Annotated in this window: 92 protein-coding genes and 6 pseudogenes; 17 read left to right on the forward strand and 81 right to left on the reverse strand. The window is 45.2% G+C overall.

Features of this window, described 5'->3' with window-relative positions; genetic code table 11:
* The 10 genes and pseudogenes from L6H65_RS18535 to L6H65_RS18580 all read right to left on the reverse strand — a co-directional run.
* Nucleotides 1–189: pseudogene (locus tag L6H65_RS18535) on the reverse strand (hypothetical protein); the annotation flags it as partial.
* Between the two features lie 858 nt (nt 190–1,047).
* Nucleotides 1,048–1,317 (reverse strand): NifU N-terminal domain-containing protein, encoded by a 270-nt coding sequence (locus L6H65_RS18540; protein ID WP_236344149.1) that lies wholly within the window; start codon nt 1,315–1,317, stop codon nt 1,048–1,050.
* A 43-nt stretch (nt 1,318–1,360) separates the two neighbouring features.
* Nucleotides 1,361–1,801 (reverse strand): HEAT repeat domain-containing protein, encoded by a 441-nt coding sequence (locus L6H65_RS18545; protein WP_236344233.1) that lies wholly within the window; start codon nt 1,799–1,801, stop codon nt 1,361–1,363.
* Nucleotides 1,802–1,842: 41 nt separating this feature from the next.
* Nucleotides 1,843–2,022: a DUF3934 family protein gene (locus L6H65_RS18550; protein WP_236344150.1), complete on the reverse strand. Its 180-nt coding sequence runs from the start codon at nt 2,020–2,022 to the stop codon at nt 1,843–1,845.
* A gap of 103 nt (nt 2,023–2,125) precedes the next feature.
* Nucleotides 2,126–2,638, reverse strand: a complete 513-nt coding sequence (locus tag L6H65_RS18555; RefSeq protein WP_236344151.1) for a DUF6933 domain-containing protein — start codon at nt 2,636–2,638, stop codon at nt 2,126–2,128.
* Nucleotides 2,639–2,815: 177 nt separating this feature from the next.
* On the reverse strand, nt 2,816–6,433 hold the full coding sequence (locus L6H65_RS18560; protein ID WP_236344152.1) for an S-layer homology domain-containing protein: 3,618 nt from the start codon (nt 6,431–6,433) through the stop codon (nt 2,816–2,818).
* A gap of 300 nt (nt 6,434–6,733) precedes the next feature.
* Nucleotides 6,734–7,294 carry a GNAT family N-acetyltransferase gene (locus L6H65_RS18565; protein ID WP_236344153.1) on the reverse strand — a complete coding sequence of 187 codons (561 nt, stop codon included), beginning with the start codon at nt 7,292–7,294 and terminating at the stop codon, nt 6,734–6,736.
* A gap of 27 nt (nt 7,295–7,321) precedes the next feature.
* Entirely contained in the window at nt 7,322–7,798 is a 477-nt protein-coding gene (locus L6H65_RS18570; protein ID WP_236344154.1) for a GNAT family protein, read from the reverse strand.
* A 215-nt stretch (nt 7,799–8,013) separates the two neighbouring features.
* Nucleotides 8,014–9,459, reverse strand: coding sequence for a serine hydrolase domain-containing protein (locus tag L6H65_RS18575; protein ID WP_236344155.1), 1,446 nt, complete (start codon nt 9,457–9,459; stop codon nt 8,014–8,016).
* Nucleotides 9,460–9,526: 67 nt separating this feature from the next.
* Nucleotides 9,527–10,105 (reverse strand): TetR/AcrR family transcriptional regulator, encoded by a 579-nt coding sequence (locus tag L6H65_RS18580; RefSeq protein ID WP_236344156.1) that lies wholly within the window; start codon nt 10,103–10,105, stop codon nt 9,527–9,529.
* Nucleotides 10,106–10,276: 171 nt separating this feature from the next.
* On the opposite strand from L6H65_RS18580, the gene L6H65_RS18585 reads away from it, so the two are divergent.
* The gene (locus tag L6H65_RS18585) at nt 10,277–11,257 is read left to right on the forward strand and encodes a zinc-binding dehydrogenase (protein WP_236344157.1); all 981 of its coding nucleotides are present in this window, start codon (nt 10,277–10,279) and stop codon (nt 11,255–11,257) included.
* 180 nt (nt 11,258–11,437) lie between these two features.
* Here L6H65_RS18585 and L6H65_RS18590 read toward each other — a convergent pair whose 3' ends face one another.
* The 11 genes and pseudogenes from L6H65_RS18590 to L6H65_RS18635 all read right to left on the reverse strand — a co-directional run bounded on the left by L6H65_RS18590 (nt 11,438) and on the right by L6H65_RS18635 (nt 22,198).
* On the reverse strand, nt 11,438–12,550 hold the full coding sequence (locus L6H65_RS18590) for a DUF4303 domain-containing protein (protein WP_236344158.1): 1,113 nt from the start codon (nt 12,548–12,550) through the stop codon (nt 11,438–11,440).
* 191 nt (nt 12,551–12,741) lie between these two features.
* A complete protein-coding gene (locus tag L6H65_RS26945) occupies nt 12,742–13,638 on the reverse strand; it encodes a DUF8832 domain-containing protein (protein WP_503827061.1) in 897 nt (298 codons plus the stop codon).
* A gap of 30 nt (nt 13,639–13,668) precedes the next feature.
* Nucleotides 13,669–16,074: pseudogene (locus L6H65_RS18595) on the reverse strand (heavy metal translocating P-type ATPase); the annotation flags it as partial.
* 45 nt (nt 16,075–16,119) lie between these two features.
* Nucleotides 16,120–16,320, reverse strand: a complete 201-nt coding sequence (locus tag L6H65_RS18600) for a copper ion binding protein (protein ID WP_236344234.1) — start codon at nt 16,318–16,320, stop codon at nt 16,120–16,122.
* A 140-nt stretch (nt 16,321–16,460) separates the two neighbouring features.
* Nucleotides 16,461–17,171 carry an ATP-binding cassette domain-containing protein gene (locus L6H65_RS18605; RefSeq protein ID WP_236344159.1) on the reverse strand — a complete coding sequence of 237 codons (711 nt, stop codon included), beginning with the start codon at nt 17,169–17,171 and terminating at the stop codon, nt 16,461–16,463.
* On the reverse strand, nt 17,168–17,968 hold the full coding sequence (locus L6H65_RS18610) for a hypothetical protein (RefSeq protein WP_236344160.1): 801 nt from the start codon (nt 17,966–17,968) through the stop codon (nt 17,168–17,170). The genes L6H65_RS18605 and L6H65_RS18610 overlap by 4 nt, the downstream gene beginning before the upstream one ends.
* Complete coding sequence (locus L6H65_RS18615) at nt 17,961–18,428, reverse strand: RNA polymerase sigma factor (RefSeq protein WP_307728372.1); 468 nt, start codon at nt 18,426–18,428, stop codon at nt 17,961–17,963. The genes L6H65_RS18610 and L6H65_RS18615 overlap by 8 nt, the downstream gene beginning before the upstream one ends.
* The gene (locus tag L6H65_RS18620) at nt 18,356–18,511 is read right to left on the reverse strand and encodes a hypothetical protein (RefSeq protein ID WP_236344161.1); all 156 of its coding nucleotides are present in this window, start codon (nt 18,509–18,511) and stop codon (nt 18,356–18,358) included. The genes L6H65_RS18615 and L6H65_RS18620 overlap by 73 nt, the downstream gene beginning before the upstream one ends.
* A gap of 11 nt (nt 18,512–18,522) precedes the next feature.
* Nucleotides 18,523–19,209: a hypothetical protein gene (locus L6H65_RS18625; RefSeq protein WP_236344162.1), complete on the reverse strand. Its 687-nt coding sequence runs from the start codon at nt 19,207–19,209 to the stop codon at nt 18,523–18,525.
* Nucleotides 19,206–21,326 (reverse strand): ABC transporter permease, encoded by a 2,121-nt coding sequence (locus L6H65_RS18630; protein ID WP_236344163.1) that lies wholly within the window; start codon nt 21,324–21,326, stop codon nt 19,206–19,208. Before L6H65_RS18630 ends, L6H65_RS18625 begins: the two co-directional genes overlap by 4 nt.
* Entirely contained in the window at nt 21,323–22,198 is an 876-nt protein-coding gene (locus tag L6H65_RS18635) for an ABC transporter ATP-binding protein (protein ID WP_236344164.1), read from the reverse strand. The genes L6H65_RS18630 and L6H65_RS18635 overlap by 4 nt, the downstream gene beginning before the upstream one ends.
* Before the next feature lie 175 nt (nt 22,199–22,373).
* On the opposite strand from L6H65_RS18635, the gene L6H65_RS18640 reads away from it, so the two are divergent.
* A complete protein-coding gene (locus L6H65_RS18640) occupies nt 22,374–23,486 on the forward strand; it encodes a polysaccharide deacetylase family protein (protein ID WP_236344165.1) in 1,113 nt (370 codons plus the stop codon).
* 139 nt (nt 23,487–23,625) lie between these two features.
* Here L6H65_RS18640 and L6H65_RS18645 read toward each other — a convergent pair whose 3' ends face one another.
* Both L6H65_RS18645 and L6H65_RS26815 read right to left on the reverse strand, forming a co-directional pair.
* Nucleotides 23,626–24,189, reverse strand: coding sequence for a 5' nucleotidase, NT5C type (locus tag L6H65_RS18645; protein WP_236344166.1), 564 nt, complete (start codon nt 24,187–24,189; stop codon nt 23,626–23,628).
* Between the two features lie 191 nt (nt 24,190–24,380).
* Nucleotides 24,381–24,776 carry an HIT family protein gene (locus L6H65_RS26815; RefSeq protein ID WP_371877726.1) on the reverse strand — a complete coding sequence of 132 codons (396 nt, stop codon included), beginning with the start codon at nt 24,774–24,776 and terminating at the stop codon, nt 24,381–24,383.
* Between the two features lie 230 nt (nt 24,777–25,006).
* Here L6H65_RS26815 and L6H65_RS18650 point away from each other — a divergent pair, with 230 nt between their 5' ends.
* A complete protein-coding gene (locus tag L6H65_RS18650; protein ID WP_236344167.1) occupies nt 25,007–25,300 on the forward strand; it encodes a hypothetical protein in 294 nt (97 codons plus the stop codon).
* 130 nt (nt 25,301–25,430) lie between these two features.
* On the opposite strand, the gene L6H65_RS18655 is transcribed toward L6H65_RS18650, so the two are convergent.
* The 15 genes and pseudogenes from L6H65_RS18655 to L6H65_RS18720 all read right to left on the reverse strand — a co-directional run bounded on the left by L6H65_RS18655 (nt 25,431) and on the right by L6H65_RS18720 (nt 42,751).
* Nucleotides 25,431–27,923, reverse strand: a complete 2,493-nt coding sequence (locus L6H65_RS18655) for a winged helix-turn-helix domain-containing protein (RefSeq protein WP_236344168.1) — start codon at nt 27,921–27,923, stop codon at nt 25,431–25,433.
* A 350-nt stretch (nt 27,924–28,273) separates the two neighbouring features.
* Complete coding sequence (locus tag L6H65_RS18660; protein ID WP_236344169.1) at nt 28,274–28,657, reverse strand: iron chaperone; 384 nt, start codon at nt 28,655–28,657, stop codon at nt 28,274–28,276.
* Nucleotides 28,658–28,745: 88 nt separating this feature from the next.
* Complete coding sequence (locus tag L6H65_RS18665; RefSeq protein WP_236344170.1) at nt 28,746–30,416, reverse strand: leucine-rich repeat domain-containing protein; 1,671 nt, start codon at nt 30,414–30,416, stop codon at nt 28,746–28,748.
* A gap of 93 nt (nt 30,417–30,509) precedes the next feature.
* Nucleotides 30,510–30,875 carry a LytR/AlgR family response regulator transcription factor gene (locus L6H65_RS18670; RefSeq protein ID WP_236344171.1) on the reverse strand — a complete coding sequence of 122 codons (366 nt, stop codon included), beginning with the start codon at nt 30,873–30,875 and terminating at the stop codon, nt 30,510–30,512.
* A 719-nt stretch (nt 30,876–31,594) separates the two neighbouring features.
* The gene (locus L6H65_RS18675; RefSeq protein WP_236344172.1) at nt 31,595–32,728 is read right to left on the reverse strand and encodes a response regulator; all 1,134 of its coding nucleotides are present in this window, start codon (nt 32,726–32,728) and stop codon (nt 31,595–31,597) included.
* Nucleotides 32,725–34,533 (reverse strand): sensor histidine kinase, encoded by a 1,809-nt coding sequence (locus L6H65_RS18680; RefSeq protein WP_236344173.1) that lies wholly within the window; start codon nt 34,531–34,533, stop codon nt 32,725–32,727. The genes L6H65_RS18675 and L6H65_RS18680 overlap by 4 nt, the downstream gene beginning before the upstream one ends.
* 181 nt (nt 34,534–34,714) lie before the next feature.
* Nucleotides 34,715–35,452 (reverse strand): NADPH-dependent oxidoreductase, encoded by a 738-nt coding sequence (locus tag L6H65_RS18685; protein ID WP_236344174.1) that lies wholly within the window; start codon nt 35,450–35,452, stop codon nt 34,715–34,717.
* A 120-nt stretch (nt 35,453–35,572) separates the two neighbouring features.
* Nucleotides 35,573–37,840 carry a glycoside hydrolase family 3 N-terminal domain-containing protein gene (locus L6H65_RS18690; protein WP_236344175.1) on the reverse strand — a complete coding sequence of 756 codons (2,268 nt, stop codon included), beginning with the start codon at nt 37,838–37,840 and terminating at the stop codon, nt 35,573–35,575.
* Nucleotides 37,841–38,066: 226 nt separating this feature from the next.
* The gene (locus tag L6H65_RS18695) at nt 38,067–38,618 is read right to left on the reverse strand and encodes a methylated-DNA--[protein]-cysteine S-methyltransferase (RefSeq protein ID WP_236344176.1); all 552 of its coding nucleotides are present in this window, start codon (nt 38,616–38,618) and stop codon (nt 38,067–38,069) included.
* A complete protein-coding gene (locus L6H65_RS18700; protein WP_236344177.1) occupies nt 38,608–39,183 on the reverse strand; it encodes a bifunctional transcriptional activator/DNA repair enzyme AdaA in 576 nt (191 codons plus the stop codon). The genes L6H65_RS18695 and L6H65_RS18700 overlap by 11 nt, the downstream gene beginning before the upstream one ends.
* Before the next feature lie 261 nt (nt 39,184–39,444).
* Nucleotides 39,445–39,969 (reverse strand): hypothetical protein, encoded by a 525-nt coding sequence (locus L6H65_RS18705; protein WP_236344178.1) that lies wholly within the window; start codon nt 39,967–39,969, stop codon nt 39,445–39,447.
* Between the two features lie 375 nt (nt 39,970–40,344).
* Entirely contained in the window at nt 40,345–40,857 is a 513-nt protein-coding gene (locus tag L6H65_RS18710) for a Rossmann-fold NAD(P)-binding domain-containing protein (protein ID WP_290370456.1), read from the reverse strand.
* Nucleotides 40,855–41,151 (reverse strand): annotated as a pseudogene (locus L6H65_RS26630) (ornithine carbamoyltransferase); the annotation flags it as partial. The pseudogene L6H65_RS26630 and the gene L6H65_RS18710, both read right to left, overlap by 3 nt.
* Nucleotides 41,152–41,336: 185 nt before the next feature.
* The gene (locus L6H65_RS18715; RefSeq protein ID WP_236344180.1) at nt 41,337–42,395 is read right to left on the reverse strand and encodes a DUF3993 domain-containing protein; all 1,059 of its coding nucleotides are present in this window, start codon (nt 42,393–42,395) and stop codon (nt 41,337–41,339) included.
* A 14-nt stretch (nt 42,396–42,409) separates the two neighbouring features.
* Nucleotides 42,410–42,751, reverse strand: a complete 342-nt coding sequence (locus tag L6H65_RS18720) for a hypothetical protein (protein WP_236344181.1) — start codon at nt 42,749–42,751, stop codon at nt 42,410–42,412.
* Between the two features lie 454 nt (nt 42,752–43,205).
* Between L6H65_RS18720 and L6H65_RS18725 the strand changes: the two genes are divergently transcribed.
* Nucleotides 43,206–43,421 (forward strand): DNA glycosylase family protein, encoded by a 216-nt coding sequence (locus L6H65_RS18725; protein ID WP_236344182.1) that lies wholly within the window; start codon nt 43,206–43,208, stop codon nt 43,419–43,421.
* A 46-nt stretch (nt 43,422–43,467) separates the two neighbouring features.
* Here L6H65_RS18725 and L6H65_RS18730 read toward each other — a convergent pair whose 3' ends face one another.
* From L6H65_RS18730 to L6H65_RS18765, 8 genes and pseudogenes are all read right to left on the reverse strand, one after another.
* The gene (locus tag L6H65_RS18730) at nt 43,468–43,995 is read right to left on the reverse strand and encodes a ClbS/DfsB family four-helix bundle protein (RefSeq protein ID WP_236344183.1); all 528 of its coding nucleotides are present in this window, start codon (nt 43,993–43,995) and stop codon (nt 43,468–43,470) included.
* Nucleotides 43,996–44,025: 30 nt separating this feature from the next.
* Nucleotides 44,026–45,519, reverse strand: a complete 1,494-nt coding sequence (locus L6H65_RS18735) for an SMI1/KNR4 family protein (RefSeq protein ID WP_236344184.1) — start codon at nt 45,517–45,519, stop codon at nt 44,026–44,028.
* Between the two features lie 121 nt (nt 45,520–45,640).
* Nucleotides 45,641–46,186 (reverse strand): annotated as a pseudogene (locus L6H65_RS18740) (NAD(P)H-dependent oxidoreductase); the annotation flags it as partial.
* Between the two features lie 107 nt (nt 46,187–46,293).
* Nucleotides 46,294–46,494 carry a hypothetical protein gene (locus tag L6H65_RS26720; protein ID WP_307728370.1) on the reverse strand — a complete coding sequence of 67 codons (201 nt, stop codon included), beginning with the start codon at nt 46,492–46,494 and terminating at the stop codon, nt 46,294–46,296.
* Between the two features lie 378 nt (nt 46,495–46,872).
* Nucleotides 46,873–47,349, reverse strand: coding sequence for a GNAT family N-acetyltransferase (locus L6H65_RS18750; RefSeq protein WP_236344185.1), 477 nt, complete (start codon nt 47,347–47,349; stop codon nt 46,873–46,875).
* Nucleotides 47,350–47,625: 276 nt separating this feature from the next.
* Nucleotides 47,626–48,582, reverse strand: a complete 957-nt coding sequence (locus L6H65_RS18755; RefSeq protein ID WP_236344186.1) for a quinone oxidoreductase family protein — start codon at nt 48,580–48,582, stop codon at nt 47,626–47,628.
* Nucleotides 48,583–48,690: 108 nt separating this feature from the next.
* Nucleotides 48,691–49,305, reverse strand: coding sequence for a hypothetical protein (locus tag L6H65_RS18760; protein ID WP_236344187.1), 615 nt, complete (start codon nt 49,303–49,305; stop codon nt 48,691–48,693).
* The gene (locus tag L6H65_RS18765; RefSeq protein WP_236344188.1) at nt 49,302–50,546 is read right to left on the reverse strand and encodes an acyl-CoA dehydrogenase family protein; all 1,245 of its coding nucleotides are present in this window, start codon (nt 50,544–50,546) and stop codon (nt 49,302–49,304) included. The genes L6H65_RS18760 and L6H65_RS18765 overlap by 4 nt, the downstream gene beginning before the upstream one ends.
* Nucleotides 50,547–50,681: 135 nt before the next feature.
* On the opposite strand from L6H65_RS18765, the gene L6H65_RS18770 reads away from it, so the two are divergent.
* Nucleotides 50,682–51,239, forward strand: a complete 558-nt coding sequence (locus L6H65_RS18770; protein WP_236344189.1) for a TetR/AcrR family transcriptional regulator — start codon at nt 50,682–50,684, stop codon at nt 51,237–51,239.
* A gap of 168 nt (nt 51,240–51,407) precedes the next feature.
* Here L6H65_RS18770 and L6H65_RS18775 read toward each other — a convergent pair whose 3' ends face one another.
* From L6H65_RS18775 to L6H65_RS18830, 13 genes and pseudogenes are all read right to left on the reverse strand, one after another.
* Nucleotides 51,408–54,839 (reverse strand): immunoglobulin-like domain-containing protein, encoded by a 3,432-nt coding sequence (locus L6H65_RS18775; RefSeq protein ID WP_236344190.1) that lies wholly within the window; start codon nt 54,837–54,839, stop codon nt 51,408–51,410.
* A 449-nt stretch (nt 54,840–55,288) separates the two neighbouring features.
* A pseudogene (locus L6H65_RS26820) lies at nt 55,289–55,534 on the reverse strand (aegerolysin family protein); the annotation flags it as partial.
* A 100-nt stretch (nt 55,535–55,634) separates the two neighbouring features.
* Nucleotides 55,635–56,243 (reverse strand): response regulator transcription factor, encoded by a 609-nt coding sequence (locus L6H65_RS18780; RefSeq protein ID WP_236344191.1) that lies wholly within the window; start codon nt 56,241–56,243, stop codon nt 55,635–55,637.
* A gap of 3 nt (nt 56,244–56,246) precedes the next feature.
* Nucleotides 56,247–57,335, reverse strand: coding sequence for a sensor histidine kinase (locus L6H65_RS18785; protein WP_236344192.1), 1,089 nt, complete (start codon nt 57,333–57,335; stop codon nt 56,247–56,249).
* A 20-nt stretch (nt 57,336–57,355) separates the two neighbouring features.
* Complete coding sequence (locus L6H65_RS18790) at nt 57,356–58,042, reverse strand: ABC transporter permease (protein WP_236344193.1); 687 nt, start codon at nt 58,040–58,042, stop codon at nt 57,356–57,358.
* Nucleotides 58,039–58,770, reverse strand: coding sequence for an ABC transporter permease (locus L6H65_RS18795; protein WP_236344194.1), 732 nt, complete (start codon nt 58,768–58,770; stop codon nt 58,039–58,041). Before L6H65_RS18795 ends, L6H65_RS18790 begins: the two co-directional genes overlap by 4 nt.
* Nucleotides 58,771–58,775: 5 nt before the next feature.
* The gene (locus tag L6H65_RS18800; protein ID WP_236344195.1) at nt 58,776–59,714 is read right to left on the reverse strand and encodes an ABC transporter ATP-binding protein; all 939 of its coding nucleotides are present in this window, start codon (nt 59,712–59,714) and stop codon (nt 58,776–58,778) included.
* An 824-nt stretch (nt 59,715–60,538) separates the two neighbouring features.
* The gene (locus tag L6H65_RS18805; protein ID WP_236344196.1) at nt 60,539–60,991 is read right to left on the reverse strand and encodes an aegerolysin family protein; all 453 of its coding nucleotides are present in this window, start codon (nt 60,989–60,991) and stop codon (nt 60,539–60,541) included.
* Nucleotides 60,992–61,246: 255 nt separating this feature from the next.
* Entirely contained in the window at nt 61,247–61,642 is a 396-nt protein-coding gene (locus L6H65_RS18810; RefSeq protein WP_236344197.1) for a hypothetical protein, read from the reverse strand.
* Between the two features lie 87 nt (nt 61,643–61,729).
* Nucleotides 61,730–62,155, reverse strand: a complete 426-nt coding sequence (locus L6H65_RS18815; protein ID WP_236344198.1) for a hypothetical protein — start codon at nt 62,153–62,155, stop codon at nt 61,730–61,732.
* Nucleotides 62,156–62,281: 126 nt separating this feature from the next.
* Nucleotides 62,282–62,947 carry a hypothetical protein gene (locus L6H65_RS18820; protein WP_236344199.1) on the reverse strand — a complete coding sequence of 222 codons (666 nt, stop codon included), beginning with the start codon at nt 62,945–62,947 and terminating at the stop codon, nt 62,282–62,284.
* Between the two features lie 167 nt (nt 62,948–63,114).
* Nucleotides 63,115–63,981, reverse strand: a complete 867-nt coding sequence (locus L6H65_RS18825) for an aminoglycoside phosphotransferase family protein (protein ID WP_236344200.1) — start codon at nt 63,979–63,981, stop codon at nt 63,115–63,117.
* A 23-nt stretch (nt 63,982–64,004) separates the two neighbouring features.
* The gene (locus L6H65_RS18830) at nt 64,005–64,841 is read right to left on the reverse strand and encodes a GNAT family N-acetyltransferase (RefSeq protein WP_236344201.1); all 837 of its coding nucleotides are present in this window, start codon (nt 64,839–64,841) and stop codon (nt 64,005–64,007) included.
* Between the two features lie 427 nt (nt 64,842–65,268).
* Between L6H65_RS18830 and L6H65_RS18835 the strand changes: the two genes are divergently transcribed.
* Both L6H65_RS18835 and L6H65_RS18840 read left to right on the forward strand, forming a co-directional pair.
* On the forward strand, nt 65,269–66,471 hold the full coding sequence (locus L6H65_RS18835; RefSeq protein ID WP_236344202.1) for an AAA family ATPase: 1,203 nt from the start codon (nt 65,269–65,271) through the stop codon (nt 66,469–66,471).
* A 186-nt stretch (nt 66,472–66,657) separates the two neighbouring features.
* On the forward strand, nt 66,658–67,251 hold the full coding sequence (locus L6H65_RS18840; protein ID WP_236344203.1) for a PD-(D/E)XK nuclease domain-containing protein: 594 nt from the start codon (nt 66,658–66,660) through the stop codon (nt 67,249–67,251).
* Nucleotides 67,252–67,632: 381 nt separating this feature from the next.
* On the opposite strand, the gene L6H65_RS18845 is transcribed toward L6H65_RS18840, so the two are convergent.
* The gene (locus L6H65_RS18845; protein WP_236344204.1) at nt 67,633–67,983 is read right to left on the reverse strand and encodes a LytTR family DNA-binding domain-containing protein; all 351 of its coding nucleotides are present in this window, start codon (nt 67,981–67,983) and stop codon (nt 67,633–67,635) included.
* A 225-nt stretch (nt 67,984–68,208) separates the two neighbouring features.
* Here L6H65_RS18845 and L6H65_RS18850 point away from each other — a divergent pair, with 225 nt between their 5' ends.
* Nucleotides 68,209–68,553, forward strand: a complete 345-nt coding sequence (locus tag L6H65_RS18850) for a helix-turn-helix domain-containing protein (RefSeq protein WP_236344205.1) — start codon at nt 68,209–68,211, stop codon at nt 68,551–68,553.
* A 43-nt stretch (nt 68,554–68,596) separates the two neighbouring features.
* A complete protein-coding gene (locus tag L6H65_RS18855; protein ID WP_236344206.1) occupies nt 68,597–68,839 on the forward strand; it encodes a helix-turn-helix domain-containing protein in 243 nt (80 codons plus the stop codon).
* A gap of 102 nt (nt 68,840–68,941) precedes the next feature.
* On the opposite strand, the gene L6H65_RS18860 is transcribed toward L6H65_RS18855, so the two are convergent.
* From L6H65_RS18860 to L6H65_RS18875, 4 genes are all read right to left on the reverse strand, one after another.
* Entirely contained in the window at nt 68,942–69,922 is a 981-nt protein-coding gene (locus L6H65_RS18860; RefSeq protein ID WP_236344207.1) for a BtrH N-terminal domain-containing protein, read from the reverse strand.
* 176 nt (nt 69,923–70,098) lie between these two features.
* Entirely contained in the window at nt 70,099–70,668 is a 570-nt protein-coding gene (locus L6H65_RS18865; RefSeq protein WP_236344208.1) for an SF0329 family protein, read from the reverse strand.
* A 127-nt stretch (nt 70,669–70,795) separates the two neighbouring features.
* Nucleotides 70,796–71,119, reverse strand: coding sequence for an immunity protein TriTu family protein (locus L6H65_RS18870; RefSeq protein WP_236344209.1), 324 nt, complete (start codon nt 71,117–71,119; stop codon nt 70,796–70,798).
* 88 nt (nt 71,120–71,207) lie between these two features.
* Entirely contained in the window at nt 71,208–71,720 is a 513-nt protein-coding gene (locus tag L6H65_RS18875) for a CPCC family cysteine-rich protein (RefSeq protein ID WP_236344210.1), read from the reverse strand.
* Nucleotides 71,721–72,252: 532 nt separating this feature from the next.
* Here L6H65_RS18875 and L6H65_RS18880 point away from each other — a divergent pair.
* Nucleotides 72,253–72,840, forward strand: coding sequence for a histidine phosphatase family protein (locus L6H65_RS18880; protein WP_236344211.1), 588 nt, complete (start codon nt 72,253–72,255; stop codon nt 72,838–72,840).
* Between the two features lie 81 nt (nt 72,841–72,921).
* Here the strand turns inward: L6H65_RS18880 and L6H65_RS18885 are convergent, their stop codons facing one another.
* From L6H65_RS18885 to L6H65_RS18895, 3 genes are all read right to left on the reverse strand, one after another.
* Complete coding sequence (locus tag L6H65_RS18885) at nt 72,922–73,737, reverse strand: hypothetical protein (protein WP_236344212.1); 816 nt, start codon at nt 73,735–73,737, stop codon at nt 72,922–72,924.
* Between the two features lie 203 nt (nt 73,738–73,940).
* Nucleotides 73,941–79,511, reverse strand: coding sequence for an S-layer homology domain-containing protein (locus L6H65_RS18890; RefSeq protein WP_236344213.1), 5,571 nt, complete (start codon nt 79,509–79,511; stop codon nt 73,941–73,943).
* Between the two features lie 263 nt (nt 79,512–79,774).
* Complete coding sequence (locus L6H65_RS18895) at nt 79,775–80,197, reverse strand: DUF1801 domain-containing protein (protein WP_236344214.1); 423 nt, start codon at nt 80,195–80,197, stop codon at nt 79,775–79,777.
* Nucleotides 80,198–80,468: 271 nt separating this feature from the next.
* On the opposite strand from L6H65_RS18895, the gene L6H65_RS18900 reads away from it, so the two are divergent.
* The gene (locus tag L6H65_RS18900) at nt 80,469–83,567 is read left to right on the forward strand and encodes an ATP-binding protein (protein ID WP_236344215.1); all 3,099 of its coding nucleotides are present in this window, start codon (nt 80,469–80,471) and stop codon (nt 83,565–83,567) included.
* 81 nt (nt 83,568–83,648) lie between these two features.
* Here the strand turns inward: L6H65_RS18900 and L6H65_RS18905 are convergent, their stop codons facing one another.
* Both L6H65_RS18905 and L6H65_RS18910 read right to left on the reverse strand, forming a co-directional pair.
* Nucleotides 83,649–84,959 carry a DEAD/DEAH box helicase gene (locus L6H65_RS18905; protein ID WP_236344216.1) on the reverse strand — a complete coding sequence of 437 codons (1,311 nt, stop codon included), beginning with the start codon at nt 84,957–84,959 and terminating at the stop codon, nt 83,649–83,651.
* A 203-nt stretch (nt 84,960–85,162) separates the two neighbouring features.
* Nucleotides 85,163–85,327, reverse strand: a complete 165-nt coding sequence (locus tag L6H65_RS18910; RefSeq protein WP_236344217.1) for a hypothetical protein — start codon at nt 85,325–85,327, stop codon at nt 85,163–85,165.
* A 46-nt stretch (nt 85,328–85,373) separates the two neighbouring features.
* Between L6H65_RS18910 and L6H65_RS18915 the strand changes: the two genes are divergently transcribed.
* Entirely contained in the window at nt 85,374–86,534 is a 1,161-nt protein-coding gene (locus L6H65_RS18915) for a hypothetical protein (protein ID WP_236344218.1), read from the forward strand.
* Between the two features lie 64 nt (nt 86,535–86,598).
* Here L6H65_RS18915 and L6H65_RS18920 read toward each other — a convergent pair whose 3' ends face one another.
* Complete coding sequence (locus L6H65_RS18920; RefSeq protein WP_236344219.1) at nt 86,599–87,252, reverse strand: M48 family metallopeptidase; 654 nt, start codon at nt 87,250–87,252, stop codon at nt 86,599–86,601.
* A 47-nt stretch (nt 87,253–87,299) separates the two neighbouring features.
* On the reverse strand, nt 87,300–89,261 hold the full coding sequence (locus L6H65_RS18925; protein WP_236344220.1) for an MASE3 domain-containing protein: 1,962 nt from the start codon (nt 89,259–89,261) through the stop codon (nt 87,300–87,302).
* 189 nt (nt 89,262–89,450) lie between these two features.
* On the opposite strand from L6H65_RS18925, the gene L6H65_RS18930 reads away from it, so the two are divergent.
* Both L6H65_RS18930 and L6H65_RS18935 read left to right on the forward strand, forming a co-directional pair.
* Entirely contained in the window at nt 89,451–90,113 is a 663-nt protein-coding gene (locus L6H65_RS18930; RefSeq protein WP_290370455.1) for a response regulator transcription factor, read from the forward strand.
* 23 nt (nt 90,114–90,136) lie between these two features.
* Nucleotides 90,137–90,880, forward strand: a complete 744-nt coding sequence (locus L6H65_RS18935; RefSeq protein ID WP_236344221.1) for a sensor histidine kinase — start codon at nt 90,137–90,139, stop codon at nt 90,878–90,880.
* Here L6H65_RS18935 and L6H65_RS18940 read toward each other — a convergent pair.
* From L6H65_RS18940 to L6H65_RS18970, 7 genes are all read right to left on the reverse strand, one after another.
* Nucleotides 90,867–91,904: a protein-glutamate methylesterase/protein-glutamine glutaminase gene (locus tag L6H65_RS18940; protein WP_236344222.1), complete on the reverse strand. Its 1,038-nt coding sequence runs from the start codon at nt 91,902–91,904 to the stop codon at nt 90,867–90,869. The genes L6H65_RS18935 and L6H65_RS18940 overlap by 14 nt on opposite strands.
* Nucleotides 91,905–91,910: 6 nt before the next feature.
* Nucleotides 91,911–92,726, reverse strand: coding sequence for a CheR family methyltransferase (locus L6H65_RS18945; protein ID WP_236344223.1), 816 nt, complete (start codon nt 92,724–92,726; stop codon nt 91,911–91,913).
* Complete coding sequence (locus L6H65_RS18950; protein WP_236344224.1) at nt 92,727–94,403, reverse strand: methyl-accepting chemotaxis protein; 1,677 nt, start codon at nt 94,401–94,403, stop codon at nt 92,727–92,729.
* Nucleotides 94,404–94,432: 29 nt separating this feature from the next.
* The gene (locus tag L6H65_RS18955) at nt 94,433–94,924 is read right to left on the reverse strand and encodes a chemotaxis protein CheW (RefSeq protein WP_236344225.1); all 492 of its coding nucleotides are present in this window, start codon (nt 94,922–94,924) and stop codon (nt 94,433–94,435) included.
* A 30-nt stretch (nt 94,925–94,954) separates the two neighbouring features.
* Nucleotides 94,955–96,931 (reverse strand): chemotaxis protein CheA, encoded by a 1,977-nt coding sequence (locus L6H65_RS18960; RefSeq protein ID WP_236344226.1) that lies wholly within the window; start codon nt 96,929–96,931, stop codon nt 94,955–94,957.
* Between the two features lie 332 nt (nt 96,932–97,263).
* On the reverse strand, nt 97,264–98,286 hold the full coding sequence (locus tag L6H65_RS18965; protein WP_236344227.1) for an ABC transporter substrate-binding protein: 1,023 nt from the start codon (nt 98,284–98,286) through the stop codon (nt 97,264–97,266).
* A 132-nt stretch (nt 98,287–98,418) separates the two neighbouring features.
* Entirely contained in the window at nt 98,419–100,029 is a 1,611-nt protein-coding gene (locus L6H65_RS18970) for a helix-turn-helix domain-containing protein (protein WP_236344228.1), read from the reverse strand.
* Nucleotides 100,030–100,558: 529 nt separating this feature from the next.
* On the opposite strand from L6H65_RS18970, the gene L6H65_RS18975 reads away from it, so the two are divergent.
* Both L6H65_RS18975 and L6H65_RS18980 read left to right on the forward strand, forming a co-directional pair.
* Nucleotides 100,559–100,801 carry a hypothetical protein gene (locus L6H65_RS18975; protein WP_236344229.1) on the forward strand — a complete coding sequence of 81 codons (243 nt, stop codon included), beginning with the start codon at nt 100,559–100,561 and terminating at the stop codon, nt 100,799–100,801.
* A gap of 1 nt (nt 100,802) precedes the next feature.
* Nucleotides 100,803–101,201 (forward strand): retropepsin-like aspartic protease, encoded by a 399-nt coding sequence (locus L6H65_RS18980; RefSeq protein WP_236344230.1) that lies wholly within the window; start codon nt 100,803–100,805, stop codon nt 101,199–101,201.
* A 248-nt stretch (nt 101,202–101,449) separates the two neighbouring features.
* Here the strand turns inward: L6H65_RS18980 and L6H65_RS18985 are convergent.
* Nucleotides 101,450–101,635 (reverse strand): annotated as a pseudogene (locus L6H65_RS18985) (DEAD/DEAH box helicase family protein); the annotation flags it as partial.
* Nucleotides 101,626–101,952 (reverse strand): nucleoside triphosphate pyrophosphohydrolase, encoded by a 327-nt coding sequence (locus L6H65_RS18990; protein ID WP_236344231.1) that lies wholly within the window; start codon nt 101,950–101,952, stop codon nt 101,626–101,628. The gene L6H65_RS18990 and the pseudogene L6H65_RS18985, both read right to left, overlap by 10 nt.
* Nucleotides 101,953–102,670: 718 nt before the next feature.
* Here L6H65_RS18990 and L6H65_RS18995 point away from each other — a divergent pair.
* On the forward strand, nt 102,671–102,901 hold the full coding sequence (locus tag L6H65_RS18995; RefSeq protein ID WP_236344232.1) for an Rpn/YhgA-type helix-turn-helix domain-containing protein: 231 nt from the start codon (nt 102,671–102,673) through the stop codon (nt 102,899–102,901).
* Nucleotides 102,902–102,986: 85 nt separating this feature from the next.
* Here the strand turns inward: L6H65_RS18995 and L6H65_RS26950 are convergent.
* The coding region (locus L6H65_RS26950) for an Rpn/YhgA-type helix-turn-helix domain-containing protein (protein WP_503827062.1) at nt 102,987–103,104 on the reverse strand (118 nt) is incomplete at its 5' end.

A 103,104-nucleotide genomic window follows, 5' to 3' on the forward strand; every position in this document is an offset into this window, starting at 1 on the left:
GATCGGAACCTGTATCCGGTTCTGTGCATCTACGAATGGCTGGCCATCCGGAAAGTACAGCCGATCCCCATTCACGACCACACGCAAGGGCATACTCAGAGCGGAGGTTTTGACAGGCATGGAGCCTATCAAGGTCATGCTGAATAAGAGTGTTACAACCACCATTTTTAACATGTTGAGCTTCTTCATGATTCAATCTCCTTTGCAGTCCTTGCATATGATAACGGATTGCTGGACCCATGCTATTATTTTTACAAGACTAATTTATTTTATAATAATTTAACTACATATGGTAATTTATTTCACAAGTATGAATTTGTAAAGTGGGTTTACAAATTTATATTGTGAAAATTACCTAACAATTTGATACGATATTGTGCCCCCTTCTCCTACCACCATTCTGACATCATAGAAGTGACAACATCATAGAAGTGACAAATATGTTTTGCAGAACTCATAAAAAATCTCCGTCTATGTCCGTAAAGCCAGTGATAATGCGGTCTATAGTTTTTATCATGCAAAAAAGACCTATTCTTTCTCATAGTTCAAGTTGGAATAAGCCTTTAAAAGTTCTCACTAGCGTTGCATAAACCTTAAATCCAAAATCGACTGAAAATTAAAAAACAGTTTTTCTGTATGAAAACCAAAAGATCAAGATCCTCTTAAAGGTAAATCTGTCCATTTAGTAATTATTATGTATTTATAGCCGTTAGCGACAGTTACGCTTTATTTACTGATTCCCAGAAGCGATTCTGAAAATTGAACAAGTAACGAGTTGTTATCGAGACATGGCGATTCGGATAAAGGTATTCCTACATCGAAAAGGTTCTTTTCACATTATGTGAAAGGTTTTTCGGATTATTATGATAAAACAACAACTGTCCCATAAGGCATCTATCGATGTCTTATGGGACAGTTGTTTGTAAATAAGCTTCTCTAAGAACCCGCTTCTTTAGAAATCGGATGTCCCTTGGAGTAACAACCCCGGGCTGCTGAATTGTAATGCTCTATTCATCCATCTGAAAATGCGCATCAAGCTTGCGTCGTTTAGGCGTATACTGCTTTGAAAGCCGCTTCTACTTGCGGCAGTATCGAATCCCACTGCGCTTCCGCTGTTTTGCTGATCGTGACAAAATCTCTGATTCCAAAAATGTTGTCTACACCCTCGATGCTAAGCAGAGCACGGGCCAAGGGGTGATCGGTTTCTTCTCCGCTTTTCAGAGAGGTGCTTCTAGGACCTTCGAATAGCGTTTGATTCGCATTAATCTTCATCGCATTAGGGTTTGGTGTTTCCTGAGGGTTTATTTCGATAGCCATTTGAAAGCTCCTCCTTATTGCATCATTGTTTGTTTGAAATTGCTTACTTGGTCCGCAGCGATGCCCACGTTTCCTCAAGCCACGTATCAAATTCAGCACCCTTCTCGCCTTCGTACGTATCATACACATCTGATCTCATCTTTTGCAGCTTTTCCTTGAACGCTTGGAACGGATGACCTTGCGGCAGGCTCTTCTTAATTCTTATGAGAATTTTCGCCGTTCCTTTTATCAGCTCGCCCCTTTTCCTTGGAGGCAATTGAACATTTTCACCATGTCCCTTAAGGGTGTTGTAAGCAGCCTCTTGAACGGTATACACAGCATCATTATTCATGATCCGTGTGAGCACTTCGATTACTTGTCTGTTATTCCATTCGCTGAGCGCTTTCACAGCTTCCAGGCGCTCTCTCCAGTTAGCCGACCGATTGGCAGATTTAATTACTCCCTCATAGTTCGACTGCTGCAGCTCGTCTTCTTGCTCTTCTATGTGATTCAAGCGATCCAATCTCCTTCTGTTTGCAGGTTGTCCTACACCGATTTGTTATCTTTATTGCTGCTGGCGGTCTTCGCGTCATCCGCTCTTTTTGTACCCTTGCTGGTATAAGGCTTAGGGGCATTCTTAGCTCTCTTGGCGCTTGCCTGCCATCGATTCCATCCCTTGCGGTCTGTTCCTCTGCCTGTCCCGCCCTTGCCCTTCGCTTTACTCAAATGATCACTCCATTAATAGGGTCTGCCTTATCTTCGAAATTAACTTCGAAACAATAATAACTACTCTACAGGTATTGAGCTGACAATTCAAATAAAAAGAATTTCAGGACAGACTTAGCAATTCATCGCGCATGGTTTCAGCAGAATATAGCTTCGGTAATTTCATAAAGATATATTTGTTCATGAAGCGATTCACTTTGTTAATTCCCAGATCGCCAGTCTTAGCCATATTCATCTCCATTATTTGCTGCGCTACACTCACCATTTCATTGATTTGGCTAACTATACTTCTATCGCTTGTAGGGGCATAACTACTCTCTCCGACATTGTCCAGATATCTGTTAACCAGCGCTTGATCGATTTCATCTGCAAGCATATTTTCGGAGATATGCTTTACAAGCAGCTCGCCGAAATGCGTGAAATCGCTCTTCACCAAACCATACATCATAAAATTGTATCTTGTTGAGTTGTTCATAACCAGAACACACTTTCGACGATTGTATGTGAAGATATGAGCATGCCAGCAGTACAATGGGTTCGCTTGCTGCGGTTTTTCACTTAAAAATGGAGCGTTGAGTTCGCCCGCCAGCTTTTTGGTGCATTGTACAATGATCATTACGGATTCCTCCTTTCTCGAACTTAAATAATGAGAACATCTGCTTCTGAAATAACGGATGCCCCATATGCACCTTCGTGAATTCAGATCGATTTCCCCCACTCTTATAAAACAAGGTTATCCTGCAGCAGTCCCATATCACTGCCATAGGATAACCCCTCTATAACTTCCGACAGACTAAATCAAATCCGATTGTTGAAGCAATCTCTGTACGATAACGGCAACCTCTGCTCTGGTGATGTACGCCTTCGGTGCAAGCTGGGTGCTGCTGCGGCCGGAGATGATTCCAGCCTGCAAGCTGTCGGCAATACTGTTCTTAGCCCATGCCGAGGCATCCACAGCATCTATAAACGAACCTTGCCATGCATCTGCCCCTTGGGATGGAAGCTTTGCCTTCAGCTCGGTTATCGTCATGGCCTTGGCAATGATGACCATCGCTTGCTCACGCGTAATTTTATCGAGCGGACGGAAGGTTCCGTCTTCAAATCCGTTGATCAGTCCATAGGAATAGGCAGTTCCAATAGCATCATTGTACCATGACGATGCCGTCACATCCGAGAATAAGGCAGCTCCGTCTTCTAACTTCAGTCCAAGTCCACGAACGATAATCGCTGCAAACTCAGCACGGGTAATGTTATCGCCAGGATTAAACTGATTATTGCCGATGCCGTTGATGACTAATCGTGAACCCATATCGTTGACAGCATCTTTCGCCCAATGGTTGGCAACGTCCGTGAATGCAAGCGGATTCCAGACGATGGCGTACGTACTGTTCGTCAGGCTGTTCACTTTGGCGTAATACTTGCCATCAATGAGAACAATCTTCGTTGGCACATGGCGTACCGTTCCATCTGGATCTACTACGATTCCTGTCGTGATTTTATTCGGATCAATGCCATCTGGTATTCCAATGGTACGTTCCACGTACGTGTTGAACTTGGTTATGTCAATCGTTGTCGTACCATATGTTGCTTTTACAACAAAATTGATAGGCGGCACCACAATCGTAAGTCCTCCACCGCCAGCAGAGCTTTCTACGATCTTGGCCATTTCCTCTGATGGAGCAGCGAGCTCAATGTGTATCCCGATGTCCTGAAGATTCACATTGCCGCCAAACTTCTCTGCTGCTGCACGGATATCGATTTGCTGCGCAGGCAGAGTATAGGTGGCTCTCTCTGTCTCGATCTGCAGAATTGCCTGTTTTTGCTCCAGCTTCTCCAGCATTTGACCACTAAGCGTTACGGCTGCAATATCAGATTGCGAATTCACCTGAATCTTAATTGCCGCATGATCAGCTTCGGATGCGAGACGCTGCTCCAGATTTTTCTCGTCGATGGCAATGCTCGTCATGCTTTGACCGTTGATTACACTTGTCGTTGCCGTTCCCGTATTTTCCACCTTGCCGTTAACGAGTATCTGAACTCCCTTATTGGTCGTCTCTGGCTCACTAGGTGTTGGAATATAGTAGTTATCAGTGGATGGCGAGCTCGGAATAACAGCATTGGACATAGCTGAGGATTCACTGCTTCCTGCACCATTAATCGCCTTCACGGTAAAGGTATAGCTCGTGCCATTGGTCAAACCAGTGATCGTAATCGGACTTGCCGTCCCTGTCTTCGTTATATTTCCTGGTGCAGCTGTTACTTCATATTCCGTAATCGGACTTCCGCCATTTTCAGACGGAATTGTGAAGCTAATCGTTGCGCTTCCGTTGCCAGCTGCTGCTGTTGCATGAGTTGGCGCCGAGGGAACGGCTATCGGTGTTGCACTCGCTTCATTGGAGGCTGCGCTTACGCCTCCCGAATTGCCCGCTTTCACTATAAAATAGTAGCTTGTGCCGTTCGTCAGCTCTTGCACACGATAGGTGGTATCCGTTACTACTCCGATCGGCAAGCTTTCGTATTGCTCAGAAGCAGTTGCCATATAAATATTGTAATAGTCGGCCCCTGCTGCCGTACTCCAGCTCAGGTCAGCATGGTGATTCCCGCCCACTGCAGCCAGATTCTGCGGATTCGCAGGCGCAGAAGCGTTAACCACTTGCGTAATCGTAAACGTCACATTCGCCATATGGGTCGCGGATACCGTAACCGTTGCGGTATATGTCCCCGCTGCCAAGCCATCCTTCGCTTTAACTGTAAACGTCGTCGAAGGCGCAGCATCATTAAGAAGCGTATCTATAGGCTGCGTAATGACAAAATTGTCGGCATGCGTACCGCCGAGCGCAGCACTTAGGTTATCCAAAGCACCGTTGCCTGTGCGAGTGATCGTTAAGATCTTCGATTCCTGTGTGCCTGGGAGATAATCATACGCGAGTGTAGCCGCCGTTTGGTTATCGATGGCTTCTATTGTGTACGTTGGAGCGGCATTCACCGTAAAGCTCACATCGAAGCTCTCATTGATGCCATTGTCCGCTGTAATCGTTACGGTCTCCGTGTATGTTCCTGCTGCAAGCCCTGTCTTCGGACGCAGCTTGAACACGGTGGAGAGCACTCCTGCACCTAGTGTATCCGGCAGTATCGTGCCTAGCAAAAATTTAGTGCTCGCTCCGCCGCTCATGCTGACGCTCAGGTTGGTGATCGGGGCGATTCCTACTTTGGTAAGCGTCACATCCGCCGGATTCGTGTAGTTTGAATAGCCTTCCGTTCTCGGATCAAATGTCAGCGTCCCTGTCTCCGATACCGTCATCGTGGATGGCGGGGCGGCATTCACCGTGAAGCTCACATCGAAGCTCTCATTGATGCCATTGTCCGCCGTAATCGTTACGGTCTCCGTGTGTGTTCCTGCCGCTAGTCCTGTCTTCGGGCGAAGCATGAGCGAAGTGGAGTTAACCCCTGCTCCGAGTGAATTCGGCAGTATAGTGCCTAGCAAAAATTTAGTGCTCGCTCCGCCGCTCAAGCTGACGCTGAGGTTGGTGATCGGGGCGATTCCTACTTTGGTAAGCGTCACGCTGGCCGGATTCGTGTAGTTTGAATAGCCTTCCGTTCTCGGATCAAACGTCAGCGTCCCTGTCTCCGATACCGTCATCGTGGATGGCGGGGCGGCATTCACCGTGAAGCTCACATTGAAGCTCTCATTGATGCCATTGTCCGCCGTAATCGTCACGGTCTCCGTGTGTGTTCCTGCCGCTAGTCCTGTCTTCGGGCGAAGCATGAGCGAAGTGGAGTTAACCCCTGCTCCCAGCGAATCCGGCAGTACAGTGCCCAGCAAAAATTTAGTGCCCGCTCCGCCGCTCAAGCTGACGCCCAGGTTGGTGATCGGTGCGCTTCCTACTTTGGTGAGCGTTACGCTCGCCGGATTCGTGTAGTTCGAATAGCCTTCCGTTCTCGGATCAAATGTCAGCGTCCCTGTCTCCGATACCGTCATGGTGGACGGCGGGGCGGCATTCACCGTGAAGCTCACATTGAAGCTCTCATTGATGCCATTATCCGCCGTAATCGTCACGGTCTCCGTGTGTGTTCCTGCCGCTAGCCCTGTCTTCGGGCGAAGCATGAGCGAAGTGGAGTTAACCCCTGCTCCCAGCGAATCCGGCAGTACAGTGCCCAGCAAAAATTTAGTGCCCGCTCCGCCGCTCAAGCTGACGCTCAGGTTGGTTATCGGTGCGCTTCCTACTTTGGTGAGCGTTACGCTCGCCGGATTCGTGTAGTTTGAATAGCCTTCCGTTCTCGGATCAAACGTCAGCGTCCCTGTCTCCGATACCGTTATGGTGGACGGCGGGGCGGCATTAACATTGGCAGGAATCATTCCTGCCATTAGTAGAATCGTCAATATGAGAGCAATCGTCTGTCTCGCTAGCATTGTGCAGCACTCCCTATTCATTTTTAATAATGTAAGGCCTTATGAAATATACAAAACAAATATGACTGACAGAAGATGTGGCAGTTTCTAAAAAGTTTCATGGATATTATAACATGTTATTCGACAAATAGTGCCAAAATTATTTACACTAAAACATTGAACCTCATTTATTAATTATGTAATTATTGTATATTATGGAATTTTAAATTAAGGAGGGGGAAGCGGGGATGTGCTGCACGCATACATCTGTAGGGTAAAACATGCATCCGTGCAGATGCAAGCTCAACCCCGAGCGTAGAATTACTTGATTTTGGCGAAAATACAGGTGTCTCTCCATTCCGTTCCATCGGCCGAGAGATCTTCGTTTCTTATGATACCTTCAAGCTCAAACCCTAGTCGTGCCGGAAGCAGCTTGCTCTTGTTGTTTCTGCTATCGCAGCGTATCTCCAATCGTCTGGCATCCAATTGATTGAACGCAAAATCGCAAATGGCTTCAACTGCCTCTGTCATATAGCCTTTACCGCTGTAACGGGTGTCAATCCAATACCCCAGCTCGAACTTCCGCACATCCCAATCGATGTTATGCAAGCTTGATGAAGCGATGAACTGCCCTGTATCCTTTAGAAAAACAAGCAGTCTTAGATGGTCCCGCCGCAAAAAACTAACATGCGCTTCCCGCATGCCCAGTTCAGATTCATATGCTGTGAGCTCCACCTGCGCCCATTTCATCCACGGCCTCAGCTCTTCTAGAGAAGCATTTACAGCTTCACATACCGACTTCCCATCTCCGGGCTGCGGCATTCTGATTGTAAGCCGTTCGGTACAGAAAAGCGTTGGGAAATCAAGCATGATCGGGTCCATCGTTCATCACAGCCTCTGACTATTATTTTAACGATATGACATCCATACCGTGCTCCCCACAACCTCGAAGCCCTGCTTATACCAGAAATTTTTCGACTTTTCCAACGAGTACACATACATCTTTTTATTCGGATACTTCGCTTTGAGCCAATTCATGAAGAAAGCCGCGTAACCATTGCCTTCGAATTCCTTCAGAACATCCAATGCTTCAATAAAAACAATATCGGTTTGGCCTTTTACTTCAATATAGAAGTCCTTCTCAAAGTGTCTTTCATCATCGGCAAAATATTCCGTTTCCGCTTTATGAATCAACTCTTTCCCGCTATTGTATTCCCAAACCACCCCATACCCGGCCATTTGCTCGTCAGCTTCAATGATATAGATATCGTTGGGCAGCTCTGAGATATCCCTTCTGCTCAATTCCCCCGCATGGTAGCCCGAATTCAATTCGCTTAATATCGTTTGCATATCCTGATCAAATGGTTTGGCAGTTATAGTAGGCATGTGTATCTCCTTTTGTAATGGGTGTTATTTCGTTAATCGGCAGTCAAGTCGGCCATTCCCGAGATTTACTATCCGTAATATAGTGATACTTTATTTCATTTAATTGATCGTTGTCAATTTTGCTGGGCTGTCTGTAAAAAACGAACGGCGGATAGGAACAGAAGCCGCTTCTGAGGGGCAGAAGGCTCTTCCGATTACCGTTGTTCCCGGATTTCCTAATGAGGAAATAAGCTTCCCCTCGCCTTATAGTCAGATAGAGTCAAAGAAACATTTATGTTGAACTGAAGATCTATCGCTTTCTCTTTGAAAATAATTGTGTACGTAACTCTATATGGCGTTTCGATGTACATCAGAGTGAGCTGCAACGTATTATCGTGCTGCCATGAAGCATAGGTGACAACCTCTTGCAGCTGCATGGACAGGTCTTTCGCGAATACAGACTTTGTATGGACTGCCTTTGTAAAGTCAAATGCCAGCCTGTCCTCTCTGTCATCCCCGTACAATAAATGAAGCTGCAGCCGCTCTTCCTGTAAGAAGAAGCGGACCTTCGCAAGCCGTTGCGGGTTCTCGTCCATCATATAGCAATGATTATTAACCTGGCGCATGAAATCAGGGACAGGCTTAAATACTGGGATCGTGCAGCTCATAGAAGACAATCGCTGCTCCAACTTAGCCTGATCAGCAGTTGAACAGGGATCTGTATTGCCTACTTGCTGGATAATATGGGCATAGATTAAATCCAGAAGAGCTTGCAGCTCCCCCATATTGTTGAAGCTGGCAGTTGCCGCGATGACTATTTGCTGCTCTGGTGCAACAAAGCATAATTGACCGAAAGAACCATCGCCCCTGTAACAGCCATGCCGGCATAAATGAAATTGATATCCGTAGCCCTGAACAGAATCGGCTCGCCCCGCTCCCATTAGACGGTTATCGCTTTGCTTTGCAGTTGCTACAGCAATGTATGATTCGGAAACAATTCTTCGCCCTTCATACATGCCTTGATTTAAGAGCATTTGACCAAATTTAGCGATGCTTTCGGTTGAGAGACTTAGCCCCATGCCGCCTGCTGCAATACCCATCGGGCAGGTTTCCCAAGAAGGTCTTGGTATTCCTAACGGCTCAAAAAGTTTGGGCATCAGAAAATCAACCAAGCTCTGGCCTGTTGCTTGCTCGATTATGGCGGACAACATATAAGTCGAATGCGTGCTGTAGCGATAATAAGTGCCCGGTTCATGCTCGACAGCTAACGCTAGAAAGGTTTGTACCCAATCTTGTTCAGCAGCCACAACACTGTATATATTGTCATGATGGCCTGCGTTCATGGATAACAAATGATGGATGGTCATTTTCGCTAAATTCGGAGAAATGCTGTTCGGCAGCTTACTAGGAAAGAACGCGATCACCTTATCCTGCAAGTCCAAATACCCGTAGTCGCAAGCTATGCCGACAGCGATGGAAGTAAAACTCTTGCTAAGCGAAAATAACAATTGCGGACCATTCATCGTATACGGCTTTCGCCAGAACTGGGCGGTAGCTCGGCCATCCTGCAGCAGCATAAAGCTGTTCACTTCCAGGCGCAACTGTTCGATTTCCGTGAAGAAGTCCAGTAATGCCTTCGACGATAATCCGTGATTCTCAGGAGTATCCTTTACTATTCCCAAGCTATATCCCTCCTGTCCAAAATAAATCATGAAAGCTGATATACTTCCGAATTGGACCCGGCGATAATTATTTTCTATTAAATAACTTTAAGTATTCAACCATTTGATCTGCCATGTATTCAGCATTAAATGCATATTCTTGTTTAACCCAGAAGTTTAACCTTCCGACTAAAGCAGAAGATTGAGTGTAACAATACAGACTTTTATCTAGTGTGTCTTTAAATTGTTTTAAAAAATGTATATCACTTTCAATTAACTCTTTAATCGAAAAACAAAGTTTTTCCTGAAAGCTTGGGAACTTATTAACATCAAATAGCAAGCTGAAAATAAGCTTATTATCCTCTACATATTTAAAAACTACAAGTGATGTATCTGAAGAAAACTTTACATGAATTGGCACTTCACCATTATGAAATGTTGGTTCAATTTTGCTTATAAAACCTTGTATAGCTTCGTCAATAATATCTTCAATCAGCTCACTTTTATCTGAATAGTGAGCATAAAAAGTAGTGCGATTGTAATTCGCATAATCTGTAATTTCTTTAACGGTAATTTGTTCTGCATCATTTTCGGTAATTAAATTCATAAATGCAAAGCGAATATCTCGCTTCGTTCTCTCTATTCTACGGTCTGTTTTTTTGTTCATTCTGTATAGGACTCCAATCTTATATAAAAACGACATCTATCACTTATATGTTGGCTAATCTACATCTGCATCCCGTTTGTTCTTACTTATATATTGCATCATTATATACTTAAAACAACACCAATATAAGTAGACAACATCTGTTGTTTCAATGAAGGAGAGAAGCAAAAAATGAAAGCACTAATAATACAAGAGCCAAAATCAATAGAGGGTTTAAGAATAATAGATAAAGAAAAACCGATACCTAAAAAAGGTGAAGTTCGCATAAAAGTACTTTCTGCTGGTTTAAACCCATCTGATTTTCAATATGTACAATATAACGAGGTTGCAAATGAAGAGCGTGTATTAGGGATTGATATATGCGGTATTGTCGACAGTGTGGGTAGCGAGGTAAACCATTTAAAAGAAGGCGACCGTGTATATTATTTAAGAAGTATAGACAATACACATGGGGGGTTTGCGGAGTACGCAATCACTCCAGCACATGTAGTCAGTATTTTACCTGAAAATGTACCAACCCATGTAGCTGGGGTAGTTCCAGGAGCAGGATATACAGCTTATCAAGCAATAGTCCAAAAATTACGTCCAGTTTCAGGAAGAACAATATTAATTCATGGTGGAGCAGGAGGTGTTGGTAGTTTTGCTATACAGCTGGCTAAACTTGCGGGCTTAAAAGTTGTTACGTCTTGTCAAGGAAAAGATATGGATTATGTTACAATGTTAGGTGCTGACAAAGCAATCGATTTTAAGTCTGAGAATGTACATGCTGTTACGATGGAATGGACCAATCAGCGCGGCGTGGATTATATTTTAAGCACCGTTGGTCCAGAAGTCGCTACAAAAGACATTGACATACTTGCTTTTGGCGGAGAAATTGTTGTAACAGCAGGTTTTCCTGATTTCAATCGCTTCCGCTTTTATGATAAAGGACTGTCTTTGCATGAAATGGCAACGGGAGCAGTACTGGCATCTGGTGACAGACAATTAGAAGAAAATATAGCGTTAATCGGGAATGAGCTCGCAAAGTTATTAGCTGAACAAATAATATCTCCACCCAGGATTACTTGTATCCGTTTGGAAGAAGTCCCGAATTATCTCAAGATGATGGAACAAGGACAAATTACAGGAAAAGTTGTAGCTATACTAGATTAAGTTGGTATTAAAATTTCAAATAAGGTGGCTTATACGAGTTCATCAGGGGAAACTCGTTTCACTTCGCCTTTCACCGTACTCCCTGCGCACAGCCCATTGATGTATTCATAAAGGCACTGCATGAGCCGATACATCCACAAGACGATGCATCGGCTCTGAATATATAACCACCTATTGTATCTACATGTTCGCAAAAACCAGCAACTGATGTGCTTCCGTCCTGAATTCCTCATGTTTTTCTTCTAGCATAGTTGCGATCCATCGGCATTCGTTCTGCTGGTGGATCGTCAAGCTGCCAGAGAAATGCAAGCATTCCAAATAGTACAACAGCTTCTCCATATCCGTGCGCGATAGCTCGTCCTGCTTTACGAGACACCCTATCCTCGGCAGACATACCGCTGCAAGCGCATTGCCGAAAGGTGCAAGCTGCGCAAATACCTCATATTCAGACTTTACATATCGATAAAGCGAGGTGACCCGATTACCGTCGTGAACGGCATCCATCCAGTATTCGACTGCTTCGGAGACCGTGAGCTTCCTATAGGACTCCAACTCCAGATTGTAATGTCGGTCATGTTCAGCTATTTCGGGGAATAGCATATCGAACAAGGCAGGCTCAATCGTTTTGCGCATAAGGATGCTATAATCGATATAATCATCCCCCGTAGATGCATACGCAATAAAATTTTCCGTTGTGCGAAGTGGAGCGAATGCATTCTCGGAGATTAAACATTGTACCGCTTGCAGCGCAAGCACCTGATAACCTATATAGATGATGCCTGCCTCGAAAGCAACGATCGGTTCGCCATTAGCCTCGCTATAAGCATCTTCTTCCTTCGGAAGATCAAGGGCTCCATAAGCCGTTTTTTCAAAAAGTCGGATCGTCTCCCCATGCTCGCTCATGTGTTCATCCCAGAATTGAAAATCAAAATCACCCGGATTAAATTTAAGAGAACTAATTTTTTGAGGATCTTCATATCCGTAATCGGCTAACGTCTCTGTGAAACGATCCTCGGTATTCATGTAGACATAGAAGCTGTGGTGATCGTCGGCATACAGGGTGAAAACGTAAACGTCCTTATTCTCGGGACGCTTAGCAAATTCTCTAATAATGTTTTTGCAACCCTCTACCAACGTTTGAACGAAACGCTCGGCAGTAATCGTTGGCACGCCCTGGGGTGCAGTCAAGCTCCGGCTGACCTCATCAGTATCATGCAGTACATAGTAACCCTCTAATGCAATCGGCGTTTGCCCTGTTAGCTTGCGGCCCAGCTCTGAGAAGTAGGTATTCATTATTGATCCTCCAAAAGTGACACCTATCGAAGTCATGCCGCCATGGGCTAAGGTACTCGAGTTTATGTCCCATAAATAGCATGCTATTCTGTTATCGGTTACCCCCCTTCCAAAGTTAACAACATTATCCACCGTACATTTCCATACATCTAAATTTGACAAGCAATCGGCTGTCTACAGGTCGCCTCATGTTAAGGAACTTGCACAACAAAGGGCACTGTAAGCACTTGTCCATCTCGTTGAAATTGGCCCCAAATCTTATAAGTGCCCTTGCTCGGGAAGCTCGTCATGAACTTCGCTTCGGGTCCTGTCGACTCTTCGTTGACGGGGTGAACATGGAGATAATCTTCCGTATCTTCACTTATGATGACCACATGACCGACAGCTCCCAAATACGGTTCCAAATCCGTTACTGGTTCCTTCGTACTTGCATCAGCAAGCGTAAAACTCAATTCAAAATCCTTCCCGGCCTCGGGATGATCATTCTCTAACGTAATTTCAACGCCATCCACAGTTTTGGAATGCCCGTCTTCGACAGCTAGAGGAACGGATTCCGCTGGGACTCCCGCGACCTCGATCCATTCAGTCTGCGTTGTCTTTCTTCCACCCGTCGGAACGAAATCAGCGATCAATTTGTATGTTCCACCTGACGGAAAATTGTTCGTAATGACAAACTCGCCCTGCCCCTTGTATTCGGGATGGATATGGTTGAAATACGACAAATCCTTGCTCACCACAATCAGATGGAGAAGCTTCTCGTGCTCGATGTCCAGCTTATCAAGCGGATTACCCGCTTCGTCCTGAATATGGATTGTAATCGATGCTTCTTGTCCTGATTGGGCATTCTCCACTGACCATACGGCTTTGGCTGCCACCTTATTGGCACTGTCACCTTCGCTGTCGCTTCCGTGAGAATCAGAACCGCCATGCCCATGCCCCGCCGCCTCTTCTTGCTTGGCCGCCCCTTGGTCCAATGCAGAGGACTCGTGGCTCGCCTCCGGCGCATTCGACTGCTTGCCGAAACCATAACCCGCAAAGAACGCCATAACAACGAGCAGGATCATCAATATAAACTGCCTTCGACTCATTCCGACGTTTCTCTCCTCGCTTTTCCTGTCTACATTTTGCAATCTGAGCGCATTAAGCACAACTGAGACCGAGCTCAGCGCCATCGCCGCTCCAGCGAGCCACGGCTCCAGGTAGCCCATCGCCGCAATCGGAATGCCGATCACATTGTACCCCAGCGCCCAGAACAGATTCTGTTTAATGTTCAGCATCGTTTTCTTGCTTAGCGAGATGGCATCGGGAATACTGTTCAAGTCGCCGCGCATCAGCGTGACATCTGCTGCTTCCATAGCTACATCGGTACCTGTGCCAATCGCCATGCCGATATCCGCCGTAGCCAGCGCAGGGGCATCATTAATGCCATCCCCCACCATCGCAACCTTCTTCCCCGACTCTTGAAGCTTCTTCACTTCATTCGCTTTGCCATCAGGGAGCACCTCAGCCAATACATGATCGATCCCCACCTGGCTCGCTATTGCTTTGGCCGTACGCTCATTGTCCCCCGTGATCATCACGACTTCGAGGCCCATCTCCTTCATGCGAGCAATCGCCTGCTTGGAGGTTTCCTTGATCGTATCCGCAACAGCGACCATACCCGCATATCGTCCATCAACGGCAACAAGCATGGCCGTCTTGCCCTCGGATTCCAGCTTGCTCATTTCCTCGAACGCCTTCTCCGCCTTCACGCTGTATTGAGCCATTAATTTCTTCGTTCCGACCATGATGCCTCGGCCATCGACCTCGGCCATAATTCCGTATCCGGGGATCGCCTGGAATGAATCTGCCTTCGGCAATGCGATTCCTTTATCCCGAATACCGGCCACAATTGCTTCTGCCAGAGGATGCTCAGAGTTCTTCTCAGCCGCACCGACCCACGATAACACTTGAGACTCTTCACAATAATCGGTATCAATTCGCACATCGGTCAATTCCGGTTTGCCCTTAGTGACCGTGCCTGTTTTGTCCAGCACGACCGTAGTAACCCGATGTGTGTTCTCCAGATGTTCCCCGCCCTTGAACAGAATGCCAAGCTCAGCGGCGCGTCCCGATCCCGCCATTATTGACGTTGGTGTCGCAAGTCCAAGCGCACATGGGCAAGCAATGACGAGTACGGCTATTGCCTTCTCAAGTGCGGCAGCCAGATCGCCCGGCTCTGCTGCAAAGTACCAGATCAGGAAGGTGACGACCGCAATACCCACTACAATAGGGACAAAAACGCCCGATATGACGTCCGCGACCCGCTGGATCGGAGCCTTGGACCCCTGCGCTTCCTCCACCACTTTAATGATTTGCGACAATGCCGTTTCTTTGCCAATCTTGGTGGCTTCAACCTTAAGCACACCATTCTTGTTAAGAGTAGCCCCGATAACCGATTCACCAGAATGCTTCTCAACGGGAATGCTTTCCCCCGTCAGCATAGATTCATCAACCGCCGAGATGCCTTCCACAACGATACCGTCAACCGGCACTTTCTCCCCTGGCTTAACGATGACGATGTCGCCAACGACCACGTCTTCTACCGGAACACTCATTTCCACTCCGCTTCGTATGACGATTGCTGACTTGGCTTGGAGACCCATCAACGACTTGATGGCCTCCGAGGAGCGGCCTTTGGCAAGTGCTTCAAACAGCTTGCCGAGCAGGATCAGCGTAATCAGCACCGCGCTGGTCTCATAATACAGAGCCGAAGACACGTCCCGGATTGTTACATATAAGCTGTAAAAATACGCCGCTGATGTTCCCAGAGCCACGAGCACATCCATGTTCGCGCTGCCGTTCCGCAACGCCTTGAATGCCCCGATGTAGAATCTCGCCCCAATAATAAACTGAACCGGAGTGGCTAGGGCGAATTGAAACCAGGCTTCCATGAAAATATCCGGCGACGGAATCCACGATGTAAATGAGAAGTGTCCAACCATAGCCCACAACAGCGGAAAGGTTAGAATGGCTGATACGATCAGCGTCCATCTCTGGCGGCGAATTTCCTTCTGCCGGTGATCACCGTCGCTCTTGGCGTCCGTTTTGGGCTTCGCCTTATAGCCCAGCTTCTCCACTTTCTTAATCATGTCTGCGGTGCTGACCATGGATGGTATATATTCAATATGGGCGGTTTCCAGCGTGAGATTGACTGTCGCTTCGACGCCATCCATCTTATTGAGCCCTTTCTCAATCCGAGTGGCACAAGCAGCACAGGTCATCCCCATAATGTCGAGATCAATGGCTTCTTTAACCGTTCCATAGCCCAAAGACGTAATCTTCTGCTCCAAACGCAACCGGTCAACCTTGGCCGGATCGAATTGAATCGATGCCTGCTCAAGTGCAAAATTCACATTCGCCTGCGAAACGCCTTCAAGCTTATTAAGACCTTTCTCAATGCGGGTTGCGCATGCTGCACAGGTCATTCCCGTAATTTGAAGCGTGGCTTGCTTATCATTGCTTCCAGCGTGTGACTGGCTCATTGTAATCACCTTTTCGAGAGGACCCGGCAGGTCCAGTAATGTAAGCTAGACGACTTCGTAGCCCTGATCCTCAATGGTTTCCTTGATGGCTTCAAGAGCAAGCTTGCTCTCATCATAGGTCACCACGACCTGCCTGGATTGCAAGTCCACTTTGGCGGCTGCCCCCAGCTTCCTAACTGCTTCCTCAATGGAATTTACACAATGGCCGCAGCTCATTCCTTGTACCTTCAATAATATATTTTGCATCATTATTCCTCCGCAGATTCAATTTATTGTTCCTTGCATTCAATATACTATACCCCCATAGGGTATGTCAATGAGCATTTATTACAGTGAACACGCCCTAATTAAAAAAGACACTGCGACCTGTTGATCGAAGTGTCTCTCTAGATTATCGGGAGGCTGTCAACCTCAGCCATCTCATCATACATGCGCAGCTTCCCTTCATCCAGATAGAACAGGCTCTTCTGATCGCCTTGTTCCATATCTTCAGGAAAATTCGTGCTTATAATAATAATGCTATGGTGGGAAAGCTTGTAGATTACGCGTTTGAAAAATGTTTTCTCCTGGTTGTCCAATCCTTCGAATGGTTCATCCAGTATGCAAATTCGCGGCTGATTAATGAGCGCCTGGATCAGCCCTACTTTTTGCAATTGGCCTCCAGAGAGGGCTCTCAGCTTTCTCTTTCTTAGCTCAAGCAGCTTGCTATCCATCAGCCACTTCTCTAATGCCGCTTTCACAAGACGGTGCGGAATTCCTTTATGGAAGGCCATGCAGGTCAAATAGCGCTCGATGGTCATATCCGAGTAACCTGTAAAGTGCTGCGGCAGGAAGCCCATCAGCGCTCTGGCTTCTTCGACGCTCAGCTGCTTGCGGTGCATTCCTGCCCCCTCTTCACTCGTTAACATCGTGAAAATCATGCTGCCTTTCTCCGGCTCAACCGCAGTCGCGAGGAGCTTCAATGCCGTGCTTTTCCCCGCCCCATTCCTTCCGACAACATAATTAATGCCTGCAGCAAACGTACATGGCGTATCAACTGCCAGCTTGAATGTGCCCCTCGAATATTCCACATTGCTTAAGGTGATCCTTATACTCATTGGAAATCCCTCTTCAGCCGATGCTTCAGCAGAACACTGCCTAGCAGTAAGATAGACAGCCCCCATATGCCCGCATTCATCAATAAGAACTGATCATGCCACGGCAGTTGAAACAGGGAGGACGATTGAAGCCCCTGATCGAGCACCATTTGACTAAACCAGACAAACAATGTGACCACAACAGCAGTCTTATATCCAAGCCACATAGCACTTGCAAATCCGACTACGCCAAAGAAAATAAGCGGTGTAAAGGAACCCAGCACATTCAGCAATGATACCTCTTCCCCCAGTATAAGAAAGCTCAAAGCCAGCGTCATCGTTAATTGCAGCGCCATCACAATAATAAACCGGGCAAACATTTGATGCGCCAATGGATAATAGCTTAACAGCTCAATAATGTCGTTTCCCTTGTTCTTCGAGCGGAAAGCATAACCGATCACGGCAATCATTACGAGTGAGGTCCACTTGATCCATGCCAATAAACCTGCTGCTTCATTAACCGAGCCCGCATGGATCATAATCGTCAGCAGAAGCATGATGACTCCCGTTAACAGCCAGCTTCTCATTCCGTAGAAATTCCACTGGGATCTGAACAAATTCGCCAGCTTAGACCATGCGGATTGAGCAGCTTGGGCGGCCTCCAGCTCCGCCCTTGGATCTGCCGGCTTCTGTTCACTCGCTTTAATCCTTGCAATAAGCTGGAAGGACTGCTCACTCGTAGGCTCAGGGGACGTATAGCGATCCAATCGGCCTCTCCAGTCCCTCTCCAAGCGTGACAGCTCATGATCTTCACTCATTGGTCCCCGCTCCTTTGCGATTATCCTCATTCAATATTTTCTCCAAATATTTCAATCCGCGCGTAAGTCGAACTTTGACGGTAGAGATGGGAATGTCCAAGGTTAGAGCAATCTCCGCATATTTCAAATCCTGATAGAAGCGCAAATAAAGAACAGAGCGGTATTCAAAGGATAGCTGATTCAATGCTTCTATCATCCACTTCCGCTCAAGCTGGCGGTCGATAATATGGTGGACCTGACCCTTTTCCTCCAAGCTCTTGTCCGTATAATGCTCCCGCTTCGTGGATGCTTTCCTCCAGTGGTCCTTGCAGCTATTCGTAGCAATTCTGTACATCCAAGGCTTGAACTGCTCAGGGACATAGCCCCGTTTCGCTTGCTGGTAGATTTTCAGAAAGGTTTCCTGAACAATATCCTCCGCCAGCCCTTCATCCTCAGCAATCGATACGCATACCCGTACAATAGTTTGTGATACCGGAAAACAAGCGTATCCAGAGCCGAGTCATTGCCGTATGACAGCTGGCTCATATCATCCTCATCTTGCATTCCCGTACCCCCTATTTCCAATCTGATTTTCGGTTGAAATGCAGTATTGCCGCCACTACTAGCAGCATCCCCAGTCCGAAATAAAACAACCGGTTATAATAGATCCAATCCTCCTGGTTCGATATTAGACCGCTAGTGCCGCTCAATTCGTTGTACACGACAGGCAGATTCAGTAAAGCCGGGCTGAGATACATCAATACGGAATCCTGCAATGAAACCATCCAGAAAACCAATCCTGCGAATAACCCGCCCAGCGAATGCTTTCCGATTACTGTTGCAACAACTACGATCCCGGTTATCCCTATGTAAACAGGAATCGTAAACAGAAGTCCCTTCCACAGGGAGCTGCCGGCAATAGACGCCAACAGTATCGTAATTAAGCTTAGTATTCCGATAAGAAGAAGCGATGCCAGCAGCACTCTCTCTATAATGAGCTTCCATCTGGCAAATGGATACGTAATCAGTTGTCTATAGAATTTCGAGTCAAAATCAATCGAGAAGCACCATTGCAAGATGAACACATACAGGAGCAGTGCGGCTCTCTCATAGAATATACTGGATAAGAGATCGATCCTGTCAGGCAAAATTAAAGTGATGACATATGCCGCAGCCAGAAACAGCAGCAGCAGAATAATAGCAGTCAGTGAAGTGAACCACAGCTTCAGCCATAGTCTCAGCCTAATGATAAACCCGCTCATTGACTGGCTGCTCCCTCATAGGCTGTTAACGCAGCTTCCAGCTTAAATTCAGCCTTGTCTTCGAGCCCTTCATAATGCAGGAACAGATATTTAACAGCTTGTCTGAATTGTTCCTTGCCGACCTCTTCGTAATGACTCAGCTTGTCTGCTCCTTTAGGCTTTTGCTCATGCGTTGCGTATCGCCCCTCAGCAGCGTACCAATCGCCAAATTGACCATATCCCGTTTCAATCCCCGAATGATCCAGCAATACCCATATCATCGCCCTTTGCAGCACACTCACATCATCACCATAGGATCCAATTTCATTGATGAGATTAGCGACCAACCTATAGGGCATGAACGAAGCATCCACATACCCGATGTCATAGACGCTCCAAGCATAAAATTCCCGGCTAGGCATAACTCGTGTCCGATCTTGATAATCATCATCCAGAATATAGATCACTTTCGGCGCTATTGGAACCCCCAGCCAGCCTTCCATATAGCTCCAGCTTTCCTGATAAAGCTCCGTCGTTTTCCTAGCGCCGTCCAACACTTCGGGATGCCCGACGATTCTGGTCTGACCAACCGATGCTTCCTCCAGATTGCCGCCTATCAGAGATAATCCGTATTGCGTGGCGCCCTTATAGGAACCGTCCTTCGCGCGCGGTATCGTCAATGCCATTGGTATACCGATTTCTTGGCCCATAATTGTAACGTCGAATTCCGTGGGATAATCCTCTGCCAACTCCCCGTTTCTTACTTCAAACTGTACATACCTGTCGTCGCGGGCTCTTACGCTCTCAACCAAGTGACGTTCGCCAATTAGCGGATACCAGCCTGCTTCTTTAGGAAGATAGATCCGGTCAGATTCGACAAAGGCATGCTGCAGCAGACCATCGAAACGAAATTGCCCGATATTCCCCTCATAATCTAAGTTCAAATCGATTCTGGCATCGGGTTCAATGGCGTCGTGAAAGTGTATACGTATCCCATCATTATCCCGTGAACAGCTCAGCTGCACATGGCTTGAGCAGTCCGTTACCGCTAACTGATGATGTAAGGTAAGTGAAACATCGTTGATCGGTACATCGCCGTTATACGCAATGGTCAGCTGACTATCGACCTTCATCCAATTCTCAGATGGAAAATAAACATTTAATTGCGTTCGCTCCATTGCGAACGGATATTTCGGACGATCCTCTGGCATCGTGTAAAAGAGACTCTCTCCATTCGCGCCTTTCGACATATATCGTTGTCCCGTATCCATGAACTGCTCAAGCGCGCGATCATAGTGCTCATACCGGATTCCGCCAACAAGGATGGCAGGGAGCATCAGAATGATGATCAACGTCATCAGCATTCGTTTCTCAATTCTCAAGCTGCGGTGAGGACGAAACAGCAGAATCGCAGCGAACAGGATGATCACACCTAACAGGAAGACGGCCAATTGGTGGAGGAGCGCTTCATCAAACACACCATGAATCCCCCATATGCTGTCATATGGTGAAGCGATATACATGGAATCGTAAGGTGTCAACAAATTAAACCGTGGATTCACAAGGGCGAAGCCATAGCTGTTAGCCTGAGCCAGGAAAGCAATTCCGAGCAGCGCCGGAATACAGATATAGGCGATCATATTTCTAATCAGAGCAGCGAACAGAAATCCGCAAGAGATGATGAAGAAGATAGCACCCTCCATTTGAACACAAACATAAGCGAGGTTTCTGATCCACTCCTCCATTCCCATACTGCCGTTTAGAAACCAAACCCCTTGAATAAGCAGCGTCATGCTGGTGAGACAAAGACCGTACGTTTGGGCGACCAGCCATTTTCCCGCCACCCATTCCGTATTCTTCACCTTATAGGTGACCACCACATGTTCAAATTCGCTTTCATGGTCTTTGCCAGCCATATAGACAGCCAATAATCCCGCCAGCAATAAACCTATGAGCATGATCCATTGAAAGTTGTTGTAGAACTCCGCAGCAAGCTCCTCATAATGTACCGATTGATTCTCGTAAGAGAAAATAACATAGCCCCAGCAAAGCAATAGAACGACAAATGGGAGTATCAGAAATGGATTGCGATTTAACAGACGCAGTTCATTGCGATAAATGAGCCCCTGCTTGCTCATGAAGTCACCCCGTTAATGACGGCCATATACCCGTCCTCCATTGTCGGCTGCATGGCAGCGGCATGAGGTGACGGAGGTCTCCTCGCTACGACCCGAAAGATAGAATCGTTCATTTCCCTTCTGCTGGAAATAATGACATGCTCCTTCTCAATCCTGTCATAATCAGCATAGGGCACTTGGAATTCCCAGATACAATGCAGGGCTTGCTGCGCCAGATCGCCAGTCGTTCCCTGATACAGCACTTGGCCGTTATTCAAGACCGCCACCCTCTCGCAGCTGGATTCAATATCGCTAATAATGTGAGTGGACAGGATGATCGTATAATCCTTGCTCAGCCTCTCGATGACATTGCGGAATCGAATCCGTTCGGATGGATCAAGTCCCGCCGTTGGTTCATCCAGCATGATGAATTTCGGATTGCCGAGCAGCGCTTGCGCGATTCCAAGCCGTCTTGCCATGCCGCCTGAGAAGCTTTTAATTTTTTTATCGGCATGCGGCACAAGATTAACCTCTTCCAACAAACGTTCGACTTGATCGGATCTTTCCTGGCGATTCGCAATTCCCTTCAACGACCCTGCATAGTGCAGAAACTCCCTGCCCGTGAATTGCTGCGGTGCGTGGAAATGCTGAGGCAAATAACCAAGCAGACCTCGGACTTTGTCTCCTTCCTTATTCAGATCAGCGCCATATATCGTAACTTCCCCATCGTCATACGGCAGGATGGTGCTTAGAATTTTCATTAAAGTCGTCTTGCCCGCGCCATTAGGTCCAAGCAAACCGAACAAGCCAGTCCCAATTTCCAGATGAATATCCGTTAATGCTTGCGTGCTTCGATATGTTTTATGTAATCCAGCGATCGTTACCGTATTCATAGGCTTTACTCCCCTGCGATCCAATTTCTAACCTTAACACGTACAGAAGAGTGAAATTGTTACATGCAGCATCAATTTTTCATTCAGAGATAAGGAACATTTTCTATCCATATGCCGTCTATCTATATGCTGTAATTACACATAAATAGATACAAGACAGGGGAAATTTAGGCGTATGACATTAAAAACAAAGTTCATTCTATTATCCATTCTCGTAGCAATCAGCACCTCCGTATTCAGCTTCTTTGTCATCCAGCGGTATCATGCGAAGATACCCCTTATCAACCGAATGTTTGCCGATCAAACCAAGGCATCACAGCCGAAAGCGCCAGTTAATCAATACGAGGGATTGGAGCCTGAATCCATAGATCCTGATGGCGTCTATTATCAGAATCGTGTTCTCATCCTAATGTATCATGACATTAGTCCGAATCCGATCGACAGAGGGACGCTGTCTGTCGCTAATTTCGAACAGCAGCTGGAATTAATGAAGAGCAATAACTTCCATTGGATAACGATGAGTCAATACAGGGATTTTATTCTGCATGACTCCCCGATTCCGGACAATGCAGTTCTTCTTACTTTTGACGATGGCTATGAATCTCTCTATACGTATGCCTTCCCCCTGCTGAAGAAATATCAAGCGCCTGCTTCGAGCTTTCTCATTGTCAATGCAATCGACAATCCGCTGCATACAGGTGTTCCCAAGGTAACCTGGGAGCAGGTTGGGCTGATGCATAAGAACGGCATTGATTTCTTCAGTCATACGTACGACTCACACAGGTTTGCTCTCGCCGATCCTGCGAGCGATACACGAATCGCGATGCTCTCCGGGCCGATCTACTTGAAGGATGAGAATCGGCTGGAGACCGAAACAGAGTACGAGCAGCGCGTGACTGATGACCTGAAGAAGGCCAACGACATCCTGCATCAGAAGCTTGGCAGACCCAATTATGTGCTTGCCTTTCCTTATGGGGAATTCTCCAAATCACTCCCGAAAATTGGGGAGAAGCTGGGAATCGATCTCATGCTGACCGTAAGAGACGGACTTAACAAAACCGGACAAACGACCGGCTTCCGGGTGAACGCAGGCGGCATGTCGAATGACCCCGTGCTGCAGATATCGCTTATGAAGCATGCCGAGACACTGCTTGGTAGCAAACAATTCGATGACGGTTCCGAAGCCCGCCTATATACACTATCGGCCATGCTTTTCCTTATGCTCCTCGGCGTCTTCTGGTTATGGATGGGCCGGAGGCTGCTTGTGCTAAGAGCGAGAGCGGCGTAACCCACGCCATGAAAAAAACCTCCACCCCCGTTTTCTGGGGAGTGGAGGTTCATATCCGAGATTGACGTATCAGGGAACAATCCGCTGCGGATTCGGAGGGTTCTTCCGACCCTCCGCTGTGTTTGCGTGTTATATAGTGTTATATACGTTTAGATTCCAAGTTATCAATATGCTGCTTTACCTCCATCCAGTTTGAAGCACGATATACGAAATCATTCGCAACAACAGACCTGTTATAGGGCTGTTCATACAAAATAACAGGTTTGTTGACAAGAGCAAACTCCTCCGCATAGTGAGGACCATCATCAATCAACACATCAACCTTTGAATCTATACATTGTTGGAGCTTGTTTTCAATAAGCACAATATTGTGATAATTAATCTTATGACATTTAAGCCATTCAATCGTAACCTCACGAAAAAGCAATGGTCGAGCAGTAATAATTGAGATTTGATGCTGACTAAACAGCTGCTGCAATATTTCGACTGCCATCGGCAAAGGTGAAGAGTTCCAATGAATATCATGCCCGTATGTATGATAAATGGATTCTCGTTCTGCCTGATCCCACCCATATAAGCGGTATATAAAAAAGTCATTCACGTCATCGGGTGTAAACGATAAACCGGATGCCATATTGTAATAGTGCAAATGAGCCGAGGTGGCATCGAGAACTGTGTTATCCAAATCTACTGCAATATGCAATGGTCAACAACTCCCCAACAATAAGTATCATCCCTTCCTACGAACCAATTATACCATATGTTGGATTGTGATTTTCCGATCGCTGGCGCTTCTACAGGTTCATTCTTCCTGCTCCGCTCCCTTGTCCATTTCATAAGTTCGTTTCATATAGCTACCTCTTTAATGGGAGGGGCCAGCTTGAATAGAGCTGCTCAATAATTGGTTTGCATCATTTCATTTATTGCATTTGAGAGGCTTGACATTAACTCACCATGCTTTTCCTCAGACCATTGGAAGCTTGATTCTGTCCAATTGGATTCAGGATACGTCCATACTGGATTCTTTCGGTTATACTCCGGCTCCCACTCGTATCGCGGAAATAAATGAGCATGCAAAAAAGCCGCCTCATTTCCGTATATGGAATAGTTAACTCGCAGTGGATGACATACTTTCTCAATTGCCTCACCTAGCAAACTCATATCGAGCAAAAATTCAGTTCTTGCTTTTATATCAAGATCATTCAGATTCGCGACTTTCGGAGTTCTGATAAGCAAACAATAACCAGGCAAGAATTGTGTGTAGCCGAATAACGCGAAACCTGTTCTCATCCGTGCCAGCAGCGTTGGATTTTCCCCGCGTTCTGCTGATGCAATAGGATCCCTTCACAAAATTCAACTCCTTACCCTCTTATATGGACAGATCAGAGATTCCCTTCGTTACAATTCTCGCATACTCGCATAACTGAAGCGTCTATAGTAGAATGATTTCTATGCAATAATAAACATAGGAGCTCGGTCGGTTATTCCGAGAAGCTTATAAACAAGTTAGAGGTGTCCGAATGGCTATCAGCTTCACTGGTTCTATCATAGCACGGTTAAAAAAAGAAATCGCTAATACCGAAAGGGAAATGCTAGAGCGGGGAAAGAAGAAGGAAAAGGCTCTGTTTAAAATCAATCAATTGGAAAAGGATATTAAACTAAGTTTTTCACCCAGCGACCTCAGCAGCAAAATGACACGAATCAGCAAATTAAAAGCTGAAATAAGTAAAATCAACGGTTTGCAAACTACGTTATCCAAGCAGCTGGTTATGAAAAAGGCTTCACTAAAAAAATTGCTCTCCCAAGATCAGTGACCCCTGAATAGCAGCTCTAACAGCTGGAATTTCCATGACTTTTCAACGGTCGCATTTGATCCCGGAAGCCACCAGAATGACCCCGCTCCTGCATCTCAGCAGGACGGCTGACAGCCTCCGCTCTCGTTGCTCATGCACGTATCTTTAATTCATTGGCACGCTGCAGCGCTTGCACTCTATTGTTTACGGCAAGCTTTCTGTACACATTTTTAATATGAAACTTTACGGTTTCACCTGTGATGCTCAGATGATGGGCAATTTCCTTGTTCGATAGTCCGCCCGAGATCAACAGCAGAATCTTCTTTTCCTGCTCGGTTAATATGTCTTTCATTGAAGGATTATCCTCCGCCCTGATATTCAAAGCTTGAAGCAATTGCTTGACATAGGCCAGTGAAACGGGGGGATTATTACTTATTGAACTGGCCTTCTGTGCCTTCAAATAATCCGTCAGCAGTTTCGCCATCACAGTGCCTTCGTCAATAAAGCTGCGAATGTATCCCTGTGGCTCCCCCAGCTGCAAGGCGATCTCCAGCTTAAGCTGGGCCGCTTCCGTTTGACCTAAGCGCTGAAGCGTCACACTTTGCACAATTAATACTTTGATACGATCCCGAAGATGATCCTCCGCTTCCAATAAACGATACAACCGCTCCAACAGATACAGCCCTTCATCCGTCCGTTCGCAGGCTACAAGCACTTTGGCCAAAGCTAGATGCTCAGCCATACGATTCAGTGAAACCTCATCCGTATGCGTCAGACCGCATCTGTGCAGCCAATCAAGCGCAGCTTGAAGCGAGCCTTGCTGCAGAGATAGACAAGCTTGCTCCGCCTCTATTTTCATCATAAACAATTTATAGTCGGGGGAGTCAATCTGCTGCTTTAACTGTGCCAGCAGCTCTGCTGCACGCTCTGGATTCCCTTGGGCCTGCTGAATTCGCGAAGCGCTAATGCCGATATGAATTAAAATCCGCGCGAAGGGCTGTACGTCCTTGCGTCCAAGAACCTCATTTGCATAATGCTCTGCCTCGTCCAATCGATTCCACTCGTACAGCAATTTGCTGTACGATGCATACAAGTAACCGATAAAGGGATACTCTTTCTTGTTCTTCCAGGCTGTAATCCATTTCAATAGGAATGCGTCCGCTGCATGAAGATCATGGATAATCGCCAAATGATCATCAAACGAAGCATAGCCTTGATATCTGTTGCGCCCCATCGTTTGAAACAGACTTCCCTCCGGCACATGCCGTTCTACCAGCTCGAAGTATGCCGACGTTCGCTCCAAGTCTTTCTGAAGATAGGAGACTACCGAACAGAAAAAGTAAATATTGCCCATGACCTGATTCCATTCCACATCACTCAATTTCCCCTGCAGCGCTTGAAAGCGGATCTCGGCTTGTCCGACTCTACTGAAAGCCGCCTCCCATTCTCCGACACCCAGCAATACAGATATATAGAACAGCTCTATCATCGGCTTCTCCGCAAAGGAGTTTTCCGGCAAAACAGATATCCATTTCATCAACACAATACTTTTCGTTTGCACTAGCGCATGAAGATTCTTCTCTATCAACCGAACGGCATCTGCGAACTGCTTGCCCTCCAAATAATGCTCCACCGCTTTTTCATCAAACCCGTAATTCTCCATCCAATTCGCCGCCCGAATATGCACCTGCATCCATTTATCCGGATCCGTTCTGAACAATAGCGGCTGCAAGAAGTCGGAGAGCAATTGATGATACCGATACCAATTTCGATGCTCGTCCAGAGGGATGACAAACAAGTTCAGCTGATCAAGCTTTTCCAATTGCTCCTGACCGTTCATTTGACCCGTTACAGCTTCGCATAAGGAATGATTCATCTGGCTTAGAATAGAAGTTTCCAATAAAAAGGAGCGTACTTGCTCCGATTGATGATGAAATACTTCTTCCAGCAAATAGTCGGATATATGATGCTGTTGACCGCTGAATTGCTGAATGGTCTCCGCTATATTATCGCTTCGCTTCAGAGAGATCGCCGCCAGCTGCAAGCCGCTAATCCATCCCTCTGTCTGATGGAACAGCTCCGTCACTTGCTCTTTAGTCAGCAACAAATCGGTCATATCCCGAAAAAAGACAAGCCCCTCATCCAGTTGAAAACGCAAATCCTGCATAATGATTCGATGCAACTCACCTTTTGCCAGAAGTCTCGCGGTAGGTATCGCCAAATCGGTGCGGCTTGCGATATACAAATGAACATGGGAAGGAAGATGCTCCAGCAGATAGAGCATGGATTGATGGATAGCGGGAAGCTCGATGACATGATAATCATCGATAATGATCACCAGCTTGCCGGTTATCTGATTGAGCTCATTCAGGAGCGCCGGGATCACAGTCTCCAAACTCGCCGAAGGCCCCTTCGGAAGAAGCAGCTCTACTGTTTGGCCAAAACCGGGAATCCTCTCCTGTATGGAGGCTATGACATAACTCCATAACTTCGTCCAATCGTTATCCTGCTTATCTAGCGAGATCCACGCCACAAGCGCATCGCATTGCTTCGCCCATTCACTTAGCGCTGTTGTTTTCCCGTAACCGGCCTGCGCCGAAACAAGTGTTAGCTTGACGTCCATCCCTTCATTAAGCTTGCGCATTAGCCGTGGCCTGGAAACCAAAGTGCTTCGCACATGAGGGATATGAAGTTTCGCGCTGACAATCAATAGAAATCCCTCCGTATAATAAAAGTATGTGAAACAAGGCAGCAATAAAATATGGAAGGATGCTTGCTTGCCGTGAATTGCTCCTATCTGCAAAATGTACTGCAAAAACTACATCAAATTCCCTCCTAACCAGAGTAAACAAAACTTTTCGGGTTCGTTACTGTAGTTTTGCAGGCTCTTGAAAAAACAAACCCTCGTAGAATCCACTTCGGCTATCACAATAGGCTGTTCCGATATTGGGCAGCGCTCCATTTTTGTCTATGCTATATTCCACTAGAATGGAATCATTTCTTCTTATTCAATTTGGCTGCCGCTTGTTCGATATTCTCAGCAGCTCTAAATTTGACGATTCTGCTTATTAATTCATAAGGCAGCGGCTTCTCCAGCGGGAATTGTACGGACCCTTTTGCCCCTTTATAGACCGATAATTCTTGTTTGAATGCAGCAATCCCACTTGGAGCCGGATAAAATCCGATATGTTTTTTGTAGGCGGCAAAATGCACTAAATTTCCATGCAGCACAAAGGTAGGCATCTGATAGTTTATCCTCTCCTGTGCATCTGGCGCCGCCTCTTTGATTACTTTTCTTAACGTTTCAAGCCTCTCCTGAACCTCAGGAGGAAATAATGAGATATAGTCATCAATTGATTCAAAATTGTTTCCATCCATGAATGATTTCTCCCTTCAAGAAAAACCCCTCTATGCTGTCAGCTATAAAGGGGCAATTACATAAGGCGACACGATTTCACTACAAATTCTAGCGCTGCTTCGTTAAAGCTACGTTTCCGTAATAGGGGTAGTAATCTACGCTTAATCCCAACTCCTGGGACAAAAACCGCAGCGGCACATACACCGTCCCATCCCTGTTCACTGGCGCTGCATCCAGTTGGACCGGCTTCCCGTTCACTGCCGCAGCCTTGGCATCTACCGTCAGCTTGATCTGCTTGTTCAAGCTCTTCACAGTAATCCCCTTCCCCTTCGAATCCCAGCTTACTTCTGCATCTAATTGCTCGGAGATGAAACGAATCGGCACCATCGTCCGCCCCGCTTCAACAAAGGCAGGAATAGCCAGCTCTTCATATTGACCATTAGCATACACTCTGCTCCCGTACAGAAATAATACGATATTCGGAAACGGCTTGTAGGCCTCGTATTCGAACGTTCCGCCAGCCTGCAATATCCGGTCACGAAGCGCTGCTGCTTCCGGTTCGCCATCTACTGGAATGACGTTTCTGAGTATTGTCAGATAGGTTAATTCATCCAATGCGGCCAAGCTGCGCAGGGAGCCTATATTATTATTTTGCAGCTCCAGACGCTTCAGCTTCTTCATATTCGCAATGGGTGCGATATCACTCACCTTGTTATTATTAAGCGTAAGAAGCTCTAACTCGTGAAGCGATGACAATGGAGCAAGGTCGCGGATGTCATTATTGTCAAGATTGAGCTTCTTCAAGCTCGTTAGCGGAGCCAACGGCTTCAAGCTGCTGATTCGACTGTCATAGAGCGACAGAGTCTCTAGCTTCGTCAAGCCGGAGAGGGGCTGCAGATCATCAATTTGACCACGCTCTACACTTAGCTCACGAAGATTGACAAGCGACTTTACGAAATCCAGCTTCTTGATATTGTTTTCTTGAATATATAACATTTCAAGATCCGTCAATTGTCCAATCAGACTGTAGTCTTGAATATAATTACCGCGCAGTACAAGGCGCTTCAGCTTCGTCAGACCGCGTAGAAAATCAATATTGTCTGCCCCTTTTCTGACAAGATCCAGCTCTTCGAGGTTGGTCAAATTCCCAATCGTCGCAAGATCAAGCTTGCGCTCCTCTGCTGAATATAGATTAAGCGAGCGCAGCTTCGGCAGTGATGGCAGCATCTCAATCCCTTTCACTGGTGTGTCAACTAGCGTAAGCTTCTCCAACTGGACATGTCCACGAAGCGGCTCCAAATTATCGACCTTCGTTTCCGACAGATCAAGCTCTTTAAGCGCGCTCAGCTTCGCGAGCGGCTTAATATCCCGAACAGGATTTCCCCATAGAATGATCGTATGAAGCTTGGCCAGACCAGCCAATGGCTCTACATTGTCAACCTTATGATAATAGCGCAGATCAAGCACCTGCAAATTGGTCAGCTGCTGTATCCCCGTCAGATCCGTAATCATCGAATCCTCTGTCCTAGTCTCTCCGCCAAAGGTTTCGTAGGTCATAACTAATTCCGTAATGCCCTGCACATCCTGCTGGCGCAGCACTCCCTTATCGATCCCCGTCAGCAAACGAACAGCTCGTTCCAATGCTTTGTCCGGGAATTTCACCACAGCATTATCAACGGATTCCGCTGCCGCTCCCACTGTCCCCATACTGCAAAATAATAAAACCATCGCCACCATCAGCTTCACAGTCCTGCTCCTTGCTGCTGCCTGTCCCATCATCTCTTACTCCTCCTCTATCTTTCCTCGCATGCCTATAATCTCTATAGACGATACAATTGTGCAAAGGTTACGGAGGTTCAGAGGTTCAGAGGTTCAACCATTCTCGGAAAGCGCTCTTTGTACAGTTTTGTGAAGTCTATCCTGCTGAACGGGCTTCACGATGTAATCGTAAGCATAAACCTCGAATGCAGCCGATGAATATTCTTTATAGGAAGTAACAAATACAAGCTTTATTCGTCTACCGTCCCCTCTTAAACGACTGGCAAACGCAAGACCATTTTCTCCCGGCATTCTAATATCTAGAAATATCAAATCCACATCATTATGATTCGTCAAATAAGAAAAGGCAGATGCAGTTTCTTGGAAGCTTCCCACGATTTCGATCTGATCCACCTTAGCGAGCATTCGTCTCATAATTAAATGCATGGCCTTCTCGTCATCGATAATAACGACCTTCAACTACATACCTCCTCAATTGCTGCAACAACTTGCCTTATGTATTCACTATTGAGCGAAGATCTCCTCCACTAGCCAGAATGCACAAAGGCAGGTTATAGATCGACCGCTGTTATCCCAAAGACAAGTATATATCATCCTAATGACGGCAAAATGACAAACTTCGACAGCAAAAAGAGCCCCTATCTGCCGGGCTCTCCGCATTTACCTTTACCTATTTTACGAATCCAGCCTCTAAGCAGCATCTCCGTTACTATTCCTTGCCGCAACACGGTTTTTTCCGTCTTACGGCGACAACCGAAGTCGATTCTACGGTGCGTTGTCATCTGTAAGACGGTTTTCCAGGCTTACGGTGAATCTCGCTCCACTTTTCCGTGTTGTAACACGGTTTTTCAGCCTTACAGCGGCAATAGAAGTGGATTTCACAGCACATTGTCATCTGTAAGCTGATTCTTCATGCTTACAGCGCACCTCGCTCCACTTTTCCGTGCTGTAACACGGTTTTTCAGCCTTACAGCGATAGTAGAAGCGGGTTTGTATTCTCTATCAAGAAAGTAGACACGATTGTATGCGGACTGAGGTTGCTCGTAGTACCTTTTGCTCACATTGATGCGGGGGTAGGCAGATAATCAACGAATGGATACTAATGCGAATGCGACTATACTCCAACTCCATGTACTCGTAAATAAATCGCATCATCATACCCCTGTTTGCGGGTTATGTTATGATTCCAGCATCGACATCAGATCATGATACAGAGCGGTTACTTCATGGGATGGACTTATTCCGAGCTCTTTATCCAGCAATTCCGTGAATTGGATATATTGTCGGTTCAATGACTCTTTGTTCTTCATTAATGCCAAGGCCCTCATATGCAGCTTAATCGTTCCTTCATCCAGCTCATTATGAACGGTTAGCTTCATCAATAGCCGAACTGCAGTTTGCGCGTCGCCTCTGACTAGTAAAGCATCGCATAACCGCTGGGTAAAAGATGTGTACATGAGCGACAGTCGCTGCACCTCGCTCCGTGCCCAAGAGAATTCACGATCCCCGAATAAATCGCCTGTGTACAGCTGTTCAAGCTCAAGCGCCCCTTCAATATGGGCATCATCGATTACAGCCATCTGTTTGCAGCCTTCTTCAAAGCTAATGCTATCCACACGTACTTGGTTAAGATCCAGCGCATAATGATTGCTGTCGGAATACAGACTCCCCTTAAGTCCGTAGTTGTTCAATAATTTACGCAGCTGATAGACTGTGGTGTTCAAATAAATTTCGCCGTTCCTGAGCGGTATCTCGCCAAACATATCATCAATGATTTTTGCTCTCGATACAAGCCTTCCCCTATGCATGACCAAATAACCGAAGAGCTCCGCACTCTTGCTCGTCTTCCACTTGACTAACTCATTCTGAACACTCCGCATCTCCATACTGCCAAGACAATTAAACATAACGCGAATAGAAGGGGAGGCATCCTCCGCCGGTATGGCTTCTGATTTCATTCCAGAAAGCGCCCTTTGAACGGTCTGATAGAGCCTCTCTTCATTAATGGGCTTCACAATGTAATCAAAAGCGTAAACATCAAAGGCAAGCAATGAATATTCGGTATGGGAGGTAACGAACACAATCTTCATTTGTTTGCCGCTCTCTCTTAATCGCCCGGCAAACTCAAGGCCGCTTTCTCGCGGCATATTAATATCCATAAAAATCAAATCCACATCATAGCTCATCAAATACGAGTAGGCCGTCCTCGTCTCCTTGAAGCTTCCCACAATCTCGACCTCAGCAATCTTGCCCAGCATTCGCTTCATAATTAAATGCATGGCCTTCTCATCATCAATAATAGCAACCTTCATACAATCTCCTTCCTTCCAAGCTCATGCCGAGATGGAGCGGAAGCCTTGGGGGGAGCGGGAAGCGAGAAGTAGAAGGTGCTTCCTTGCTCAAGCGTACTGTCGAACCAAATTTCTCCGCCATTCAACCGCACAAATTCCCTGCAGAGAGTAAGCCCCAGTCCGACGCCTCGCTCTCCAGCTGTGCCCAATGATGAGGCCGGATAGGATTCCTGCAATAAGGAATCAGCTTGATCGGCCGGTATGCCTGATCCTGTATCGCTTACAGAGACGATGATTTTGCCATCCGCATGCTCCGCTTTTAACGTAATGCTCCCCCCATACTCCGTAAATTTAATCGCATTGGAGAGCAGATTGCGAATGATTAAATCCAGCATTTCTTTATCTGCAAATACATAGAGGCCGTCCGAAATCTCGGATAGGATCGTAATATTCTTACCCACACTCCGCACCTGCATCAATCGTATATTCGTCTGAACCGTGTGGGCTAAATCCCGTATAACCGGATGAAACACCATGCCGCCCCTCTGACTTTGAAACCATTCCAGCAAGCTTTCGACGAGTGTGAATGTATTCTGAATTTGCTGCCCCATTTCATCGACGATTTCAGCATGGCTCCCGCCACAAGTCTGCATCTCCTCTTCCATCAGCTCCATCAGGTTGATGAGCACAGCAAGAGGATCGCGAATATCATGGGCGACCACGTTAAACATTTTATCCTTGAAGGCATTCAGCTCTGCCAGCTGTCTTGCACTATGGAGCAATCTTTCCTCGTAATGCACCGTTTCCGTTATATCGCTTAACAGCAGCATCCTGCCAACCGGCTTGAGCTTCTTGTCACTAATTGTCGTCATATGAGCATGATAGAATCGATCCTCACCATGCCTTGAAATTTGCACTTTATTATTCAACGCGGGATCTTTCGTTATGATCTCCAGTAAAGTGGGATACAGGGAGAATAGCTCGGCCGCAGACTGCCCTATTGCCCCCTTATCATTCAAACCGTCAATAAGCCGGCTTGCCGATTGGTTGTAGCCTGTTATACAGTTGTCGAGATCAACTACTATGACGGCATCCTGCATCGATTCGAACACCTTCTGCAGAGCTAGAGGAGCTAATCTCAGCATATTGAACTGATAGATTCCCCACATGTAGAATACGCCTGAGAAAATAAATCCGAACGGTGAAATGTCGATAGGCACATGCAGGATACCACTCAAATAAATAATCGGAAACCCAAAAGGACCGAGGGAACCAATCATCATGAAGGCGACTTGTTTCTTCATTCGAGGCATCGCTTTTCGATACATCTGGATCATTAAACCCATGCCAATTGCAAAGAAGAAGTAGGAATAACCAAGATGGAGCGCGTATAAGGGACCTTTAACCAAATGAACCAACGGGAATCCCGCTGACGAATCAATGGACATGCTGCTGTAAAATAAATGATGCCACTCGTTCGTATAATGAGCCACAAAGGTAACCATTGGCACAAGCATCAGCAAAGCAATAAACGGTTTTCTGATTAGCGCTTGTCGTCCGGTATATTGCAGCACCATAATAATCCATATCGTCGAGCCGAATGGGATGCCGATATATTCAACTCTAAGCCAGAAACGGATATCTTCCAGCGTGGAGCTTGTAATTTCAAAGGCATAGCCGAAGGTGTAGAAAGCACCGGCCAACATGCCTAATCCATAACTGATTGAAATGGGCAGTTCCCTTCTTTTCCAAGAGAGATAACACAGGATGAGCGAGCAGCAGGTGGCCGCCATTAGTAGAGCCGATAAATACAGATTGTAGGTCATGATGCCAGCTCCGTTCAGAATGAATAATTCAATTCAAAACACCATCTCTATATTACCAGAAAATAGCTAGATAAACTTATTAATTAATTGGGGTTTATTGCAAAAATAAAACGCAGCCCCCAATTGATGAGGGCTGCTTCGTTTCTTCTACTTCAAATATCCATGTCTGATATTGGAGCGCTTATTTGAAATCGAACCGTTGCTGCTCCAGCATTTTTCTTACTTGCGGGTAATAGATTCGGTTGTATGTGGACGAGACGGTTTGCGACCAGTTCCTTGTTTCCTTCCCATTCGTACGCTTCTCCATATAGGCTGAAACCTCATCGTCATATTGATTAATCAAGCCTTCAAGCTCCGTATTATACTTTTCCTTGTGCCAAACAGCCTCTTGAGGAAGACGATGCTTCTTAGCGGACGCATCCGCCGGATGACCGACCACGAGACCGCTAACCGGGAAAACATACTCGGGCAGCCCAAGCAGCTCAATGAGCGCAAGAGGCTCTCTTCTGGCTCCCCCGATCGGTACGATCCCGAGCCCTAACGATTCAGCTGTGGCAATCGCATTTCCCATAGCCAAGCCTACATCTGTGGAGCCCACGATAATGGACTCCAATCCGTCCGTAATGACCAGTTGCTCGCCGTTAAGCTCTGCGGCAATTTTAGCTCGGTAAAAGTCTGCGCAGAATAGCAAAAATACGGGAGCCTGAGCGATCCAGGACTGATTACCGGAAAGCTCAGCAATTTTCGATTTCGTTTCCGCATTTTGAATGCTGATTACGGTGACCTGCTGTCCATTAATGGACGAAGGCGCCGCTTGCACGGATTCAATAATCATAGTCAAATCCTGATCGCTTACTGGTTGATCCGTATAGCTTCGGATAGAGCGGTGGTTAATCAGCGTATGATACACATCATTCATTCTAAGTTAACTCCTTAATTTGAAATTCCATTCTTGTTACGCCATTCGGAACGATTACGGCATCCACTGTATATATCATTGCAATAAATATTCATTGTATTCGTGTCAAATCGACAGGACTCAATTAACAGGGAGAGTCCCCTTCGCCTCATTCACACCTAAAATAACCTTTAATGCGGCTAATACGTTCGGTTGTTGAGCGCCATAAGCTGCAATGCCGGCCTGCACGTCATGCAGATATTTCCCTTCATACGGGTTGCCCAGTGACAGCAGCACATAGGGCTTAGAGCTTGCATTCAGCTCATTAACGAGTGTTTGATATTGCGCCCAATTATGCTCCAGAATAGGGCGGCGGAATTGATAGGAGGCAAGAATCACGAAATTCGCTCGTTGCATGCTTGCACTTATATCCGAAGCACTATTGCCATTCATAAGAAGCGTCTCTACCGTGTAGCGCTTACCGAGATCTGTCACAGACAGCTGACTTTTGATCAATGCAGCATGTTCAGCATTTTGCGCCAGAATCGCGATCCGATCCCCATCCTTCATTCGATACGGTAGTCTGTTGTTATCATTGCTTAACTCGGTAATTGCCTGTTCTGCGATTGATTTCTCCATTTGACGATGCTCGCTTGCTCCAATGATTTGCTTGGCTGCCAGCAGCTTTGTAGGAAGATCGCCCTCCCGCTGAAATAAGTCATACTTCTGCTTCAAGCTGAGAATCCGTTTAACGGAGGCGTCAATTTGTTCCACAGTAATCTCGCCTTTATTCACGGCTTGAACGATAGCTTGGTGAGCGCCAGCTATTTCCTTCGGCATCAGAATGATGTCAACACCTGCCTGAACGGCAAGCTTAACCGCTTCTTCCTCTCCGAAATGCGCTGCAATTCCGTCCATCGTGAACGCATCCGATACAATAACCCCTTGGAAGCCTAATTCCTCTCTAAGCAATCCCGTCATTACCTTGCGAGATAGAGTAGCAGGCAGCGGTACATCAGAACCGTCTTTCTTTGACTTCATCTTGGTGTCATCAAGCGCCGTATAGGCAATGTGTGCGGACATGACCATATCTGCCCCGCTGCGAATTGCTGCACGAAATGGCTTCAATTCGATTTCCTCAAGACGTTGTCTATCATGTGTTACAACGGGCAGACCAAGATGAGAGTCTACTGTCGTGTCCCCATGGCCTGGAAAATGCTTGACCGCAGGAATGACGCCGGATTGCTGCAGCCCTTGCATGAATTTCATTCCAAAATTCGTCACAAGCTCCGGGTCCGACCCAAATGAGCGTATGCCAATAATAGGATTGTCCGGATTCACATTAATGTCCAGCACCGGTGCAAAATTAAGATTAACCCCGAGCGCTCGAAGCTCGGTCCCTGTAATCTTCCCGGCATGCAATGCAAGCTCGGGTTGACCGGTAGCGCCAAGCGCCATATTACCGGGCAAATTCGTTCCGCCCGGAATGCGATTGACTACTCCCCCTTCTTGATCCATGCTCAGAAACAAGGGAATATCGCCAGATTGCTGCTGCAATTGATGATTGAAGGTTGTCAGCTGTTCGACGTCTACGATGTTTTTGTTGAACAGAATCAACCCGCCTGGCTGCTGATCATACAGCATGCTCGAAACTCCTGCATTGATCGAATAGGACGGCTTGCCGGCCCACATCCGAATATCCGGCATGAGCATCTGCCCAACCTTCTCTTTGATCGTCATGTATGGAAGAAGCTTGTCCCAATTATGAGACTGAATGGCATGCGCTCTCTCAAAGCGGATGATTCTCGTTAAGAATACGGCATACTCAGCCCGGCTTACCGAACGATTCGGCCTGAAGGTAGCATCCGCATAACCGCCGACTAGACCGTTAGAGGCCAGCAAGAGGATCGGCTCGCTTGCCCAATGCTCGTTAATGTCTGTTAATTTCGATGAAGGTTCCGATCCCGGCTCAAGCTTATAGAACCGGGATAGAATAGCGGCCGTTTCTGCCCGGCTGATTGGAGCATCGGGACGGAATGTTCCGTCGTCGAAGCCTCCGATCAATCCTAAGCTTGTTGCAACAGCGACTTCTCCATAGAACATATGTGTTCGGGGCAAGTCGCGATATTGGACCTCAGACATCGTATACTTTCTGTCCGGGTACATCTCGCGGATTAAATAAGTTACGGCTTGCGCCCGCGTGATTGAGCTTGATGGCTTGAATTGACCGTTGCCGTAGCCTGCTATCGTTCCTCTTTGGGCCAAATAATGAATGCTGTCCTCCGCCCATCTGGAGTGATTAAGATCAGAAAAACGCTCCTGCGCGGCGGATACCGTCGAAGCTGGAGGCGATAAGTACAGCGCTGCCATGATTCCTATTATAAGTATGATCTTCTGCCATGCTTTCACCTTTCGTCACCCTTTCATGCTGTTAAAAGTTAATGCTATCAAGCGCGTCCAGTCAGCATTCTAGTCCATCCACGTATTGTGCTTCGCCTACCAACATAGATCGTTATTTAGGTTCCTCTCAATATAGTATACGAGACCATAGATCGCAAGGCGCGACACCACGGATTTCCACAGGAAAATAATACTGGCCTGTGCTTGTCATTTAGAAATGACAGCACAGGCCAGCTCAAAACCGGAATCGCTCATGTCCAGCGGCCTCCATATGGGTTACCCCTTCCAAAGCAAGGATGTCCTTCTTCATTTGAAGTCCACCTCTAAATCCTGTTAACGTGCCGTTGGAACCGACGACACGATGACAAGGCAGCACAATCGGCAATGGATTGCGTCCAATCGCTGTTCCTACCGCTCGTATCGCAGACGATTTGCCAATACTGCCCGCAAGCTGCTTATACGTCCAAGTCTCCCCATGAGGGATCTGGCTCAAAGCCATCCATACGCTTTGTTGAAACGGTGTTCCTCCTACATCCAGCGGAACCCCCTTGAAGCTGACAGGCTCCCCTGCAAAATACTGCTCCAACAGGTCAATGATACCGAATGCAACGAACAGGCTGCGATCCTCGATCATCCCTTCAGCGCTAGTGAGATCTTCGTTCAACCCAGCCAATGCTGCAACAGAAGGCGGGTATATCAATTGGCTGATTCCTTGCTCACTGGCTATAAGTGTCCATGGCTGATTCAAGCCGATTATCGTTTGCCGATATTTTTTATTAGCTGTCAAATGAATCTCCTCCTTGTCCATTCCGATATGCTGTTGGAGAGACACCCGTTCTCCGAGAAAACCAAGAAGTGAAATGGGCTGGGCTGCTGTAGCCCACTGCCTCTCCAATCTCCGCGATGGCTTCATTAGATGCCAACAATAGCCGCTGTGCGTGCTTTAATCGGATGCGCTCGGTTTTTTCCGCAGGTGAATAGCCGTTCACTTGCTTGTAAATTCGCTGCAAATGATAGGGGCTTACAGCAAGTGAAGCTGCCAGCATGGCCAGCGTCAATTTGCCATTATATTGTGTCTCAATAATCGCATCCACCTGTGCAGCCAAAGCCGCATCCGGCCGAAGTGCTCCGTTCGCTTCAGGCTTGCATCGTTTGCAAGGACGAAAGCCCGCTTGAAGCGCAGCTTCTAGCGAGGGATAGAATGTCACATTGCTTGCATAGGGTGTTTTGGCACGGCAAGTAGGTCGGCATACAATTTTAGTCGTCCTTACTCCCGTATAATAGATACCCTCATAGGTTGATTCCCGCTTAACAACGGCTTCATATACAAGGTCAAATAATTGTTGATCCATGCCTCTCACCTCACTATTCAAGTATAAGCCAATCTCTATTCCGATAGTAGTCTGCACCAATAGGATAGCAACATATTGAAAGTGGGCAGCCTGCCAGTCTCATGCATTACGATTGGGACTGTTAAGCGAACAATGTATCGTTCAAATTGAACATTTCACCAAGGGATCTGTGTTGTTATAGACGCTAAAAAATTATTCTTTCATATTATCCAGATCTTGTTGATTAGTGATCCCTACTACAGGCCTTCAACTCCCTGCGAATTAACAATCGATAATATTGCAATATATTGTGAGCATGTAAGTATCTTCTGCCTCGTCTTTGTTATTGTCATTGCCCTCATCAAATTCATCACTTTCAATAACGGTTATTCCATCGAAAAGTGCTTTAACTTTATATTGAGAAAGAACTTCCTTCATGTCACTAATCTTGTTCAATATACATTCGAAAGGTAGTTCTCGCCCTTCATAATAAGAAACCACGGAAACTCTAATTGCAGGGATTTGATAATCTCCCCAAAAATAAAAGACAAAGGACTTCCCTATATAGTGCTTTCTCAAATATGAAGACCAAGAAGCTTCAACAAAGCTAAGCACCTGTTCTAATTCATTTATCGAGATGTTGTCCTTCTTTATCAATTTGTTCAACTTATGGATCGTGAAAAGATTATAACTAGCCTCAGCACTATTTTGTTCTCTATCGTTAGAGAATAGCAAATTAGGCTTTTCTGCTATCGCTGATATTTCATCATATGCTTTTTGTCCCTTATTCTTTAGAAAATCTATCATCCCATTGTCACTACCTTTACATAGATTAAAAAATCTGTATTTTTAATTTCGCCTCTGGTGAAATTATTCCCTTCACTATTGCAACTGGACGCGGCTCGGATTCAGAACTAATTCTAAATTTTCTTTTGAATCAACGCTATATTTTGTCCAGTTTGGGAGTTAAGATTTGTGCATAGAAAAACAAAAAACCGGAGATTACCCCGGTCGATGTCATAATTATTATTTCTCAGCGTTACGAATGCGCTGTTTTATTTTATCAAACACCTCGGTGTGAGTATAAAGGATATCTGACGTATTCGCTTCAAGTTCAGCTTCTTTCAACTTTGCAAAAACCCCATTGTCGCGTACTGCATATTCTCATAATACTTATACTTTTCATTGAGCAAGTAAGTATAGCAGCAGTGACTTTTGAACATGCATCCTGTTCTCAGCTTGTTGATATATAACTGACCTGTCCGTTTCGATTAGCTCTTCTTCAATTTCGTATCCAGGATGAATTGGCATATCATGCATGATATAGGGTGAGTGTCCTTGTAGGGTTTTCCTGTTCAACTGAAACGGCAGCATTTGCTCAATTCTTCGATTCTTTTCATCTTGGTAATGACTCTCGCGGAAAAATTCCATATCGACCCATGTATCCGTATAAACAAAATTAGATCTGGAAACAGCCTCAGACAGATTATTTAAGTTTTCCACATGACCACTTGCATATGCAGTCCGCATCAGTTCTTCATCCCATGAAGGGGTGTTAATAATAGGGGTCACTAGCAACAGCTTGATACCTAGCGTGGTGCAGCCTGCTGTCAATGAATTTGCAACATTGTTATGTATACCGACATAAGTAATGGTAATACCCGTGAATGTTCCTGAAATCTCATAAACGGTCATCAAGTCTGCTAATGCCTGACAAGGGTGATATTTATCGCAGCATCCATTGATTACGGGAACTTTGGAATACTTAGCTAATTCAAGTAAATCGGAATGTTTCTTTAATCTCGCCATAATCATATCGCAGTTCCTTGATGCATACTGAGCCTCATATTGTATTGGAGATATACTGAAATTACTTGAGTCCCAGTCCATTGCAACAGAGTATCCACCCATTTGATTAATTCCGGACTGAAAAGAGAGGTTTGTTCTCGTTGATGTCTTTTGAAATAGCATAAGGAGTCCTTTTCTTTCGCAAGCATCAGCATATTTTTATGCCGCTGAAAAGCTTATAGGTTTCATCTTCAGTCATAATTGCTTCTACCTTACCATTCGCAACATAGATCTGGATCTTAAACCAGCTGTACACGGTATAACTCTCACGTACTTCCTTCGTAAGTTGCTCATCGAATGTATCCAGTAAGAATTGCTCGCTAAACTCAAAACTTGTCGATCTTCCAGCCATACTTCGTCTTCACCAGGGTCGTAGTGGCAATAACAGAGTAAGTGCTTTCCTCACCTTGTACTGTCACTTTCTGAGAAGCCACGACACTCGTCTTGTTTGCATTAAACTTCAGCGTCAGCTTCTGTTTCACATTGTACTTCGGCAACAAAGCGGAATAGTCGTCGGAATCCATATAGTCAGGTACGTAACCGCTTGAATACTCAAACATCGAACCTTGGAACTCGCTAATGAAGTTGTTGCTAAAGTAAGGCTTCATTGCAGCCTCGACTTTACTTAGCGGCAGTGGTTTAACAAATGATTTCTGTACCTTATATGCCTTTGTCAGGATATCGAGTGCTTGATTAGCAGTTAGAGTTCCTACCGCTTTGCGTTGATCATCCCGAACTCCATCTGGCCCGTACTGAATATACTTCTTCTTCGTTTCATCCCACCTGAATGTAATGTTATTAGCGGCACCACTGAAGCCTAGACGATCAGAGCCGATCCCAGACTCAACCTCAATCGCAGCAAATTCGTGGTATCCGTCCTTACTAAGATCAACGATGATGTTGCCTTCGCCGCCGCCATCCGCAGAAACAACGCTTATTCTCGTCAACTTGTTATTTTTCAGTGTCAGAATTTCAGCTTCATAAGCACCGAATCCCGTTGCGCCAAAGGAAACAAGCGCAATACAGTTCTTGTATGTCTTGTTCTTGATGCGACGAACTTCGTAGGGAACGCCGCTTGAATTTGGCTCATGCATGGCCGTTACTTTCTTTCCGTTGGTCAGGCTGTAGATACCTATGTATAAATCAGTTTCCGATATTTCTTTCTTGGCAGTAGATAGGATAATCTCATCTTTACCATCATTATTCAAGTCATAGATAATTGGAGTGGAAATATCTTCCGACTCTAGATTATACTCTTTTGCAAAACTGGCGCTCGCAGCATATACCGTTTGATTCTTGTTATTCGTAGCCGCTTGAGTAACGGCAGTAGTAGAAGTTAGAACAGTCAATGCGATGATAACAGATAGATATTTTCTAATATTCAAAAGATCACACCTCATCATTTCTTTAAATTGTTTAGTAAATTACCATCAGGATTTGTCCGTTCAAAGCCGTCACGCCAGTAATCTTCCACGGCAGTTCCGTCTTCTCTCACATATCCCTTTACATCATGCTGATCAACAAACAGGGTTCCTGACTCCCTCACTCGATCTATAGCGTTGCCTACATTCTCTCCTCCAGCCAAGACATCAACGCTTATGTCCATGGACGAGTCTACTCCAATATCGGAAAAGAGATCAGTTCCTATGCCCATGAAGACCATGAAGATCAAAGCATTACATGCTACCAATGCAGTAATAGCCACAGCAGCAAGTACTATTAGCACCCCCTTCTCATACACAGGCAGTTCTTCCAGACTACCACCAAAGTCATATACTGTTATATTTATACCACAAATAACCTGTATACAGCATCCAAATTTAGTAATAATCCATATGCAATCTTGGTTACTCGATCATCCTGCTCTAATGTTTTCCTCAGAGGTGATTGAATGAATGACTTAATGCAGTGTATCCCGTGGTGTAATTCTCCTTGTGTGAATGTGTGTGGTAACTTCATTCTACACAAATATCCCACGGGCTTCTCTGTTTAACTGTCGCATTTCATTTTAAAATTCGTCATTATGTTAACAAGTATCGACGTGAGATTTCTTATTGAAATCGTAATGGATCTCCAATACCACGACATTTTCGCTTAATCGAGACATTATTCTTGTATTTTTTCCCGAGATCGATGATGCGGAAGTCGTTCGTGCCTTAACCTCAATCAAAGGAATTGGCCGGTGGACGGCGGAAATGTTCCTTATTTTTTATTTGGGCAGACAGAATGTTCTGTCTTTCGGAGACAGCGGACTTAACCGTGCTGCGGAATGGCTTTATGCCGCCAAGGATAGCGGCGGTCAATCTCAATTGCAGCGCAAACATCCCGACTGGCAGCCTTATTGTACGGTTGTATCCCTGTATTTGTGGGAAGCCGTTAATTTCGGATTACTTCAGGGGGAACCTCTATAGGCCCAAATTCCAATCTCCTTAGTGCCTTTCCATCATTCAATCGCCCCTATTCCTCATGTTCCCCTATATATTTTTTCCACTTTCTAATTTTTGCCCGAAAGGTTTTGAACGGGGCCGACGAATTGATGTGAATCCACCGGACCATAGGCCAGTTTTCCTTGCTGCCTGTCCATTTGCGGATGCCTTGGGTAAACAGCTCTTCCTCGGTCAATGTATTGATCCAGTCAAGCCATTGCTGCTCTGCCTGCCGGAATAAGTCCCGCAGATCGGTCAGGGAATACACGGTATATTTGTCGTAAAAGGACTGATACAGTCCGCCAAGCTGGTTCCATTTATAGTCGGGAGATGGCATGAGAATGGGTCGACCTTCCTTTTCATCCTTGTCCCAGCCCATCACCAGATCAAGCCAGCCAAGCTGGTAGGCAATGATCTCGGCGGGTGTTTTATCCACTTCGGGTATCCGAATATCCTTCTGACTGTTGTCGATCCCGCCAAACTCGGCATCCAGCAACATATAATGAGAGTGGATCGTCTTCATCAAATCCTGTTTGGACGTATATTCATAGCTTGCCACAGCACTCACTCCTCCGGTAAGTAAATCCCATCAATCCTTCCATGTTACCTGCCATCCATAGGACTGAAGCTTGAAGTATTTATTAAACTCAGCAACTACGGATTTTGCGTGTTCCTCCGATGTTGCATGAAATATAGTTATGCCGTCTAGATTACACGCTGAAATTTCATCCAACCCTTTAAGTCTTGATGCATCTACTCCAATCTGCTCTAGACTCATACAATTTTTGAATATTGATAAATCTCCAACTGGATAAATGAATTGCTTTAATTTCTTCAATTCTCTTGAAAACTCTATATGCGATTCATCTTTTGCACAGCTATCCGTCTCAAAAAACGTTAGATTTCTTAAACCTTTTAAGAAAGATAAATGTGGTATTGTCACTTGTTTGAGCTCCAGTTTTATTAACTTGCTAAGATTTGAAATATAGTGCAGGTCGCCTACTTCCATTTCTTCTAAACTTAATTCCTTCAAATTTTTTAAAGTTCCTATTAATTCGCTGTCGATAGCGTTCATTCTACACAATCTTAAGCTCTTTAATTTCTTTATATCTTTCAGTTTATTTATATCTTTTAATGGAAGTCCTATTAATGTCAGCTGCCTTAACCCCTCTAAAGAAACTAAGTACTCCAAATCTGACTCTGTAAAAGCTTCTGATCCTATTATAAGTTCTGCTAAAGAAGGTAACTGTTTAAGCACATCGAAATTAGTAATTTCATCGGCATGTATAATCAATTCTTTAAGATTAACCATATGGGTTAAAATATCCAAAGATACTGACCCGTATTTCTGAGCTTGATCAGCTCTAATAAATACCATTCTCTTTTTTGCCAATGTTTTTGTTGATACAAAACCATTCTCAAGATCATCTTTAAAATACTCTTCCCAAAATCCGCTTACAGCAATCAGGCTGTTCTCCTCGATATCTATTTTGGTCAAAGCCAAAATATCATCAAACAAGCTTCCACTTTCCCGGGTTAATATGATGACATCATCTTCTTCCCTCATACTAAGACTGCCATTTCTGAGGCTCGAATCGATAAATGCAAAGAAATGCCCTAAGCTCTCCGCAATAACATAGGAAAAATCAGAATTGTGATCTATCGTTATAATTTGCCCATAAACCCCCTTTTCTCCGGGGTCTAAATCAATTGCCAAAAATGAGCCTCCACCATCTTCTGCAAAAGGAATCCAGCCCTCTCTGTAGTTCCCATCTTTTATTTCATCTGGTTTGCTGGATATAATATCGTAAGCTGATTCCAAAAGGGACTTCCAGTTACTTGCTATCGATTCCATGTTCATCCAACCAAGCCCCGCCATAACGCCAAAAATCTGCTCTCCTTCTCCATTGGAGTTCATGTATAACTTTCTGAAATCTTCTGGAAATTTGCAGTTCATCATGCTCTCAAAAAGGTTTATTTCTGATTCCTCAACTGCTGGATTCAGTAATTCCTCTACATTTGAAATATGCGATTTTAATATCTCGATAAGTAAACACTCTTCTTTTTCATTATCTAATGACATGTAGTATCCCCCATTCAACAGAGTCCTAATAGTTCCAGTAAACGATCGAAAGCTAATTTTATAGTAGCATAGTCCATCTGTTTATCCATATTTAGAATACAGCAACATTTATGTTTTATAATGATGCCGTTCCTTCAACAAATATTGCTTCAAGAGATTGAATCCCATAGAACTGTAAAACCTTAGTAAGATAGCTGTATCCCATTTCAATTGGAGCAAGAGGACCTTCCGAATAAACAGAGCCACTAGCCTGAATGTGTAAGGCTTTCTTGCCGGGCAACAGACCTACGGGACCATTTTGGGGATATTTGAAAGTCTTGCCCGGAATTGAAGTCGCATCCGTGTATGCTTTCAAAATCGGTGGGATCGAGAAATTCCACATGGGTGAAACATACACGTACTTATCAGCAGCCACGTATTGATCAACAATTGCCTCTAGACGAGCTACTTTTGATTTCTCAGCATCAGACAGTTGATCGAAAGATGAACCCGACCGAAGCTTTCCCCAACCACGTAAAACATCAGCATCGAATTGCGGAATATTCTCTTTGTACAGATCCAAATGAACAACTTCATCTGTTGGATTAGCTTCACTGTACGTTTCAATAAATTGTTTGCCTACCGTGAGGCTAAATGATTCTTGAGAATCAAGGGGATGTGCGGTGATGTAAGTGGCCCCATATCGAGCGAAAGCAGCTCATGAGGGAGAAAAATGAACAAACAGAAACGGACTAGCGTTCGACACTACGCTAGTCCGTTTCATTTAGCACCGAGTCATTTACAGAAGTACCTTATCAGCTTCCGGTGAACGGCAAGGAAAAGGATGAAGAAAATATTCATTGTCCGCCGCAGCGGCATCGGACACACAATCGTTTGATTTTGCTCAAGCCCCTTTAACGCAATGCGCGCAAACTGCTCGGGACTCATCATCATCTTCTTCTTCTTCAATTGTGCTGATATCAGCTCTTTGTCCATGTTAATCCCTTCGCCGTTGGAGAAGATCGGCGTATTCACGAACGTAGGGCATAGCGCGCTTACCTTGACTCCGAACGCTTCCGCTTCGAGAGGTCGTTAACCCGACAATGGCGTGTTTGGTTGTCGCGTAAGCTGCCGCCGTTGGCGACGGGCCGAGCCCTGTCTGACAAATTGCGCTCTGCCACCGTTTTTTTCAATATTGCTAACCGTCTGTTTACCGCCCGATTCATCAACATCGGCAACTACGACAAATATATGCTTGCCCGCCAACTGGCTGCAAATCGATCTGCTAATTGTCCGTTCGTCCAGTCTATAACGGTCTATCGGCCATTCGCCTCCAAAATATTTCTTAAATGGAAGCCGCCCTGTATAATGCGTTTAGAGTCGCAATACCGATATTGATTCGTTGTTGAAGACTTCCCCGTTGTCACGGAAGCCGAAGCTTTCATAAAGCTTTTTGGCAGAGATGTTATCGGATTTATAAGAGATCCAGCAATATTGTGCTGGCCCTGCAGGAAAGGTGCGGATAAATTCCAAGATTTTTCTCATGGCTTCCCGACCATGACCCTGGTTCTGGTATTGCTTGTCAATCATCAGTCGCATGATGCAATAGTTGTCTTCTGCGATTGACGGTTCTTCGTATCCGGTGATTCCATAAGCCAACATAACAAACCCTACGGGCCGCTCATCCGCATAAATGACAAATGGGAATGGATTTCCCCCATTTGTTACAAGGACATAACAAGAAGCCACGCTTGACAGATTAGACGCGACAAAGCGCCGTTGGTCCTCTGAAACTTCCAAATTAAACATGGCACGCCGGTTTTCCAGTGTGATTTTTCTGAGCGAAATCATGCAGGTCTTCTCCCTTCATCCTTTATCGTATTGCGCCGCGGCAGCATAAATAACATTACAGTTTATTCAAAAAAAGTAATAGACTTATGTTGAATTTTTTTATAGACTACTATTTATCCATGTCTTTTTTAGGGCGTCACCCCCAGAAGCCCGTTTGTGACGACTTTTCCACCTAGCGTAGCCCATCCCAAACCTATGACCTGTAAAACTCTTTCCAAACCCACTGCAGGATAGCACGATGCCAACGATAAGCGCTTAAAGATCTATTTTCTATATTTATCGCAACATTACAACTGGACGAGGGGTCAGCGGGGCATTCCAAGCCTCTTCAATATCTTCTAGAGCGAACTCTTTTGTGGCAATTGTTATCTTCCCCTTGGCGGCCATTTCAAAAACACCTCTAACAGCGGATAGCAGATCAGCTTTAGACACACTCTTATCTCCGCTGCCTACGAGTTCGATTGTTGATGAGCGCAAAATAGTTGAAGGTAAGTGTATGCTTTCTTGGCCAGATGAAGTTCCAATGGTTACAAAGCGGGTTGCACGATCCGTATTCGTCTTAGCAAGCGCTGACATGATAGCTAATGCGCTGTCGCCCCAAAGGTAATCCAGTATAACATCAACTCCTTCAGCAACAACTGGCATAATGGCGTTTTCAAACATTGTTTGTCCGTTGTTGACTGTCATATCAAATGCAATGGCCTCATCAGCTTCAAGTGCTTGCAACTTCGATTCGTTGCGTCCCGTTACAATAATCTTCTTGGCTCCCAGTCCCTTAGCAATCTGAACGGCTAAACTACCGGATGCACTCGTAGCACCATTAATCCATACCGTTTGGCCGGATTTGAAGCCAGCCCGAAATACCAATGCAGCCCATGACGACATCGCTGGGTTAGCGATGGCGGCGGCAGTGAGATCATCAATTCCATCTGGTAAACGGACAGTCAGCTTTTCATTGACAATTGTTTGCTCAGCCAAACTGCCATATGGTGCGGTAGGCAGCGCAAAGTAAACACGCGACCCGTCTTCCAAAGTTCCAACACCATCAATACCGGCTACGATTGGAAAGTTAACATCAGATGAGTAGTGCATACCCATCGAACGAAACTTGCTAACTCGACTCAAGGCTGTTGCCGAAACGTCGATTATAACTTGCCCATCTGTCGCAACGGGGGGATCAAAATGACCCATTACGGGAGTTGCTCCTTTTTCCATTACAATTGCTGCTCTCATAGTTAGTGCACCCTTCTTTCACTTAAAATTAGCGGTACTCTTCCGTATAGCTCCAGTCCAGTCGATGCTGTAGTCAGCGTATGGTTGGAACCGCCTCTAATTAAATCCCTAATTGAAAAGGATTAAAGCAACGATTAATAGGTGCAAAATGACGACTGCGGAGCCAACCATTTTTATCCAGATTGGTATTGTATAAGGCACGGTGCTGCTTTTGATTTCCAGTTGCTTGCGCCATCCATGCCTGGTCATACCTTTTGGTTTGTACACCGACAAGACTGTTGCCACAAGCACGATCAACAATCCTCCACTTGGGTGTACGATGTGAATCGAATCCTTCAAAATACTTATTTCGGTGTTCGACAATGTACTTTTTGATGCTATGGATGCCGCATGGCTCAGTTCTTGTATATATGCGACCAACATAACCACGGCTAAAACGGTAAACAAAAGCTTAAAAAGGATCCAATAATGACGGAACAACCCCCACCTAGTGCCAAGTGATAACGCAACTCCGGTGAGCAGCGATGCAAAAGCCACGGGGACAACAATAAAATTAGCAATCAAGGACATGATTTGGATAGCGGATCGTACCATATCGGCATCTTGATTGTTTAGGACATAGGCGGCTATGGGTATATAAGCGGCTGCGGAGCCGATCCATCCCATGGTAGTAATCACATGTACAGTGAGTACAAGCTTACGGAGAGAGGGGGAGAGAATCATGTGCCCCTCCCCCTTGCGGCACCTAATGTCATGACATGCTGTGGAGGCAAACCCATCAGTACTCTTCCGTATAGCTCCAGTCCAGTCGATGCTGTAGTCAGCGCATGATTGGAACCGCCTCTAATGTCCCGGAATATTTGAGACAAACGATTGGAATCAGCAATGACACTCCCTCCGCTCTCTGCCATTAGCAGATCTACGGCTTCCCAGCACAGCATGGCTGCATAGGTCATATCTGTCTGCAGCTGTGCCATTTCCTTTAAACGAAATGGTTCTGTCTTTTGCACGTGACGCTCCAGATTGTCAATGGTTCGACTGATATGAAGATGCGCGGATTCGACCTTCATAGCCGCAAGTCCTACTTTATACTGAATATGACCCACTGCCGCTTGAGAAGTATGGACCGTCATTGAAATTCCCTTGTTAGGTGCTTTTTCAACAAAATACTCGACAGCCCCTCTGGCGAGTCCGAGAATTGCGCTTATTCCCGTTGTGATGCTGATAATTAGCTGCGCGTAAGGTCTGTATCTGTCACGCCTCTTCAACTGGGCAGGCAACGCACCTCCCTGATGCATTTCTTGGGTGATGACATATTGGTCGGGTATAAACACATTTTTGAGTTCCAGACTATTACTTGCGGATCCTTTCAAACTCATCGTATACCAATCGTCAACAATCGTGACCTCACTCATCGGAACAACGGCCAGCATCATCTCCATAGCCTTGCCTTCTTGCATGGACTTTCCGTCCTTCAAGTTTAATAAAGCATGGGTGGCCTGCTTTGAACCTGAACCGAACCCCCAAAAGCCTTCCTCTACTAAATACCCTCCATCTACCTTCTTCACGACCGCTTTACGTGCCAGCAGGACAGAACAAAAGCGTATCTCCTCCACCTGGTTATTAATTGAATCTAATACGTCGGAAGGTAATGATAGTGATGCATTATAGTTATTTCCATTGATGATTTGAACGACCCAGCCAACAGAACCATTCCCTTTGGACACCTCGGAAACAATCTCGACCATGGCACGGATACTAACATCATAACCCCCGTACTCTTTCGGTGTGCCAAGCTTAAACAGCCCCGCATCCGAAATTTTTTGAAACACTTCATCAGGAATATGTCGTTCTTCATCAATAATAGTACCGAGCTTCTGCAGATAGGGAACTAACTCGGCAGCATTGTTTAGCAATTGCTGTTCAAGAGCAGTGAGTTGACATTCTGTACTTAAATTGGTCATTAATATCCACTCCCTAATTATACACCTGTATATTTAAGATGTATTTATAGGGTAAATGGTATAATGTATAATTGATTTCAACAACCGATAAAATCGTAGATATGTCGAAAAACGATACAGAGAGAGGAATCTGTCATGGACAATAAAACAACCGAAGACCTTCGAGTCAGAAGAACTCATAAGCTTTTATACAATGCGCTGTTAAATTTAATGGAAAAACAGTCGTTTGGGAATATAACGGTGAAGCAGATCTGTGATCTAGCGATGGTACATCGAACTACGTTCTACACACATTTTCAGGACAAATTCGATTTACTTTCACGTGCTATGCAGCAAATTGCTGAGGAAGAATTTAAGGGCCTTGTCGATGCATCCTTTTCTCCATCCGATAATTTCAGGGAATTATTTTCTTTAGCAATGAAACATAAGAAATTGTTTTCCATTCTTTTAGCCGAAGAGAGAGATTCCTTGAGAAATCTGTTGCGCAGAGAGATGGGGAGGGGCATGAAGGAATACTTGGTGGAGCACAATTCGATTGAAGAGAATTCCATCGACATGCAAATTAAAATAGAGGCCTACCTTGGAGCCGTGCTTGGTGTGGTAACTTGGTGGATTGAGAGCAAAATGCCTATCGATGACGAAGAATTATTTAAAAAGATGAATATCTTTTCAGAATGGAAATTCGCAGAATAACCTCGTATTTTCTTACTGATGAGTGACTGTTCCAACTATCCTCTGTTACTTCAACGGACAACGGCAGCCGATCGCTCGTCCATCCCTATAACAACATACCGAATACTGTTAGTTGTAATCGAACGCAAAAAAACTGGCGACTGTTAAATACAGCCGCCAGCAACTTTTTTACATATATCCAAGCTTGCCAAGCAGACGGCTCAGCATAATTGCCATTTCTGCTCGGGTTGCGGTTTGATCCGGTCTGAAATTGCCCTCTTTGTCGCCTATCACGATGCCGCTGGAAACCATTTGCTGTACAGCTCCGACAGCCCAATTCGATACCTCGCCTGAATCGTTCAGCAATTCTATCCCTCCCTCGTCTGCGTTGAAGGCGGCGCCGCTAACGTAAGTGATCGCCCTCGCAAAGATGGCCGCCAGTTCCTCCCTTGTGACAAAATCATTCGGACGAAAGCTTCCGTCCTCGTATCCGGTCACAAATCCAACCGATGCGGCCGAGGAAACCACCGCTTCATACCATTGCCCAGCAATATCGGAAAAATTCGCAGGCTGGACTGACGTTCCGATTCCAATTGCCCTGACGAGCAGTGCTGCCGTCTCCGCTCGGGTTAAGCCAGCGCTCGGGTCGAAGCGCCCCTTCCCTTTACCTTCAATAATAAGCATGGATGCCAGCTTCTCCGCTTCGTTTCTCGCCCAGTGGCCTTGCATATCGGCTAAGATTTCCCGCTTTATGATGTTCACGTACAAACCGTCGCTGATGCTGGAGAGTAACGCGAAGGTTTGACCACCGTTCTTTTCATATCGGACTGGAACATATTGCAGCTTCCGAAGCTGCTCATTCCACACGGCCACTACCTGGTCTGCGCCGTTTGCATTTGGAATCACAATGCGCCTTTCAGCTTTGCCGCCTAATACATCAATAACCGTTCCAGCTCCGTCGCCAACCCTCATGACAACCTTGAACTGAACAGGAGCAGACAGCATCTCAGCGCTCAGGGCGCGTAGATCCGCCAATAAAGGAGCAGGCGCAACGGTCTCCCCTGCATAAATGGCATATTTGACCTTTTCGCCACTATTGCCTGCCTCTTGCCTATTTGCAGCTGCAGCGAGCTCCGAAACAGGCAGCTTCATGACGCCGGCAGCCGTCGAGACTTGAATAGCAAATGCAGGGTTCAATCGGAGCAGTTCCTGTACCGTGTCTCCGCTCAAATCGAAATATCCCGCAGCCGTTTTCTTCTCCACTGCAAAAAATCCGGATTTCACATCAGACGCCGTAAGATTAACCCGCTCCTTCTGGTTATCCGCAGTGATAAAATCGATAAAGACGGCGGCCGATTGAGGCGGCTGTACTGGCTGTACTGGCTGTACTGGCTGTACTGGCTGTACTGGCTGTACTGGCTGCACTGGCTGTACTGGCTCCACTGGCTCCACTGGCTCCACCACAACATTGCGGTCTTGCCGCAGTACGGTCAATTGAAATTGGCGGCTGTCCGATTCTTGCCCTTTCGTTACCGTTGCCGTTAACTTAACCGATTGGTCTCCGGTCTCGAACGAAGGCCGCGCAACCGTGCCATCTGCAGGATCGATCAGCTGCTCCCGGCTCGAAGCCCATGTGATTATAGAACCGTTATTCCCAGCAGCGGGAAGCGTCAGCCCTTTGCGCACATGGGTCTCATCATCTCCGTCAGCGAAGCCGATAGCAAGAAGCGCCATGTCTCGGACTACCGCCTCTTCGTCCGTCATATCGGCAGCGATGATCGTTAAAGCATAAACCGCTTTATATGTCGTTTGGTTCGCATCGACCGATGCCTCCAGTGTGACATTCGAGTCCCCATCAGAGTAAGACGGCCGATGCACGGTGCCCGTTGTTTCGTCAAGCAAGCTGCTGTCCGAAGATGTCCAACGGATCGGGTGGCCTGCGGCGTCAACATTCGGCAGCACGATGTCCGATTTCACCGAATTGACCGTCTCCCCCTGGGCAAATTCCGGCTTTGGAGCATCATAAACAGTCAGTTTGCCAGTTCCGGCAATGATGTCGTAATTAGACAAGCGATTGAAAGGATCAAGGAACTGAGCGGTCACATCATATTCGCCCGCTGGGCTGTCCTCCGTCGCTGCCGTCCCGTACTCTGCCGTAATGTCATCGCCGGCGACTACGCCTGTAAGCGTGCCTTCTAACTGTGGATTCACATTGCCAGCCCATCGAGACGCCGAATTGGGCGCAACGCGAAGCTCAGATTTTGTAACCGTCAGCTCGCCTTCCTCAATAACAACATGATAATTATTCAGCTTGCCCCCCGGATCAGATAATGCCGGAACGATCGGATACGATCCCGCTGGGCTTGATACGACTGCTGCTGTCGAATAGGACGCCAGAATAGCATCTCCATTCACAAGACCAGTGATCGAACCGGTCAAAGACGGATTGCTTTGTCCATATGTCCGGGATTGATCCGCAGCAGAGACGGTTAAGGGCGCTTGTGTCACATTTAAAGTGCCCGGCGAATAGATGATTGTGTACTTCGTTGATGTCAAACCGCTGGCTATTATGTCATAATTGCCGATTGGGCTGGATGCGTCAGCGGACGTCGAATACACCGGCTGTCCGAGCGAGGCAGCCGTGTCCCATGCCATTAATCCGCTAAAGCCCATTGTGAAATTGCTATTAGACGTTCCATATGGTCTAGTCGCATTGTTAGGCGTTACAGTGAGCGAGGCTTTGTTGACCGTAAGCGTTGTTGTCTGCTCCACCGCAGGGTAAGGATACGAAGCTGCTGTCGATACTTTCAGTTCATAGCTTCCTGCGGCTTGTCTAAGTGAATAGCTGCCTGAACCGTAACCCGTTGAATTCGTCGTCAAGTATCCTATAGAGCTTCCGTCAATGTAGACATTAACTCTCTTTCCTGCAAGCGGCCCTTCCGGAGTTGTCAGCGTCGCCGATATTATTATCGTTTGGCCGTATGTACCGGTTATGGGAGACACGGCGAGCGCAGTCGTAAAATCCCTTGGAGAGTCACCGACATAAGTGGTGAAGCCCATGTCATAATCAGACCAACTGGAAGCAGTATAAGCTCTTCCTCCTGCATATACGTCGGTCGCATAAATCTTCCATGTCGTTTGCGGTGTATCACCGATGGAAGACGTTAAGTGCATCGTATACTGCTGTCCTGCCTGCACCTGTGCCGGCTGATCGAACAAAACGGACAGCCAGCCTCCCGGATTGTACGGAATATTGCTGCTGCCAAAAGTCGCTGAAGCAAGCGCCGTTCCGGACACGCTTTGTCCTGCATAGATACTAAGCGTGAACACAATTCCCGAGCTCCCATAATCCGCCATATACAAGTCAATTTGATTCAAATAGCCGGACTTGCCTGCCGTAAAGCTTTGAGCAAGACCGTTCGCCCGATACGAGCTCCCCGGATCCCCTGCTCCTGATGTTTGGTCAGGCGCATCGGCAGCCGCTGCCGAAGCAGGCAGCGCGGCAAGTATCGGCACAAGCGCAAGTATCAATGCCAGCAAAAGGCGGACCATCCAAGACGTCGTAGGGCCGAAATTACCTTGCTTCTTTTCTGTATGTCCCCAAGCCATAGTTCTTCTCATTTCTCCTCTGCTAAATGGATTCCAGTTCGTTTATTCTATCATTACTGCGTCAAGTAGATTATTAAAGATTAATAATATGGACCATATTCAATAAAAAGAACTCTCCCCCTCTTTAGATCCGCATTACCTTTAATTATAAAAAACATTTACCGATATTATTGTGATTTGAATTACAATTTGTTAATTTGTACATGGTATATGACGAGCTATGCGTCGAATGATCTGGCTAACTGGTTTATCGGATTCTGGTACGTCTACTCTTGCAGAGGCACTGAGACCGCTTATTCTGTACGGGTGTGCTCTGAGATAAGGTTCTCCCCCGCATAATCCTGAACACCCGATAAACCGTGTTAATTAAATCTATCTAATGAAAAGGCCTGACTACGGAAATCGTGGTCAGGCACTTCTTTCTTGCATCATCCTATGTTTGTTGCGTAAGATGGGATACGTCAATTAATATCGGGTATTCTTTGACCTAAGGGGCAATCCCAGGAATACGTGCCAATCAACTTGTTCTCAGGGTCAAATAGCTGGAAGCTTCCTTCCGTTCCGGATGGAGACCAACTGCGACCGCATGCGCAAATCCAAAGCCTTTCGCCCGCTTTAATAACGGTTCCGTTGAGCGATTCGGCACTGATTTCGTTGTCTCTATCACCTAAATTGTACAGCCTCCCCCATTCAAGCGACTGTGACTTGTCGACCTGGTCGGTAACAAGTCAAGCTGTTCCGTTCAAATTTCTCAGTGTGCCTACTCAAAGTTTCCGCTCCGTGGGCTTGAAGGAACCGTTTTACCGCTCACTGCTGTTTCCCCTGCCAATAATAAATCGCCAGCTGTGTGCGGTCGCGAAGCTCCAGCTTGTCAAGAATTACCGTCAGCATGTTGCGCACACTTCCTATGCTCAGGTATAACTGTTCACTGATTTCTTGGTTGGACAAGCCTCGCGCCACCAGTTCGACAATATCTTTTTCCCGTTCGGTCAATTCCTGCAGATCCTCTCTGTTTGGTTCCATGATCGCTTTTAGCACATCGGGACTCAAGACGGTCGATCCAGATGACATTGCCCGAATTTGATTAGCCATATTTTCAATGGTGGACGATTTGAGCAGATAACCTATCGCGCCTGCATGTAAAGCCAGTCTGATGTTTCTCTCATCCTGGAAAGTTGTAAGCATCATAATTTGAATGCCGGGAAACTGCTGCTTAATTTTTTTTGTGCTTTCAATACCATCCATGACTGGCATCTGGATATCCATTAGAATGACGTCGGGCTGCCGTCCGCACATCTCAATCGCCTCCCAACCGTTGTAAGCAACGCCGAGCACCTCGAAATCCGTCTCTTTTCCAAGCAACAACTGCAGGCTTTGACAAACGAGCGGGTCATCATCAACAATTAACAGCTTCACCACTTATGCCTCCTCTCTCAGCGGAAGCACACATACGAGCAAAAACCCGTTGTCCCCGCTGACTGACAAGCTGCCCCCCAATGAGCGCGCCCTCATTTTCAGACTTCTCAGCCCGCTTCCGGGTAACCTGCTCTGTCGAACTGTCCCGTTATCCTGCACATGCAGCCGGATAATTGATCCCGCAGCCTGAACCTTTACTTCGACCTTTGTTGCATCGCTATGGCGGGCGATATTGGTTAAAGCTTCCTTTAAGCAAGCTTCCAGCAGCCCCCAATGATAAGCCGCAACGCGCAGCAAGTCGCCCGATTTTCGAAATGAGATTCTCACTTGCTGAAAATTGAGTGCCACATACTCCAAATTTTCAACACCGATTGGGGTGATAGGGGTTTCGTTATACACGGTCTCTCTCAGGTTTCGCGTACTGCGCTCGAGTCGCCGCTTGACCTCTTGCAGCAGGTTGCGCGCCTCCTCAGCCTCCTCAACGTACTCATACGCTTGCAGCGCCAACGCGGCTCCGGTCAAGTCATGTCCTAAATGATCGTGAAGCTGCCGTGCGATCCGGTAACGCTCCATCAACTCTGCTTGCTGCGCAACCGATTGTTGGGCAGCAAGCAGGTCAATTTTTATCCGTTCCAGCTCATATCTGGCTCTGCGCTGCTCATCAGCCTCTTCCATATATTTCTGTTGGTTGAGTGAGTAGGCATAAGAAAAAAGCCCAACAAACAAGGCCAGGACAAAATACCAGAACAGCCATGCGGAAGGGAACGGCACAAGAAATAATCCGAGGAAAAACAATAGGGAGAGGGGCCACTTGCCGCGTTGCGCCAGCTCAAAAATTGGCAGCGCCAGTCCGTAATAACTAACTGCATTATAAGGAAAGTAGAGGAAGCAGACGAAGGCATCCAGCGCAACGGACCAGGCCGGCAAGTTGAACCGCCAACGCAAGCTTGTCAGGAGAATTAGAATTAGAAGCAGGAGCAGGATGAATTCGTTCGCCGCGAGGTCGCCGCTAATCCAAAAATACACAAGAAAGCCAATGTTGAGCAAACGCCAGCCGTTGACAAACCGTATCGGCTCCATCCACGATTTCATCCCAATTCCTCCCTCCCGATTTATTGCATCTTACGGGTGCTGCCCAATACAAGAAATACAAGAGTGTACACCCACAGCATACCATTAATCAACATAAAATCAGAGGTTTGTTGCCCATAAACGACCCAATTCAGACCTTCAGCAAACCAAAATGTCGGGAGAATAACGGCTATTCGCTTCATCAGGTCCGGAAACATTTCGAGAGGCATCATGATACCTCCCAACAATACCATAAGGAAAATAAGCGACATATAGACCAGAAACGCGATATCCTTATTACGAAAAATTGAAATCCAGGCTAACGCAATAGCCAGCGCCGTGAAACTGAAGGATATATACAGAGCGAAAAGGGCGAATGGCCGATACAACTCCTGTCCCCATAGTAATCCGCCAACAATGACAATGGCACATTGTAAAATTAGAATAACGGAATAAGCAAGTAAATTTTGACTTAAATAGTGAAAATAACGGATTGGGGCAACGGATAATCGTTTGATGACTCCTTTGGCCCGGTCTTCAAGAATAATTTGGGTTAATCGGATTGCAACAAAAAGGATTATAATACCGAAATATTGGTAGCCGTATGGTAGCAGCGGCCAAGCTTCCCCAGCCGGAAAAAAAATGCACGCAATCGGGGCAAGGGTCAAAAAAATAAGGTTAGTGAGGGTGCCAAAGCTTCTTTTTAAGGTAAAATAAAATATCGTCACTTTAACCGCCTTCTTCCCACAACGATCATTACGAGGAACAGGGTGACAATCGCCGCCAATAAAATATTAGCTTGAAGCCAAGCTTCTGCCCAATTCCCGTTGCCTCCTGCCCTCACGGCGCCGATCGACAGAGTGAGGGGGTTTCCGTAAGATCCCAGAAAATCAAACACCGCATTTTGCGGCATTGGAAAGAACAGTCCGGCCAGCATGACAAAGCCAACGCCATATATTTCGCTTAACCGTTCCGCCAGCTTGAACTTTTTCACAACACAGGTGAAAATGACACATACAATGCTTGATAATACGGACATCAACGATATCAGATAAATGGTCCAAGCCCAGTTGTTCCATACCATGCCGAGGGCAAATTGGCTGTAGATCATTAGGACAATGCCAAGCAACACCGAGAAGATAGAGCCAAACATCATGATCGACAAAGCATACATTGTTCGATTAAATGGCGCAACAAACATGCGCTCTCGGTTGAGCGTAAACAAATCATAATTCAAATAGTGCATAACCGTCGAACCACCAAAAAGCTGAAAAGTAAGTACCATCGTCAGCGCAGTTTCATTAAAATAAGGATTTCCTTCATCATTCGTCATTCCTGACAGGATAAAAGAAAATATTGTAAGAAGTGCAATGGGAACGATAAGTAGTAATAGCAGCACGATATAATTGCGGACCAGCCGCAGCATCGTAAATTTCGTTGTTGAGAGAACTCTCATCGTTATTACCCCTTATCTCTTAATTGTTTGCCCGTCAATGTGAGAAAAACATCCTCCAGATTGGGCTTGTCGGCTTGAATGCCGAGCACGCTGGAATGTTCCTTGACGACAGACAAAATACGGTCGAGATTCCCGGTACCGGCTGTGGATATAACCGTAATTTGACTTCCAGAGATGATAACTTGTCGTACGCCTGTAATTTTTTCTAATTTGCCGAGCGGAATCATGCCGGGATCAGAGAGATCGAATTTGACCTTTTCTTCATGTTGAATCGTTTGAATGAGCTGCTGCACTGTGCCTTCTTTAATGACTTGGCCCTGGTCGATAATAATGACGAGGGAAGCGATTTCCTGGACTTCCTCCATATAATGGGTTGTGTATAAAATGGTTGTGCCTTGGTCGCGAAGTTTTTTGACCGATTCCAAAATATGATTTCTTGACTGAGGATCGATGCCGACGGTCGGTTCGTCCATAATAAGAAATTTGGGACGATGAGTCAGCGCACAAGCGATGTTGAGTCGGCGTTTCATACCGCCGGAAAATTTGTGCGGTATCTTGTCCGCCTGATCGGTAAGGCCGACAAATTCCAGCGCTTCTACCACTCTCCGTTTCTTCTCTTCTCCGCGCAATCCATACACGCCGGCAAAAAAATGGAGGCATTCCTTGGCGGTTAGTTCCTCGAATATGGCAACCTCTTGTGTAACGAGGCCCAACTTTTCCTTATTGGCGTTAGAAAATGGATTTTGCGACTGACCGAATAGCGAGATCTTGCCTTTATCGGCAGGGAGCATGCCGGTCAACGTTTGAATTAGCGTCGTTTTACCTGCTCCGTTGGGGCCAAGCAAGCCGACAATTTCCCCTTCATTAATATCTAGATCAATATAATCAAGCGCTACGTAGGAGCCGTATCTTTTCAGGACGCCTTGCATGGAGGCGATTGTCATCTTCGTCATCCTTTCGGTTAAGAGTTAATTTCAGTATGGCATATTGATTATTGGGCAAATAGTTACATTTGTCACAAAACTTCCTTGCCGCGTTGGTTGATGATGAAGAACTCAGCCCTGATGACATCAAGGAATTAAAGGAGTGGTTTAAAAAATAGATGAAGAAGAAAGTTGGGAGCAAACAACGAGGACAGCTACGTTCAATGAAAAACAGTAACAAAACGTGAAAAAGCGGCCTCCTTGTAAGTGTCGTCTTTTCTTCTCTGATGCGCGCAGGTGTTCTCACCAGTAACAAGTAAGGGTACAAATTGTGGTTAACCGATCCAATTATCCTCGCAGGATGAATCGCCTTGAAGGCTGCAGAGTCAATAGGTGCTGCCAGCAGTTATGCTAACCACTAGCCGAGGTTTGAGTCAACAAGCTCTTAAAAAAAGCAGTGAACAAGAATGAAAGGACGTGGATAGGCTGGATCTGCAGACTCGACTTGGGGTACTTAAACAGCATGAGACGTATTGTTATCAGATCTGCTATTTTTTTATGAAAGACGAAAACCTTTCTGTTCAAGCGAGCTGTAAGGCACTAGTACTGAATAGCTGAAAATCTCCAACAGTTCCCAATCGGTGTGAAATGGGTAAGAAGAAGTAAATACTTCGGACCCTACCGGGAGGGATGCGAGATGGTACGGTTCCCCCCGCATAATCCTGAACACCCGATAAACCGTGTTAACAAATCTATCTAATGAAAAGGCCTGACTACGGAAATCGTGGTCAGGCACTTCTTTCTTGCATCATCCTATGTTTGTTGCGTAAGATGGGATACGTCAATTAATATCGGGTATAAGGCGGTTTACTTGCATCCCATAAACGAAGCGTAACTCTGCCTATGTTAGTACCGTCACGCTTTTCATATCCACCATAATTACAATTTCCAGGGTAAAAATCAAATCGGAAATTTGTGTCGTTACTTTTAGTCCAAGAAGATTTATTCATTCTTTGACCTAAGGGGCAATCCCAGGAATACGTGCCAATCAACTTGTTCTCAGGGTCAAATAGTTGGAAGCTTCCTTCCGTTCCGGATGGAGACCAACTGCGACCGCATGCGCAAATCCAAAGCCTTTTGCCCGCTTTAATAACGGTTCCGTTGAGCGATTCGGCGCTGATTTCGTTGTCTCTATCACCTAAATTGTACAACCTCCCCCATTCAAGCGTAATATTTCGAATGGTTACTTCAGAGTTGTAATTTTCGATAACGATTTCGACCCATAAGAGATCTGACATTGTTTTTCCTCCCGAATGATTAGTTTTACATGGCTGCTTCGAAAGAATCACAACCCGGCAATGTTATTTACGGATGTTTCCAATACAATTCTACCAAAAATAGTTGAAATATACGATCATATCAGCAATTAAGGCGGGGTTAATGAAGTTCGCCGCGCTAGATGTAAGTAACGAGGAAATCCTGAGGGATATGATTCACAAAATCATTAAACGTGTGGCAATTCATAAAGATGTGATCTAGCATTTTTAGACAGCTTAATAAACGTGCTTGGAACCAAGCCCCCAATAGTCATAATCATATGTATTTGGATGTTGTATAAGGTATTTAGAACGTTTGATCCAATCGATGAGTCTTTCAGATTTTGCTTTCATTTTCATTGTATTTAATAACTCAGACAGCCTTCCAATTTCTTCAGCCTCTCCAGATCTAACAATATCTCCTATAAAAACATAGAGACTACCAAGAAAAAATAAAGTACGATTGCATTTTTCGTCATCAATTAATGAGCAAATCATCGGTATATTTTCAAGACTATTTACAGCCAGCTCCCAATCCTGCTCCGGGATCTTCTCCCCACTGTATGCCCATGCTTTTATTTCTTCTTGTGTAGGATTCCAAGCATGCTGTGCATCTCTAAAAATAATCTTCATCTCCTTTTTTCCATTATCATGCCCCCGTTGGCGAAACACTGGCCGCCGAAACGATAGAATTATCGTCCTTGTTCAGTACTATTGCAGTTAACACCTTATTATTTCACTTACAACAGGTTTAGAGACCGAGACTACATCAATAATGTGGTCAAGACAACAAATGCCATAGTGCTGAAATGTTCCTGGAAAATCTTCTGACGCAAAAGTTCCAACAGAAATAAAATCAAGATACCTTGATTTCTTATAGATTCTAAATATCTTTCCTTCGAATTCCTCATAGTCATCCCAAGATGTAAATGATTCATTTCGGATTGAATAAGCAACATAAGTCTGAAAGTCAATTTGTATTAATGGGGAATTCTCGTCAACGTTGATTGGGTAAGAGTCTCCAAAAAATTTTTCACCAATAATAAGGAATTCAGGATCTCCTTCTTCACTCTTGCTGAAATACATTGATAATGAATTTACTTCTGGCTCTTTTAGACCAAAGAAAAATATATCCTTTAGTTCCATTAAGTCTCTATACTCCAACACGTAAACCCCACTTTAATCAGTTTTTGTCAAGCCCATTAGCCGAGCATGCTGACGGCAACCTGTTGTCATTGCAGTATCGTATCCGTTAGTTGAGGAATCCTGTGACTAGATTGGCAATACAATACCTAATTCTTCAAGCGATTCACGACACTCCTCGATACCTTCTGCGTTTTCCAGTCCAATAAGGTTTGCTTCCACTTGCGTTAATCTGATTTCGGTTCCTGGATTCTGGAGTTTACGGTGGAATAACGACAAAACCAAATCGCTTTGCTCTTGTGTCATTTCATAATAATCCTGCCATCGCTTCATTGCTTCGTCTGTATAACCCAACAGTTGCGTTTGAATAATCTCTGCACCGTGTTCAAATAAATCTTCTATATTATCGTTGGAAACAAAGTCACCATTCACACAATAAAACAGCGTCGTAATTAGCGGTATTGTTTGCCCGTCAAGCTCATCAAGCAAGTATTGAAGTGTTTCTGACATAGCGACTTCATAAACCGCTGATGGTGCGTTATGGAGGCTCTTTTGAGCTGTTTGGGTCAAGTCGTTTCTATGAAGGCGACCACTTTGTTCATTTCTAAATGCGGCTACAATTAATTCGTCGTGGAATGTAATTGTTCCTCGTGTGCCTGCTCCATTTTGTACATTGTAGTTTATGCCATCCCATGATTGTTCGAATGAAAATTCAGGGTAATGTGCAGTCATTACGGCATGAGCAATCACCGCCAATATGCATCCGTTCCAGAACTTTTCTCTGTCGATGTCCAACTTGTACAACTCATCATCAATCCTTTCAGAGATTTAACTTACAGAACCCATTATCTGAACCAAACACTTACGGCTAAAAGGGGAAGGTACAACGTTCTTGATATTTTCGCCCTAAGTGTGGGGTGCTGACTATTGGAAATTCCGAAAAGTTGTTCTAGTGTTCCGGACTATAAAACGAATTCCACCTTTTTCAAGAATGGATTGTTTATTATTACACCTTCTACCCTCTTAATTGCGTTAGACCCTTTGGGTATATCGCCGTTTCTGTAAAGCAAGATCCATCTGAGACAAGCCAGCGCTTCAAAAGCTTCAAGCTCCTTGGGCTGAATATCACTGTCCCTTAGGTAAGCGGAACGAAACACCTGTGCATACCGCTCTGAGAAATATATTTTTTGCAGCACAAGCGACCAAGCAAAATCATACCTGGGGTCACCTAATTGTCCGTTCGTCCAATCTATAACGGTATATCGGCCATTCGCCTCCAAAATGTTTCGCAAATGGAAATCGCCATGTATAATGCGTTCTTGCTTTATTGGAGTACTGTGAACAAGAGAAAGCAATGCATGATGCAGGTCAGTGTGTTCGCATACTCCGGGGAAAAAATAGTCTATGAAATCGTACTTTGGAAGATGTAGATTACCAATCTCATTTACGAGGGTTTGATGGATGCTTGATAATATTTCTGCAATATCCGTCATTTTCTTTTTATTCATGCTAGTAACAGGCGTCCCGTCAAAGGTTGTTAACAGTACCTGTTCTCCGTTTGGATTCATCCCCCAGCCCACTGGTTTAGAAACGGATACTCCGCGTTCAAACAGAACATTCAGCAACCGAAATTGAACACTAACATCTGGTTTAGAGCTCTTATTCCATACTTTCAATACAAAGCTCTCTTTAAGTGAGCCTATCTTCATGACCTCAGCTTCAAATCCTTGCTCCATTAGCTGTGTCGTTAGGCTGTCTTCCTGCTTTAATAAAGCATCCATCATTTCGTTTTTTTCTATCCAATTCACGTTACCTATAGAGGTTCCCATTAACGCTCCTCCTTCCTTGCTGTTTAGATAGGATCAAAGTTAAACCAATTTATTTTGTAACGATATGCTTTCAATAACCCTGCTTTCTCAGCAGTTTTTTGAGAAGCAATATTACTCTCCATACAATCCCACCAAGCAGTAATATTGTTCTCTTTGAATTTCTTTAATAATAATTTCACAAGGGAATTAGATAGACCCCGTCTTTGGTAATCTTCAAGCGTTTCTACCCCGATTACATGTGTGGCGTTAAACATTGCTGAAGAAACCGCTATACTTACAATTTCTTGTTCCTCCGTGACCGCTGCGTAACCATAACCCTTGCCTAAATAATTAGGTAGAGTACCCCAATATTGTTGAATATAATTGGTCAAAAAATCTGCATTTTTCATTTCACCGTTATTCAGATCAAGCAATAGAGCCTCATCAATCTCCACCATTCTAAATGGTTCTACATGATCCGTGCAGAGACTTCCATTTAATTCAAAACTAGATTTATAGACATACTGAAAACTCTCCTCTATCCGTCTTTTACCGATAAGTTGATATATGATAGGACACCAGTCATCCGAATCCACCGAGAACTCAAAATGATTCATATCCTTACTTTTCAAGAAAGGAATAATTTCATTATCGATGAGCATTGCGATAGATCCATTAAAGGAACTGTTGCTAGCACTACCCATGAAGCTGAAACCGCCCAACCCGCTAGACCACACGATTGCGGATGACGGAGCCGATTGATTATCGACCCACACTTTTCCCGGATTATTGCCGGCAACAACCCCTGCAAACATCATATCGCTATCTATACGCACTAATTTACTGGCCAACCATTCGTTTCTTTCATCAATAAGAATCATCTGAGTCACCTTATTTCGTTTGCAATAAACCTTATTTTACCATATAAAGAGTCTCACTGGTAAAAAACTTTCACCTAGCCCATACTACTGATAAATTTCACTGTATCATCTCAAAGGCGAAATTCCTTTCGCCGTGGCGGTATGAAAACTTCTGCTCACTTGTTAAATGTATGTATTAAACGCATATTGTTAAATCACTCGAAAGATTTTAACATTGTACTTTTTCTTTAAGGTCATGGATATTAATGAGGTTCAATCGAAGGTTTAGCTATATATACTAATCGACAGATAATTTAAGGGGTTTCTATAGTCATTTTTTCGAAAAGGTTATATATTTCTGTTATCTCATTCCATTTAGGGTTATACTATACGGTGATACAAATTTTAGAGCAGCTGAATCCATTATATATTGCTGAGGGGTGATATTTTGAAGCTTAGAGTTAGAGATGTCTTTATTGCTGGTGCCCTTCCGATTCACACCTATATTTCTCGCAAATCGGAATTTGGTCTGACCTATGAATTCCGTCTCCATAACGTGGTCGATATGGTCGGATTTTTAACTTCAATTGTAGGTCCATCGAAAACAGGCAAAACTGTGTTGTGTGACAAAGTGATCGGCCAAGATCGATACGTTGACTTTATAGGAAGCGACTTCAAGGATACCGAGGACTTCTGGGAAACGATTGCGAATAAAGTCGGTATTCCGCTCGAACGTGACCATACAGAAATACGCACGATTGAAGGTCAAGGTCTTGCCGGAACAAAAGAAGGAATCACAACTTTCATAACCGAGTCTTTCCGCTCCAACAAAGATAAAGTCATTCAATATTTTACAGCTAATAATTTAGTTTTGCTATTAGATGATTTCCATTACGCTTCACCAAGTAAGCAGTTTGAGATTGCCTATCAGCTCAAAGATGCGATTCGTAAAGGGCTTCGAACCATCATTATATCCTTACCTCATCGTTCAGACGATGCCATTCGAAAAAATGCTGATTTAAGCGGGAGACTGAATTTGATTAATATCGAGCCCTGGAATACAGATGAACTGCGGGAAATTGCTGTCGCAGGTTTCAACAAACTAAATATGCAAATTGATCTTAAGATCGCCGACAACATCGCGAAAGAGAGTTTATCATCCCCTCAACTAATGCAATCCATCTGTTATAACCTTAGCATGATACTCGATATCGACAATATAGATAATCCGGTAATGCCTGATCAAGATATCCTGGACCAGGCGTACAGAATGACTTCATTAAATCTTCTTGCTTATCAAGAGGTTGCCAGGAAGCTAAAAACAGGCCCTAATCCCAGAGGGCAAAAAAGAAAAACCTATATGACCATAAAAAATGAAGAAACCGATATCTATGAATTGCTTCTTAAAGCGATTGCTGATGATCCACCAACTGTGAGCCTCTCTACCGACAGCATCAAACGAAGAATCGATGTGTTACTTGGTGATATTGCTGATAAGCCTGATCGAGTGAAAATCAAAGCAGCCCTTGATCAGATGCAGTCAATTATGCAGAGTAGCGAACCGATGTATCAAGTGTTCGAATATAAGGATGATGAAGTCTACATTATAGAACCGTTATTCCTGTTCTTTTTGCGCTGGGGTATTCTTTAATTAAACGAAGGGGGTATTATCCTGGCTACAATTACCGAAGATAAACCGACAATTATAACTGCGCTTCAAGTGCAAATTCAATGTTTCCCACAGACAAAATCGGCTGATTACAGCGGATGGATTGATACTACCAGTCGCATTTTAGAGCGTTTCTTTTCCGATCAGTCCATAGCACAGAGGTTTGTCATGATCACGAAAGAACGAATGTTTCAAGCACAACCCTACCTAGAGAATTTAATTACAGATATCAATGCCGGGCTGTTTGATCCCGTCAAGCCTCTTATTGAAATCGATGAAGTACACTTCCATCTTATCATACGCAGGGTTCTTGAAAATTTCGATAAGCATATCTACGAAATGTATCAAACTCCTTTACACCGTAACGGAACTTTAAAACTAGAGAATCTCGCTAAAATTGCTCTCGGTAACGAGTATGATGTGCAGCGCTTGCTTTATTCATTAATCCGTCCAATTTTTCCTGAAGCAAGAGTTGAGGTACCAAATGACGGGGGATACAAGGGCTATCGCTTTGATATATTTATCGATTCCTATGAAACTGTAATCGAAGTTAAATGTTCTCGTCAAAATATGACTGAGAGAAAACTCACGGAAGAGATTGGGTCAGATGCATTTCATTACCCGAAAAAGTACATCTATTTCTTTATCTACGATAAAGATAAAATCATTTCAAATGTTGACGCATTCTGCAAGAACTATAACAGGACTCAAGATACCAAACAGATTAAAACAATTGTAATCCAACCGGTAAATGTAATATGAGAAAAGGCCCCTTTCATCTAAAAAGTTTCAAACGCAAAGTTGACGAGATGCAACAATCTTGAACAACATCACCAACTCGTCACGCCTCATCTATTTGTTCCATTGCGTTTTATGATGCGTTCATTAAACTTCGGGAGCAGTGGGCCGATTCGACGCCCTGCTCCGCCACTCGCCGTTCCGTTCCCGCAGCGCAAGACTCTTATGCACCTGATCGTGAAAACTGGTTTGGTGCACAGGTCTAGAAACGCCTTAGGTGCAAGTCCAGAACTGCCTCTGCCCAATACTATGCCAGCCTGCAAACAATGGGCTGTTCTTTGCCCGTTGAGAGGCTTCTGCTGCACCTGTGTCAAATTGCAATGCAATACCAACTGCTTGTTCGCGTCATTCTCTTTCCACTCCTAGTCCCCGCAGCTCTTGAAGCAGTATCTTAATCATCGGCTCTGCAACGGGAAGAGTTACCTTGCCATTAGACGTTTTCAACACAAGCACTCTAAGCTCATGATTGAATTCTTTTACTTTGTGCAGGTTCACGATTGTCCCCCGATCTATACGCAGGAATCCCATAGGATGCAAGTAATGTGCCCAATCCTCAACCCGCAGCAGCGCCTTATACTCCTCGTCAAAAGTATGGAAGCTCAGTCCTTCACCACCATCCCTCTGTAGATACAGCACATCCTCATTCATCTCCAATATTTTATAGCCGCCATCAGATGTCTTTATTGGCAGGTACATGGTTGTTTCTCTCCTCGGGAAATGAATTGAAAGCTCAGGTGGCTTAGTCAAAACGCAGCGAAATAAGAATAAGGATGATTTTATTCTGATATTTATGAGTATTATTTACTGAAGATTATACTAATGATACCCTATAGAATCAATAATTAGTTTTGATAATAAACGCCATATGTCATTCCATTTCAATGAGGGTTACCCTTTGGATAAAAAGGGAAGTAATATCTCATGGATGATATATTAAAATTAGTCGGAGCAAGGATTAGAGAGTTAAGAAAAGCGCAAGGGTTGTCGCAAGAAGCTCTTGGGGAAAAGGCGGGCTTCCACTTCTCGTATGTGGGTGCAATTGAACGCGGTGAGAAGAACATATCACTCCTCAATCTTGGCAAATTGGCGAAAGCGTTAAACGTCGGCGTATACCAATTATTCTCCGCGGTTCAGGAGTATGAAAAATTTGCTGTGACCGAGGCTCCTTCTGAAATGAAAGAAATCTTGCTTAAATTGCAGAACCGCAGTGCGGCCGACTTAAAACGGGCGAATGCCATTTTGAACGAGATATTTAAACAGTATTAGTGACCTACATGGTATAACCACTGAATCAAGAGAAGGCGCTCCTATGAACATAGAATTTTTGTTTGCCAAAGTACTCAAATCACTTCGTATCAAGAATAAATTGAATCAAGAGGAGCTAGCATTCCGAAGCAACCTTGATCGAACTTATATATCGATGCTAGAGAGAGGCTTTCACCAACCGACACTAACCACAATTTTTGCTTTAGCAAAAGCGCTCGATATCAAGCCCTCGGATATGATTAAGCTGGTTGAATTTGAATACATCGATGAGGATAAAGGTGAATAAATATCCCTTCAGAAGCCTCTAGACAAATATAAAGAGCGAACGATAAAGACTTATTGTCCTATCGTTCGCCCTTTATTCAAATTGTTTCATTCCGTGGCCGCTTTAAAGCCCCGTTAAAAGCTCCATCGCTTCTTTTTCTTTCTGGGCAATATGTAGCAATAGTTTGGATGCTTGATTTAGATTGTCTATCTGCCCGGTCATTCCCGCTTTGTCTATACAGGTAGAAACTTCATTCCATAGCGAAGCAATTTCTATGAATGATAAGTAGGCTCGCTCTATTTTTGAATCGCCGCATATTTCCATGCTTTCCTTGAGAAAGTCCCTGTACAAATTGCGAAAAAACGCGCCACCAGTCCCCCCTTTTTCCATGAGTAATGCTGTCAAACATAAATCATGGGCCATATTTTGGCTTCTGGAAGGCCACTTGAGTATTTCGGCGCTCATTTTTTCAATCCCCTTTAATCCAATATTACGGATCGGTGGATTCAAATATTGATAGGCGTTGCTTGAAATCGACGCTCGAATGACGGGAGCCAGTGGTGGGATATCATTTGTTTTTTCGATTGCGAAGGAGCGATTTTTGGAACTCATGGATCCCTTTTCATTTCTAGCGAGCGCCAACGTTTCCAAGCGTGTCCTAACCTTGCCTCCCTGTTGCGATGTATCAATCATATAAGCGAATTCGTCGTCGTATCCGTACATGGCGACATAATGTGCTGCAAAATGAATTTTGTTCGTAAAATAATCCAAGTGATAACAATCTAATTTTAATCCTACGGGAAAATCACGATCGATGTTTGCTTTGATATTGCTCCATGCTTTCGTCACTGAGGCAGTTTCCTGCATGGTGAGAGTCACGTTTAGACGGGACGCAATACGGGCTGTCAGTTCATCGGGTTTAATCCTGCCTCCGATAAACGGAAACTCCATTCCCTTCATATCCCAGTAAATAAACCCCAAGCCTTCTCCGATCCCGAACAATAACGGTTCTGACAAACGAACTCCCGCATGAGAAAGCAGATTGCCCATGGCCGTCGTCTCACAATGTTCCCCCGTGAACGGAATAAAATCTTTTATGATCATCAAGTAGCCTCTCCTTCCAGCTTGTTTATCAATGAGACTTATCGGATGATAAAACAAAGCCCAAACGTGCAGCGGCAGTCTTTCTCCTCCTTGTGAATGGCTGAATCGGTTATACAAGAAACCATTCTAAAGTTAGCCGCAGGGCTCTCGATTGGAGGTGAACGAGTTATTTATTCTCATAACGCACTACGCCGTAATTCATAAAAGTACTGCACAATTGGATGCTTTAACTTGATATTCTCGGACATGTTTAAAATTCGTTTTTTTCCAACTCGTCTGTCCACCAAAGCTAGAATATTCAATAAGATATCATTGCTCTCTATGCTTTCCTCAATTGAAGTGGATAAAAATTGATTAGCAACAACAGTAAAATTGGATTTGCTTAATGATGACTGAGCTGACAGGAGCTCCTTTGCATATTCAGATATTTTTCTGCTTCTTGCAATTACTTGTAGACGATCCTCCGGAACGAGCCCCTTGGTATCCCTTCTGATCGCTTCCATTTCTTCATTGCTGATAGGAATTTGGATATCTGGATCATTCTTAATTTCCAGCTCCGTCTGATACCATCTGATTAAAGTAGTTGTATCACTCATATTGAGTACGTTCTTTTTATCTACAGCAATATAACATTGTCCTGCTTTATCAGGTAAATAACGATAGCTGGTTGCACGGTATTCAACCCTTCCATTTAACGCGGGACAGAGAAAGCTTTCCAGATTCTGCTTCAATTTGCTCCAGGACATGTAATCCTCCTATGCTCTATATTATAAATACTTAGCGTGATGTATTATGCGATCTAGAAGAGTCTAGACTATAATTGTCAGTTAAGTATTGGCATAAACTCGCTTGTAGTAAAATACTTGCTTGGATTTAACGGATTCGACCACTCTTTAGCGTTTGGAAGTATGGATGCAATATCATTTGAAAGTCAGTATCATCTTTAATGTTTTCGAAGTATTTCCACAGTAACAATTCTTCTGACTCTATGTGAATGACTTCAAATACCATCTCTCTAGATTTATATACTATAACTTGTCCTAGACACAATTTTGTTTCTTGAACTATTTTTATGAATGGTTTAGATAGGCTTTCTATATCTTCTACATCTGGCATAGTATATTCCGTTACTATACCTTCATTTTGCAATGTGTCGATGTTATTCTCAATCCACCTCTGAAATTTTTGTCTAACCATGCCTCACCACCTTAATACGTACTGTCTCATTACGCTTCATCAATAAGCCTTTACTGGAAACGGGCATTTCGGTAGAATGATTTCCATCCTAATCACCCTCTATGACAATATTCAGCTTTTTCAGCATATCGTTCACAACGTCAAGTGCTTCATTATGTTGTTTATAATCTATACTACAAAACCGTATAATCTCTAATTGCCGTTCCACTTCCTTTACGATCTCCCTGTGTTCGTTAGGTACACCAATCCAAGAGAGGTTATGCTCTAATTTCTCAATCCCTATGTTACCTCGAATAAATTTTCTACAAGCAAGTTTCAGTTCAAACAACTTGTCCTCAAGTGCTGGTTTCCAATCGGGATTCCTAGTATCGTTGGCAATTGATTCCCTTACAAGGTCGGTGTAATTCTTTTCACATGCACCATAGGTAAGATAGTTTATTTGTGCTTCTGCTAATGAGATATGATTTGCCCCACCTTCAGAATAAGGATTTTCTTTCTGATACGGGTCATCTTCCCAGTAACAAATTTTGCAAATATCGTAGTGACCATCACTATCCAAAGTGTCATAACCACAACAAGGACATGTATGTTTGAGCATCATATTCACCCATTTTATAAATTCATACTTTTAATTAATTCCCACACTACAACCCCAAGAGGGATATTGTTTATTCAAGTCATTCAATAGTTCCTGTATGTTTGAGCATCATCAGAAAGTTTTTTATGTAAAATTTTACAGCCTAAATATGACAAATGTTTAAGCAATTCTACTACTGTTATCGCATCCCAAAAGACATTCCAATTCATTTTGTAAAAATCAGGAAATCGAAGTTGCTTTTTAAGCAGTAAATGTAGTTCCATACTTTCACTTTCCATACGATTTCCCTCATTTTTTCATCAGCATGCCAACCCCAATCCATTATACCTTATGTGTGTAGATTGCATAATAGGTAGGTTTCCGATAACAATCTCGCATTATTTTACATCAGTCGTCGATTGCCCGCCTCCTTCTCTTTGAGATCAAGAGGATTTTGGGAATTTTCCCTGAATATATAAATAGTACTGACAGCACCCGCAGAAACCGCAAATAAAGAGTATTTGAACAAATCCATCAACTCTTCTTGGAGGCTATTATGAAAACTTTTATTTACATGGTGAGACATAGCGAATCACCGAAGACGGAAGGAAATGAAAGAACACGAGGATTAACTGATAAAGGAAAGTCAGATGCTAATCGGATAACCCAATTATTGGAAGGAGAGGGGATCGAGGTTTTCGTTTCAAGCCCATACCAACGAGCCATCCTAACCCTACAGGAGCTGGCTCAATGTTCAGGACAAGAAATTATTGTATTTGAAGATCTTAAAGAACGGATTTTTTTAAATGAAGACAGCCGAATGCCCGATAACGAATTACTCCCTTTGTTGGAGAAGTCGTATTCGGATCCAACCTTTTCTTTAACGGGAGGGGAGTCTAATGCCGATTGTCAGAACCGAGCCATAACGGTCTTGAAAGATCTATTAAAGATCTATCGCGGACGAAAAATAGCTTTAGGCACACATGGAGTTGTAATGACATTAATGATGGGGCATTATGACAACCAGTACGATTTGAATTTTTTATGCCATCTAATATCCAAACCAGATGTGTACAGAATGGAATTCAATGATGGGGCATTAGTAGAGGTTACAAGAATGTGGAATCCCGCGCGGGTACAGTGAAAAGTGCATCTTCACCTCTTTCCGAGGGAGAGATGCACTTGACCCCTGCTATGCCCGCTGCGTAGAAGGGGGTCCGAATGTTCATGGCAATCTCCTTTCCCTCTCTGACAGGTTAGCATTGCCCCGCCCCGGGTTCTCTTTCAGCTTCTTCTGAGCTTTCACCTTCTTGTACAGCAAGCCTGCAAACAAAACAATGAGCGAGCAGAACAATGCGATGACGGACAGAATAGTGCTGTCTATGTTGCAACTATACCCTGGGAACCCTATCGTTTCGATTGTGTTTGAGGTGAATTGCCCTTTGTAAAAAGCGTAACACGCATATACAAATCCGATTGCCGCACAAATAAAGGCTGCAACGGCAGCCAACTGCCGATCACCGAATGGCTTATTTATTACTGTTTGCTTCATACTCTTGCCTGAGGTGTTCGTATCTTTGATATATTCAAAAGCATGCGCTGCTTTAATGATCTCCTTTTCAACCTTGATCATATCGTTTACTATATCGGCTTCACCCTTGCCATTAAATTCTGAGAGTGGAGCTTCGCTTCCTTGACAATTGTATTTAAAAGCAATGCAATCTTGTATCGTCCTCGTCGCAAAAAAAGCAATGAAGTCATCGTCCGGCAAATTTTCTACTAGAAATACAAGAATGCCGTCTATTTCTGCTCCATATCTTTTTGCTACTCGACTTTGTACCTGTACCAACCTGCTGCCGTTGCTATCTTCCTTATGCATCATTGTTTCGCAAACCTTCTTAATAAGCTTATCTCTGTTCGTTGTACGATACTCAACTTCCCCGTAACCGGGGCCATTCAAAACAATCCTATATTCAAACTCGTAATAACTGACGGTATTTAATTTTTCTTTAAAATTCAACAAAATAATATCAAGCTCCATATACATCGCTTCCATCATCAAAACAGCTCCGTTTGTTTTAATTTACGTGCGTTTTTTACGATTTAGAATGTTGCATATTTATAAAATTTTCTATATTTCAATTATACACCCATAATATCAACCAATAAATAGGGCTATCCCCCAAGCAGCCCAAAAGCCGCTCGAAGGATAACCCTTATGTTTACTTCAATCGGGATAGTGACTTAAATCAAATCCGACTTCTGAAGCAGCTTCTGAACGATAACAGCAACCTCTGCTCTTGTAATATTCGCCTTTGGCTCAAGATGCGCGTTGCTTCTTCCTGACACGATCCCTCCCTGAATGCTGTCGGCAACACTGCTCTTGGCCCATTCTGAAACATGAGCAGCGTCCACGAATGGATTCAGCAGTTGTTCAGACGTTGCAGCTGGCAGCTTCGCCTTCAGACCGGAAACCTTCATCGCCTTCGCAATGATCATCATTGCTTGCTCACGAGTAATTTTATCCATCGGACCGAACGTCCCATCCTCGTATCCGGTGATCAAACCGTAGGCGGTGGCCGTTTGAATCGCGCTGCTGTACCAGTCCGAGCTCTTCACATCTGTGAAAATATTCGATCCGCTCTCCAGCTTCAATCCCAATCCACGAACGACAATCGCAGCAAACTCCGCACGCGTAATGTCTTGATCGGGATTGAATCTATCATTGCCGATGCCGCTTATGATCATTCTTGAGCCCATATCGTTTACTGCAGCTTTAGCCCAATGCTGGGCAACATCCGTGAATGTAAGCGGGTGCCATACAACTACGTACGTGCTGTTAGTTACGCTGTTTATCTGAGCGTAATACTTGCCTTCGCGAGATACGATTTTGGTCGGCACATGACGAACAGTTCCATCTGGCTCGATAACGATGCCGGTAGTGATCTTATTCGGGTCCACACCGTCTGGAATGGCAATTGAACGTTCGACATAAGTATTGAACCTGGACACTTCAATCGTTTTGTCTCCGTAAGTCGCCGTGACCTTGAAGTTGAACGGCGGAACAACAACAGTGAAATCACCTTTGGATGCTGAATCTTCAGCGACTTTCAAGGTTTCCGTTGTCGAAGCTTCGATTTCAATCTGCACTCTAATATCCTGAAGCGCTACATTTTCGCCGAATTGATCTGCTAATGCATGTATATTGACCTGCTGAGCAGGCAGAGAGTAGCTGGCATCCTCTGTCTGAATGACTACAATCGCCTGTTTCCCCTCAAGATTCTGAATCATCTGTCCGTTCAATCTACCCACAACAACATCGGATTTGGTTGCGACCGGAATCGTAATCACTGCCCCTTGAGCTTCCTCTTTGAGCCGTTCTTCCAATTTGCTCTGATCCACCGCGATGGTTGTAATCGTCTGATCGTTCACCTTGGCTGTTTCTACCGTTCCCGCATTCTCCACCTTGCCGTTGACAAGAACATCCGCTCCTGTAGTAGTTGGAGTTGAAGTTGAAGGACTCGGCACTGAAGGATTGCTGCTTGGCGGCGAGAAAGGAATGACACTATTAGAGATACTGGAGGATACGCTGCTTCCCGCCTCATTGATCGCCTTGACTGTAAACGTATAGGACGTGCCATTCTCCAGACCTGTTATTGTGATTGGGCTAGCTGTTCCCTTGACGATGATATCACCAGGAGAAGCAGTTACCTCATACCCCGTGATCGGACTTCCGCCATTAACTGTCGGCGCTTTGAAGACGATCGTTGCTTGCCTGTCCCCTGCTGTTGCCGATATGTCTGTTGGTGCGGCAGCTACTGTTCTTGGCGTCCCTGTCTTCTCCATAGAAGCAGTACCTTCGCCTCCTGGATTAGCAGCTTTGACCACAAAATAATACGTCGTGCCATTGCTCAGCCCTGTTGCATCATAGCTAAATATCGAACTGCTTGTTGTTCCGACAGCAGCCCCGTAAGCGCCAGAAGCCGTCCCTTGAAATACGGCGTATTCGGCTGCCCCGTATACTTCGCTCCAACTAATCGTCGCATGACCATCTCCAACCGTTATGGATGTAATGGTTGGAGCAGAAAGCGTCGGCCAAGGCAAGTTCACTGTACCGCTTGTCACTTGCGTTAATCCCGCTGCATCAAAGGCGAGTTGGGCTCCGCTTACACTCGCAGCGTTGTCTGCGCCCAGATTCGTGAAGGTCGCAATGCCGGAGCTAGCCGTCGCTGTCGTCGTTCCCGTGAGCGTCCACGCTCCCCCGTCCGTCTTCGAGGCTGTGATTACACTCGTATTGTCGCCTGCACTTACATTCCCATAAGCATCCAGTAGCGTGATGACCGCTTGCTGTGCGAACACGCCTCCATTGCTGGCAGGAGCTGTTATCCCTGTTGTGACCGCCATCGATGCGGTATCGCCCGCCGCTGGCGTAATCCCCAGCGTATTCGTCGCTGGCGTGGACACACCAGTGATGCTAAATCCAATCGTCTGCAGCGCAGCGTCATTCAACGACAGGTCCACTGTCGCTTCACCGTTCGTGAAGGTGACGCTGACCGTATTCGGCGAAGCCGTTAGCGCGGTTCCATTAAAGCTGCCGAAGGTGTTATTCGGCGCTTGCGTGTAGCCAGAGATCGCTACATCGTGCGCGCCGTTAAATGTCGTGTCGGTGTTGCCCAGTGCATTTTTCACTGTCAATGTCACCGAATTCGTCGCACCTGCCACTGGGCTCGTTGCTGCCGCCGATACAGCTGCCGTCTGTGCAGGGGCAGGAGCTGGCAATGTTACAGCCGCGCTTGTCACTTGCGTTAATCCCGCTGCATCAAAGGCAAGCTGGGCTCCGCTTACGCTCGCTTCGTTGTCTGCGCCCAGATTAGTGAAGGTCGCAATACCGGAGCTAGCCGTCGCTGTCGTCGTTCCGGTGAGCGTCCACGCTCCCCCGTCCGTCTTCGAGGCTGTGATTATACTCGTATTGTCGCCTGCACTTACATTCCCGTAAGCATCCAGAAGCGTGATGACTGCTTGCTGTGCGAACACGCCTCCATTGCTGGCAGGAGCTGTAATCGCTGTTGTAACCGCCATCGAAGCGGCATCGCCCGCCGCTGGCGTAATCCCCAGCGTATTCGTCGCTGGCGTTGCCACACCTGTGATGCTGAATCCGATCGTCTGCAGCGAAGCGTCATTCAACGACAGGTCCACTGTCGCTTCACCGTTCGTGAAGACTACGCTGACCGTATTCGGCGAAGCCGTTAGCGCGGTTCCATTAAAGCTGCCGAAGGTGTTATTCGGCGCTTGCGTGTAGCCAGAGACCGCTACATCGTGCGCACCGTTAAATGTCGTGTCGGTATTGCCCAGTGTATTTTTCACTGTCAATGTCACCGAATTGGCCGCACCTGCCACTGGGCTCGTTGCTGCCGCCGATACAGCTGCCGTCTGTGCAGGGGCAGGAGCTGGCAATGTTACAGCCGCGCTTGTCACTTGCGTTAATCCCGCTGCATCAAAGGCGAGTTGGGCTCCGCTTACACTCGCTACGTTGTCTGCGCCCAGATTAGTGAAGGTCGCAATGCCGGAGCTAGCCGTCGCTGTCGTCGTTCCCGTGAGCGTCCACGCTCCCCCGTCCGACTTCGAGGCTGTGATTACGCTCGTATTGTCGCTTGTACTAATGTTTCCATAAGCATCCAGAAGCGTGATGGCCGCTTGCTGTGCGAACACACCGCCATTGCTGGCAGGAGCTGTAATCGCTGTTGTGACCGCCATCGAAGCGGTATCGCCCGCCGCTGGCGTAATCCCCAGCGTATTCGTCGCTGGCGTGGACACACCAGTGATGCTGAATCCAATCGTCTGCAGCGCAGCGTGATTCAAGGACAGGTCCACTGTCGCTTCACCGTTCGTGAAGACTACGCTGACCGTATTCGGTGAAGCCGTTAATGCGGTTCCATTAAAGCCGCCGAAGCTGTTATTCGGCGCTTGCGTGTAGCCAGAGACCGCTACATCGTGCGCACCATTAAATGTCGTGTCGGTGTTGCCCAGTGAGTTGTTCACTGTCAATGTCACCGAATTGGCCGCACCTGCTACTGGGCTCGTTGCTGCCGCCGATACAGCTGCCGTCTGTGCTGGGGCAGGAGCTGGCAATGTTACAGCCGCGCTTGTCACTTGCGTTAATCCCGCTGCATCAAAGGCAAGCTGGGCTCCGCTTACACTCGCAGCGTTGTCTCCGCCCAGATTCGTGAAGGTCGCAATGCCGGAGCTAGCGGTCGCTGTCGTCGTTCCCGTGAGCGTCCACGCTCCTCCGTCCTTCTTCGAGGCTGTGATTACGCTCGTATTGTCACTTGTATTTATATTTCCATAAGCATCCAGAAGCGTGATGGCCGCTTGCTGTGCGAACACACCGCCATTGCTCGCAGGAGCTGTAATCGCTGTTGTAACCGCCATCGAAGCGGTATCGCCCGCCGCTGGCGTAATCCCCAGCGTATTCGTCGCTGGCGTGGACACACCAGTGATGCTAAATCCAATCGTCTGCAGCGCAGCGTCATTCAACGACAGGTCCACTGTCGCTTCACCGTTCGTGAAGGTGACGCTGACCGTATTCGGCGAAGCCGTTAGCGCCGTGCCATTAAAGCTGCCGAAGGTGTTATTCGGCGCTTGCGTGTAGCCAGAGATCGCTACATCGTGCGCGCCGTTAAATGTCGTGTCGGTGTTGCCCAGTGAGTTGTTCACTGTCAGAGTCACCGAATTGGCCGCACCTGCGACTGGGCTCGTTGCTGCAACCGATACAGTTGCCGTCTGTGCAGGGGCAAGAGTCGTAAAGGTCTGATCACTGCCATAAGCAGTCCCTGCGCTGCTCACTGCTTTCACTCGATAATGATAAGTAGTATTAGGCGATAGACTTGTGAGATCAACTGAAGCAGCAGTATTACCAGTACCCGCAACGACAGTTCCTCCTGTAGTTGCAGAAGCATTCATACCATAGCTGGCAGTTGTGCCATAATCAAATGTTACCGTCGTGTTGGTCCCATTATCATTGACAGTGCTGTTAAGTGTTGCACTCGTATAAGAAACATTGGATGCTGTGCTTGTAGTAGAGGAAGGAGGGAACACAGGGGAATCAACCATAAGATTATCGATCATTACGGTCATAAATGTATTTGGGCTGCTATCGGCAACGGTCATGCGAACTTGGTCGATATTGCCCCATGCACTTCCGGTAAATGACAGCAGACCACCGTTACCGCTATTGTCTATCTCGTACTGTGTCGAAAGACGAGTATAGCTAACCGAATTATCATCCAATCCATAAGTGCTGGTGGCGGCAAAATCAACAGTTGCCGTCGCTTTTATCACACCGTCATCATAGCCATCGATCCTATAAATTTCACTATTAGCCGAACCATGGCCCCAAACCTCGGCATTCAATGCGGTCAGCTTAAAGTTGTCCCCATTGCTGACGGATGCGAATTGAAAGTAAGTAGCAGACGGGTCCGTCCCATTATAGGCAGAAGACAAGCCATTGCCGCTGCCTAAGCTTGGCGAGGGATAAGCAGTGATATTCTCAACAGTATCGACTACCATAATATCGCCCGCAGCATCTGTTGAATAAATCAATCCATCAAATGTTAGCGAACCACTGACAGAACTCTCTGTTCCGGCAGGGATATCTTCAAAATCCTGACTTGCCGGTGCCGCAGCCGCCACAGAAACTGTGAAATAACAGAATATCACTGTAGAAAAAGCTGCGAATGTCGCCAAGCATGCCATCATTTTCGAAAATGTACTTACCGTTCTCCCGTTTCTTGCCTTCATGCTGTCTGAATTGCCCACTATGAATTCCCCCACAACAATAGATTACTTGCATTAATCATTCGAACTAATCCATATCGAATCTGTATATAATTCGACAATAATTATCATAATTCGACAAATCATTCGGATTCCCTTTATTAACCGTGCTTCAACACGAAATAATACGAAATAAATCCCCTGCATAAAAAAAAGTGCATCTTCACCCCTATACGAAGGAGCGATGCACTTGAATCTTGAAGCTGCAGCAAGTCAATGATGTCCGCCTTTTAACAAGGCTGGTTTCAATGATTCGGATATCTTTCTTTCAGAAACTGTACCGATTGGTTTATTAACGCTGCCAGAACATCAACATTAATATCTGCTACCTTATTGATGTAGACACACGCTTTCGCAGCCGTATGTTTTCCGAGGTCATTCAACAGTGCCCCTCGCTCAGTGTCACCTGTCGCAAAATACAAGCTGATCTTCGCTTTGCGGGGTGAAAAACCTGCCAGCGGCGCATCGCCTTCATGACCGGAATCATACCTGTAATGATACGAACCAAAGCCAATGATACTCGGTCCCCACATCTTCGCTTCATAGCCCGTCGCTTCGGTAAATATATCCAACAGCTTATAGGCATCTTCACGCTTCTTAAGATTTTCAACATTTTCAATAAACTCAATGACACTGTTGTCGGTTTCTTTTGTTTTCTGTTCATACATAGGTGAAACCTCTCCTCTCAAGCGGGTAAATACTAATCATAATTATAACATGTCTGTACATGACTTCATTCGTAAATATCGTTAACGGGAGTATGGCTCTCCAGTTGTCAGAACCTACACTTCTACTCGTAACACATCTAAAAAATTTATGGTAAACTATTTAAATATTCTATATTAAGGATTGAACACGAAGCAAGATGCGCTGCCGCCTGTTAGAATGGTCTCAAGTGCCATAATAGGTGAAGCTCTCATAGTGAAAGGAATTGACTATGTGAAAAACAGAAAGATGCTCACCCTAATTATGATCGCTATCACTTTCTTGACAACATACTTCGTCCTCCACTCCTTTCGTGTATTCGACTCCAATAAATTCGCAGCTGAAAATGGTGTTCTTTCATTGCAGCATTGGGATCGGCAGGATGAAGGAATGATTACGCTTGATGGAGACTGGGACTTCTATCCGGATGAATTAATTGTGCCCAGCCCAGATGTCGATGTTTTTGAACATTATAAGAACAAACGCCAATCCATTCCAGTACCTGCAGCTTGGAATCGTTATAGAGCTGAGAACGCTACTCCTAATGGGGCAGGTACGTATCGCTTGCTTATTCATGTTCCAGAGGATGACCGTTACGGTATAAAGCTGAATACGATTCGAAATGCCAATAAAGTGTACTTAAACGGGGAGGAGCTTGGCTCAGCAGGTGTTCCTTCAATAAGCACCGAAGAATATCGCTTCGATTACAAAAAGTATGTCGTGCTGGGAAATAGCAGAAATGGACACATAGAGCTTGTTATACAAGTTGCCAATTATGACTATGCTGTTGGCGGGATTGTCAGTTCGCTCTATTTCGGTCCAGCCGATCAAATAGTAGCAAAACAAGACCGCGGAAAACTCATAGAAGCCTTTCTTATTGCCGGCTATTTGCTGTTTTCATTTATATACTTTACGACCTATTTACAGCATAAACGAAGATTCCGGTATGAGCTGTATTTTAGTCTATTCAGTTTAGCGCAAGCTGTACATATATCTACGATAAATGAAAGATGGATCTACCTCATATTTCCGGAGCTCAACCCCATTTCACAAGTAGAAATACAAGCCATTTCACTTACACTTTTCGTATTATTCTTTCTGCTGTTTGTCTATCATTTCTTCAATATGTCTACCAGCAAAAGGATCGTCACTGCATTAAGTGCAATGTTAGGATTTCAAGCCTTGGCAGTGTGTGTGTTAAGCATAACGATTGATCTAATGGTAACGGTTTCCTTTTCGCTCATTCAACTCATTATTTCAGGGACTACCGCTATTGGTTATGTGTATATTTTTATTATGCTGCTAAAAGCCTATAAGCAAAAAACGGATGAATCCGGCTATGTGCTGATTGTTGTTTATACGTTTGCTCTTTATGGTGTCCTGCTAGCAATTGTCCTGCTATTTGAAGTGGATATCGAAATGCCGTCACTTCTTTTGTTTTTAATTATGGTGATGAACTTGGCGCTATTAATGAGTCACCGTTCTCAGCAGACCTATAATAAAGTAGAGGAACTGTCTAATGAATTGCTTGAATTCGACCGAATGAAGGATGAATTTCTAGTCAAAACATCACACGAGCTCCGCACTCCGCTTCACGGCATTATGAATCTTTCTCAATCGCTGCTGGAGGGTGTAGAGGGGCCTTTAAAAAGGAAACAGCAAGAAAGTGTTACTTTGATACACTCGGTTAGTAGAAGATTGGCAGGCTTGGTTAAGGAGCTTTTATCCATTTCTGAAATAAAGCAAGGTGAGGTGTCTTTTACATCCAGACCGATCGAAATTCGAATTATTGAGGAAGTGCTCGCTGAGATTGCCTATGTCATGCCGCCCGCTCTGCCTGTTCAATTGATCAATACGATTCCCGAAAATTTGCCGCTTGTCTACACCGATGAGCAAAAGCTAAAGCAAGTTTTCTTCAATCTGATCTACAATGCGATTAAATTCACCAAGCAGGGAACGATCACGATCTCAGCTCAAATCATAGAGGAACAGATGCACATATCGGTTGAGGATACGGGTCCAGGTATTGCCATAGAGTATCAAGACCTCATATTTACAACCTTTTATCAAGTTGAAAGCAGCCGGATCAGGGAGTCAGAAGGACTTGGTTTGGGATTAAGCATTGCCAAGAAAATTGTGGAGCGTGCAGGCGGACGCATTTGGGTAACTTCTGAAGTAGGTAAAGGTTCATGCTTCACCTTCACGATCCCGCTGGCTACTAATCAACAGCTAGTAGGGCATAAGGAAATACACAATCACAAAATGAACGAACAAGTTGCGGCTGCCCAAATGATAAATCCGGAGATGGAGCAGTCGCCTGTAAAAGTGAAAGGATCAAAGCCGTATACGATATTAATCGTAGATGACGAGCCTGCCAACTTGAAGGTGCTTATTAATATGCTTCATTCGCTTCATTATAGCGTAATTGCAGTAGGCAGCGGGCAGGAAGCACTCGACATCATTGAAACGGAAAAGGTGGATCTATTAATTTTAGATTTAATGATGCCCCATATGACGGGATATGAGGTTTGCAAAACGATCAGACAGGAGCAAGACTTAGTAGAATTGCCTGTCATCATATTAACAGCAGCAGGACAATTGTCCGACTTAGTTGTATCCTTCCAATTAGGAGCCAATGATTACTTGCAAAAGCCTGTTAATTTGAAGGAATTAGAAATGCGGATCGAGTCCTTATTATTAATGAAAAAATCAGCACAGGATGCTGTAGAGCATGAACTCAGCTACTTTTACGCTCAGATTACACCGCATTTTTTGTACAACACACTCAATGCGATTATTGCGCTAAGCTGGTCTGACCAGAAAAAAACCCAAACGGCATTAGAACATCTTTCTACCTATTTCCGGGGAAAGCTGGATTACCAGAAGCAGCGCTCACTCATCCCTTTGAAGGAAGAAATACAGTTAGTGAAGGCATACTTAGCGATAGAACAAATGCGCTTCGAAGAAAGGCTTCATATCGAATATAATATCGACGAAACGATTCAAACCTATATCCCCGCAATGACACTGCAGCCGCTAGTGGAAAATGCTGTTCAGCACGGGATATCCAAAAGCGAAAATGGCGGAACACTGCGTCTTACTATCGAGCGGGAGCAGCAGCATATCAAAATCACGATAGAGGATAACGGTGTCGGGATTCCTCTAGAAAAGCAGCAAGAGCTATTGCGTGGTCGAAATGAGCGCCTGGGCTTTACAAATCCATTTAGAAAGCTTTCGCTTATTAAAGGAGCTCGTTTTCAAATGAACAGTGAGGTCGGCAAAGGGACAACGATCATTATTCATATGCTCGATATTAAAGACAGACTACTGTAATAAGTGGAATAGGTGTGTCCTTAAAGTCTTTATCATTGACTTTAAGGACAGCCCTCCACCGTGCTTGCCACTTTTCACGGCTCAGCCTCTGCTTGTTTGACGGCCCTTGCTAAACCATTCCGATTTCGGCTTCGGTTTACGTGAAGGGTTCACTTGTGGCTTCGCCGGTTTTGATGAAGCCGCAGGCTTGGAACTTGCTGCTCTTGCAGCTGATGGTTTCGATGATTGTACAGCCTTTGACGGAACCTCTCCAACCTTCATCGGAAAAGCATGGTCCTTCACTTCAGGGATCGTCTTGCCGATCAATTTCTCAATCACCTTAAGGTGCGGAATTTCATCCACTTCACACAAAGAGATCGCCGTACCGCTCAGTCCTGCTCTGCCTGTACGACCAATTCGGTGAACATAGGTTTCTGGAATATTAGGCAGGTTGAAGTTGATGACATGAGATAGCTCATCGATATCAATTCCTCTTGCTGCAATATCTGTCGCTACCAGCACACGCGTGACACCGCTCTTGAAATTGCTTAATGCAGACTGACGGGCATTCTGAGATTTGTTGCCATGAATAGCCTCAGCTGAAATTTTCACCTTAGCCAGTTCTTTTACAACGCGGTCAGCACCATGTTTGGTTCGAGTGAACACCAGTGCAGAAGCAATGGTTTCATCTAGCAATAGATGATTTAATTGTTTTTGCTTATTTTCTTTTGCAATGAAATATATAGATTGCTGAATTCTATCCACAGAAGTAGTGACCGGTATAATATTCACTCTCACAGGATCAGTTAGAAGCGATTTTACCATTTTGGCTATTTCCGGAGGCATCGTTGCCGAGAAGAAAAGAGTTTGTTTCTTGCTAGGCATTTTCGCAATGATTTTCTTAACATCATGAATGAAGCCCATATCCAGCATTCTGTCTGCTTCATCAAGAACGAGTATTTTGATATGCTGCAGATCAATACGCTTTTGATTCACTAAATCGATAAGCCTGCCCGGTGTTGCAATAATAATGTCCGCGCCTTGATTGAGCGCCCGCTCCTGAGCCTTCTGTGAAACGCCGCCAATGATCGCGGAACAAGTTATCTGGGTATATTGACTATACGCTTGAATATTTTCATAGATCTGAAGAGCAAGCTCTCTAGTCGGTGTTAAAATTAATGAGCGAATACGGCGTCCTTTATGGGGTTTAACTCGGTCTTCACTTAATAGCTGGATTAACGGCAAAGAAAATGCAGCCGTCTTCCCTGTTCCCGTCTGGGCGCATCCCAATAAATCTCTACCGGCTAATACAGCCGGTATTGACTGTTCCTGAATCGGAGTCGGGGTAACGTAATTCTCTTTGCTTAAAGCTTTTAAAATTTCAGGTATAAGATTCAAGTCGTTAAATGTCATATTTGCTCCTTAGGTTACAGCTTAATCTGTATTTTTAACATATCATTGTCAACATTACTTGTAACGTCTCCACAAAACGTCTCTTTATGTCCTAACAATTAAGCTTAACACATTTGAGGAGCCACAACAAAGTAAGCATCTACAACAAGGGAAGTCCTTGCAGCAGATGCTTGTTGATACGAAAATATCACAAAACTGTTTAATTACTTTTTTTCAAGTTTAAGGTAAATTAGGATGAGGGCCCAGAAAATACATCCAAGTAAAATATGTATGCCGCTTTCACTTATATGAATTCCGTTCCCGCTTAGCAATATACCTGAGAAAAAACCTAGTGCAATGCATGCGATTATTTCAATTAATTTAATCATTCAACGTTCTCCTTTAAACGAATTTGAATATGGAGGTAATGTGACAATGAAAAAATTATTATATTCAACTACGATTGCGGCATTTGCTGTATTTGCGATCAGCAGTGCGGTACCCTCGGTTGAACCTGTGAAGGCAGCTGAAATCCCTGCCGCGATTATCACTTCGGAATCCGCCGAGTGGATTGCAGATCCGATTACTCAAAATATACCATCCTGGTTCAACGATCAAACAATAAATGACTTACTCCGAATGAAAATTTCTACTTCCAAGAAAGAATATCACTTTATTCATATGGAGGGAGAAATACTAAAAAAAGAAAACATTGCATCATTCGTTGAAGGTGATATCGAGATCTTGCCCCAAGAAAATGGCAAACAAGCAAATTTGATAGCCATTGGTTATTATACCATCAACGGTAAGAAAAATACTGATTTTTACTTTTCAAATATCGACGATACTCCATTAAAGGATATAAAAAAATATGCCATCGAGATAGCGGCAGAGGTTTACACGGAGACAAATGCGTTTACAAAACAGCGCAAGATTTACACTGAGCCCCCAGCAGTTTCATTAGAGCCAAACAACTCCATTACCGCTGCTGCTGTACCTGATGGAACTAGTTATATCGATACTTTCCACTGGGCTATATATAGCGATCAAGAAAAACTTTCAGATGGTTCCTACGTAGTTGCAGGATTATTGGATTCCACAGTGGAGTATTCGAAACAAGGCTCTGCTATATCTAACGGCAAGACAGTTTCAGTCTGGGATGTAAAGGCTTCCAATCAAACCCGGGCTGTAAATGGATATCAAACACGCCAAATCGCAACACGGCATACTGTAGAACCCTACGTTCCTGATCAAAAGCTTCTATCTTATGGACCCACCACAACGATAGCAGGCTCTAACTTCAACGTGTCCCTGACAGGTGGTTTACCATCTGTATCATGGGATTTCTCCAGACAATCGGTTGATGTGACGGATAACTCCTCCCAGTCTTTAGGTTTTGGCAAGTGGACCTTTGACTTCCCTCTTGGCACTAAGGTGGCAAAAGGTACGTATTTAATGCAACCAGGTATAAGGATTTCCAACGCTAGCGGTCAAGTTAAGTTTCAACATAGTCACTCCGGGTATTATTATCAAAATATTTCATACCAAGGCACCGGCGTAACCGGACTAGTTGCTCGGAGCTTCAATGATCTATAGGCAACGAGTCACTCCGACCTTATATAACGAAAAGACTTCACCATAAGCGGTGAGGTCTTTTCGTTTACAGAGTCATAGCACTCCCATACCTCGTTAAAAACTCCTGCTTTTCTTTATAGTCCGGCATCATGCTCCCCACACGTCTCCAAAATGATCGATCATGATTCATATGAATCAGATGACAGAGCTCATGAATAACTACATAATCGATCACTTCAATCGGAGCCATCGCCAGACGATAATTGAAGGTTAGCTTTTTATCCGAGCTGCAGCTTCCCCACTTAGTATGAGACTCTACGATTTCAATGGTTTTCGGTTTTACTTTCAGTTGTGTTTGATAGATAGGTATTCGTTCTCCTATAATCTTCTTGCAGCTTGAGAAATAGAATTTTTTGAGATTTCCTTTGAGCTCCTCTTCATTCAACTCATTCGTCTCTATTAATTCATGAAGGGAATACTCTTTCCCAAGGTAAAGGAACTTCCCTTCATCTTGATACTCCCTTGCCCCAGTGGTTTCCCTGGCCATCGCAATGCGGTCTAATTTCTCCAATATCCATTTGCCATGATGTTCCACGGCGCTTCTAATCGTCTCTTCACTTGTCTCGTTGGGAGCTTTAACGGTTATGAAGCCCAAAGAATCGATCCTAATTGAAATTTTCTTTCTATTCCCGTATTGAACATGAAACGCTATCACATGATTACCAAATCCAATTTTCATTGATAAGACACTCCAATCACTACATACCCGACCATTATCAATCCCGTTCATTGCCCCTGCAGTGTCCGTGTTGATTGGCGCAGTGCAGGATTCGCATTCATAATCAAGGCATCCAGTGTGACACCATGATCGGGATAAAAGCAAGTTCCTATGCTGAATGCAATCGTTATATGCTGGCTTGCGACCTCGAACGGTGGGGACAATGTCTCGCGCGTTCGATCGACAACACGAATATAATCCTCCTGACGCCTCAGGTCAGGCAGAAGAATGACGAATTCATCCCCGCTGATTCTTGCCACAGTGCTGCTGGCGCGGGCACTTTGCTTCAGACGTTCCGCAATCATTCTGAGTAGTTGGTCGCCTACACTGTGTCCAAGCTCAGCATTTACTTGCTTGAGGTTATCGATATCAAGATGCATCAAACAGATGACCAGATTTTGATTCTCCACATATTGAACAGCTTGTTCGAACCGTATGGCCAGTGTCTCCCTATTGGGCAGACCAGTCAGAATATCATGCGATGCTTGATGCGTTAATTTGGCCTCAAGCTGCTGCTTCTCGGTTATATCTTTGAATACGGCAATATAATATTCGAATGATTGATCACTTACTTTGCTAATCGTAATTTCTATTAGATAATAGTCCCCGTTCTTATGTTTGTTCCACATTTGGCCGGACCAATGCCCTGTCTCAAATATACTGTGCCGCATGCCATCGTAGAAATCCGATTTATGCCAGCCTGAGCTTAGCATTCTCGGTGTATTGCCAAGAACCTCACTCTCCTCATATCCCGTTATAGCAACACAGGCAGGATTAACTTGAAGAATGGCATGCTTGGCATCTGTAACCATGAACCCTTCTCTTGCGCATTCGAATAGTCTGGCAGACAGCTTATCCCGCTGTTCAATTTGCTTGCGCTCTGTAATATCACGGCAGATGGTAGAGAAATACTCAACCTGCCCTTCCCCATTCTTGTGAGCTGCAATGGTTTGTGACACGGGGATCTGCTTTCCAGCCTTATCTAGCAATGCGGTCTCGCCATGCCACACGCCATCCCGAATAGCTGCTGGCAGCCCCTCCTTCACCACTTGCTCGAATGCCCATTGTGGAAAAGCTTGATCTATCGTTCTATGAGGCGGCAGCGGCGATTCAAGCCCCAGAATGTTCCGTGCAGTCTCGTTGCAATAAAGCAATTCTCCCTGTGCGTTTGCAATGGAGATGAAATCAGATGTTCCTTCAAGGATGGAGTTCTTACGCGCTTGTAGTTCCTCCAGCCTCATGTGCTGCGTCATGGCTTCTTCCATACTATGAATCGTTGCTCTGCATGTCTCGAAAGATCGATAAATATAATAGTAAGAAATAACTTTGAGCAGATGCCCCACGACATTCATTGCATCTGTCGTCCCGTCATAGAAGATGAAGCAAGACTGACCTAGAAGCATACAGCCAATTGCTGTAACCAAGCTGCCTTTATGAATACCCTCTATTCGCCGAGAGCCTGTTGTAAGAAGGCTTATCATTATGAACAGCAGAATGGCTGCGAAAGCGGCTTCGATTCCGATCTTGAAAGGGGTTAGTCCATTTCCTTCCGTGATGGTTACAGGTATCCAGCTCGCCCGATAAAGAATGAGCGCTATTAATCCAACACACAAGCAGAGACTAGCTAATAAGCATAAGTAACGGGATGAGCGGTATCGAAACCGCTTCCAAGGCAAAAAAACGGCTAGCCCCAATGCTAATATAGCAACCATACGGGCAGCAAGCGAGAAAACAATCGCCTTATGAGGATTATTGGCAGTAATTAGAGGCGGCATCCCATCATAAGACATCATGTGGAATAAGTCGAGCACCCCTACACTTAGTAAAGAACAGGACAGGAAGATGATGTTTCGAGGGCGGTTCGGTGTGTAAGCGTTCCATCCGAGCAGAAATATAATCCATGCGACGAAAATAGCTAGCATCTCCAGCATAGAATGCGCTGGAAGAAACCATTGTTCAGGTATCGACATGCTATAAGACACCATCCATTATGTATATAGAGAAAATACGTTGCAATACAGAATCATTAATATATACCTTTGATGATTTCCTTATAGTATAATACACTTCTAATATATCATATTATGTAATAGTTTGTCGTTTATTGCAGTCGGTTGTCATACAATATCTCTGCCAACAATATGGAGTGGGGGCCTATCATGAATAGTAAGATAAAAATTATAATTGCAGATGATCATGCTATCATACGTGCTGGTCTCTCCATGCTAATCAATGAGGAAGAAGATATGGAGGTCATTGCAACCGCCAGCGATGGCAAGGAGGCCTTCGAACGCGCTCTGGAATTAAAGCCTGATGTCGTCATCATGGATCTGAACATGCCGCCAGGCGAAGACGGCCTTAGCGCAACTGTCAGGCTGAAGAAGGCGGCGCCTCATGTGGAAATTCTCGTGCTCACGATGAATGAGGATCAGGAATACTTGTTTCGTTTCTTAGAGGCGGGGGCCTCGGGATACATATTGAAGAACTCACAGGAAGCCGAGCTTATCGGTGCAATCCGAATTGTTTCCAACAGGGAAGCATACTTATCTCCTCAAGCTGCCAAGATGATTATACAGAAATTTATGCATCCCAGCACTGCTTTACCGAAAGATACTGTGCTAATGAAAGAGTTGTCCATCCGTGAGAATGAGGTCGTTCCGCTAATCGCGAAGGGCTTCTCCAACAAGGAAATTGCCGATCTTCTGTACGTATCGATCAAGACCGTCGAAGCGCATAAATCAAAAATCATGGAGAAGCTTCAGCTGCGCACACGTGCAGAATTAGTTAGCTATGCGATAAAGAATGGCTATCTGGATTCTTAAATCTTTGGAAGGAGATACTGCCATTGAATCTATTGCATCTCGTATATATTCCAATTATATTCGTGCTGCTGGGCGTTATTGCGGCCTATCATCTTCATTCAAGAAAGCGCTATCAAGCTTTTCTCAGCATGAAGCAGACTTTAAGGGACAAAACAATCGAGGCCCAGGAGGAAGAACGCAAACGCATCTCTCATGAATTGCACGACAGTATTGGACAGGCACTCTACAGTGTGCTTGTGGGATTGAAAATTATTAAGAACCTGAAGATCGACAGCTCCTTCCGTGATCATTTGCTGGAGATGGAGAGAATGACGGATAAGGCGTTGGATGAAGTGAAACGGCTGGCTGCAGAGCTTCGGCCTGCGACATTGGATGATCTGGGTTTAGTTCCCGCCATTCGCTCCTATCTGGACAAATATGAGCGAACGTTCGGGATTCATACCACCTTCCAGTTAATTGGGAAGCATGGGCGCTACTCGGAGAAGCTCGAAACCGCTCTCTATCGGATTGCCCAAGAAGCGCTTACGAATGCTGCTAAGTATGCAGAAGCTAGTCAGGTGAACGTTCAAATTACGAATTTACCAGGACAGCTGCTCCTTCACATAACAGATGATGGAAGAGGATTCTCATCCGGAATGAATAAACCAACCTCTGGATTGGGATTGTACAATATGAAAGAGCGAGTCGAATCAATCGGCGGAAACCTTGCCATACATTCAGAAATCGATAAAGGAACTCGCATCGAGGTTCAAGTTATCTTCCATTGACTATTGCATATACGGCTTGTGATACCGCGTTCAATGAAGCTTGCTTCTCAACGGCTCCTATTTCATAGGCTGCTCGGGGCATTCCATAAACAATGGATGATTGTTCATCTTGTCCAATCGTCCTTGCCCCTCTTCTCCGCATTGCCAGCAGCCCATTGGCGCCATCACGGCCCATCCCCGTCAGAATGACGCCTATTGCATGGTTGCCAGCAGCTTCGGCAACGGATTCGAATAGGACATCAACGGAAGGACAATGCCCGCTAACCTTCTCCCCAGGATAGCATTCAACAGCATAAGAGCCTCCGGCTTTCTTCAGTCTCATTTGCGTATCTCCTGCAGCAATGAGAACGCGTCCTGGATAGAGCCTGTCCCCATGCTCTGCTTCCTTAACCTCTAATAACGTCGTATTATTCATCCGTTCGGCGAACATTCTCGTGAATACGGGAGGCATATGCTGCACGATAACGATGCCCGGCATATCTCTGGAGAAGGACTTCAACAGCTGATAGATGGCTTCTGTACCCCCGGTGGAAGCACCGACTGCAATCACCTTGATTTTTGAATCGGCATTGATTCGATCTCCGCCTAAGCTGCTGTTAGCTGCATTCGCCTTCCATGCTGACACGTTTGCCGCTGAAGCAACTTTTATTTTAATCGTCAACTCATTAATTAAATACTCCATCCCTCTCTCAAGCTTCCAATCGGGCTTGGTGACGAATTCGACCGCGCCCGCGTTCAAAGCATCAAATACATTCTCACTAAGTGCACTGACTACGACTACGGGAATCGGATATTGCGGCATCAGCCTCCGCAGAAACTCAATCCCATTCATCCTGGGCATCTCCACATCCAAGGTCATGACATCCGGCTCAAATTCAATAATTCGATCTCTGGCCATGAAGGGGTCCGATGCCGTGGCAACGACTTCAATATTCGGATCTGCAGAGATGCCTCTTGCCAACGCTTCTCTATATAGCGGTGAATCATCAACAACCAGCACTCTGATTTTTCTCCGATGTTTCATTGAGTCCTACCCCTTTCTATAAACAGATGGCATCACATATTGATAATTAGACTCATGGCGACTTAACGATTCCGAGTGTCCAAGGAACAAATATCCGCCGGGCTCCATGATCTCATAGAATCGATTAATTAGAGCTTTCCTCGTTGCGGCGTCAAAGTAGATCATTACATTCCGGCAGAATATGGCATGGAATTTGCGCTTGAAGGGGAATACCGGCTCCATCAGATTGAACAGTCTGAATATGACCTCGTTTCTAATCTGCTCGATGAACATCCCCCTCTCTTCATTGACCTTTCTAAGATACTTCTTTCTCCAAGGGGCTGGAATCGATGCGAGCTGCTCAAGCTGATATTCCCCCCTCTTAGCTGCCTCCAGCACTTTACTGGATATATCCGTTGCCAGAATCCTCGTTTCCCAGCCATCCTGATTGAATCCGACCCAATCCGCGATAATCATCGCTAATGTATACGGCTCTTCACCTGTCGAGCACCCCGCGCTCCAAATACGCAGATCCTTGCTCCGCTCTGTTTCCTTGATGTGAGGCAGCACATGATCACGGAAGAAATTAAAATGTGCAATTTCACGCATGAAATAGGTATGGTTCGTCGTTAGCTTCTCCACCAATGTCGTAAGCGCTTCACCTGTCGTATCTGTCACAACATAGTCATAATATTCCGTGAAATTATCGAAATTTTTATGCAGCAGAACGTTATGCAGTCTGCCTACTACAAGGGACCTCTTCTCATCACCCAGTTTAATCCCGTAGTTGCTCTTGACTAATGCCGATAACTTCTTAAATTCATGATCTGTAATGGTAATCATCTAATACTTCCCAAAGTCCATATCATCCAGATCGATTCTCACTCTTGGCTTTGCAGGAGCAGCCTGCGAATGACTATGACGCAGAACGTCTGCGCTTGCATATCCACTATAGGTGGGGGCTTTTCCATTCTGTTTCAGATTGAATTTGCCAACCATCTCTTTCAGCAAGTCCGCTTGACTGGACAGCTCTTCACTTGCAGATGCGCACTCTTCGGAGGTTGCGGAGTTCGTCTGCGTTACCTCGGACACAAGCATGATCGCTTGATTGACCTGTGAAATTCCCGTTGCCTGCTCGTTGGATGCATTGGCAATACTAGCTACAAGCGTACCCGCCTTCGCCACACCTTCAACGATTTTATTCAAAGCGTCAGCAGTGGCGGTAGCAATCTTCGTTCCTGCATCCACCTTCTTAATGGAGCCTTCGATCATATCCGTCGTTTCCTTCGCTGCATTCGCACTGCGTGCTGCCAGGTTTCTAACCTCTTCCGCTACTACAGCGAAGCCTTTGCCGTGCTGACCTGCCCGTGCTGCTTCAACAGCAGCATTCAAGGCTAATATATTGGTTTGAAAGGCGATCTCATCAATAACCTTAATAATCTTCGATATATTCGCAGAAGAATCATTGATATCTTCCATCGCCTTCAGCATTTCCTGCATTTGATTGTTGCCCTCAGTCGCATTCTCAGCCGCTATAATAGACAGCTCATTCGCCTGATTCGCGTTAATCGCATTCTGCTTCGTCTGGGCTGATATCTCTTCCATCGAGGCCGTCAGCTGCTGGATGGAGCTGGCTTGTTCCGTCGTTCCTTGGGATAGCGCCTGGCTCGAATCCGATACTTGCCTGGACCCTGAAGCAACCTGTTCAGAGGATACATTGATATTCGAGAGCACCTCGTTAATGCTGTCAACCATTGTGCTGAAGGATGCGCTTAGCGCACCGATCTCATCGTTGGAATTAATTCTCACATCTACATTCAAGTCACCTGAGGCCATCCTCTCAGATACAGCTACCAAATCTCTGACAGGCTTACTAATAATTCTGGAAATGTAGAGACCAAGAACGATCGCTATGATCATACCGATAACTACCAGAGCGCCCATAATAAGAATACTTGTATTCGCGGACGATGAATTATCACTGGCTGCCTGCATCGAATACTCGGCATTTAACTCGATTAATTTATCAATCGATTTTTGAACAGCCAATGTGACTGGAACTCCATCTGTACGTAGTAAACGCAGTGCTTGCGCTTCCTTATTGGATAAGGCGAGACTACTCACTTCATCTCGTATCGGTTTATAGCCTGCAATGGATGCTTCAAGATTTTTAAACTCTGCTTCCATTTGTTCCGTACGCAATGTTTCCCTGAAAATGATCATATTGTCCGCCAGAACAGCATCATACTTCGCAATCTCCTCGACAAACTTACCGCGATCAGCACTTCCCGCCTCAACAAGTATGTCTCGCAAATAAACCTTAAAGTTCTGGAAACCAACAGCAATGTTCCCTATCGATGCAGAAGCTTTAAGATTATTATCCGACATTTCACTATAAGAACCATTAATCGTATTTAAATTAAGCATTCCCGTTACGCCTACTACTCCGGCAATAACCGCTACGAAAATAAAACCAATGATCAGCTTCACGCCAATTTTCAAATTAGAAAACCATCTCATTAACAATTCCCCCTAGAAGTATATGATGTTTATAATAGTGGTTCCAACTCTTCCAGATCCTCTTCGTTCAGCAGCTTATCGCAATCCAGAATCAGCTTCACTGCATGGTTGATCTTGGCAATACTTTCAATAAATTTGTTATGTACATTTTTGTTTACATAGGGCGGCTCGATAATGTTCTCATCTGGGATGGATATGACTTCAGAGACGCTGTCAACGATGAGTCCTATCGTCACCTCCTTAATATCAATCACGATAATGCAGGTTCGATCATTATACGCTCTAGGCTCTTTCTTGAACCGCAATCGCACATCCATCACCGGAATGATCTTTCCTCTTAAATTAATGATCCCTTTGATATATTCGGGAATGGACGGAATGGGAGTAATGGCTTGAATGCCCACGATTTCGGTAACGAATTTGATTTCGATGCCATAATCCTCCGCGCCAAGCGGGAATGTAAGGAACTTTCCCTGCAATGTATCCTCTTCTTCGAACACTTCACTTTTCGCCTCCGACATAGGTTCATCTCCTTCTTAGAACTAGCTTATTTACGAGAAAAAATCAGATGTATGCAGGATTAAGCTAATACTTCCATCACCAAGAATGGTGCAGCCAGCTATGCCATTCATTTTCTTGAAGTAGCTCGGCAATGTCTTAACGACGACCTGCTGCTTATCGATCAGCTCATCTGCAAACAGACAAATGATATGACCGTCATTCTCAACCATCATAATGATGCCCTCATGCAGCTTCGTTACTTTTGTCGGCACCTTGAACCGTTCATGCAGTCTTATGATCGGGTGGCATTGTCCACGAACTACGATCATCTCGTTATTATCCGGATCCACGATCACATCGGCGGGTGTAATTCGGAATGACTGCTTAATGGAGGTTGCTGGCACCGTATACTTTAGATCGCCAATTCTAATCGTCAACCCATCGATAATAGCTAGCGTAAGCGGTATTTTGATAATGATGTCGGTTCCCTTGCCTTGAACACTATCAACAGAAACTGCTCCGCCTAAAGCTTCAATATTTTTAAGCACGACATCCATGCCTACACCGCGCCCTGAATATTCCGTCACTTGTTCGTTCGTAGAGAATCCCGCATAGAAGATGAATGCGTATATTTCTCTGTCGGACAATTCACTTTCAGGTCGGATAATCAAACCGTTGTCTCTAGCCCTCTGTAATATTTTCTGCTTATCGAGGCCCTTGCCGTCATCCCTTACCGTAATCCACACTTCGCTTCCGGCATTCTTCGCTTCAAGTGTAATCGTGCCGATCTCCGCCTTGCCCTGTTCCTTTCGCTGCTCCGCATGCTCTAGTCCATGGTCGATCGCATTGCGAATCAAGTGCATTAACGGATCTGAGATGCGATCGATAATGTTCTTGTCTACCTCTGTTTCCTCGCCAACGATTCGCAATTGAACGCCTTTATTTAATTGTCTGGACATGTCTCTCACAATGCGATTGAATTTGTGAAAGGTCGTAGAAATCTCAACCATTCGTATCGACATAACCATATCCTGCAGTTCATTCGTTATCTTCTTCAACTGCCTTGCGGCTTTATGAAAGCTGTCCAGCTCCAGATTGGCCAATTCCGGATTTTGAGTAACCATCGCTTCAGCTATGACCATCTCGCCAACGAGATCCATCAGCCTGTCCAATTTGGCGACGTTCACACTAATGATGCTTTGCTTGCTCATGGACTTCTGGCTATCTGGCTGCAATTGCGTCTCGGGTATCTCAGGTGTCTCGGATGTCTTGACTGCCAAATCAGTCAGAGGCTCCTCTAAACTTATGACCGCCTTCTCTCTCCTGCTCAACGTCAAGCTTTTCGTAAACAACGTTTCCTGGAGGAAATCATACAAGCTCTCAAGAGGCTCCTCCGAATGGAAAAGAATCGTAAACCCTTCTCGCCGAATGATCTCGGAGCTGTTCTCATCGTCGATCAATTCCTCTGGGAAATGCCTGATGTTCTCTGCCTTATCTTTAAGCTTATGAATGATTCCGAATGCTCTAATATTCTCCATCTCACAGCCATCAACAAAAGTGAAGACCGCTTCATATGGATTTAACTCGGCTCCCATTTCGCCTTGACCAGCAGGGGGATCATTCTGCAATTGTTGGAGGAATAGCTGGATCTCCTGGATGAGTATAGAGGGGTCGCCGATTCGGTCGTCTCCAGCCTGAAGCTTCGTAATTTCAACCTTGATGAAATCAATCACTTCGAGCACAAGATCTGTAAGCCTCGCATAGTCAAACGCCTTCCCCTTCTCCTCTCGCAAGTAGAAGAAGACGTCCTCGACGGAATGGGTCAATAATGCGATATGCTTATAGAACATCATCGAGGAGGAGCCTTTTATCGTATGCATAATTCTAAATATCTCATCGATGAACTGCGGGTCCGCACCATTCGATTTCTCACTGTTCAATATGATTTGTTCCAGCTGCCCCGCGAGCTCCATCGTTTCAAAAATAAACATTTCGCGATATTTGTCATCACTGGAATTAATGGACATCCTGCTTCACCTCTTGTTCCCCAAAGTCCAACCTTCCCGTAAAGCAGAAATTGAGCGGGGTTAATAAAGCGCTTTCATTTTATTGCCGTATTTACACAATACGGGCTTTCATAGTCGGATACAATTAGGAGAAACCCTTATCCTCTATTGTCAGATTATAGGGAAAACCCTAATTGACTATGACTTGCAAGTGCTCCCACCTGGTGGGGATTACAACCATCGGAACGGACAGCACAAAGCCGCCACCTAAGCTTAGAGTGACGGCTTAGAGTGACGGCTTTGACTGCGAATGGTGTCCCGCTTGAGGCGGTTTCACTCCCTTAGATAGGGGGCTATTTCACGCCTTTTAAGATGTCCAGCTGCAAATCCAGCTGTTTGTACAGCGCATTAATATCGCTCGGGGCAAACTGGTCGATGTCTACAATGTACACATGGTTATTTTTGAACGCGGGAAGCCCCTGCCACAGCGCTCCTGCGAATATATCCTCCGCCCGCTTGTCGCCTCCATCCCCCGCGTATACGCCAACGAACATATGATCCGCCGCGTAGTCAGGTAGAACTTCAAGTGAGATATCGATGCCTTTTCCAGCTGCAATGACATCCGTCTCGACCTTTTCCGGCGCCTCAAGTCCTAGCGATTTGTACAAATTGTATACGCCACGGCCGTTCGCCTCGCTCATTACCCATAGGCTTTTACCCCAAATTTCGTAATAAGCGACCGTCTCCCCCTCCTTGATCGTTCCTTCCAGTCTCTTCTTTGCTTCGGCAACCTTCGCCTCATATCTCAGAATAAATTGCTCGGCCTCTTTCTCTTTGCCCAGAAGTTCCGCGAACATATGCAGGCGCTCTATAGGCCCCCTGTCATTGAAGGGCATAACAACAGTCGGCGCGATTTTCGTCAATTGCTCCACGATCTCATCCTTTACGAAATTATGGACGATAATGAGATCCGGCTGCAGTGCCAATACCTTTTCGAGAGAGGGCTCGTCCCCGATTGGCTGAGCGCCTTTCAACTCCTCGACAAACAACCCCTTTTCCAGAAATGCCTGGCCAGTTCCAATTGGCTTTACTCCCAGTGCCAGTAGTTCGCCAACGAATACAAGCGATGCGACACGCTTGGGATTAGCCGGTACTTCGATATCGCCGTTCAAAGCTTTATATATTCTGGTGGTCGGCCCGCTGTCGGGAGCCTCCGTCTCACCCGATTTCGAAGACGATGTCTTTCCTTCATTTTCTGATGATCCGACCGATCCGCCGCTGCCGCCATTACCGCCATTACCACAGCCTGAAACGATCAAAACCAATGCCAGCACGAAAATCATTAAACCGATTGCTCTAGATCTGTCTACCTTCATGTCGATAACCCCTATTCGCAATGTTAGATTGAATTTATAATAATGATAATCATTATCACCACTATCGAATACAATGGTAACACTGTGCCGCCACACCGTCCATTTCAGAATATAGGGTTTTGATATGTATTTTTATTTGATTGCCGCAAGCAGACATTCGACCTGCAAATCCAGTTGATAATAGAGCGACAACATATCACTTGGCGCTAATGCATGTAAATCAACTACATGTACTCGGCCGTGAATGACGGCCGGAAGCGTACGCCATTCCTTGCTTTGCTGAAGTCGTTCGAACCAGCCGGAATCAGATGCGGCTTCTTGTTCACTTCGATAAACACCGATTAGCATATGGTCGGCCGCATAACCGGGAAGCTCTTCGATGCTTATACTGAGCGGAATACCCGGATCAAGCACATCTTTCTTTAGAGCCGCAGGCGGCTTCAATCCCAACGCATGATACAGGTTGGCCACGCCTCTGCCGTTCGCTTCGCTCATTAGCCAAATACGGTCCCTCCAAATCTCGTAATAAGCGACCGTCTCGTTCGCGCATATAGCGCCGGCCAGTCTCCGTCTAGCCTGCTCCGCCTTGCGATTGAATCGTTCCAAAAAAATGGACGCTTCCTTCTTCTTGCCGAGCAGCTCGGAAATTAATGAAAAAAGCGTTAATGGACTGCTTTTGTTATAAGGCACGACAACAGTTCTAGCGATGGACGATAGACGTTCGAGCTGTTCGTCGTCGATCAGATGATGGGCAATGATCAAATCTGGCCTGAGCGCAGCGATATCTTCAAGCCGGAATTGTTCACTAATCCAAGCGATATCCGTCATTCGCTCATTCGCGATCCCCCATCTCGTCAAATAAGTCGGTGACGCGCCGACCGGCTTGACATCCAGAGCAAGCAAATGACCCAAGTGCTGCAGAGCGATTATCCTTTTCTCCCGTCTTGCAAACGCAGTCGGCGTTTCTCCGGCCAGCTCCTTGAATTTACGGCTGAAGTAAAAACCGTCCGTATACCCGACCTCAAGTGCAATTTCGTGTACGCCGCGCGTGGACAAAAAAAGCAGCTCCTTGGCTTTCTCCACGCGAAGTCGGTTCAAATATTCCGAGAACCCAACACCCATTTCCTTCTTAAACAGCACCGAGAAATATTCGGGATTTAATTTCAACATGCCGGCCATTAAATCTCGCGTGATTTTGCCAGCATAATATTCCTTCATATACAATATAGCCTCTTGAATTTTCGTTGTCGTTCGCACGTCGGCATGCCCGGATTTTCGCCCGAGCAGTTCTTCCAGCAGCTGTCTGAACCGATTTTCCAACAGATTCGCTTCCTCGATGCCAAGGCTCATCATTTCTTCGGCCAGCGCCATGGCACGATTCGGTTCAGCAACGCGAATTTCTCCGGAATCCAGATGAAAGCCCGGCTTACGGAACAAACGGTGAACGGAGGAATGCTCCATTAAGCCGAATCGTTCAAATTCGATCCGATAGGCGCGGACAAGAGAATGCTCCGGTACATTGCGAAATTGCAATAGATGTCCCGGAGCTGCACAGTAAACACGGCCGACTTCCAAGGGATGCGACTCGCCGTCGATATGAATATCTCCGCGCCCTTCCATTACGAATAGAAGCGTATGCGCCTCTCCTGATGGATCGCCGGCATCGTCTCCGCTATTATATTGAACGAGCCGAAGTCGATTGAGTTGGTATAAAAAACGATTCAGAAGCGTCATAGCAAGCATGGCTTCACCCCCCTTATGATTCTTTAGCGCTCATTCCAGCCGGTATGTCCGTCCTTTGCTCATGTTCCGATTTTATCCCGAATACAGAAGCATGCACAACTCATATCTCAATAATAAACAATACATTTATTTACCCAGTTATAGCACTCCCACAGCTCTTCCTCAGAGACTAAATCCGACTTATGCTCGAACACGATCTTTACGCTCTTGTTCTCTTGAGTGATGAGGTGTACATATTCCTCGATTGGCGCCCAGCCTTCACTTGGGTTTTGACCAGGCAGTACGGGGTATCGGCTCATTTGAATACGATTATCGTCAGTCATCTGGATATTGGACAAGTGAATCGTGTCTGCGAATCTTGCATACCATGCAAGCTCCAGTCAGACTTTATAATACTCTACCGAGAACTCTTTGACAGAAGATAGCACTCTGGATTTATGCCGGGCTCGAAAGTACACTTCTTTCAATTGGTGCGGTATAATAAGCTTAAATAAACTTGCACGGAAATTATCCAAAGGATGTGATCACAATGCAATGGCAAGAGGTACGCACGATTTATCCCGATCAATACGTCCTGCTCGAAATCCTTGGTTCCCATACCAAAAATAATATCCAGTATGTCGACGAGGTTGCTCTTGTACGGGCCATTCAAACTCCTTCCGAGGCTACTAAAGAGCTTTTGAAATGCAAAGACAACAATATCGTTTACCACACGGGCCAAGAAAAAATCGCTATTGAACTGAGAGAGCCCCCTTTCTATAGGAGCCGATAGTATGCAAATTGAATATTTAGATAACCTGCTGCAAACCTCCATGACGATTCGTTATGAAGGCCGCTCTTTGACGATCGACCATTTAGTCATCGATACCGGCGCAGCGCACTCTTTAATTTCTTCCGATATCGCAGCACAAATTGGGATTCACTTTGAAAATGGCGACAAGCTTGTTCGCAGCTTTGGAATCGGCGGAGACGAATATTCCTTTCGCAAGCAGATCGAACGAGTCCAACTAGGCAACTTCACAATGGACAATCCTTGCTTTGATTTCGGTGTTTTCCATGAGGATATTGATCATATTAATGGACTCATTGGCTTGGATATTTTAAAGCAAGGCAATATGATTATTGATCTTCATAGAATGGAAATGTACCCGTCAAAGTACAATCGAACTTAAACAAAAGGGGGACGCGAATCGCGCCCCCCTTTTGTTTAAGTGGATTTCAATAATGCCAACAATCCTCATTTGATGCGGCTTTCTATCTCCCTCGAAGCTTTTGCCAAGCCCCATTTCGAAATCAATTCTTCTCCGGTATTCCTTATCCATAAAGTAATTATGGAAGAATAGCGCTGCCTCACGGGAGGTGACAGACCCCGCCCAATGCTCTGGACCACGTTCGAGCATATAGAGGAGAACGATCATTTACCCAGTAAAAACTTCGGTTCAAAATATTGGATGACCGATAGATAAGACGCTGCGGTAGCATGATGGAATTCGTCCACCACGATAAGATCAAACCGGTCCCGGGTGAAAGATTCACGGTGCTTCTTCATCCCGAGAGTGTAAATCGAAGCAAACACGCAATCCGCGTCTCCCTCTTTCATGGCTCCTCGACATCGATTAGATACACCCGCTCCTGAAATCCGCCACGTTGTTCTGCCTTCTTCACCCTCAAAGCTTCAAGCTGCTCCCAAGACGCACCATGAAAGGAGGCTAATGCCCGTATGACCTCAAGCATATCTGCAAGTTCTGCCAACGATTCTTTCGGATCTATGGAAGCAAAGTATTCCTCCGACTCTTCCTTGAGCTTTATGGCAAGTTCACTTTGATATTCTTCTTCATCCAGAATACGTGTGCGGCATTCTTTGCCATTGGATTTAATCACTTCGGGAATAAGATCACGAACTAGCTTGTTATAAACCGGCATGGGGTATCTCATCCTTTGCATGGTTAATTGTCTATTATTGTATCATAACAAAGGGAATGGAAGAGATTAGTGCAAACCAGAACAAAAAGAACTGTCACAAGAACAGTCTTATTGGAGCGCTCAAGCCTCATTCCATATCCCGACTGCCACGGCGATCAGCACGAACACTCCGACCAGCCAATCATCGTGCCCATTTCAATCGTATTTCCAAATTTCGAAATAACGTATTTCTTATACCAAAAAGCTCCTCGTCTATTCACTTTGTAGGCATATTTACAGCAATCGCCTTGCTTAACCTCGGTACGCTGATAGATTTCAAAAACAATAACCATCATTTTCTGATCATGCTGCCCATTACGCGCAAACATATTGTTCAAGCCAAGATAGAAGAAGGAAAATTGACAATGAGAAGCGGGCGTTTTTTTATTGAAGTAAGCAGTACGCTAGCCAGCTTGAAGAAGGACGGCCATATAAGAATATAAAGAAATGCTCACCATTACGGGAAGACCGCAGCGGCATTTCATTGACAGATGATCTTGATATTCATTTTTTCTTGAGTTGTCAAAGCTGAACAATCAACAGACCGCTGTATCAGGCGGATTGTTAAATTGGAGGTGCTGAAAATGCAGGAACCTGAACTCGGCAAAGCGATGACTGTTCTGGAATTCCTTAGTCAAGACGAAGAGGCACGTCGGCTTTATCAAATGAGAGAAAGGCTTTGCATGACGAGGCATCCTTACGAGAAGGCGAAAGAGAAGAGGGCGAAAGAAAAGGTAAACTTGAGGTTGCATCCAAAATGTTAGCGAAGGGCATGGATTTGGAATCAATCTCCGAATTCACCGGTATTTCAATCGAGGAATTAAAAAAAGTTAGCTCAAGCTCACTAATGTTTAACTGTCAGGGATTTGCTCCCTGGCAGTTTTTCTTTATGATTGTTCATGTCCTCTAAATCTTCAAAACATTGCACAAAAAGAAAAACAGCCTTTCAGCTGTCGAGATAACACCATTAGATTTTCTAAAGTTGGAGCCTACCGTCAGTTAATGGGTTGCAGCGCCTTGATTTCTTCTATAGACAGCCCCGTTGCTTCCGCAATGGTTTGCAGATCTACGCCCCTATTCAAGAGCTTGGCAGCAATTTCAGTGCTTGTCTCT

The sequence above is a fragment of the Paenibacillus plantiphilus genome (genome assembly GCF_927798095.1).
GTDB classification, from domain to species: domain Bacteria; phylum Bacillota; class Bacilli; order Paenibacillales; family Paenibacillaceae; genus Paenibacillus_Z; species Paenibacillus_Z plantiphilus.

What these genes read in the sequence shown, in the direction of transcription:
- L6H65_RS18540 (WP_236344149.1), bottom strand. Translation starts at nt 1,317, where the DNA reads ATGGCTATCGAAATAAACCCTCAGGAAACACCAAACCCTAATGCGATG.
- L6H65_RS18555 (WP_236344151.1), bottom strand. Translation starts at nt 2,638, where the DNA reads ATGATCATTGTACAATGCACCAAAAAGCTGGCGGGCGAACTCAACGCT.
- L6H65_RS18560 (WP_236344152.1), bottom strand. Translation starts at nt 6,433, where the DNA reads ATGCTAGCGAGACAGACGATTGCTCTCATATTGACGATTCTACTAATG.
- L6H65_RS18565 (WP_236344153.1), bottom strand. Translation starts at nt 7,294, where the DNA reads ATGGACCCGATCATGCTTGATTTCCCAACGCTTTTCTGTACCGAACGG.
- L6H65_RS18570 (WP_236344154.1), bottom strand. Translation starts at nt 7,798, where the DNA reads ATGCCTACTATAACTGCCAAACCATTTGATCAGGATATGCAAACGATA.
- L6H65_RS18580 (WP_236344156.1), bottom strand. Translation starts at nt 10,105, where the DNA reads ATGAACAAAAAAACAGACCGTAGAATAGAGAGAACGAAGCGAGATATT.
- L6H65_RS18585 (WP_236344157.1), top strand. Translation starts at nt 10,277, where the DNA reads ATGAAAGCACTAATAATACAAGAGCCAAAATCAATAGAGGGTTTAAGA.
- L6H65_RS18590 (WP_236344158.1), bottom strand. Translation starts at nt 12,550, where the DNA reads ATGAATACCTACTTCTCAGAGCTGGGCCGCAAGCTAACAGGGCAAACG.
- L6H65_RS26945 (WP_503827061.1), bottom strand. Translation starts at nt 13,638, where the DNA reads ATGAGTCGAAGGCAGTTTATATTGATGATCCTGCTCGTTGTTATGGCG.
- L6H65_RS18600 (WP_236344234.1), bottom strand. Translation starts at nt 16,320, where the DNA reads ATGCAAAATATATTATTGAAGGTACAAGGAATGAGCTGCGGCCATTGT.
- L6H65_RS18605 (WP_236344159.1), bottom strand. Translation starts at nt 17,171, where the DNA reads ATGAGTATAAGGATCACCTTAAGCAATGTGGAATATTCGAGGGGCACA.
- L6H65_RS18610 (WP_236344160.1), bottom strand. Translation starts at nt 17,968, where the DNA reads ATGAGTGAAGATCATGAGCTGTCACGCTTGGAGAGGGACTGGAGAGGC.
- L6H65_RS18620 (WP_236344161.1), bottom strand. Translation starts at nt 18,511, where the DNA reads ATGCAAGATGAGGATGATATGAGCCAGCTGTCATACGGCAATGACTCG.
- L6H65_RS18625 (WP_236344162.1), bottom strand. Translation starts at nt 19,209, where the DNA reads ATGAGCGGGTTTATCATTAGGCTGAGACTATGGCTGAAGCTGTGGTTC.
- L6H65_RS18630 (WP_236344163.1), bottom strand. Translation starts at nt 21,326, where the DNA reads ATGAGCAAGCAGGGGCTCATTTATCGCAATGAACTGCGTCTGTTAAAT.
- L6H65_RS18635 (WP_236344164.1), bottom strand. Translation starts at nt 22,198, where the DNA reads ATGAATACGGTAACGATCGCTGGATTACATAAAACATATCGAAGCACG.
- L6H65_RS18640 (WP_236344165.1), top strand. Translation starts at nt 22,374, where the DNA reads ATGACATTAAAAACAAAGTTCATTCTATTATCCATTCTCGTAGCAATC.
- L6H65_RS26815 (WP_371877726.1), bottom strand. Translation starts at nt 24,776, where the DNA reads ATGAGAACAGGTTTCGCGTTATTCGGCTACACACAATTCTTGCCTGGT.
- L6H65_RS18650 (WP_236344167.1), top strand. Translation starts at nt 25,007, where the DNA reads ATGGCTATCAGCTTCACTGGTTCTATCATAGCACGGTTAAAAAAAGAA.
- L6H65_RS18655 (WP_236344168.1), bottom strand. Translation starts at nt 27,923, where the DNA reads ATGCGCAAGCTTAATGAAGGGATGGACGTCAAGCTAACACTTGTTTCG.
- L6H65_RS18660 (WP_236344169.1), bottom strand. Translation starts at nt 28,657, where the DNA reads ATGGATGGAAACAATTTTGAATCAATTGATGACTATATCTCATTATTT.
- L6H65_RS18665 (WP_236344170.1), bottom strand. Translation starts at nt 30,416, where the DNA reads ATGATGGGACAGGCAGCAGCAAGGAGCAGGACTGTGAAGCTGATGGTG.
- L6H65_RS18675 (WP_236344172.1), bottom strand. Translation starts at nt 32,728, where the DNA reads ATGAAGGTTGCTATTATTGATGATGAGAAGGCCATGCATTTAATTATG.
- L6H65_RS18680 (WP_236344173.1), bottom strand. Translation starts at nt 34,533, where the DNA reads ATGACCTACAATCTGTATTTATCGGCTCTACTAATGGCGGCCACCTGC.
- L6H65_RS18685 (WP_236344174.1), bottom strand. Translation starts at nt 35,452, where the DNA reads ATGAATGATGTGTATCATACGCTGATTAACCACCGCTCTATCCGAAGC.
- L6H65_RS18700 (WP_236344177.1), bottom strand. Translation starts at nt 39,183, where the DNA reads ATGGATCAACAATTATTTGACCTTGTATATGAAGCCGTTGTTAAGCGG.
- L6H65_RS18705 (WP_236344178.1), bottom strand. Translation starts at nt 39,969, where the DNA reads ATGATAGATTTTCTAAAGAATAAGGGACAAAAAGCATATGATGAAATA.
- L6H65_RS18710 (WP_290370456.1), bottom strand. Translation starts at nt 40,857, where the DNA reads ATGACCGTTTATGAGATTTCAGGAACATTCACGGGTATTACCATTACT.
- L6H65_RS18725 (WP_236344182.1), top strand. Translation starts at nt 43,206, where the DNA reads ATGTTCCTTATTTTTTATTTGGGCAGACAGAATGTTCTGTCTTTCGGA.
- L6H65_RS18735 (WP_236344184.1), bottom strand. Translation starts at nt 45,519, where the DNA reads ATGTCATTAGATAATGAAAAAGAAGAGTGTTTACTTATCGAGATATTA.
- L6H65_RS26720 (WP_307728370.1), bottom strand. Translation starts at nt 46,494, where the DNA reads ATGGACAAAGAGCTGATATCAGCACAATTGAAGAAGAAGAAGATGATG.
- L6H65_RS18750 (WP_236344185.1), bottom strand. Translation starts at nt 47,349, where the DNA reads ATGATTTCGCTCAGAAAAATCACACTGGAAAACCGGCGTGCCATGTTT.
- L6H65_RS18755 (WP_236344186.1), bottom strand. Translation starts at nt 48,582, where the DNA reads ATGAGAGCAGCAATTGTAATGGAAAAAGGAGCAACTCCCGTAATGGGT.
- L6H65_RS18760 (WP_236344187.1), bottom strand. Translation starts at nt 49,305, where the DNA reads ATGATTCTCTCCCCCTCTCTCCGTAAGCTTGTACTCACTGTACATGTG.
- L6H65_RS18765 (WP_236344188.1), bottom strand. Translation starts at nt 50,546, where the DNA reads ATGACCAATTTAAGTACAGAATGTCAACTCACTGCTCTTGAACAGCAA.
- L6H65_RS18770 (WP_236344189.1), top strand. Translation starts at nt 50,682, where the DNA reads ATGGACAATAAAACAACCGAAGACCTTCGAGTCAGAAGAACTCATAAG.
- L6H65_RS18775 (WP_236344190.1), bottom strand. Translation starts at nt 54,839, where the DNA reads ATGAGAAGAACTATGGCTTGGGGACATACAGAAAAGAAGCAAGGTAAT.
- L6H65_RS18785 (WP_236344192.1), bottom strand. Translation starts at nt 57,335, where the DNA reads ATGAAATCGTGGATGGAGCCGATACGGTTTGTCAACGGCTGGCGTTTG.
- L6H65_RS18795 (WP_236344194.1), bottom strand. Translation starts at nt 58,770, where the DNA reads ATGAGAGTTCTCTCAACAACGAAATTTACGATGCTGCGGCTGGTCCGC.
- L6H65_RS18800 (WP_236344195.1), bottom strand. Translation starts at nt 59,714, where the DNA reads ATGACAATCGCCTCCATGCAAGGCGTCCTGAAAAGATACGGCTCCTAC.
- L6H65_RS18805 (WP_236344196.1), bottom strand. Translation starts at nt 60,991, where the DNA reads ATGTCAGATCTCTTATGGGTCGAAATCGTTATCGAAAATTACAACTCT.
- L6H65_RS18810 (WP_236344197.1), bottom strand. Translation starts at nt 61,642, where the DNA reads ATGAAGATTATTTTTAGAGATGCACAGCATGCTTGGAATCCTACACAA.
- L6H65_RS18815 (WP_236344198.1), bottom strand. Translation starts at nt 62,155, where the DNA reads ATGGAACTAAAGGATATATTTTTCTTTGGTCTAAAAGAGCCAGAAGTA.
- L6H65_RS18825 (WP_236344200.1), bottom strand. Translation starts at nt 63,981, where the DNA reads ATGGGAACCTCTATAGGTAACGTGAATTGGATAGAAAAAAACGAAATG.
- L6H65_RS18830 (WP_236344201.1), bottom strand. Translation starts at nt 64,841, where the DNA reads ATGATTCTTATTGATGAAAGAAACGAATGGTTGGCCAGTAAATTAGTG.
- L6H65_RS18840 (WP_236344203.1), top strand. Translation starts at nt 66,658, where the DNA reads ATGATCACGAAAGAACGAATGTTTCAAGCACAACCCTACCTAGAGAAT.
- L6H65_RS18845 (WP_236344204.1), bottom strand. Translation starts at nt 67,983, where the DNA reads ATGTACCTGCCAATAAAGACATCTGATGGCGGCTATAAAATATTGGAG.
- L6H65_RS18850 (WP_236344205.1), top strand. Translation starts at nt 68,209, where the DNA reads ATGGATGATATATTAAAATTAGTCGGAGCAAGGATTAGAGAGTTAAGA.
- L6H65_RS18855 (WP_236344206.1), top strand. Translation starts at nt 68,597, where the DNA reads ATGAACATAGAATTTTTGTTTGCCAAAGTACTCAAATCACTTCGTATC.
- L6H65_RS18860 (WP_236344207.1), bottom strand. Translation starts at nt 69,922, where the DNA reads ATGATCATAAAAGATTTTATTCCGTTCACGGGGGAACATTGTGAGACG.
- L6H65_RS18865 (WP_236344208.1), bottom strand. Translation starts at nt 70,668, where the DNA reads ATGTCCTGGAGCAAATTGAAGCAGAATCTGGAAAGCTTTCTCTGTCCC.
- L6H65_RS18870 (WP_236344209.1), bottom strand. Translation starts at nt 71,119, where the DNA reads ATGGTTAGACAAAAATTTCAGAGGTGGATTGAGAATAACATCGACACA.
- L6H65_RS18875 (WP_236344210.1), bottom strand. Translation starts at nt 71,720, where the DNA reads ATGATGCTCAAACATACATGTCCTTGTTGTGGTTATGACACTTTGGAT.
- L6H65_RS18880 (WP_236344211.1), top strand. Translation starts at nt 72,253, where the DNA reads ATGAAAACTTTTATTTACATGGTGAGACATAGCGAATCACCGAAGACG.
- L6H65_RS18885 (WP_236344212.1), bottom strand. Translation starts at nt 73,737, where the DNA reads ATGGAGCTTGATATTATTTTGTTGAATTTTAAAGAAAAATTAAATACC.
- L6H65_RS18895 (WP_236344214.1), bottom strand. Translation starts at nt 80,197, where the DNA reads ATGTATGAACAGAAAACAAAAGAAACCGACAACAGTGTCATTGAGTTT.
- L6H65_RS18905 (WP_236344216.1), bottom strand. Translation starts at nt 84,959, where the DNA reads ATGACATTTAACGACTTGAATCTTATACCTGAAATTTTAAAAGCTTTA.
- L6H65_RS18910 (WP_236344217.1), bottom strand. Translation starts at nt 85,327, where the DNA reads ATGATTAAATTAATTGAAATAATCGCATGCATTGCACTAGGTTTTTTC.
- L6H65_RS18915 (WP_236344218.1), top strand. Translation starts at nt 85,374, where the DNA reads ATGAAAAAATTATTATATTCAACTACGATTGCGGCATTTGCTGTATTT.
- L6H65_RS18920 (WP_236344219.1), bottom strand. Translation starts at nt 87,252, where the DNA reads ATGAAAATTGGATTTGGTAATCATGTGATAGCGTTTCATGTTCAATAC.
- L6H65_RS18925 (WP_236344220.1), bottom strand. Translation starts at nt 89,261, where the DNA reads ATGTCGATACCTGAACAATGGTTTCTTCCAGCGCATTCTATGCTGGAG.
- L6H65_RS18930 (WP_290370455.1), top strand. Translation starts at nt 89,451, where the DNA reads ATGAATAGTAAGATAAAAATTATAATTGCAGATGATCATGCTATCATA.
- L6H65_RS18940 (WP_236344222.1), bottom strand. Translation starts at nt 91,904, where the DNA reads ATGAAACATCGGAGAAAAATCAGAGTGCTGGTTGTTGATGATTCACCG.
- L6H65_RS18945 (WP_236344223.1), bottom strand. Translation starts at nt 92,726, where the DNA reads ATGATTACCATTACAGATCATGAATTTAAGAAGTTATCGGCATTAGTC.
- L6H65_RS18950 (WP_236344224.1), bottom strand. Translation starts at nt 94,403, where the DNA reads ATGAGATGGTTTTCTAATTTGAAAATTGGCGTGAAGCTGATCATTGGT.
- L6H65_RS18955 (WP_236344225.1), bottom strand. Translation starts at nt 94,924, where the DNA reads ATGTCGGAGGCGAAAAGTGAAGTGTTCGAAGAAGAGGATACATTGCAG.
- L6H65_RS18960 (WP_236344226.1), bottom strand. Translation starts at nt 96,931, where the DNA reads ATGTCCATTAATTCCAGTGATGACAAATATCGCGAAATGTTTATTTTT.
- L6H65_RS18965 (WP_236344227.1), bottom strand. Translation starts at nt 98,286, where the DNA reads ATGAAGGTAGACAGATCTAGAGCAATCGGTTTAATGATTTTCGTGCTG.
- L6H65_RS18970 (WP_236344228.1), bottom strand. Translation starts at nt 100,029, where the DNA reads ATGCTTGCTATGACGCTTCTGAATCGTTTTTTATACCAACTCAATCGA.
- L6H65_RS18975 (WP_236344229.1), top strand. Translation starts at nt 100,559, where the DNA reads ATGCAATGGCAAGAGGTACGCACGATTTATCCCGATCAATACGTCCTG.
- L6H65_RS18980 (WP_236344230.1), top strand. Translation starts at nt 100,803, where the DNA reads ATGCAAATTGAATATTTAGATAACCTGCTGCAAACCTCCATGACGATT.
- L6H65_RS18990 (WP_236344231.1), bottom strand. Translation starts at nt 101,952, where the DNA reads ATGCCGGTTTATAACAAGCTAGTTCGTGATCTTATTCCCGAAGTGATT.